This is a genomic window from Treponema berlinense, from assembly GCF_900167025.1.
Taxonomy (GTDB): domain Bacteria; phylum Spirochaetota; class Spirochaetia; order Treponematales; family Treponemataceae; genus Treponema_D; species Treponema_D berlinense.
On sequence record NZ_FUXC01000002.1, the window covers coordinates 230250 to 345592 of the forward strand.

The following is a 115343-nucleotide window of genomic DNA, read 5'->3' on the forward strand; positions in this document are numbered from 1 at the left end:
TCTTTCAAAAAACGGTCCTCTTGCTAAAAAATCTGCGGATTATGAGGAGCGTCCTGTTCAGCTTGAACTTGTAAAAAAAATCGTAAGTGCACTAAACGGCAACAAAATCGGCATTTTTGAAGCAGGAACTGGAGTTGGAAAATCTTTTTCTTATCTTATTCCCTCGATGCTCTGGGCTGTTGAAAATAAGGAAAGGGTAGTTGTTTCAACTGGAACTATAAATCTTCAGCAGCAGCTGGTTGAAAAAGATATTCCTGCGGCAGAAAAAATTGTCGGAAAAAAAATAAAGGCGGTTCTTGTAAAAGGCAGACAGAACTATTTGTGTTTGCGCCGGCTTGATGAGACTGGAAAAGAGCGTGATTTATTCAATGAAGAGCAGGAAATTTTTGATAAAATTTTTGAATGGTCAAAAAATACACCGACCGGAAGCCGAAGCGACCTTTCTTTTATGCCTTCGGAAAATATCTGGCAGAAAGTAAACTCTGAAGCTGACGCCTGCATGGGCATGAAATGTCCATTTCGCGAAAAATGTTTTGTAATGAAGGTCCGCAAAGAGGCTGCCGATGCGAATATTCTTGTTGTAAACCACCATATTTTATTTGCGGATATTGAATCCCGGCTTGAAGGAGCTGGGTTTGAAGATACTGCTGTTTTGCCGCCTTATAAGCGCATTGTTTTTGACGAGGCTCATGGAATCGAAGATGCCGCGACATCTTTTTTTAGCAATCAGATAAACCGTTTTAAAATTCAAAAACATCTTAATCTTTTGTACAGAACGAGGAGAGGTACTGCCGCCGGCTTTTTATTCACTCTTCTTTCTCTTTCTTTTTCTGAAGAAAATGCGGACTCACTGATTGAAGATGTAAATCAGATAAAAGTCGCCTTGAATGGGCTTGAGGATGCCGCTCTTGCGCTTTTGGAGCACGAATACACTCTGAGGCTTTTTAAAAATACCCAGACCCAGTTTGTGAACGTCCTTCATTCAATGTCGGTTTTGCAAAAGCATATTGCGGATTTTACAGGGAATGTCCGCAAACTTTTTGACTGCATTCCGGAAGAGGCAAAAGACAGTCCTGTTTTATACGAGACAAAAAGTGTTTTGAGAAGGCTTGAAGATTCCGCTGTTGTTCTTGGCAGTTTTTTGTCATGGAGCGAACATCCGGATTTTGTCTATTGGATTCAAAAATCAAAACTCAGTTCAGCAGTTTCAAAAAATATTGAAAATCCTTATTACGTTCAGTTTATTCAAACTCCGCTTGATATTTCGCAGACGATGAATAAAGGCGTTTTTGAGCCGATGGACAGCGTTATATGTACTTCTGCCACGTTGAGCATAGGAAAATCTTTTAATTACTGGAAAAAGCATGCAGGTGTTTTTTTTGCCGAAGAAGAGCGTATTTTGGAAGGGGAATTTCCATCACCTTTTCCTTATAAAACTAATGTGCTGTTTGCTGTTGCGAGAGATGCTCCTTTTCCGGAAAATGCCTTTGAATATCAGCGTTATATCGAAGATTCGATTGTCCGTTTGATTCGTGCGGCCGGCGGAAAGACTCTGGTTTTGTTTACTTCTTACGAGTCCTTAAAGCATGCCTGCGACATAGCCCGTAATGCGCTCAGGCTTTCGGGAATAAAAATTTTAAGGCAGGGAGATGACGACAGGTTCCGGCTTTTGAAAATTTTTAGAGAAGATAAAACAAGTGTTCTTTTTGCAACGGATTCGTTTTGGGAAGGGGTTGATGTTCCTGGCGACAGTTTATCTCAGGTGATTATTGCAAAATTGCCGTTCGGTGTTCCTAACAATCCTGTTTTTGCGGCAAAGTCAGAAATGATACAGCAGAGGGGCGGAAGCTCTTTTATGGAACTGTCTGTTCCAGATGCCGTTATAAAATTCAGGCAGGGGTTTGGCCGGTTGATGCGGAGAAATTCTGACAAAGGTGCAATCGTTGTTCTGGATAAAAGAATTGTAGAAAAACAGTATGGAAGAATCTTTACTTCGAGTGTTCCCGAGACAAAAAAAATGTATGACACTGTAGAAAATATAGCGCAGGCTGTTGCGGCACTTATCGATTAGTTTGTTCGGTTTGCAATGTGTTTTAGGACAAAAAAAATCCCGCACAGCCGTGTACTTTGGCCTGCGGGATTTATATGGTCGTTATAAGGAATTTATTTTCTAAAATCTTTAGGACGACGTTTTGTGAGTTTGCATTTTGAACACTCAGCTACGTTGCGGAGTCTTCCGTTTTCGTACAAAGTTTTCATTACGATTTCGCCACCACATTCAGGGCATTCAAATTTCTGTGTTGCAACTGTTGTACGAGAGTTCTTACTAGCACCAGCCATGACTATCCTCCAAAAAATATTCGAATATGTTCGAATACTATAATAAATTAGGAAGTCTGTGTCAAGATTCAAAAAAGCATATAGTGAAAAAAAACTTCAAGATAAAACTCTAATTTGATATAATGATACAAATTACCGAAAAATCCATATTGACTATAAATCGTTCGTTTGTTAATATTTATAAAGTTTTTATTTGGGGGTGCCTCCTTTGGCTGGAAAAAAATCATCTGCAGAAAAAAGATATGCACAGAGCGAAGTTCGTCGCTTGCACAACAAAGCAATTAAAAGTGAAGTTCGCACTTACGCAAGACAGTTTGTAGAAGCTGTTCAGGCTAAAGACGAAAAGCTTGCTAAGGAAAGACTTACAACTTTAGTATCTAAGCTTGACTCTGCACGCAGTAAGGGCGTTCTTACACGCAATGCTGTTTCTCGCAAAAAGTCACGCATGGCGAAACTTTTTAACGTTTCATTTGCTGAAGCTGCTGCAAAATAATTTGGCTTTCTCTATGCCTAAAAACCTGATGTCGTAAAGTTTACTCTTGCGTCATCAGGAATTTTTTTTCTGAAAGTGTTGTGAGGTAAATAAATGTCTGCTAAAAAAGTAACAAAATATGATTTAGTTGAATCTGTTTACCAAAAAACGCAATGCGAAAAAAAAATCGTCCAGGATGTTGTAGAACAGCTTTTGGATGAGTTAAAAAATGCCTTGAAAGAAGGCAATACAATTGAGCTTCGTGGTTTTGGAACTTTTGAACCCCGTTTGAGAAAAGGTCGTTCAAAAGCCCGTAATCCAAAAACAGGAGAGCAGCTTACTGTTGCGCCTCATTTTGTGGCTGCATTTAGGGCTGGACAGGAACTGAAAAAATCCCTTTGGGATCTTCCTGTTTCTGAAACTTCGGCTGTTGCTGAGTAAAAAGGAAGATGAGCCTTGGTTCAGGTAGTCGCTTCTGTTCTTTTATCAGCTTTCTTAAAATTCCTTTCACATCCTAATTTTATTTTTAAAAACGGGCTTTTTTTATTGGCCTGGTTTTATTATGTTCCTTTTTTATTTATAGTTCCAAAACTCAGCCTGAAAAAATCTGCCTTGGCGGGATTTGCCTATGGTTTTGTCAGTTATTTTCTTTTTTGTTTTTGGCTTATCCGTTACGATGTGTTTTCGGCTTTTGGTGTCTATGCCCTTTTTGGAGTTTATTGGGCTGTGATTTTTGCTCTTTTGCAAATTTTTTCAAAGACGCGGAAATATGCTTTTATATTTAATATTCTGATTCTTTTTTTTGCGGAATTTCTTTTTACAAAAGGGTATTTTGCCTTTGGATACGGAGTTTCTGCTTATACGCAGTGGAAAATTCCTGTTTTAACGAGGGCTGTCCGCTATACAAAAATTTGGGGACTGGATTTTTTAATTATTTTCTTTAACTGTATTGTTGTTGCGAATATTTCTTATGTTTTAAAATACAGGCGTTTTAATTTTGTGCAGACTGGCGGAACATTGTTTTTTGCAGTTCTTTTTATTCAGCATATTTTTATAGGTTTTTTTGCTGAGGAAACAGAGACTTCTTCAACTTTAAAGACGGTTTTAATTCAAAATAATGCAGATCCAAGAAAAGATGGAATTGAGCAGTATAAAAAGGAGATTGAAAGCTTGAAACGGCTTACCGACAAGGCTCTTATGCAGTATCCTGACACTCAGATTGTTGTCTGGCCGGAAACCAGCGTCGTTGTTGATGTTGTTTCTGCTTTTGATAAAAAATTGCGTTTTGGACGCGAAAACGAGCGTTCTGAGATAGCTGTCGACCTTTTTGATTACATCAATTCAAAAAAATGCGACTTTATTCTTGGAACGAGTTTTAAAAATTATAACAGCGCTCTTTTGTTTTCTCCGATAAAGCCAATTGTCAATTCAAGACAGACAGTGCTTCCGAACTGGCAGGTTTACAAAAAAAATCATCTTGTGCCTTTTTCTGAAGATTTTCCGTTAAAAGGATTTTTTCCGGAATATTACCAGCAGAGTGTAAGGAGCGGCCGTTACTGGCTTGAAGGTGAAAAAATGAAGCTGTTAAAATTTAAGGAAATTTTAATCGGAACTCCAATCTGCTTTGAAGATACTTTTTCTGAAATCGGCGAAAAAATGGCAAAAATGGGAGCTGATCTTTTTATCAGTCTTTCAAATGATTCCTGGAGTTATAGCAGAGCTTGCCAGATGCAGCATCTTGCGGCTGCAAGTTTTTGTTCAATGGAAAATGGAATTCCTATGATTCGTTCTGCAAACAGCGGTCAAACCTGCTATATAGACGGTTTTGGAAGAGTGAGGGAAATGATAAAGCCTTTTTCTGAAAATTTTCTGTATTGCGAAGTTGAAATAAATAAGGTAAAATAGCAGGTATGTCGCAGAATATTGAACTGAACAAAAGAACTAAAAAAGAAGAAAATCAGAAAAAAAATCTGACTGTTTTTGGTCAAGAAACAGAATTTGACGGAGAACTCGAGTTTACTGACAATCTTGTGATTACGGGAAAATTCAGCGGAAAAATAAATGCGACCGGAGATTTGGAAGTTGACAAAACCGCGCTTTGCGATGTGGAGTCAATAAAAGTAAATTCTCTTGTGATTTCTGGAAAAGTAAAAGGCAATATAGAAGCAAAAGAACGTGTCGAAATGTGTTCCGGAAGCAGTGTTTCTGGTGATGTTGTGACCGGAAGAATAAGAATTGCTGACGATGTGGATTTTGAAGGCAGTGTTACAATGTTGCAGAATCCGCCGGATGTTGACATTTTTTCTGTTGCTTCTGATGAATTTAAACAGGCTTTGCTTATTAAGTCAGATCTGCCTCATTAAACCAGCGGTTTTGAGCCTTTGATAAAAAACAAATCTTATTGACTTTTTTATTGCCAGAATAATATAATGAGTAATCAATTCTTTTAACGAAAAATCCTTGAAAAGTTTTTAGTTTTTTTAACCGTTTTTAATAATTTTACAGATGAATATTTTGAATTTAAAAGTCTGTAGATAATTTATAAAATTTTACAGTTTTTATTATTTTTTTTATGGAGAATTAAAATGGCATTGATTAAGCGCCGTTTTTTGGACAAATCCGAAGACTTGAAAAGTGAGAATGAGAATGTTCAAAACCAGTTGGAGTTGGACATTCAGCCAGAATCTTTTGAAAGCCCGGCACCAGTCCAGGAAGAATCTGTTGCAGAACCGGAAGTAAACGAATCTGAAGAAAATGATTCGTCAGAAGATGAACCTGAGAATTCTGCTTCCGAAGAATTTTCTGCTGCGACGGAAACAGAAGAAAATCCTTCAGAAACGGAAGAGCGCCGGACTCGCGTTGTAGTAAAACCGCGAAGAAGGGTTGTGGTTTCAAAAACAGACGGTGAACGGACCGAAAGAACAGAACGTACTTATAACAATCGCCAGCATAACAACGGCAATAATAGAAGAACTTCCTACAGAGAAAGAATTGCTGCAAGAAACGCTGCTAGAGATGAAGCGACAGCGGCAGCCCAGATAATCGAAAATCCTGAAGAATACGAATCAAAACCACGTCTTTTAATCAATGACCTTACAAAAATGAGCATGCCGGAATTGCGTTCTATGGCAATTCAATACGGCTGTGCTGAAGAAGATATTCCTTCAATGAAAAAGCAGGAAGTTATTTTTAATATTCTAAAAGCGCATACAGAACATGGCGGACTTATCTTTGCTTCTGGTGCTCTTGAAATTCTTCCTGACGGCTACGGATTTTTGCGTTCTCCGCAGAACAGTTACCTTCCTGGACCGGATGATATTTACATTAGCCCGAGCCAGATTCGTCTTTTTAACCTTAAAACCGGAGACACTGTTTACGGACAGACACGTTCTCCAAAAGAAGGTGAACGCTTTTTTGCGCTTTTGAGAATCGAAACCGTAAACTTCGATGAGCCTCGCGTAGCGCAAACCCGTGTTCCTTTCGAAAACCTGACTCCGCTTTATCCAAACGAAAAATTGCGTTTGGAAACTGTAAGCGATGAATATTCTGGTAGAATTGTCGATTTGTTTGCTCCGATTGGAAAGGGCCAGCGTCTTTTGATTGTTGCTCCTCCAAAAGCCGGAAAAACAATTCTTATGCAGAAAATTGCAAATGCGATAATCCAGAATAATCCGGAAGTTTATTTAATTGTGCTTCTTATTGATGAGCGTCCGGAAGAAGTTACAGACATGGAACGCGCAATCAGGGGAGAAGTTATTTCTTCAACATTTGATGAACAGGCTACACGCCACGTTCAGGTTGCAGAAATGGTTCTTGAAAAGGCCAAGCGTCTTGTAGAGCATAAACGCGATGTTGTAATCCTTTTGGACTCAATCACTCGTCTTGCACGTGCATACAATATTACAGTTCCAACTTCTGGCAAGGTTTTGTCCGGAGGTGTTGATTCTAATGCTTTGCATAAGCCTAAGCGGTTTTTTGGCGCTGCGCGCAATATAGAAGAGGGCGGTTCTTTGACGATTGTTTCTACGGCTCTAATTGAAACAGGAAGCCGCATGGATGAAGTTATCTTTGAAGAATTCAAGGGAACTGGAAACTCTGAAATTAACCTTGACCGCAAGCTTGCAGAAAGAAGACTGTTCCCTGCAATCAATATTAAAAAATCTGGAACCCGTAAGGAAGAGCTTTTGCTTACAGAAGATGAGCTTCAGAAAATTTGGGTTTTGCGTAAGGTTATTGCGCCAATGGAAGACATTGAAATTACCGAGCTTATTTTGCAGCAGATGAAAAAAAGCAAGGACAATAAAGCTTTTCTTGCTGCGATGAATACAGGTTCTGCGGCTATAAATTAGGCTGGCTTGGTATTGACTAAAGTTTTATAAAAAATGTAGAATTAAAAATACACTTGTGGTATTAACTTGCTTCCTAACAGTGATGGAATGATAGAAACGCTTTTTTATTTTGCGTAAGCTAGTGGTGACTGGGGTTGCTTTAATGCCGGGCAAGCAGTAAAGGAGATTAAAATGAGAGCTGGTATTCATCCTGAATACAAAATGACAAAAATTACATGTCAGTGTGGCAATGTAATCGAAACACGTTCAACAGTACAGAACATTCACGTTGAAATTTGTTCTGCCTGCCATCCGTTCTACACAGGAAAACAGAAACTTGTAGATACAGCAGGACGTATCGAAAGATTCAACAAACGCTTTGGCCTTACAAACAAAGAGTCAAAGTAAGAAAATTTGTCTGATTGAAAGAATCCACTTCGTTTTGAGGTGGATTTTTTTTGTTTAAATGGATTTTGCGTTAGGGGGTGTAGCGGCGGCGAAGCCGTTGAAATTGCAGTTTTGTTTTGCAAAACTGCAATTTTAATGAAGCTGGAGGCGGAACCGCGAAACACCCGACGGCGTAAGCCGGAACGCCCTGATTTTTTATTTAAGATAATGAGATTTTCCAGCAGCGGTGTGGTTTTTTGCCGTTGAAATCTTCTGGAATGGTTTGATTTGTTATGTCTTGAATCTGGAAATTGAGTTCAGGAAGTTTTTGGCGCAGTTCGTCTTCGCTGAATGAGAGGCGGCGGCTGTTTGTCGAAAAATAAAGAGTGCCTTTTGGTTTTAGGATTTTTAGACATTTTTCGCAGAGAGCGGACCAGTCGCGGTTTATGTCCAGCACGTTTTGTGTGGCCTTTGAATTTGAAAAAGTCGGCGGGTCGAGGATTATTGTGTCGTAGCGGTTTGATCCCTGTTCGTTTGGAACTTCCGCATTTTTTTGATTTAAAAAGCCTGTCACATCCTGTCGTGTATAAAAATATTTTGCATTGTCACTAAAGCCGTTTAATGCCATGTTCTCTTTTGCCCATAAAATGTATGTGTTGCTTAAATCGACGCTTTCGACGCGGATTGCCCTTCCTTCTGCCGCATAAACTGAAAAACTTCCGGTGTAGCAGAAAAGGTTTAGTACGGATTTGCCCTGGACTGTCTGGCGGATAAGGTTTCGTAAAGGACGGTGGTCTAAAAAAAGACCTGTGTCGAGGTATTCGCTCAGGTTGATTTTAAAAAGCTGGCCGCATTCTTGAGTCGTGCCTTCGATTTTGTTTTGAGTTTCCAATTTTTCGTACTGGCTGTCGCCTTTTTGCTTTTTTCGGAGTTTTTTTATGATATGGCTCTGCGGAATCTGTAAAACTTTTGCGGCTGATTCTGCCATTGACTCAAGCCATTTTTCTTCTTCGGATTCGTCTTTTTCGTACGGGCGCTCGTAAAGATAGAGATGGAGGTAGGTACGCATTTTTGTTTCGGAGATTGCGTTTTGGTCGTTTGACGAAATGTTTAGGTCGTTTTCGCGAAGAAAGAGAGCGCATTCTGTTTTGTCGGAAATTTCGTCCGGCAGAAATTCGTAGATGTCGGCTGCAAGCGGAACTTCCGGAATGTCCTTGTCGTAAAGTCGGTAGCAGCTTATTCTGTTTTTGCGCGCCCATTTTTTTAAAAGTTTGTATTTTTTTGAAAGACGGTTGGCAAAAAGTTCTGCCTGATATTGAATTTTTTTCTGTGAATTATCGTTATTTTGCATAAATAAAAAATATATCCTAAAAACTTGAAAAAATACATAGTATAATTGCGGTAAAGTTGAAACAAAGTGCAATAAACAGTATAATTTTCAGAGTTTTTCTTAAAACTGCGTTTTTAAGTTGTTAAATACGATGAATTAAAAATTGACGGCATCTTTAGAATTCTGGCTTTGATGTGATTCTTTTTGCGGATGCCGGTAAATTACTTTCTTCAAATTTTTTTTAGTGTTGGCATTATGAATTATTCAGAATTAAATTTAAACGAAAGCCTTTTTAAAGGAATTGACGAAGCCGGTTATGTAGAATGTACTCCGGTTCAAAAACAGGTGCTCGAAGTTTCTCTCGACGGAAGCGATCTTTATGTTCAGTCTCAGACTGGAACTGGAAAAACTGCTGCTTTTCTTGTGACAATTATGCAGCAGCTTTTGAGCGGCGGAAAAAGCGAAGGCAAAAAAGCGCTTGTAATGGTTCCTACGAGGGAACTTGCTGTTCAGGTTGAAGAAGAAGCCAAAAAACTCGGAAAATTTTCTGGTCTTGAAACTGCTTCTTTTTATGGTGGAGTTGGTTACGAAAATCAGATTGACGAGCTTAAAAAGGGTGTTGATATTATTGTTGGAACTCCAGGCCGTATAATTGATTTGCACGAATCAAAAAAAATGGACTTGAACAGCGTTGCTTATCTTGCGATTGACGAAGCCGACAGAATGTTTGACATGGGGTTTTATCCTGATTTGTGCAAAATTGTAAAATTTTTGCCTGGCTCTGATGTTCGTCAGACAATGCTTTTTTCCGCAACTTTGAATTCTTATGTAAAAAATCTTGCCTGGGAATATACGAAAGATGCGAAAGAAATCGTAATCGAGGCAAATAATATTACGGTTGATGAAATTGATCAGGAGCTTATTCACGTTGCGAGCGATGACAAAATTCCTCTTTTGCTTGGAATTTTGCAGAAAGAAAATCCTGAAAGCCTGATTATTTTCTGCAATACAAAAAAAATGTGCGAAATTCTTTCAAAACGCCTGAAACTGAACGGTGTTAAAAATGAATTTATAATCGGAGATTTGCCGCAGAGCCGCCGTCTTAAGATTATGGATAATTTTAAGGACGGAAAAATAAAATGTCTTATTGCGACCGATGTTGCGGCGCGCGGAATTGACGTGAACGACCTTGCGATGGTTGTAAACTTTGATTTGCCGAACGAAGCGGAAAATTATGTTCACAGAATTGGACGTACTGCTCGTGCCGGAAAAAGCGGAAAAGCCTACAGTTTCTGTTCTGAACAGGACGTTTATTCTTTAATGCCGATTGAGCGTTATATTGAAAAACAGATTCCTTCAAGACTTGCTGTTCAGGAGGAATTTGTTGAAGATAAGAGCCGCAATGTTTACATAAAGCTTGATTCTGAAAAAAAACGGGAAGAACGCGAGCAAAAACAAAAGTCATTCTCAAGACGTTCAGAAAGAAAGCAAAGTGGAAAATCGGCAGGAAGATACGAAAAGAAGGCGAATTCAAACTCTTCTGCAAAACGCCGCACAACCGACGAAGAGCTTGCAAAATTGAGCGGAATGACTGCTGACGAAAGAATGAAATATTACAAGGAAAAATATTCAAACCTTTCAAAAACAGGCAGTTCTGTTTCGGAAAATGGCGGAAATTCAAAAAAATCGTCGGCATCGAAAAATTCTGCAAAAAATGCCAGTTCTTCTAAAAACGGAAAATCTGTCAAAAACGCGAAAAACAATTTTTCAAAAACTGGCGGAAAAAAATCGCCTCAAAAGCAGAATTTTAACGGACAAAATAAAAAAACTGCTTTAAAAGCAAGTGCAAAAAATAATAAAAAAACTGGAATTTTTGATAGAATTAAGAAATTCTTTTCAAAATAACAAAATAAGTAAAAAAAATTAACAAAAACAACTTTTAAAAGGGAGACATAAATGATTACAGTTTCGGACGTAAGCCTTCATTTTAGCGAAAAACCGCTTTTTAAAGACGTAAATTTAAAATTTACGGCAGGAAACTGCTACGGAATTATCGGTGCAAACGGCGCAGGAAAATCAACTTTCTTGAAAGTTCTTTCCGGTGAACAGGACCGCGATTCCGGCGAAATTATCATAACTCCTGGAGAGCGCATGGCCGTTCTTAAACAGGACCACTTTGCATTTGACAGTTACAGTGTAAAAGAAACCGTAATGATGGGTTATCCAAAACTTTATGAAGTTTCTAAAGCACGCGATGAAATTTATGCAAAAGAAGATTTTACCGAAGAAGATGGAATAAAATCAGCAGAACTCGAGGCTCAGTTTGGAGAACTCGGCGGTTACGAATCAGAAAACCAGATTGAGCAGATGCTTTCTGGTCTTGGTCTTGAAGAAAAATATCATGACAAAATGATGAGCGAACTTGATGAATCTCAGAAAGTCCGTGTTCTCTTGGCACAGGCTCTTTTTGGAAATCCGGATATTCTTGTCCTCGACGAACCGACAAACGGTCTTGACCTTGAGTCAATTAGCTGGCTTGAAGACTTTTTGCTTGATTTTGAGAACGTTGTAATTGTTGTAAGCCACGACCGCCACTTTTTGAACACTGTTTGTACAGTTATTTGCGATATTGACTACGGAAAAATCACTCAGTTTGCCGGAAACTATGACTTCTGGTACCAGATGAGCCAGATTCTTCAGAAGCAGGCAAAGGATCAGAAGCGTAAAAACGAAGAAAAAGCAAAGGATTTGAAAGAATTTATCCAGAGATTCGCTTCAAATGCCGCAAAATCTCGTCAGGCAACCAGCCGCAAGAAAATTCTCGAAAAACTTGAACTTGATGACCTTCCTGTCACAAGCCGCAAATTTCCGTTTGTACAGTTCAAACCTGACCGCGAAATCGGAAACAATGTTCTTGAATGCCGCAAGCTCAATTCAAAGGACGAGGATGGAGTTCAGCTTTTGAACGACTTTAGCCTTATTGTAAACCGCACTGACAAAATTGCATTTGTCGGAGTTGAGCACAACACTATTTCTTCCCTGTTCGACATAATTTCTGGCGAAAAAAAGGCGGAAAGCGGAGAATATTTCTGGGGTCAGACGACAAGCTGTTCTTATTTGGCACGTGACAACAACCAGTTTTTCAATAACGACTACAATATTACCGAATGGTTAAAACAGTTCTCAAAAGAGCAGGATGATGCTTATGTCCGCGGATTCTTGGGAAGAATGCTTTTTTCTGGCGATGAATCGCTTAAAAAAGTGAAGATTCTTTCCGGAGGCGAAAAAGTACGATGTATGCTTTCAAAATTGATGCTTGCCGGTTCAAATATCCTTATTATGGACGATCCGACAAATCATCTTGACCTTGAGGCGATTGAAAGCTTAAACCGTGCGCTTGTTGATTTCCCTGGAGTAATTCTCTTTACAAGTCACGACCACGAATTTATTTCTACAATTGCAAACCGCATAGTCGAAATTACACCAAAAGGCGTAATTGACCGCATGATGCCGTTTGACGATTACATGGCAGATGACCAGATTCGTGCTATGCGCGAGGAATATTACAAAGATTCGGACAGAAAAATTAAATTCTAATTGTTAGAATTTGAATGCTTTTGCTGTGCAAAAAATTAAAAGTTTTGCGCAGCAAAAAAAGTAAAAAATTTTAAAAAAATTGCAATTTTGCTATTGACCAAAAATATCAATTTAGTTATAGTAATATACATCAATGCCGCAGTAGCTCAGTTGGTAGAGCGCCGGACTGAAAATCCGTATGTCGTTGGTTCGATTCCAACCTGTGGCAAAAGGCTTCTGACAGACTCAGGAGCCTTTTTTATTTTAAATTCTTAAAACAAAATTATTTGTAAGATATTATTTTTGCGTTACAATTCTATAAGTCGGACGATTGTCTCGTTCAGCTTTTGTTTTTGAAATTAAGTTATTTGTTTTTTTTACAGGAGGATATTTCAATGAAAAAAATAAAATTCTTGGGATCGGTTGCGCTTTTTGCTCTCCTTTCCACATCTGTTTTTGCCTGGAAACCTGAAGATATTACACCAGGTTGGGTTGAAAATTTTAATTCGCAGGCAGATGAAATTAGCAATGGTTTTGATGATTTCTCAAAACAGCTTGCCGCTGCGGTTCCTCAGGCTGCAACTCAGCAGAATGTCTGGTCTGACGCTTATATCGGCCAGTTGATTTCGCTTCCGCCTCATCTTGGTGGAGGAGTAAATATCGGTTTTACTCACATTGATACAAGCGGATTAAAGCAGGCTATCGAAGCTTTGCAGCTTGACGACATTGACATTAAGAGCAGCTATTATTTTCCGGTTTTTACGGCTGACCTCCGTATTGGCGGAATTTTGCTTCCTTTCGATTTTGACATTGCTGTTATGAAAACTGGAAAAATGAGCACTTCTCAGTTCGGTGCAGATCTTGATGTTGATTTGCTTACAGTCGGAATGGACGTGCGCTATGCTCTGTTTAAGGGCGGACTTATAATGCCAAAAATCAGTGTCGGTGCAGGTTATTTCTACAATCAGGGAACTTTTGGAGTTTCTTCGGATTATGCGAAGGCAAATGTTGATTACAAAGTTCACACAATGTATCTTCAGGCTCAGGTTTCTAAAAAATTCCTTTTTGTAACTCCATTTGTTGGTTTGAGAGGACTTGTTTCTAAGGCGGACAATACTTGGGACTGGGCTTACAGCGGAGCTTATGCAGATCAGATTGAAACTGTTGCGGGAACACTTGGAGCAAAGGTTAAAGACAACGGTTCTTATAAGACAGATTCGTTTGATTTTAACGCAATTCAGCCTCAGATTTTTGCAGGTGTAGGCGTTAATTTCTTTGTTCTCGACTTTACTCTCAGCATTACTGCCGACTTGCGTCATATTACAGATGACGGCTTGTGGTCAGGAGCTGCAAGTTTAAGACTTTCCCTGTAGTTTTATAAGTGAATTTAAAAATTGGGCCGGTTGATTTTTCAGCCGGCTTTTTTCTTGTCTAAAGAAAAAAACTGTGTCATAATAACACAATGAGCATAAAAATTGTTTTTGCTGGTGGCGGAACAGGCGGACACATTTATCCGGGACTTGCCGTTGCCGATGAATTAAAAAAAATTGCAGAAAAAAATAATCTTAAAATAAGAATTTACTGGTTCGGAAATTCTTCCGGAATGGACAGAACACTCGTCGAAAAAAGCGGAAGTGCCGACAGGTTTTGCGCAATTCCTTCTGGCAAACTACGGCGATATTTTTCAATAAAAAACTTTTTTGATGTTTTTAAAATTATCGCAGGAATTGCGGTTTCTTTTTTCAGGCTTTTATTTATTCGTCCGGCTGTTGTTTTTTCTAAAGGCGGATTTGTTTCTGTTCCTCCTTGTTTTGCCGCGCGAATTTTGCGGATTCCTGTTTTTACGCATGAGTGTGATTTTACACCAGGACTTGCAACAAAAATAAATTCGCGCTTTGCTTCAAAAATTCTGGTTTCTTATCCGGAAACTGTAAAATTTCTTCCAAAAAACAAACAGAGCATTGCCGTTGTGACCGGAAATCCTGTTCGCCCTGTGTTTTATGAAGCTGATGCACAAAAAGGACGGAAATTTCTTTTTGAAGGAAAGAATGCGGATTTAAAAAAGCCTGTTCTTCTTGTACTTGGTGGAAGTCTTGGCGCTCATCAGTTGAATGAACTTGTTGTAGAAAATTTGGCCTGGCTGACAGAGCATTTTAACGTAGTTCATCAATGTGGTTCAAAAGATGCAAATTTTGTGCCTGCTCAAACGGACAGTTATTTTCCTTATCCGTTTATTTATGAGCAGATGCCTGATGTTATTGCTTGTGCGGATGTTATTCTTTCGAGGGCAGGAGCAAATACAGTCTGGGAAAGCGCTGTTGAAAAAAAGCCTTCTGTTCTTATTCCGTTGTGTGGAAATGGAACCCGGGGCGATCAGGTTGACAATGCAAATTTCTTTAAGGAGCGCGGAGCCGCTTTTGTTTTGACAGGAAACGAAGCGGTTTTTGAGAATTTACGGAATTGTCTTGAAAAACTCTTGGACAAAAAGGAAAGAGATTTAATGTCTCAAAAAATGGCAGAACTCGCATCTGGAAAAAGAGCTTCCTTAAAAATTGCTGAATTGATTTTTAAAAGTATAGGAGGTACGATAAAAGTTACATCCGTGTAATTTTTATCATTACAGTTTGTTTAAGCGTTGCTTTTACAGACTTTGATTCTCGCCATCCATGGCTCGCCGCTAACGCGGACTTTTTAAAAGTCAATCCTAAGACTGAAGTTTTAATATTGACTTTTTATAGGAGAAAAATAATGCATTTTGGCTTTATTGATGTAGTTTTTTTTATAATAGTTTTATTTTTTGCAATAACTGCTTGTGCAAAGGGTTTTTTGAAGGAATTGTTCGGAAAACTTGCTCTTGTCGCTGGAATTCTCGTTGCAGTATTTTTTTGTGGCAGTTTAAGTCCTTTTCTTGAAAAAATAATAAAAATAAAGAGCGTTTGTCTTGTTATTTCATTTATACTTCTATTTATAGTTGTTTTTTTGTTCGTAAAAATTTTACAGACAATTATTGCAGGACTTTTTAAAGGTGAAATCTTAAAAAGTCTTGATAAAATTCTGGGATTTGCGATTGGAATGGCGGAAGGTCTTATAATTGTCAGCGCAATTGTAATCGTGTTAAAAGCTCAGCCGTGGTTTTCTACTGATTTTATTGACAGTACATTTTTTTGGACGTATTTTTCACCAATCCTTGCAAAACCAATTGTAACTTTGGGAGCGGTTTTTGTCTAATGTTTGAAAATCTTTTGTATCAGGACGCGGCATCTCTTTTGACGCTCGACATAAAAAACAAAACACTTCCGTCTTCAATTTTGCTTTCTGGACCTCAATCTTCCGGAAAACTGACCTGTGCGCTTGAACTTGCACGGGTTCTTTCCTGTACAGAACCTTTGCCAGAAAAAAAAGGAAACTGGCTTTGCAACTGTCCTTCCTGCCGCAAACAAAAGGAACTTGCCGGAACAAATGTCATTTTGGCGGGTCCCCGTGACTGTTCGCTGGAAATTCTTGCCGCTACAAGAACACTTTTGGACGCCGGAGCAAATAATTATTCGTATTTGCCTGCCGCCCGTTACCTTTACATTCGTTCTGTTCGAAAACTTGTTCTGCGTTTTAGTCCTGTATTGTGGGAAGGCGATGACAAACTTTCAAAACTTTCGCCGCTTGTAGAAGAAATAAATGAACAGCTTGAACGTCTTAATCCTGAATTTCCTGTTCCTGCAAATGAAGAACTGGATGAAATTACAAAAAAAATTCTTCAGTCTGCGCAAAAACTGGAGTCAACTTTTATGTACGATTCTCTTCCGATTGACCACATAAGAAAGGCTTCGTTTTGGACAAGAATGAAATCTAATGACGGAAAAAAAGTTCTTATCATTGAAAATGCGGACAAAATGAATGAAAGTTGCCGGAATGCGCTTTTAAAAATTCTTGAAGAACCGCCAGAAGATGCTGTATTTATTCTTACGACTGCAAGCCGTGGAGCCGTAATGCCGACTATTCTTTCGAGGGTTCGTACTTACAGTTTTGTCGAGCGTACTCAAAATCAGCAGCGCGAAGTGATAGAAAGAGTTTTTCATGACAATGCTGACAAGGGAAACGGTCAAATTCAAGAATATTTACAGACTTTTTTGCCTGTTTCTCCCAAAAATATAAAATCAACAGCGGAATTTTTTTATAACGGAATTAGGGAAAATAAACTTATTCAAATCAGCGAAATCGTAAAAAAATGCGAAGATTTTGAGCCGCGCACAATGTTCAAGATTTTTTTACAGGGAATTCTTGAGGCTCAGAAATCTCCTGTTGATAAAGATGAAAATTCCGGACGAAACGCAGAAGTCGAAATAAAAAATATTCAGGCTGTAAGGCAGTGTTTTAACAACGTTTCTGTTTATAATCAAAAACCAGTTGCAGCATTGGAAAAACTTTACAGGGATTTGGCAGGAATCAGAAAGGCGAATTTGTTTTAAAACTGTCTGGATAAAAATTACGGATTGTTTGCTCAAGCGTTGCTTTCACAAACAGTGATTCTCGCCGCTAACGCGGAGTTTTTATTAGGAGGATTTATGCAGGAATTTTCGAATCGCGTATATGAAAAACTTTCAAAATTGTCTCCAGGGCAGATTGAACTTTTTTTTAGCGAAATAAAAAATCAAAACGAAGTTTTTCAGTCAATTTTTCAATCTCTTTCTACCGGACTTGTAAGTGTAGAAAAAAACTGGAAAGTTACTCAGATAAATAAAGCTGCCGAACGTTATCTGCCTTTAAAATCTTCTCCAGAAGAAAACCGGAATCAAAAATTTTACGATTTTATTGATGATGAAGAAATTTATAAATTTTTAAAAGGCTGCGACGAAAATAACCGCACAAATTTAAGCGAAGAATACACGGTTTCGACTCCAGGCGGTTCTGTAAGATTTATCGAAATTTCTGTAATGCCGCTTGTTCAAAATAACGAAATTTCCGGCAATATAATAATGATTGAAGATGTGACTCAAAAGCGAAGCCAGGAAGTTTTGCTTCATCGAATGGAAACCATGGCCGGTCTTACAAACATTGCCGCAAGCGTTGCCCACGAAATAAAAAATCCGCTTGGAGCAATAAGCATTCATATTCAACTGTTGCAAAAGGCAATCAGAAAAAAGCGGGAAGGCGATGGAATGTTGCCAGATCCAAAGTTTACAGAAAATTATCTCGAAGTCGTAAACCAGGAAATTGACCGTCTGAACAAGATTGTCGTTGATTTTTTAATGGCAGTTCGTCCTGTTTCCGCAAATTTTTCGCTCGTAAAGGTAAATACTCTTTTAACAGATTTTATTGGTTTTATTGCACCGGAATTTAACGAAAAAAAAATCAAGGTTGAATCCAAACTTTGCAAAGAGGATCCAAAACTTTTAATTGACGAAAAGCTTTTTAGAGAAGTTTTGGTAAATATTGCTCAAAACGCGCTTGCTGCAATCGAAGAGCGTTTCCGCACAAGCATAAAGACAAATGCTTTTGAAGAAGTGTTTTTTGGAAAAATTCTCATAAAAACAGAGACAAAAGATGATAAATTTATTCTGAAAATTTCGGACAACGGAACAGGAATGAGCGAAGAAGTAAAATCCCGAATTTTTGAGCCTTATTATACGACAAAAGCAAACGGCACAGGTTTGGGAATGGCTATGTCCTATAAAATCATAAAAGAATTTTCTGGAGATATTAGCGTTGATTCAGTTTTGGGAGAAGGTTCAGAATTTACGATTACAATTCCAATTCCGCAGACGCAGAAAAAACTTTTGACCCACGATGAGGAAGTCAGATGAAATTTACACTTTTGGTAATTGATGATGAAAAAAATATTCGTGAAGGGCTTGCCGCCGACTTTGAAATGGACGGTTATGATGTAAAAATTGCTGCAAACGGCGACGAAGGGCTGGAATTTCTTTCAAAAGGCGATATTGACCTTGTAATTACAGATTTGAGAATGCCGGGAACAAGCGGAGAAGACGTCTTAAAAAAAGTAACACGCGAAATGCCGGGAATTCCTGTAATTGTTTTGACAGGCCACGGTTCAATTGACGCCGCCGTGTCTGCAATGCAAAACGGTGCCTACGATTTTTTGACAAAGCCTCTCAATCTTGAGCATCTGGAACTTGTTGTAAAGCGGGCGTTAAAGGGCAGGGAACTCAGCTTGCAGCATCAGGAACTTTTGTCCGAAGTTAAGTCAAAATCGTCAGACAATATGATTGGAAAAAGTCCTTCTCTTCAAAAAGTAAACAATCTTATAAACAAGGTTGCAGATTCAAAGATAAGCATATTGATAACAGGCGAAAGTGGCGTTGGAAAAGAAGTTGTAGCGGACGCGATTCAGCAAAAATCTTCAAGACGGGACAAGCCTTTTATAAAAGTGCACTGCGCGGCTTTAAGCGAGTCTTTGCTTGAAAGCGAACTTTTCGGTCATGAAAAAGGGGCTTTTACCGGCGCCGAAACTTTGCATAAAGGAAAATTTGAGCTTGCTGACGGCGGAACAATTTTTTTGGACGAAATCGGCGAAATAAATCCTGGAGTTCAGGTTAAACTTTTAAGAGTTTTGCAGGAAAAAAAGTTTGAGCGCGTTGGCGGAGAAAAAACGATTGAGGTCGATGTCCGCGTAATTTCTGCCACAAACAAAACTCTCGAAGACGAGGTAAAACAAAAGCATTTCCGCGAAGATCTTTATTTTCGTCTTAAAGGAATTGAAATTATGGTACCGCCATTGCGTGAGCGAAAAGACGATATTCCGCTTTTGCTAAACAATTTTCTTTTAAAATATAACAAGGAAAACAACAAGAATATAAAAGGCTTTTCTAATTCTGCAAAAAATATTCTTTTCAATTATGATTGGCCAGGAAACGTGCGTGAACTTCAGCATTGCGTGGAAAGTGCCGTCGTCATGGCGAGCGGAGATGAAATTCAGGCGGAAGACCTGACGATTAAACTTGAAGACAAAAAAAACAGTTCGGGAATTCTGGTGCCTTATGGAATTAGCCTTGAAGATGCCGAAAAAATGATTATCCTTGAAAATCTTGAATCTAACAACGGAAACAAAACAAAGACAGCGGATATTTTAAAAATCGGAAGAAAAACTCTTCATCGAAAACTGAACGAATACGGTCTTGTAACAAGTTCCGGGCCGGAAGAAGAATAATTTTTAGCAGATTAAAATCAAAATCTTGCTTTTAACGCCGTTTTTTTTCAGACCTTTAAGTTTTTTGCTTAAAACTTGGAAAACCACTCTTCGAGAATTTTCCAGTTTGAGAGAATTTGTTCTGTTTTTTCTTGTGTAATTTTTCTCATAGTTTCGTTGTCGGCGTTTTTGTCAGGATGAAATCGCATAAGTTTTTTTCTAAACTGCTTTTTTGCGTCTTCTAAAGACATTTCGTCTGTTATGCCGATTATTTTCGCTGCTTTTTGAATTTCTGTTCCTGCGTTTTTTAGTAAAATTTTATTTTTATGCGGACTTTTTTCATGGGGATTTTTTTTCTCTTCCTGAACAGGATCGATGATTTTTTCTTTTTCGTAAGATTTTTGTTGCGTATTTTGAGCGGAATAGGGGTTTTCGTAAAAAAAATTGCCGGAATCAAGCGCTTCGCTGAGCAGTTCTCCCAGTTTGTCATACATTGAATCCGGCATTTTGCGTATTTCCTTTTGTTTTATTTTTTAGATAATTGTTCCGGCAGGAATTACAGTGCCTTTTCTGATTACGATAATGCCGTCTGCAGCGTAGAAAAGTCCGTGGTCGCCATCTTCGTATTTTTTGCCGCTTATGTTAATCTGGCAGTTGTCGCCGATTGCCGCATTTTTGTCGATGATTGTGCTTGCAATTTTGCAGTTTTTGCCGATTCCGATATTTGGCTTTCCGATTTCTTCATTCTTCTTTTTTTTGTCTTCTGTTTCGTAGAAGTCTGAACCCATCATAATTACGTCATTTAATTTACTGCCATTTTCGATTACAGAACGAACTCCGATTACAGAGTGCTTGAGTTTTGCTTTTGTAATTACACAGCCTTCTGAAGTCAAAGAATTTTCAATTTCTGCACCGTTGATTTTTGATGGCGGAAGATTTCTCATATGAGTGTAAATTGGCTCTTCAACGTCATAAAGGTTGAAAGCTGGATTGTATTCTGTCAATTCGAGGGTCGCATTGTAGAAACTTCTGATTGTTCCAATATCTTCCCAATAACCGTCAAAAATATAAGAATTTACTTTTTTTGTTTTGATTGATTTTGGAATGATTTCTTTTCCGAAGTCTGTATAGCTGTTATCCAAGGCTTCTTCCATTGTCTTTGCGTTGAAAATGTAAATTCCCATCGAAGCAAGATATTCTTTTTCTGGAGGAAGGTCGCCGCGCGCATTCTGAGGAATTTTCCAGTCAGAAATGTCCAAATCTTTTGCAGGCTTTTCCTGGAATGCCGTAATCTTGTTTTTTGAGTCTATTTTCATAATTCCAAAGCCGGAAGCATCCTGACGGTTTACTGCTGTTGTAGCAATCGTAATGTCAGCTCCGCTTTGAATATGGCTGTCCATAAAATCTTTTAAATTCATTCTGTAAAGCTGGTCGCCTGAAAGAATTATGTAATGCGTAGGATTAGCCGACTTAAAGTGAATCATATTTTTGCGTACAGCATCTGCCGTTCCTTCAAACCAGCCAGAATTTTCCAGTGTCTGTTCAGCCGCGAGAATTTCTACAAATCCGCCGGAAAAATTGTCGAAATTGTAGGTCTTTGTAATGTGATGGTGCAAAGAAGCGCTGTTAAACTGAGTAAGCAGATAAATTTTTCTGTAACCTGAATTGATGCAGTTGGAAATTGGAATGTCAACGATTCTGTATTTTCCGCCAAAAGGTACTGCTGGTTTTGAACGCTCCTTTGTGAGAGGATAGAGTCGGGTTCCTTTTCCACCTCCCAGAATAATTGCAATTACCCTTGTTTTTTCTGATGTGTTTTTTGTGCTCATAAGTGACTCCCATATTTCGCTGCAACATTCATTGCATATTTTTTAATATATCTAATTATAAATCTAGTTTTTTTAGTTTTCAAACAAATTTGAACCAGGATTTTATTATTGCCTGTTTATTTATGGTCGTCGCTTTTTTTATCTTCAGTTTTTTCGTTTTTATCCGCCGAATCATCTTTTTTTTCAGAATCAAGATTCTCCGGATTGTCCAAAAGTTCCTTAAACTCGTTTTGTGGCATAGGTTTTGCATAGAAATAGCCTTGAACAATGTCGCAGCCCATCTTTTTTAACAGCGCAGACTGTTTTGCATCTTCAACACCTTCTGCAACTGTCGCCATATCCAAATTTTTTGCCATGTTTATGACAGAATTTATGATTATGTGCTCTTTTTCCGTATTTTGAGTGTTTAGGAACTCTTTGTCGAGTTTTATTACATTTGCCGGCAAGTCTTTTAAAAGACTGAGAGAAGAAAATCCAGAACCAAAATCATCGACAGAAATAGAAAATCCTGCGTTTTTAATTTCGTTCATAGCTTTTAAAAGACGATCTTTATTGTCCATCATCAGGCTTTCTGTAAGCTCGATTTCGATTTTTGAAGGCGCAATTTCGTATTTTGAAGCAATATCGTGGTAAATTTTTGCAACATCTGGATTATAAAGCTGGACTCTCGAAAGGTTGCAGCTGATTGTAAAAGGCTGTTTTTCTTTTTTATCTTTTTGAGATTTGTTCCAGCGGTCAAGAAACTGGCAGACGTTTTCAAACACGAGCAAATCGATTTTTTCAATAAAACCGTTTTTTTCAAACATCGGAACAAAATATGAAGGCGACAAAAGTCCTCTTTTTTTGTGATTCCAGCGGACAAGGGCTTCTGCGCCGATTATTTTTTCTGTATTGAAGAGGAATTTTGGCTGGTAGTAAACGACAAATTCGTTTTCCTTAAACGCCCTTTCCATGTCAAAAATTATATCTTTTTCAAGCTGGCTGTTAATTTCCATTTGGGAAGTAAAAACGCAGATTCTCTTTGGATTCAGGCTTGATTTTCCGAGCTTTCTTGCAGTCTGAGCCTTGTCCAAAATCATCAGCGGCTCTTCGTTTGGATCTTTTATCTCGTAAACACCGACTGAAAATTCAATTTTAAAATGCTGAGGCAAAAGTTTTTTGATTTTGTCGTTTACGGTTGTCATTGTTACGATTATGTCCTCGAGAACAGGAAGAACCGTCGACTTAATGAGGAAGGCAAAGTTGTCGTTGTAGTTTCTGCACAGAAGCGAGCCTTTTGGAGCGGTTTTGCTAAAAAGTGAACCAAGTTCCGACAAAAGCTTGTTTCCGTTGTCCTGACCGAAAACCTGAGTTATGTAACGGAAAGAATTGATGTCGAGCGAAACGAGGGAATACTGGACATTTTTTGCTTTTTTTATAGTTTTTTTTACCTCGGCAAGAAACTTCTTTGTAGTTAAAAGTCCTGTAAGGTCGTCCCTAAAAAGACTTTTTTTTAACCATCTGACAGCAAAAATAAGTGCTGCTGTCAAAATTAACAATATAGCTATAAAAATTGATATAAAAATTTTATTCACGATAAACCAACTGTTTTTAAGTCAAACTCAAGCCGTATAAATACAAAGATAATTATAACACTTTTTCTTTAATTATTCTAAAAAAATTTAACTTAATTTAAAAACAAATCAACAAATTTCTTAATTTTGGATAAAGTGGAGCTTTTTGAAAAAAATCGGTGCTAAAAAGCGCATTGACCGGTCAGAGCGAAAAATGCGGTCAAATTCAAAATCAAATTGCTAAACTCAAAAAAACTGGTTTCCGATAATAAAAGTGTAGCGTATTTTTTTGCGTTTTTTGGGAGCGAATATGATTAGAGGTTTGTACATTGGTTCGAGCGGAATGAATGCTCAGCAGAACAGGCTTGATGCTATTTCTAATAATCTGGCAAACGTCGATACTGCCGGTTATAAAAGCGATATTTCTGTAAGCAAGTCTTTTCCGGAACTTCTTTTAAGACGAACTCAGGCGGACGGCGTTTATAAAACTTCCGTAGGCTCGGCAGATGTTGCTCCGATTATTGGAAAACTCGGCCTTGGTGTTGAAACAAACGAAAATTTTACAAAATTTGAACAGGGCTCTTTCCGTTCTACAAATTCTGCTTCCGACATGGCTTTAAGCGGCGAAGGTTTTTTTGCTGTTCAAACTCCAGTTGGTGAACGCTACACAAGAAACGGTAATTTCTTGCTCGGAAAAGAAGGAATTCTTGAAACAAAAGACGGCTATCCTCTCATGGGCGAAAATGGCGCAATTCATGTTGAGGACGATAAATTTACCGTAAACGAAGACGGAATGATTTATTCAAAAGATGGAGAACTTATTGACCGCATAAAAGTTGTTCGTTTTGACAATGAGCGCTACCTTAAAAAAATGGGAAACAGTTTGTGGTCAAGCAATGATATTTCTGGAGAGGCTTATGTTGCTGAAGGACTTGAGCGCCCTAAAATGATGCAGGGATATATGGAAACAAGCAACGTAAATGTTGTAAACGAAATGGTAAAAATGATTGAAGTAAACCGCGCTTACGAAGCGAGCCAGAAAACAATTCAGAGCGAAGATTCGATGATGTCTACTCTTTGGACAAAAGTCGCTGCTTATCGTTAATTTTAGGAGGGGCAAAAAATGGTAAGAAGTTTGTGGACGGCCGCAACTGGAATGAACGGCCAGCAGTCTAATATCGATGCAATTTCAAACAACCTTTCAAATGTAAACACGACAGGTTTTAAACAGCAGCGTGTTGAATTTGAGGATCTTTTATATCAGAACGTAAAACTTGCAGGCACTCCTGCAACGGAAGACACTGTGACTCCTGTTGGAATACAGCAGGGTAGCGGTGTAAAAGTAGCCGCAACCCAGAGAATTTTCAGCCAGGGTTCTTTGCAGAACACTGGAGTTGATACGGATATTGCTGTTGTAGGCGACGGTTTTTTCCGTGTTCAGCAGTATGATGGAAGTTTTGCCTATACCCGCGACGGTTCTTTTAAGGTTGATATGAACGGTCAGCTTGTAAATTCAAACGGTTTGCGCGTTATGCCGGAAGTTGTTTTGCCAGATGGTTACGACATTCACTCTCTTACCGTTACAGATGACGGTCGTGTAAGCGTAAAAATTTTTGGTCAGAATGACCCTATAGACGTAGCTCAGCTTGAAATTTACCGTTTCCCAAACAATGCCGGCCTTGAAGCCGCTGGAGACAATCTTTACAAGGTGACAAACGCTTCCGGAGAGGCTGTTGCAGGTCGTCCGGGATATGACGGTTTTGGCGTTACAAAACATAAATTTGTTGAAATGTCGAATGTTTCTGTTGTAAACGAAATGGTTCAGATGATTGTTGCTCAGCGCGCTTACGAGTTTAACTCAAAGGCTATCCAGACGACGGATTCAATGCTCAGCACGGCAGTAAACCTTAAACGCTAGTTTTTTTTGAAGGTGAGTTAAAATGATGACGGTCGGTGGAATCAGTTCAATAACAAACGGACAGGGCGCTTTTCAAGGTTCAAAAATCAGTGCCGAAAAAGGAAAATTTGAAGAGCTTGTGCGTTCCGTTTACGGAGAATCCTCTTCAATCGGAAAATCAGTTTCTTCCAGCCAGGTTTTGCCGGAAGGAAGATTGAATGGCGATTACGGAACAGGTTTTGCCAGAACTTTTAATTCTGCCGCCGACAAAAATTCTCACCCTGTCGGAGCCGCCGCAAATCAGGCAAATCCAAACGTAAAAACTCAAACCATTGACCGTACTTCAAAACTCTACGAAAAATCTCTCGAACTTGAATCTTATTTTGTAAAAATGATGGTGAGCCAGATGCGCAAAACCGTCGTAAAAGCCAGCGGCGAAAGCGATTTTGCTTCAAAAATGTACGAAGACATGCTTTTTGACGAATATTCAACGGCAATGACAAAAAATGCCGGATTCGGACTTGCAGATCAGATGTACCTTCAGCTTGCCCAAAATCCGGTTAGCGTAGAAGCATAATTTTTACTTTGCGCCGTATAAACTGTAGTAAGAATCCATTTCTTTTTTAATTTCGTCGGTAATTATTTTTTTGTCGCCGTTGGTGTAAAGGTATTCGATTACATCGTTCATTGAAACGATTGCGCGTGCAGGAAAACCGTACTTTTCAGAAATCACTTCAAGGGCTGCCTTGTCCGAGTCAGGAGCTTTTTCCATGCGGTTGAGAGAAACAATTTCGCCGACAATTTTAATTCCGCCAGGGACTGTTTCCTGAGACTTGATTTTTGGATAAGTTTCTTCGATTGATTTTCCAGAAGTTGTAACATCTTCGATAATGACAACCCTGTCACCGTCATTTATTTTGTAACCCAAAAGGCTTCCTTTGTCAGCGCCATGGTCTTTTTCTTCCTTGCGGTCAGAACAATATTTGATTTCTTTTCCGTAGAGCTCCGAATAGGCGAGGGCTGTGACTACAGCGAGCGGAATTCCTTTGTAAGCCGGTCCAAAAAATACGTCAAAATCATCTCCAAAATTGTCATGAACGGCTTTTGCGTAAAATTCTCCGAGGCGTTTGAGTTGTCCGCCAGTAACATAGGCGCCGGCATTCATAAAAAACGGAGATTTGCGTCCAGATTTTAGGGTGAACGAACCGAATTTAAGCGCATTGCATTCAACCATAAAATCTATAAATTCTTTTTTGTAATCTTCCATAAAATACTCCTGTTGATTAGTTCATGTATTTTACCGCAGATTAAAGCAGATTGAAAAGACATTTTTTATTTGACGGGCACCACGGCAGATAAAATCTGCCGTCGCTACGTCCGGGGTTCCGCGAAAAACCGCTCCATTGCTTCGCAACGGCTTCGCCGCCCCTTCCATCGCTGGTGCAAAAATTACAGGCTTTCAGGACCAAAACCGTCTGGAAGAAAATCATTCAGTTTTTTTTCTGTAAAATTTCCTTTATCGTCCGAGCACAAAACTGTTAAATCCGGGGCAAATTCGTACATAAATTGGCGGCAAAGTCCGCATGGAGTGCAAATCTGGTCTGAAGAGCCTGCGATTGCGATTTTAGAAAAACTTTTTTTTCCTTCGCTTATTGCCTTTGACATTGCGGTTCTTTCTGCGCAAATTCCGCATGGATACGAGGCGTTTTCTATGTTGCAGCCTGTAAAAATACTTTCATCACCGCACAAAACTGCCGCGCCGACAGAGTATTTTGAATAAGGCGAATATGAGTTTTTTCTTGCATCGAGCGCAAGATTAACAAGTTCTTTGTCTGTCATGAATATTATTTTATAAGAAAAAGACAGATTTGCAATTAAATTTGAAAATCACTAAATTTTAATTTATTATAATGTAATAGATTTTTTTACAGGCGGTTTTTAGATATGAAAAATACAAAAAAGAATTTTTTTTATGGACTTGTGCTTCTGATTTTTGCCGGAACTGCTTTTTTTAATTCCTGTAAACTTGTAGACGGAGACGAGCTTCGTGCGGAAAACGAAAATTATCTTCAAAAACTTATCGACCAAAAAGAAGACGGAGACGAGCTTGATCTTTCACAAATTAAAGATGAATTTTCTTTAAAATCTATAGAAATCAACAAGGCGATAACTTTGAGCGGCGGCGAAACAAAATTCGACATGCAGAATATAGACATTGCCGTAAATGTGCCAGGCGTGACCTTAAAAAATCTTACAAATGTAAATAGCGTAATTTTCGGAGAAGAAATCAAAAAAGAAGAGCTTACCGTCGATAACTGCGACATTAAAAATTTAAATGCAGGCGATACAGCTGATACATCCGATGGCGAAAATATTGTATAAAAATGTAAAAGTTGCTATATTCTTTAGTGAGATTAAAAATATTAAGTAAGACTTAAAAAGTCGTGCTTTTTTAGGAGAATTATAATTATGGAAAAGACAATTGCCTTGATTCCTGGAGATGGAATCGGTCCTGATGTTGTTGCAGAGGCTGTAAAAGTTCTTGACGCTGTTGCAAAAAAATACGGTCACAAATGGAATTATAGAGATGTAATTGCCGGTGGCGCTGCCATTGATAAATTTGGAAAACCACTTCCTCAGGAGCAGCTTGACATCTGTCTTTCAAGCGATGCTACTTTGCTCGGTGCTGTCGGCGGTCCAAAATGGGACAACGTTGCTCCGGAAATTCGCCCTGAAAAAGCGCTTCTCGGACTTCGCGGCGGCATGAAAGTTTTTGCAAACCTTCGTCCTGCTGTAATGTGGCCTCAGCTCAAAGATGCCTGCCCTCTCAAAGACGAAATCGTTGGAAACGGACTTGATATTCTCGTTGTGCGCGAACTTACCGGTGGAATTTATTTTGGTGAGCGCGGAACTAGCGCAGACGGAAAAACTGCCTGGGATACAGAAAAATATTCATGGGAAGAAATCGAAAGAATCGTTCGTCTTGGCTTCCAGTTTGCTCAGAAAAGACAGAAACATTTGACTGTTGTTGACAAGGCAAATATATTGAATTCAAGCCGCCTTTGGAGAAAGGTTGCAGAAGAAGTTCACAAAGAATACAGCGACGTTACACTCGACTTCCTTTACATCGACAATGCTTCTATGCAGCTTGTCCGCAATCCTCGCCAGTTCGACGTAATCGCTACAAGCAATATGTTTGGCGACATTCTTACAGACGAAGCAAGCCAGATTACAGGTTCAATCGGTATGCTCGCTTCTGCTTCTCTTGGTGATGGAACAGGCCCTGGTCTTTATGAACCAATTCACGGAACTGCTCCTGATATTGCCGGGAAAGATTTGGCAAACCCTCTTGCAACAATTCTTTCTGCGGCAATGCTCTTGCGTTACAGCTTTAAACTTGAGACAGAGGCAAAGGCAATTGAAGATGCGGTTAATGCGGTTTTGAACGCAGGCTGGAGAACCGGAGACATTGCAGGTTCAAAACTTGCAGAAGTAAAGGCTCAGGGCAAACTCGTCGGAACAAAGAAAATGGGCGAACTTGTTGTAGAAGAACTTAATAAATAAAAAGTTTTTACAATATTTTCTATAAAAAACAAAAAACGGACTGTCTGAAAATTTCTGGCAGTCCGTTTTTTTTTATCCTGATTTTTTATAAACTTAGAGTTTACAACTCTGTTAAAAATGCTAGAATGTGCGTGAAAATTATGATATTCTGAAAATGCGTTTAGTTTTTTGACTTGAGTTTTTTATTGGGGATTTTTATTGAATAATATGGAACGAAACTCTTTTGATGCGTTGGTTTCCGGTTTAAGCGAAACTGAGCGTCTTACAATGCTGGAAAAAATGAAGTCGACTGGCGAAGAAACAGTTCCTCTTTCATTTGAAGACGGCTCTGATCTTGAAGCGAAAATTCCTTTTGCAGAGCAGATTAAAAACGAATCGATTTTTTTTAGATTTTTTTTGTGGCTAAAGTCTATTTTTGCAAACACTTCCATGCAGGTTCTTTACAACGAGCATAAAATTTTACAGATTGCACATTCTGTCGAAAAAAATTGTCCAAACCTGATCGATTCAAAACGCAATATTCTCCTGTCTTCTTTTTACGACAAACTTACCGAATTAAAACTGAGCGCAGATTTTTTTAAGCCTTATATTCTAATTGCAGAGTCCGACGAAAATTCATTTCTTGTATTTTTGGGCTCGCTTGTAATGAGCGAAGTTGAAGAGCAGATGAACGAAGAAGTCGACCCTTATTCTCTTCCAATGGAAAACGGCCCCCGGCCAGAACAGAGAGTGAATCTTCTTCATAAAATGGACGGAATTTTAAATGAAATTCCTGCTGACAGGCGAAATTATATGTATGAGGCGGTTCGTTCTTATGAATGGCTCAAACAGTTTTCTAAATTGCCATTTGACCGTTTTATTTCTCTTTTTTCTACAATTGTCGAAAAAAATTACTGTTGCGCCTTCAGTTCCCTCGAAAACGAAATTTCGTTGTTTGCAAAAGTTTTGTGCAATGGCGTAAAAATCCATGAAGAAGTTCTCGAATCGATTTATCTTTTTTCGCGTAAAGGAACGAGTGGCCGGACTCTTGATTCAATGGACGAAATCGCAGAAAAAGCCGCAGATTTTATGAAAACGGCAAAATCTCACATTTCAATGATGCGAATGTTTATTACGAGCGTTCCATTAAAGTCGATTGGAAGAGTTGTCTATTCTGATGCTGCATGGATTCCGGAAAATTTTACCGGTGGCGAAGACTGGTTTGTCCGCTATAAAAACAACTGGCGCAAACTTTTTGAAGAAAAATGGAAGGCTTGGGGCGTTGACTGCAAAAAAGAACAGTTAAAAATTGATTTGAACAGAAATTTTGGGCTTGAAACTTTTCCTCTGCTGACTGAGCGTCCATGGTCGCTTTTGTGGGGCGGAATGCCGTTCCGTTACGAACTTACGGCCGGTTTTTTGAACTGGTATATGAAAGAAAAATTTCCAGAATTTGAATTGCCTTTAAAAACTGTAATGCTTGAAGGCGATTTTATTCAAAAGGAAAACCGCTCCGAATTCAACGATTCTTTCAATAAATTCATTCAGATTTCGGTCGATTTGCAATCTCTTAACAGAATGCTTTCTGCTGGTGGCGAATATGGAATTATTTTTACAAAGCTTCATAGTGAGCGTTTGCGCACCTTGCAGGCTCATTCTAAAATTGAGTCGATAATCCGCGGCGTTGAGGGCGATGTCCGTTCTATGCTTTCGAGATTTGGAGACGCCTGTCGAACTATGGAAAACTGCTTTACAGGAATTTTCCTTGAAAAAAAAGACAGTCGTTACGATGCGCTTACAAACCTTGCGCGGCTTGGCGGAAAAAACAACGAGGAGTTTATCGAAAGTCTAAAAAAAGCAAGGCAGTCAATTTTAGACGGATATGCTATGATTCGTGAACTTGAGCAGGTTGACAGCCCGACTTTTTCTAGATAAGGCAGAAATATGGGCAAAGTGAATTATATTTGCGTTACAAAAAAAATCGAAGAAAAGTCGGAAGATTCAAAATTCATTGTCTTGCCGTTTTACAAAAACGGAGAACCCTTAAAAGACGGAAAAAAATGGGGAATGACGCTTCTTTCTGCCGGTTCAATGCGCTTTCGTTGGAACAAAAAAAATATTTTGCGGGAAAAGACTTTAAAATCTATTGCAGAAGAATTACATCCTCATGTTTGTTCCGGAGAATGTGCGGGCGATGAGCAAAGATGCAACTGCCAGCGTCAGATTGTGAGCATTGAGCTTATTCATTCTAAAACTGTTTTTGAAATAAATTCTCAGGGCGGCTCGTTTAATAAAAAAGGCGACGGATTGATTACGGACAACAAAATGCTTGTTCCTGTGGTTACTGTTGCCGACTGCGTGCCTCTTTTTTTGTATGATTCAAAAAATGGTGTTTTTGCGACCGTTCATTCTGGTTGGAAAGGAACAGGAATAATTGGAGAAGCGGTTAGGCTTGCCGTTGAAAAATACGGTTCAAAACCGGAGGATATTTGCGTTGCGATTGGACCTCATATCGGAAGTGAATGTTATAGTATTGACGAAAACCGAAAAAATTACTTTTTAGAAAATTTTGGTGAATGCGTGGCAAAGCTCAAGAATGAAAATTCGGATTCAATTCAAAAAACAGCAGACGGAAAACTTTTGAATTATTCATTGGATTTGACGAAAGCAAACCTTTTTGTCTTAAAAAAGGCTGGAATTATGGAAGAAAATATAACTGTTGCAACTGACTGCACCTGTTGTTCAAAATTTTCGGACGGAAAAAACGTATTTGGAAGTTTTAGGCGGCAGGCTGCTTTTTTGCCGGAAAGTGTTTCTTTGGACGAAAAAAGCAGGGCTATGACGGTTCAGGCGGCATTTGTTATTTAATATAATCTTACAAACAGAAGTGAATAGGATATGGAAACTCTAAAAAATCTGGAAATTGGAAAATCGGCGGTTATCAGCAAAGTTGGCGGAACAGGAGCGTTAAGACAGCATTTTCTTGACATGGGAATGATTCCCGGCGTAAAAGTCACGATGATGAAGCACGCTCCTATGGGCGACCCGCTGGAAATCCGGGTTTTTAACTACGAACTTACATTGCGAAAGGAAGAAGCCGCCCAAATCGAAATTGAGTATAAAGAAAAACCTTCAGATTCCGGCGCAGATTTTTCTTATTCAACAGCGGAAAAAGAAACTTCCACCGCCTCAAACGATTTGCTGACTTCCCATCCGGGACTCGGCGAAGACGGAAAATATCATGAAAAAGAGACCGAAACTCCGCTTCCGGCCGGCACGATTTTAACCTATGCGCTTGTCGGAAACCAGAACTGCGGAAAAACAACGCTTTTTAACCAGCTTACAGGCTCAAACCAGCACGTTGGAAATTTTCCGGGCGTTACAATAGACAGAAAAGACGGCGCAATAATTGGCCATCCGGAGACTCTTGTAACAGACCTTCCGGGAATTTATTCAATGTCGCCGTTTACAAGCGAAGAAATTGTTTCCAGAAATTTTGTCCTTAAGGAAAAACCAAAGGCGATTTTAAATATTCTTGACGCCTCTGCGATAGAGCGGAGCCTTTACCTTACCATGCAGCTTCTGGAACTTGATATTCCAATGGTAATTGCTTTAAATATGATGGATGAACTTACAGGAAACGGAGGCTCAATCAACATAAACGAAATGGAAAATTTGCTCGGCGTTCCGGTTGTTCCCATCTCTGCGCTAAAAAACGAAGGCGTAAACGAGCTTGTTCAGCACGCAATCCACATAGCGCACTTCCAGGAAAAGCCGGTTCCCCAGGATTTTTGCAGCAAGGACGAAGCCGGCGGCGCAATTCACAGGGCAATCCACGCTGTAATTCACCTTATCCAGGACCATGCCGAACGTGCGGAAATTCCAGTGCGCTTTGCCGCAAGCAAAATAATCGAAGGCGACAAGATTATCCTGAATATGCTCGACCTGGATTTTAACGAAATTGAAATGCTTGAGCACATTGTTGTTCAAATGGAAAAAGAATCCGGCCTTGACAGAAGCGCGGCAATCGCAAAAATGCGCTATTCGTTCATCAATAAAATCTGCGGAAAAACCGTAAAAAAACCGCACGAATCAAAAGAACACTTGCGCAGCGAAAAAATCGACAAAATTCTTACCGGAAAATGGACTGCAATTCCAGCCTTTATCCTGATTATGACAACTGTGTTCCTGCTTACATTCAACGTTTTAGGCGCTGCCCTGCAGGGGCTTTTGGAAAACGGCATAGACTTTGTTACAAATCTTGCGGCGACCGGATTAAAAAACGCAGGCGTAAACGAAGTTCTGCAAAGCCTTGTTATTGATGGAATTTTTAAAGGCGTCGGAAGCGTCTTAAGTTTCCTTCCAATAATTGTAGTAATGTTTTTCTTTCTTTCCATGCTGGAAGATTCAGGCTATATTGCGCGTGTTGCGTTCGTAATGGATAGACTTCTGCGAAAAATCGGACTTTCCGGACGCAGTATTGTTCCTCTTTTAATCGGTTTTGGCTGCACAGTTCCTGCCGTAATGTCCACAAGAACCCTTCCAAGCGAACGCGACCGGCGCATGACCATTTTGCTTACACCTTTTATGAGCTGCTCGGCGAAACTTCCGATTTACGCATTTTTTGTAAGCGCATTTTTCCCGAAGCACGGCGGTCTGATTATGGGCGGACTTTATTTTCTTGGCATTGTCTCAGGAATTCTTGTCGCCCTGCTGTTCAAAAAAACGCTTTTTAAGGGAGAGGCCGTTCCTTTTGTAATGGAACTTCCAAATTACCGCCTTCCTGGTAAAAAAAATGTAGCCCAGCTTTTGTGGGAAAAATCAAAAGACTTTCTGCAGCGCGCATTTACCGTAATTTTTATTGGAACAATCATAATATGGTTTTTGCAAAGCTTTAACCTGCGGTTTCAGCTTGTCGCTGACTCCCAGCAAAGCATCCTTGCTTCCATCGCAGGAATCCTTGAGCCAGTTTTCCGTCCAATCGGTTTAGGAAACTGGAAAATCATAACCTCGCTGATAAGCGGATTTATTGCAAAAGAAAGCGTAGTTTCTACAATGGAAATTCTTTTTGGAGACGTTTCCGCCGCAATAAATTCCCTTACCGCGGCAAGCCTTCTGGTATTCAGCCTTTTGTACACGCCGTGCATTGCGGCAATTTCGGCAGTCCGCCGCGAGCTTGGAACAGGCTGGGCGGCCGGCGTCGCTCTCTGGCAATGCGCGCTTGCGTGGATTCTGGCATTCGCCGTGCATTTTATAGGAAGTCTTGTTTAAGTTTAAAAAAAATGCAAAAAAAACAGCGGCCTGTAAAAAGACCGCTGGTAAAATTAGAAATGCTTATTTTAAAAGATATTCAACCGTGGTTACGACCCTTACGTTCTTTTTTTCTTCAAGTCCCGGAGCTGCGTCTTCGATTGTAAATAAGCCTTGTGTTGCTTTTTTGATTTTTCCAACCTTGCTGTTTGAGTCGCGGGCAAACTGTTCTGCCGCGGTTCTTGCATTTTCTGTGGCTTCTGCAATCATTTGCGGTTTTATTTGATTCAATTTTGTAAATTCGTAGTTTACTTTGCCGTCATATTCCTGGAGAACTGCAATTCCGCTCGAAACCAGGTTTAGTGAATCTGCATAAGCGGATTTTACGCTTTCAATTTTTGAAGAACGGATTAAGATTGTCTGTCTTGCAATAAAAGTGTAGCGCAATTTGCTTTGATCCATGTATGAATTGAGCGAATTGTCCGTAATTGCCGCCGGCTGTACGGTAAAGTCGTTTTCGTCAAGACCGTGGTCTTTGAGGTATTTTTTTACTGTCTGAGTTTTTGAAATAACAGACTGCTGTAAAGATGAAAGATTGTTGTCGCCTGTCGAGAATGTCATATTCCAAATTGCAAGGTCGGCATCAACTTCTTTTTCTGAAAGTCCGCGTACAGAAACGCTGCGTTCCGGCGTGATTATGTTTGTAAGTCCGAAAGCAATAATCAACGATGAAATGATGATTGAAATTCCGATTTTTAAACTGTTCATAAAGTTCCTCCCGTAAAAAAGTCTGTTGAAAATTTTGTCTGGCTTTTTATATTTTGCGCTACTGAATATTATAGCCCGTTTTTTTTGACTTTTCCATCAATTTTATTTTTCCATGACGGCTTTTGCCAGCTGGTCTGCGCAACTCGTTCCTTTGTCGCGGCAAAGGTTTCCTAAAAGTTTTGCCGAAATTTCTTCGGCTGTCATTCCTTCGCAGAGTTTTGAGATTGCCTTTAAGTTTCCGTCGCAACCGCCTTCAAATTTTATATTGTGAATTCTGTTTTGTTCATCGCGTTCAAATGTTATTGATTTTGAACAGGTTCCTTTTGTTTTATATGTTACTGTCTGCATTTTACGCCTCGTTTTTTGTTTAATTTTCTTCTTCGCCGATAAACGCTTTTATCTGGCCGACTGTTTTTTCGTCAGGAATTTGAGAAGCTGCTTCTATTATTTTAGCCCTCGTCATTATTGATTTTGCAGCCTTTTCGTCAATTCCGCGCGACTGAAAATAAAACAGTTCTTCGTTGCCAAGGTTACCAAGGTTTCCGCCGTGGGCACCTTCTACGTTTTCTTCTCCACACAAAATCATTGGAATTGAACGGTTTACAGCAGTCGGCGAGGTTAGAAGCGTTTCTTCGTATTCGTTGCCTTTTGAACCTTCGCAACCGCGCTTAAAATCGATTGTTCCGCGGTAAAGTTTTTTTGCATTGTCCAAAAGAGTGCCTTTTATGCTCATCTTTGACTCTGTGTTTTTTCCTGTGTGCGAAACGCAATAATTTATGTCGAAATTTTGTTCATTTTTTGCAGTGTAGGCTGTTTCGCTCGTAAAGTTTGAAGCGTAACCAGAAAGAGCGCAGGTTACGTTTGCAAAAACCTGTTTTGATCCGAGTTCAATTTGCGTTACTTTTATGCTTGCGTTGTCTTCTGCAAAAAACTGAGTGTCGTCAAGGTGAGTGTATTTTTGGCCTAAAAGCTGAACTTTTACAAGGTGAATTTTTGAATATGGTTTTGCCCAAAGTTTTGTCTGTATTGCGCAAAAGCCGCCGTCAAAAGGAAGAGAAGTGTAGTTCATTATTACGGTGATTTCGGAATTTTCTTCGGCAATTACGATTTGCCGTCCAGAATATGTTTGTCCATCTTTGAGCTCAAAATCCAAAATTACCGGTTCTGTGCATTTTTTTTGTGCTGTAAGCGCAAATTTTACGGAATTTAGTGAATTGATGATGTCTGTAGTGTCCGTGCTTGAACTTTGTGCCATAAAAGGAAGTTTTTCTTCGAGTTCGGCAATTTCTGCGCAGCCGCTTCCGTCGTCTTTGTAGAGAATTAAGCCTTCTGTTGCTCCGCGGATTTTTGCGCATGGAACGACAGAAGTGTCGATTTCTGTCTCGAGAATGCCGCGGTTCATTTTGAGCCAGTTCCAGGTAAGGTACGGTGTTTTATTTACATTATGATAAGAAAGTTTTTTTGTCATAATTACATTCCTTGTAAATTTAAGGCTGCATTCGGGGGCTTGGGGCACTCCCCAGGAGAGGGGGTAGCGGAAAACCGCAGGTTTGCAGCGAGGGGCAGGCGCCCCTTTGTATTTTTACATATTGCCTTTCATTTCCAGCCGAATCAGGTTGTTCATTTCGACTGCGTATTCAAGCGGCAGCTCTTTTGAAACAGGATTTGCAAAACCGGAAACAATCATTGTGCGCGCTTCTTCTTCGCTGATTCCGCGGCTCATAAGGTAGAAAATTGCGTCTCCAGAAATGCGTCCAATCTTTGCTTCGTGTCCGACTGCGCAATCGTCCGTGTGGATTTCCATTGCAGGAATTGTGTCGGAGCGGCTTTTGTTGTCGAGCATAAGTCCGTCGCAGCTTACACTTGCTTTTGAGCCTTTTGCTTCCGGTCCGATGTAGATTGCGCTTCTGTAAATCGAAGAACCTCCGGCTTTTGAAAGCGATTTTGAGGTTATGAGCGAAGTTGTGTCTGGCGCAAGGTGAACCATTTTTGCACCTGTGTCCAGTTCCTGTCCTTCGCCTGCAAAGGTTACGCCTGTGAATTCCGCATGGGAGCCTCTTCCGACAAGGTCGCTTTCTGGATAAAGGTAGGAAATGTGGCTTCCGAATGAACCGGAAACCCAATCAATTGAACCGCCTTCTTCAACCCGCGCACGTTTTGTGTTGAGGTTGTACATATTTTTTGACCAGTTTTCGACTGTCGAATAGCGCAAATGCGCATTTTTTTTGACGTACAGTTCAACACAGCCTGCGTGAAGGTTTGCAACGTTGTATTTTGGTGCGGAACAGCCTTCGATAAAGTGAACGTCCGCGCCTTCGTCTACGATTATGAGAGTGTGCTCAAACTGTCCGGCGCCTTTTGCATTAAGGCGGAAGTAACTTTGCAGAGGAATTTCGACTTTTACGCCTTTTGGAACATAGACAAAACTTCCTCCAGACCAAACGGCTCCGTGAAGAGCTGCAAATTTGTGGTCGGAAGGCTTTACAAGCTGCATAAAATGTTCTTTGACCATATTTGCGTAAGGTCCGGAAAGTGAACTTTCAAAGTCTGTGTAGATTACTCCTTGCTTTGCCACTTCGTCCTGAAGATTGTGGTAAACCAGTTCAGAGTCGTATTGTGCGCCAACTCCTGCGAGGGAAGTGCGTTCTGCTTCCGGGATTCCAAGTTTTTCAAAAGTTTGCTTTATGTCATCTGGAACATCTTCCCACTTTGTCTGCATCTGCGTGTTTGGACGAACATAGGTTACGATTTCTTCCATATTGAGTCCGGAAATATCTGGTCCCCATTCCGGAACTTTTAGTTCGTTGTAAGTTTCGAGCGCCTTTAAGCGGAATTCCCTCATCCATTCAGGGTCGTGCTTGTCTTCTGAAAGTTTTTCGACAATTTCTTTTGTCAGTCCCTGCTTGTTGCGGTAAAATCCTTTTTCTTCATATCTAAAATCGTATGGAGACTCGGAAATTTCTGGTATTTCGTTGTTTTTTTCTGCCATTTGTCTGTCCTTTAAGCGTTATGCCAGATTTCCTCTTTCAAACTGCTCAAAACCGTTGGCATTGATTTCTTCGACGAGTTCGGCTCCGCTGTCTTTTACGATTTTGCCTTTTACAAGAACATGCGTTCTGTCGATCTTCAGGCTTTCCAAAATTTTTGTCGAGTGAGTGATTATGAGAAGAGAGCCGTTTACCGACTTTTGATATTCTTCGATTCCTTTTGAAACTGTGCGGACTGCGTCAACGTCAAGTCCGGAATCTGTTTCGTCAAGGATTGCAAGTTTTGGCTTGAGCATTAAAAGCTGTAAAATTTCGCTCTTTTTACGTTCTCCGCCGGAAAAACCGACATTCAAATCGCGTTTTGCATAACTTTCGTCCATGTTGAGGAGGGCCATTTTTTCTTTCAGCTCTTTCTGGAACTGGAAAAGCCGCACTCTTTGTCCTGTTACTGCTTGAAGAGCGCTTCGTATAAAACTTTCAAGAGAGATCCCTGGAACTTCGAGAGGTGACTGAAAACTCAAAAAAAGACCTTTTGCGGCGCGTTTGTCTGCCGGAAGGCTTGTGATGTCTTCCCCATCGAAGAAAATTTTTCCGCCAGAAACAGTGTAGCGCGGATTTCCCATGATTGTGTAGCCGAGAGTTGATTTTCCGGCTCCGTTTGGTCCCATAAGAACATGAGTTTCGCCGGCATTTATATTTAAAGAAACGCCGGTTAAAACCTGTTTATTTTCTATATTTACTGATAAATCTTTAATCTGTAATAAATTGTCCATAATTTACGAATTATATAGAAAATATGCGTTTTAGAGAATACTATTGCGAACTTAAAAAAAAAGGTCATCAGGTAAATTGCCAGATGACCGGATAAGGTTTGAATATAGTTTTAATCCAGTTTGAATGAAGAAAACTGATTGTCCAGAACTGCAAGATCGGCTTTGTTGTTTTCTGTTGCCTTGTTTACTTCTTTTATAGATTTTGTAATTTCTTCTGTTCCAGAAACGATTTCTCCCATTGCATTTTTTATCTGAACTGTAACGTCGGCAAGAATTTTCATTTCGTCGATAATTTGTTTTCCGCCGATTTTAAGTTCTTCCGACTCTTTTTGAACAGAATCAGAAGAATACTTGATTTCGCCCATTGCTTCGAGAACCTGACTACTGCCTTCTGCCTGTTCTTCCATCGCGGACTTAATGACATCTTCCTGACGACTTACTGTTGTTGTCAGCTCAAATATGACTTCAAACTGCTTTTGAACTTCCTGTGTATTTTCTGCAACTTTGTGGATTACAGTGCTGAGTTCTTCCAACTGGCCGGAAATTACCTTTCCCTGAGTGTTTGACTGTTCTGCAAGTTTTCGGATTTCGTCTGCTACAACAGCAAAGCCTTTTCCTGCTTCTCCTGCGTGAGCTGCTTCGATTGCTGCGTTCATTGCCAAAAGGTTTGTCTGTTCTGCAATGCTCTGAATAATCGAGCTTGCTTCCAAAAGACCTGCCGAGCGCGAAATGATTGAATCTGCAAGGTCAACAGACTGATTGATTTTTTCGCGTCCATGTTCGGATTCGCTTCCGAGAGATTTTACAGAAACAGAGTTTTTTTCGAGAATCGACGTAACGCTTTTTATGTTTGCAACCATTTCTTCGATTGCGCTTGAGGCTGTCGAAATTCCGTTTTTCTGACTGGAAATGCTGTCGTTAAGGTGGTCGATCCGTTCAATCATGCGGTTGATTGTCGTAGATGATTCTTCAACTCCTGCGGCCTGATTTAAAGTCTGTGTCTGAATATTGTTTATGTTGCTTGAAATCTGGTTTATTGCAGAAGCTGTTTCTATCATTGTGTTTGAAAGCTGGTCTGCTGTGTTTGTTGAGGTTTTAACAGAAGTTCTGATTGCATTTAAAAGCGCTCTTGTAGAACTGTGGAATTCGTTCAAATAGTTGATTAAAAGGCCGAATTCGTCGCGGCTCAAAACCTGAAGCTGGTCTTTTGTGTAATCCTTTGCGGCGATTCCTTTTGAAAAGTCTGTCATCTGCTTAATGCGCTGAGAAGTTCCTTTCATTTGACGGAACGAGTCTGCAAGCGCAATAAAAAATCCCATAATTATAACCGGGAACATATAACGGAAAAGAACTACTTTTGGTGGAAGATCGTCGAAGTTTTCTACAAACATTGGCGCAATTGAAATACAGAGAATACCAAGAACTGCAAAACCGTTTACGAGCAAAGTTCTCAGCAGGAGGTTTAGGGAAAGGTTTTCTTCGGAAAAAATAACATTATGAAGTGCTTTTTCAAAATTTTGCATAAAGCAGATATAGAAAAAACAGGTAAAAAGTCCTACAGAAGCTATGCATATAAGAAAAACAGGTACTTTTGGAAGGTCAATTCCGTTTGCGTTGCAGAAATTCAAGATTAAAAAACCGAGGAAAGGTCCGTTAAGAACGGCAATTGCAATTGTAACAAGTTCAAGAATCTTTATTGTTTTGTTTACTTTTTTTGCAGATTCAGAAGAGCCGTCATATGCCTTAATCTTTTTTATAGAAATTTTGTAAAAAACCGTCAGGAGTGAAGCCATCAATAAGGCTATTAAAAGCGGTACTGGTTTTATAAAAGTTGAAAAAATTTCGGAAAACGAGATAATCTTAAAAAATTCGAGCGTAAGCAACGCATTGAGTATTGTAACGGCGAATAAAAGCGCGTAATAAACAGGAATTCTTTTTGGAATTTTCAGCTCAGAAATATTTTGGGTTTCAACCATTTTGTTCTCCAAGAAATTAAATTTTATTTGAATGTTGAATTTAAAATGCTTTTAAACTCTGTATTCAGGTATTATTACGATTATAACTTGTTTTTTGATTTTTATAAAAGAAAATCTTACGTCAATTTGTGTTTTTTGATAAGATAGCAATTTTTTTATTGTAAAATTGATTTTGCTTACGCAAAACTCGTTTATTTTGATGTGCGCAATATGCGCACGGCACTGCCTGCGGCAGTGATTTGGCATAACAAAGTTATGCTACGCACGGCAGGGATTGGAACTGCGCCGCAGGCGAACCGGCAAAGCCGGTTTGGAGCGAGAGCGGAACAGTGGAAAGCACGGTTTTTAGGCTTGTCCTAAAAAGCCGCCCGAAAAAAAACGAAAAAACGAATTTTTAATTTTTTTTAAATTTTAATGTGCTAGAATTGTTTTTATGAATTTAAAAAGAAAATCTGGAATATTGCTTCATCCTACGTCTTTGCCGGCTTCTGCTGGAATCGGCACTATTGGCTGTCCTGCTTTTGATTTTGTCGACTGGCTTTCGGCTTCTGGTACTAAATTGTGGCAGGTTTTGCCTTTGGGACCGACTGGTTACGGAGATTCGCCTTATCAGCCGTTTTCGGCTTTTGCGTTAAATCCGCTTTTGATTGATTTTGAGGATTTAGTTGAGCGTGGCTGGACTGAAAAAAACGAAATTGTTCCGCCGGATTACATAAAAACTGAGGGAAATGTTGATTTTGGGAGCGTTGTCTGGTGGAAAAACGGCGTCTTAAAGAAGATTGCGCTAAAACTTTTGGACGGCGGCTTAAAAGGTCTGAAGTCTGAATTTGAAAATTTCTGTAAAGAAAACGATTTTTGGCTTGATGATTTTGCTTGTTTTATGAGCATAAAATCGCATTACGACGAAGAAGGCATGTGGAATAAAGCCTGGCCAGAAGAATTGAGGCTTTACCAAAAAAATGCGGTTGATTTATGGGAGAAAAGCCACGAAGATGAAATTTTGACGACAAAATTGATTCAATTTTTTGCATTTACTCAATGGAATGCGCTTCATGAATATGCAAAGTCGAAAAATGTTGAAATTATCGGGGATATTCCGATTTTTGTAAGTGCTGACAGCGCTGATGTTTGGGCAAACCAAAAATATTTTCAGCTAAAGGAGAATGGAGAATCGAGGGTTGTCGCAGGGGTTCCGCCGGATTATTTTAGTCCGACAGGCCAGCTTTGGGGAAATCCTCTTTACGACTGGAAAAAAATTGCGGAAGACGGTTTTAAATGGTGGATTTTGCGCATAAAAAATATTTTAAAACTCGTTGATTATGTGCGGATTGACCATTTCCGCGGTTTTGATTCTTATTGGGCGGTAAAATCCGGTTCAAAAACTGCCGAAAAGGGCAAGTGGCTCAAAGGACCCGGAGTTGCTCTTTTTAAGGCGGTAAAAAATGAGCTCGGTGAATTGCCTTTAATCGCCGAAGATCTGGGCGAAATTACGGACAGCGTGCGCCGGTTGCGTGATAAGTGCGGACTTCCTGGAATGAAGATAATTCAGTTTGGCTTTGATTGTGCGGAAGAAAAAAAAGGTTCCCTTGTAAATGCTTTTTTGCCTCATAATTTTTTTAATGCAAATTGCGTTGCTTATACCGGAACACACGACAATGACACAACCCAGGGAATGCTGAATTCTCTTTGTGAAGAAAATTTGTGCCTTATTGCGTCGTATCTGGAAGGTCGGAAGGTTGGTTTTTCTGAGGCCTGTGCAATGCGTTCTGATGGAAATTTGTGTCGAAAACTTGTTAGTCTTTGTTTTTCAAGCACAGCTTCTTTTGCCCTTGTTCCAATGCAGGATTTGTACGGTTTTGGTTCTGATTGCAGAATGAATACGCCGGGAAGCGCCTGTGCAAACTGGTCATGGAGAATGAGAAGCGATATGCTTTACGGAGAACTTGCCAGCAAAAAGTGCGAATGGCTTAAAGAATTGAACTGTTTATACAACAGATAGAATGTAGATACAAGGAAAATTAAAAAAAATGAGGACAGCAAGTTCTGTCCTCATTTTTTTTATGGCTTTATTGAAAATTAAAAGTTTACTAGCCGAAGAATAGGTTTTCCAAAGAGAACTAGAATAAAGTCAATCAGCCATACGATATTCCAGCCGAAAAATATGCGCAGAATTGTCGCCACAATCTTTTTTTCGGAAAGTCTTGTAAAAATTCCCATTATCGGACCAAGAAAGAGGGCAAGAAGCACGCTTACAAGCCATGGAAGTCCGAAGTAATCCTTTGATTTTCGAGATTTTTTTGCCATATTTTATAATCCTCCAATTATTTGTATAATCATTATCAATGTAAAAAATCTTTCCGTCAAACTTTTTCTTGAAACGGATTAAAAAATGCAGGTGAACAACATGAAAGAAAAATTAAAAATTTTGTGGGAACTTTTTAGCGTAATGTTCAAGGTCGGTTTATGCACTTTTGGAGGCGGCATTGCAATGCTTCCGATTCTTGAACTTGAGCTTGTTGAAAAACGTGGATGGACTACTTCAGAAGAACTTCTTGACTGGTTTGCAATTGGACAGTCAACTCCAGGAATTATTGCCGTAAATGTCGCTACTTTTACAGGCTACAAAAAACTTGGCGTAATTGGCGGATGTGTTTCGACTTTTGGAATGGTTCTTCCTTCTCTCATAATAATTACGATTATCGCGCTTTTTATAAACAATTTTGCAGAACTCGTTTGGGTTCAAAAAGCGCTGCGTGGAATTAACGTTGCTGTTGCCGCGATTTTGACCAGCGCAGTTTACAAATTTTCAAAAAAATCTGTAAAAAATATTTTTGGTTTTATTCTTCTTGTGATTTCGTTCCTTTTGATTTTTGTTTTTAACGTCGGAACAATTTGGATTATTCTTGGAAGCTGTATTCTTGGAATTTTGATTGCAGGTTTTCGCGGTGATTTTAAGAAAGTTTCTGAAAATGAAAATTCAACTTCTGACGGAAACACTCAGGTAAAAAAATAAATTTAGAGAATTAGCTGGAGAAAAATATGACAGAATTTATTATGACACAGATTCAAAATCATACAGCGGCAGGACTTTTTTGTCTTGTTGCGGTGTTTTTTTATATAGGGCTTATAACAATCGGCGGAGGTCAGGTTGGAATTACAATTATTCAGCAGATTGCGGTTGAGAATTTAAAGCTTCTTTCGGCTGAAAAATTTTTCAATATGGTTGCAATTTCTGAATCTACTCCTGGTCCGATTGGAATAAATCTTGCGACTTATGTTGGCACTGAGCTTTACGGCATTTTTGGCGGAATTATTACGACATTTGGACAGGTTTTGCCTTCTTTAATCGTAATAATGCTTATTGCCCGCTATTTTGGAAAATTCTCCGAAAAAAAAGGCGTCCAGGCCGCTTTTTCCACATTGCGCCCTGCTGTTTCTGGCGTAATTGCTGTTGCGGCGGCAAAAATTCTTATTCTTGCCCTTATTACTGTTACTTCGGGTTTTGTAGCGTCGGATATTTCAACCTGGCAGAACGGAATTATAATCAGTGCGGTTAATGCGGCTTTTTATGTTCTTTGCCTTATCGTTTTATTTACGACAAAGCTTCACCCTGTTTTTATAGTTTTAGCAGGCGCGATTTTTGGAGTTGTTTTCTGCTAAAAACGGAAGTAAAATTAAAAAAGTTATAACCGCTGTTTTAAAGGGAGGAAAAATGAGCACACATATCAACGCTCCTGCTGGAGCAATTGCAGAAAATATTCTTTTGCCGGGAGATCCTCTTCGTGCCAAATTTATCGCAGAAAATTTTTTGGAAAATCCAAAACTGTATAACGAAGTGCGCGGAATGTACGGTTATACGGGAACTTACAAGGGAGTTCCTGTAAGCGTTCAGGGAACTGGAATGGGACAGCCTTCGATTTCGATTTATGCTACTGAACTTTTTAAGGATTATGGCGTTAAAAAAGCGATTCGTGTCGGAACCTGCGGAGCAATTTCTGAAGAGCTTGAACTGCGCGACACGATTCTTGTAAATTCTGCTTGTTCTGATTCCTGTCTTTTAAACCAGAGGTTTGGCGCACTTCATTTTGCCCCAACTGCCGATTTTAATATGGTAAAAACCGCCGATTCTGTTGCTCAAAAAATGGGAATCCGCTATACGGTTGGTTCTGTTGCTTCTTCCGATTTTTTTTATGACATCAATTCAAACTGGAAAAAGTGGAAAGAATACGGCGTAAAAGGAATCGAAATGGAAAGCGCGGAACTTTTTACTCTTGCCGCGCAATATAACCGCCGTGCAATGGCTATTATGACGGTTAGCGACCATATTCTCAAAGGCGGAGAAACTACTGCCGAAGAAAGACAGACGACCTTTACAAATATGATGAAAATTGCCCTTGAAACGATAATTTCGGTCTGAAAAAAAACTGGAAATAAAAAGTGCCATGGAGGTTTTGACGGAATTGTTCCTTAAAAGCCCTATGGCACTTTTTTTTATTTTGCTTTAATTCTTATTATTTTTGCCTTGCCTTCGAGGGTGACTTTTTCTCCCGGAGAAACTGCAAAAATCTGTTCTGCTTTCAGGCTTTCAAAAAGGACTTTCTGCCCGTCGGAAGCTGTTCCTGTTGCCTTTAGTTTTTCTGCGTTTACGACGAATAAAAGTTCATAGCCTTCGTTTTTGGAGGCAAGAAACGAATATCCGCCAGAAAAATCTTTTTGGACAAGTGAAAAATACGGACACTCAAAATTTTGTGCGAGAGGCGCGATTGGCGAAAAACTGAATGGTTTTCCGTCAGAAAAGCAGTCTTTTGTGTCTGCTTCGAGTTTTATTGATTTTACGCCTTTTTCGATATGAAGTTCGCGCGGACGTCCCCAGTCGTAGAGCCTGTATGTAATGTTACAACTCTGCTGGACTTCCATGAGGCGAATTCCTCCGCCTATTGCGTGTACAGTTCCTGCTGGAATAAAGATGAAGTCGCCTTTTTTTACTTCGACGCTGTTCATAAGTTCAGAAATCGTTCCGTTTTTTATTGCGTCGGAAATCTGTTCTTTTGTGCATCCGTCTTTTAAGCCGGCAATCAGTTTTGCACCTTTTTTGCAGTCAAGAATGTACCAGCATTCAGTTTTTCCGCGGGAGCCTTCGCCTTCAAGTTCAACGGCGGTTTTGTCGTCCGGGTGAACTTGAACCGAAAGCGTGTCGTCCGCCTGAATTATTTTTACAAGAAGAGGATAGTCTTTTACGAGTTCAATAAAATCTTTCTGGGGACCGTCTTTGTGGGTTGAAGCAATCCAGTCTTCGTATCCCCATACTTTTTCTGAGCGAATCGGTGTTAAAAGTTTCAATTATTTGTCCCAAAGTTTTTCAGGATAGTAGCCAGATGCAATTTTTTCTGCGATTGCGTCTTTTACAACCTGTTTGTCTTCTGCATAAGTCATGCCAAACCAGCTTTCTTCGGAAGTGAATACTTTTATCTTGCCTTTGTTGTCTTTGATAATCTGACTTGCGGCAACAGGAAGAAGCGCTTCTGCTTTTTGTGCCTCGAGGTTTGTTTTTTTGAATCCGTCCCAGTATTTTTCAAATTCGTCGAAAGCGGCAGGTGTAAAGCCGAAGAGGTTCATGCTGACAGTTTCGTTTCCGGTCAGTTTGTAGATTGTGCCGTTCAAATCTGATTCAATTTCGTTTCCGCTGAAATTTTCGCCAGTATAGTAAATTTTTGTGTTTTCGGTGATAGATTCAAGGTAGCCGTCTTTTGTCTGGCAGATTCCGCGGCTTACAGAACCGTTTCTGCTCATTGTTTTTCCGAGAATGTAGCCGACCATTGCGTGTTCTGTGCAGTTATTGTCGATAGAAGAAAGGTATTTTCCGAGTGTTTCAAATGCTGAGCGTCCGTAGTAGTCGTCTGCGTTGATTACTGCATAAGGAGTGTTGAGCGCTTTTTTTGCGCAGAGAACAGCGTGAAGAGTTCCCCATGGCTTTTTGCGGCCGGCTGTCTGAGAAAGTGCGTATTCGTCGGCAGTCAAAAGCGCTTCTGGCGACTGAAAAACATATTCTGCATCGATATTTTTTGCAATTCTGTCAAAAAGACGTTCGCGGAAATCTTTTTCAATGTCCTTTCTGATTATGTAAACGATTTTTTCAAAACCGCATTTTTTTGCGTCATAAGCAGCGTAGTCAAGAAGGCATTCACCGTTTTTTCCAACTGTATCAATCTGTTTGATTCCGCCGTAACGGCTTCCCATTCCTGCTGCAAGTACGAGTAAAGTAGGTTTCATAATAATCTCCAATAATAAATGTTGTTGTAGAACATCTTTTGTGCGTTCAAAATTTATTCTAGCACTAAAATTTCAGTTTTTCAACAAAACGGTTTTTTTGTGATTTTTTTGCAATGTGATTTTAGAAAAATTGAGATGAGCTGTTTTTTTTACGGATTTTTGAACAGAAGTTTTTCCATTGTAACAAGAGTTTTTATTTATTATAATTGAAACTTCTAAAAAGTTGTGAGGTTTGTATGCTTACTTTGAAATTTGGTGGTACTTCGATGGGATCTGCCCGCAGAATGCTTGATTCTGTGGAAATTATGCTTGGCAGGGCAAAAACTGACAGAATCAGCGTAATTGTTTCTGCCGTTGCCGGAGTTTCTAATGCTCTTCAGGCTGCTATTGACGGCTGTGTTTCTGGTTCGCTTCCTGCAAATTTCATAGACGGCATAAGAAAAACTCATGGAGAGATTTGTGCCCAGCTTCATGCTTCTGTGGAAGGTTTTGACGCTGCTTCTACAATGGCAAAAATCGAGCCTAACTTTATTGAGCTTGAAAAGCTTCTTTCTGGTGTCGCAACGTTTGGCGAATGTCCGGAATCGATTTACTGCCGCATAATGGGAATGGGTGAACTGTGCTGTGTTCCGATTATAAATGCAATTCTTATTGCAAAAAAACAGAATGTTCTTGTTTTGGACAGCCGGAAATTTATTTTTACAACCGGAAGCCAGATTGAAAGTGATCCTGATTATACAAGAACTTCGGAAGCCCTCGGACCATACCGCGACGGCGCTGAATGTTCTCAGGCGCAGATTCTTCTTTTTCCTGGATTTGTATGCGGTTGGTCTGCCCATGCCGACGACGAGCCGAAAATGGGTCTTTTGGGACGCAATGGTTCGGATTTTTCTGCCGCAATAATCGGTGCCTGCCTTGCTTCTAAAAAAGTTGAATTTTGGACTGATGTTGATGGAATCTACACCGCCGATCCTCGTGTCGTAAGCGATGCGATTCTTGTTGACGATATGACTTACGAAGAGGCGATGGAACTTTCGTTCTTTGGTTCAAAAGTTCTTCATCCAAAAACCCTCGCTCCTCTTGTTGCCCGCGGAATCGAAGCCTGGAGCTTGAATTCTCACAATCCAAAGGCACGCGGAACTAGAATTGGCCGCGGTCCTTTTGAATCTGAAAAAAAAGTTGGACCTGTCTGCGGAATTTCTTGTCTGAAAAAAACAGCCCTTGTTTCTGTAAGCGGTGGCGGAATGAAAGGAAAAACTGGCATTGCAAGCCGGATTTTTGCCGCAGTAAGCCGCGCAGGAATCAGCATGCTTTTGATTACCCAGTCTTCTTCAGAATATACAATTTCGTTTTGTGTACGCCAAAGCCAGAGCGTAGAAGTAAAAGATGTTCTTGAATCTGAATTTGCCTTTGAAATCCGTGACGGCCTTATAAATCCGATAAGCGTAATCGAAAACTGCGCAATTGTTTCGATTGTCGGCGACGGAATGAAGCAAAATCGTGGTGTTGCAGGAAAATTCTTTAACGCGCTTTCGAGCCGAAGCATAAATATTCTTGCGATTGCACAAGGTTCAAGCGAACGCTCAATTTCGACAGTAATTGCCGGTGAATACGGCGACATTGCCGTAAAAACAACACACAGATTCTTCTTTAATACAACTCAGCCGATTGAGGTTTTTGCTTTTGGCGCAGGAACAATTGGTGGAGCCTTGCTTGATCAGATTTATAAGCAGCAGAAGATTTTAAAAGAACAGAATATCGACATTAAAGTTTGCTGTATTGCGACAATGCGCGGAATGCTTCTTGACGGAAACGGACTTGATTTGTCTGACTGGAGAAACGCAGTTTCTGTTTCTGGAAAAAAGACGAATCTTGATGAGGTTTTAAAATTTGTAAAGGAAAACAAGCCTCTAAATCCTATTTTTGTTGACTGTACGGCAAGCTATGATCTTCCAGAACGCTATCTTGATGTTTTAAATGCCGGTATGAATGTTGCTACTCCTAACAAACGTGCAAATTCAATGTCTATGCAGTATTACCGTGAATTGCGTGAAACTGCGAACAAAAATCATGTGCGCTTTTTGTACGAAACAAACGTTGGCGCAGGACTTCCGATTATTGATACTTTGCAGAACTTGTTTAAATCTGGAGACAGCCTTGTAGGTTTTAACGGAATTATGTCAGGTTCTCTTTCGTATATTTTTGGAAAGCTCGACGAAGGCAAGAAATTTAGCGAAGCGGTAAAACAAGCAAAAGAAATGCGCTTTACAGAACCAGATCCTCGCGATGACCTCAAAGGAACTGATGTTGCACGCAAGGCTCTGATTATTGCGCGCGAAGCCGGAATGGAAATTGAACTTTCTGACATAAAAATGAATTCGATTTTTCCTGAAAATTTCAACATAGAAGGAACTGTAGACGAGTTTATGGCCCGTTTACCGGAAGTTGATTCTTATTTTGCTGAAAAAATGGCTTTGCTTAAAAAGCAGAATAAAGTTTTGCGAATGGGCGCATCGATTAAAAACGGAAAAGTTTCTGTCGGAATGCTGGAAGCGGGACCGGAAAATCCTCTGTTTGCGGTAAAAGGCGGTGAAAATGCCTTTGTATTTGAAACAGCAAGATACACACCGATTCCATTGACAATACGCGGTTACGGAGCCGGAGCAGACGTTACTGCGGCCGGAGTATTTGGCGACGTCTTAAGAACAGTAAGTTTTAATCCGGAAGTGTAGTTTTTGACAGAAAATCCGTGTGGCAGAAAATGTTGCACGGATTTTTTTATAAAGGCAGAGTTTTAGCACTTCTTAAATTCTTCGGCGACAGCGGACGGCCCATCCCACCAGAGTTTTGTTGAGTCGTCATAAAGCATTTTTGCGGCATTTGATTCCATAAAGTTGAGAAGAACTTCTTCAGCAGGTTTATTAGTTTCTTTTGAAATCTGTTCTATTGCCATTAGTGCGGTTAAAATGCGTTTCTGTCCGTTTTTTGCGGGGCGTTGCGGGGTGTCCCCGCTTGAAGGGGTAGCGGCCGGCGACAGCAGGCGCGCAGGGGAAGGCTTTCCCCTCCTTTAGTTTAATTCAACATATGTTTTTCCGAATCCGCCGTCTTCTGGTGAAGCGTAATGAAAACTTTTGACGGCCGGGTATTGCGAAAGATATGTTTGGACTGACTGCTGCAAAATGCCGTTTCCTTTGCCATGGATTATCGAGAAGTTTTTGAAATTGTGGATTTGGCAGAGATCGAGCTGGCGTGCAAGGGCTTTGATGGCTTCTTCTTCGCGCATTCCGAGGAGACGCAGCTCGAATACCGGTTTTGCCTGTCCTGAAACGTCTTGGGCAAGTTCTATGCTGACTGTCGTGCGAATCTTGGTCGGGGCTATGAGCTCGAGGTCTTTTTCTTTTAGATTCATCCGGATTGAGCCTAGTTGAACTGACCAGACACCTTTTTTTATGCTTGAAATCAAGGTTCCGCGTGTTTTTGTCGCCCTGTGCAGAACTTCGCTTCCAGCTTCGAAGGCTAGCGGCGAGGTTTGTACGGTCTGCGCCTTTGTTACGAAACTTGAGCTTGCCTGTGCGCTGAGTTTTTCCGCTTCTTCTGATGTGTATGTGTTTTTTGCCAGTGCGAGTGCCTGCGCGTTGCTGAGCTTTTTTTTGCTTGCCTTGTTTGTTTTTGAGCGGTTTGAACTGTTTGCGCTTAGGAGCATGCCGTTTTCCAGACGGACTGGTTCTGACTTTAATTTTTTTTCGAATTCTTCTTTTTGTTTTTCGAGACGGATTTTTTCTTCTTCGAGGGCTTTGTCAGATTCTTCGACTTTTCCTGTAAGTTCGTTTAAAAACTGTTTTACGCTGAGTGTTTTTTCGCGGGTGATTTCGCCTTCGCGGAGGATGCGCACGAGGTTTTCGAGTTTTTTGCGGGTTTGCGAAACAAAGATTCCTGATTCCTGCTGTTCCCGTTCTCTAAGCTCAAGTTCTTTTTCTTTTTGGCGAAGAAGTTTTTGTTCCAGTTTGAGTTCTTTTTCTTTTAGCCTGTTTTCGCGGTCTGCTGCTTCTTTTTCGGCTTTTGCAAGCTGGGCGTATTTTTCGGTAAGACCTTTTATGAGCGTGCTTACGTCTGCCTGTTCGCTTTGAATGTAGTGTTTTGCTTTTTCGACTGTTTTTGAGCTTAAGCCGGAGCGCTTTGCAATGTCCAAGGCGTGGCTTTCTCCCGGAACTCCCATCAGAAGTCTGTAGGTCGGGCTTAGCGTGTCCGTGTCAAAATCTACGCTTGCGTTTATGCAAAATTTGTTTGTGTAACCGTAGTTTTTTAAAATTCCGTGGTGGGTTGTGACAAGAACGAATGCTCTTTTTTCGATAAGGTGGTCAAGAACTGCCATTCCGATTGCTCCGCCTTCCTGTGGGTCTGTTCCGCTGCCAAGTTCATCCAGAAGAACAAGGCTGTCTTTATCTGCCTTTTTTACCGCTGCCGCAATGTTTTTCATATGTGCGGAAAAAGTTGAAAGGCTTTGGTCAATCGACTGTTCGTCGCCGATGTCTGCAAAAAGCGAGTTGAATACAGGAAGCCTTGTGCCGTCCTTTGCCGGAAGAGGAAATCCTGTCTGGTTTAAAAGCGCAAAAAGCGCAAATGTTTTGAGGCTGACTGTCTTTCCGCCGGTGTTTGGGCCTGTAATTATGAGAACATTTTTTTCGCTTAAAAATTTCATGTCGATTGGAACGGCTTTTTCGCCAAGAAGCGGATGCCTTGCTGCGACGAGGGCCGGCGGCAGAGAGCTTCCGTCTTTTTCTGTGCAGGAAAGAGCGTATGTACAGTCGTTTGCAATTCCCCAGCGGGCAGCTGCGCACGTCTGGTCGAGTTTGATTAAAATTTTGAGGGCGGAAGAAATGAATTCAACATAGGGCGCTATTTTTGCCGTGAGTTCTGTAAAGATTTTTCGTGTTTCGCTCTGAAGATGAAATTCTTCTTGAATAAGCTCGTTGTTTTTGCGTACGACTTCATCAGGTTCAATAAAAATTGTCTGGCCTGACGCGCTTACTTCGTGGACAATTCCCGAAATTCGTGCGCGTTGATTTGCTTTTACTGCAAGAACCTGTCTGTCTGCCCTGAAAGCCGGAACATTGCTCGAAAGCACGTTTGAAAGGCTTGAATCTGCCGTGTACTTTTTGAGCGCTCCTGCAATTTCTGAGTGAAGCTGGGCGATTTTTGCGCGGATTTCGCGTAGAACAGGAAGGTCTTTTAGTTGTCCGTCCTTGTCCAGGACCCGCGAAATTTCGTTTTTTACCGCCAAGAGCTCATTTTCCGGAAGAGTCTGTGAGAGTGAATGAAGTTTTTTTACGGAAAGTGTTTTTGAGGCGGTGTTTATTGTTTCTTCTGCGTTTAGAGCCGAAGTTGCGAACTGTAAAATTGCAAAAAGCTGTTCGCGGTCGAGAGTTGTTCCTTCAACCCGTAAAATCTTAAAAAAAGAATGAACCGGATTCCAGCTTTTTATAGAAAAAGAAGATTTTGAATTGAGAATTGTGTCCCATTCCCGGCTCAGATTTTTTAATTCTTCGATTTTTTCGGTTTCTGTAAATGGAAGTTTTGTTTTTAAAAGTTCCTGTGATTCTTCGCCTGCGCAAAATCCTGCAATTGTGTCGCGGATTCTAAAATAGGCAAGGTCTTCGAGTGTTTTTTTGTGCCACATTTTTAGTCTGTCCAGCTGCCTGTTTTGATTTCTTCTGAGATTTTTTTCCAGTTTTCGTAGCGTTCTCGGCTGATTTGTCCAGATTCAACTGCCTCAAGAATTTTACAGCCTTTTTCGTTTATATGAGTGCAGCTTAAGCCAAAGTTGCATTTTCCGACAAGGGGAGACATTTCCCTAAAGTAAAGGGCAAGGTCCTTTGATTCGATGTCGTGCAGCACAAAGCGTCTGACTCCTGGAGTGTCGATAATTGAAGCTACAGCGCCCTGGATGCCGCCGGTAAGCGATTCGTTTAGTTTTATGCGCAGCAAAGTGCCTTTTGTTGTTGTGTGGCTTCCTTTGCCGTATTTTTTAGAAAGACTTCCTGTCTTGAGGACGACAGTGCTGTCCAGAACGTTTACGAGAGAAGATTTTCCGACTCCAGACTGGCCTACAAGAGCGCAGAGTTTGTTTTGGATAAAGTGTGCAAACTCGACCATGCCTTCGCCAGTTTTTGCAGAAATTTTCATCACCTTGTATCCGAGTTTTTCCCAGATTGAAACATATTTTAAGAAAGATTCGTCCTGTGAACCTTCGAGGTCGCATTTATTGATGAGAATTACCGGTTCGATTCCCTGTCTTTCGGCCTGTGCAAGTTCGCGGTCAATAAAACGCGGGCGGAAATCTGGTTCTTCTGGAGTTGTAACGAGAATTACATAGTCAAGATTTGCTGCCAGAAGCTGCGGAGAGCGGCCTTTTACGTTCCAGCGGACAAATTCGTTTTTGCGCGGAACTAAAGCCGTGATTTGACCTTTTTTGTCTTCAAGACTGTCAACTTCAATTTGAACAATGTCGCCCGGAGCGAGCGGATTGTAATATTTTTTGTCAGATTTTAACCTTTTGCTTTTGAGGGCGCATGAACGGATTATAAAACTGCCGTCATCTTCGGAAAAAGATTCAACTTCAAAAACATTGTTCGAGCCGCTTAAAACGGTGCCTGTAAGTTGGTTCATATAAGTTGATTTTACGTAAGATTTTAAGCTTTTGCAAGATTATTCGGTGCCATCCTTGGCACCTTTCCGCCTGTCGGCGCGCTCACTTCGCGGTTCGACTCCTTTTGTTTTTTTAGACATAAAAAAAAGACATCCAAAAAAGATGTCTTTTAGCTTTGTTTTTTTTGTATAGCTCCAACGGGAGTCGAAGCCCTCCGGTCGCAAACGTCGTGTTTGCTCCCTCCGGGCCGTCTGCGTTCGCTTTCGGTGCCATCCTTGGCACCTTTTCGCCTGCCGGCGCGCTCACTTCGCGGTTCGACTCCTTTTTGTTTTTTAGACATAAAAAAAAGACATCCAAAAAAGATGTCTTTTAGCTTTGTTTTTTTTGTATAGCTCCAACGGGAGTCGAACCCGTCTCCCCGCCTTGAGAGGGCGATGAACTAAACCGATATTCGATGGAGCCGTTTTTTTTCAATAAAAAAAGCTGACCTGTAAAAAGTCAGCCCTTTTTGAGTTCCCCAAGGAGGATTCGAACCCCCACAGTCAGAACCAGAATCTGAAGTGCTACCATTACACAATCGGGGAATGTGATTTGTGATGTAAACTACTATATGAAAAAATAAATTTTATGTCAAGCACTGTAAATTAAAAAATTAATTTTTTTCAAAAAAATGTGTGCTTTGTATTTTTTTTTGTTTTATTGAAACGAAAATGTTTTTTTTCTAAAATAGGATTGTTGCCGTTTTTTTACACGAAGTTTTTTATAAGGGTAGATAAAAATTATGTTTAATACTGACGGAATTTCTGCTTTTATTTTTGATATGGATGGAGTGCTTCTGGACACTGAAAGTCTATGTAAAAAATGCTGGAGACTGGCGGCGGAAGAATGGAAACTTAAGAATGTTGATGAAGTCTATTATCAGTGTGTAGGGCAGGCGACTCAGGACACTCTTTTTACTCTTCAGAATTTTTTTGAAAAACAGAATAAAAATTTTAATGCCCGGGAATGGTATGATTGCGCCAGAAATTTTTTTCGCAAAACGGAAGAAAGCGAAGGAATTGAGCTTATGCCAGGTGCAAAAAACTGTCTTGAGCGGCTAAAAACTAAGGGTTTTGTTCTTGCGCTTGCAAGTTCGACCAGAAGACAGACAGTCGAAAGACAGCTTTCTCGTTCTGGACTGATTGATTATTTTAAGACTCTTACCTGTGGCGACAGCGTAGAACATTCAAAGCCGGATCCTGAAATTTATTTAAAAGCCTGTGATTCTGTCGGCATAAAGCCAAAAAACTGTGTTGCCGTCGAAGACAGCCCGAACGGTGTTCTTTCGGCATACAATGCCGGTCTAAAAGTTGTTTTGGTTCCAGATCAGATAAAACCGGACGAAAGAATAAAAAGTCTGTGTGCAAAAATTTTAAATTCTTTGGAAGAAATTTAAAACTATGTAAAAGAAATTGGAAAATCTTCTTATTGTTAGGATTTTTTGATTTTGATATAATCTTTTTCTGATTTTTTATGGTCTTTAAATTTGATTTTTGAAGGCTTATTTTTTAGCGAAGAAAATTTTTTTGAAATTTTACAGGGTACGAAAATGGCTTTAGATTTTGCAAAAATGCGCAACATTGGAATTATGGCTCATATTGACGCCGGAAAAACAACAACAACTGAGAGAATTCTTTTTTACACGGGAAAAATTCATAAAATCGGCGAAATAGACGACGGCGCCGCAACTATGGATTTTATGAAGCAGGAACAGGAGCGTGGAATTACGATTGCTTCTGCTGCAATTACAACCCAATGGAAAGGCTATACGATAAATATTATCGACACTCCGGGACACGTTGACTTTACTGCCGAAGTTGAGCGCTCACTGCGCGTTTTGGACGGTGCTGTTGCTGTAATCTGTGCTGTTGACGGAGTTCAGCCGCAGACCGAAACTGTATGGCGGCAAGCTGACCAGTTTAACGTTCCAAGACTTTGTTTTGTAAATAAAATGGACAGAATTGGAGCGGATTTTTTCTATTCTATAAACGATGTCCGCGAAAAATTTGGCGCAAATACTGTTGCCCTTCAAATTCCTATTGGGCAGGGTGAAAATTTTGAAGGTCTGATTGATTTAATCAAAATGAAGGAAATCCGCTGGAACGAAAGCGATGAAGGCGAGACTTTTATTGAATCTGAAATTTCTCCTGAAAGAAAGAATGAGGCTGAAAAGTGGCATGCAAAACTGATTGATGATGTTGCTTCGGCTGACGATGAGCTCGGAATGATTTATCTTGAAGGCGGAGAAATCTCTGACGATATGCTTAAAGCCGCTTTGAGAAGATGTACGATTGCAAGAACTGTTGTGCCTTGTGTGCTTGGTTCTGCGCGCCGCGACAAGGGAATTCAGCCTTTGATTGACGCTGTTATCGACTATTTGCCTTGTCCGACCGATGTTCCTCCAGCAAAAGGACTCCATATTAAAAAAGACCACGAGGAAGAAGTTGAAATTCCTTGCGACGAAAAGAAAATGCCGCTCGGCCTTGTTTTTAAAATCCAGCAGGACAAAGACATGGGCACGCTTTGCTTTGTCCGTGTTTATTCCGGAAAATTTACAGCAGGAAGCCAGTATCTTAACGTTGGAAAGAAAAAGCGCGAAAGGGTAAATAGAATCCTTCGCGTAAATGCAAATCGCATGGAGCAGATGGATAGCGTAAGCGCAGGTGATATTGCCGTTTTTGTCGGATTAAAGCTAGCTTCGACAGGCGACACTCTCGGTTCTGAGGGAATGCCTGTTCTCCTCGAAAGCCTTAAATTCCCTGAACCTGTAATTTCTATTGCAATTGAACCGGAAACTCTTTCGGATAAAGATAAGCTTGTTGATACTCTTGCCATTATGAGCCGCGAAGATCCGACGTTTACAAGTCACGAGGATGCGGAAACCGGGCAGCTTATCATAAGCGGAATGGGCGAACTGCATCTTGACGTTTTGGTTACAAGAATGAAGGACGATTTTGGCGTTAAGGCAAATGTCGGCGCTCCACGCGTAACATATCGCGAGTCTGTAAGTTCTGAAGTTGAACAGAGTTCTATTTGGGAAAAGAATCTTGCCGGAAAAGACAATTTTGCAGGCATAACCTTGAAAATTCAAAAAAACGGGCAGGGACAGGGAAACACTTATTCTTGCTCTGTTCATGGCGGAGAAATTCCGGACGAAATTTACGATGCTATTAAAACAGGAATCGAAAACTCTTTTGCCTCTGGAATTCAGTACGGCTATCCTTGTGCCGATGTCGGCGTGACTGTCACAAAAATCGACTACAACGAACTTACCGGAACTCCTTTTGCATTTACCGCATGTGCGGCCCAGGCTTTTGACGAGGCTGCAAGAAAGGCAGGACCGGTAATTCTTGAGCCTGTTATGAACGTTGATATTACAAGTCCTGTCGAGTTTGTAGGCGAAGCAATCAGTCAGATTACTCAGCGCGGCGGAATTATCAGCGGTCAGGATTCTAAATCTACCGGCGAAATTATCCACTGTACTGCCCCAATGGCAAAAATGTTCGGATTTTCTACAAACCTTCGTTCTGTAACCCAGGGACGCGCAAGTTTTAGCATGGAATTTTCTCATTTTCAGGTTAAGCAGGGCGGCTTAGATAACGCAGGATTCTAAAAATCAGGAATATATAAAAAATGCAAAAAGCCGTCAGAAACTTATTTTTTGACGGCTTTTTTTGTGCGGAACAAGAAAAAAATTGCAAAAAAAATAGAAAAAATTTAAAAAAAAGTGATTTTACTTATTGACTAAAAAATCTATTTTAGTTAATATAAATACATCACGCGGGGATGGTGGAATTGGTAGACACGCCAGCTTGAGGTGCTGGTGACGCAAGTCGTGGCTGTTCAAGTCAGCTTCTCCGCAACTTGCAAAAGGCTGTTCGGTTTTATCGGACAGCCTTTTTTTATGCCGGCTGATTATAAAAGTGGACGCGTCAGGGGCTGATAGCCGCGAAAGCGGTTCGGACACGCATCGCGTGGCTGAACGGAAAAATTGCGGAGCAATTTTATAACGCAAAGACCCGGCGGCTTTGCCGGACGCCCTTAAAATCTGGCGCTTGACGGAAAAAAGGTTGAATTTATTTCGTTTTTTTTTTAAGATATTTTTATAATCTAATCCCTTAAATGCCACGAGGAGGAAAACTAAATGGCAAAGGTTGAACTTAAAGGCGTTACAAAAGTTTATGACGGTGATGTTCTTGCCGTTGAAAAGTCAAATGTAACAATTGAAGACCGCGAATTCTGTGTATTCGTAGGTCCGTCTGGTTGTGGTAAATCTACAACTCTCCGTATGATTGCAGGTCTTGAAGATATTACTGCCGGTGAACTTTACATCGACGGTGAATTGATGAATGACATTCCACCAAAAGACCGCAATATTGCAATGGTATTCCAGAACTATGCTCTTTATCCGCATATGACTGTATACGACAACATGGCTTTCGGTCTTAAAATCCGCAAAACTGACAAGGCAGAAATAGACCGCCGTGTCCGCGAAGCTTCTAAAATTCTTGACCTTGACAACTATCTTACACGTAAACCAAAGGCTCTTTCCGGTGGTCAGCGTCAGCGTGTTGCTGTAGGCCGTGCCATTGTTCGTTCTCCAAAGGTATTCTTGTTCGACGAACCTCTTTCTAACCTTGACGCTAAACTCCGTGTTACAATGCGCGCTGAAATTTCTGATTTGCACAATCGCCTTCAGGCAACTATGATTTATGTAACTCATGACCAGATTGAAGCTATGACAATGGGTACAAAAATCGTTGTTATGTCAGAAAAACGCATTCAGCAGATTGGAGAACCTCTCTACCTCTACAATCACCCGATTAACAAATTTGTTGCTGGATTTATCGGAACTCCTCCAATGAACTTCTTTAAAGTAAAGATTGCTGAAGAGAACGGCAATGTAATTGCTGACGAAGGAAACTTCAAGCTTGTTCCGACTGCTGACCAGCAGAAGCACCTTAAGGCTTATGTTGGAAAAGAAGTATGGTTCGGTGTTCGTCCGGAAGACTTGGATTATCATGATTCACCGGCTGCAGAAAACAACATGGCAGTAAAAGTTACAAACAAAGAACCTCTCGGAGCAGAAACTCACGTATTTGTTCAGGTTCAGAATGTAAACATTGTTGCTAAATGTGAACCAGTTGTAAACCCACAGCTCGGAGATACTGTAAACTTTACTCCAAAAATGGACAAATGTAAGTTCTTCGACTTGGAGACTGAAGTAAATATCTGTGAACCAGAAATCGAAAAGAAATGGTAATCAGAACGCTGCTTATATAAACGGCTGATAAAAAATCCCGGTGTGCAAAACATTGTACGCCGGGATTTTTTTTTGCTTGTGGCTTAAATTTACCAGACAAATAAGTCCGCGCAGTTTCGTTCTCCGCCGGAAACATCGATTGCCTGTCCTGTGCAGAATTTGTTTGTTACTGTAAGAAAATAAATCCAGTCGGCGGCTTCTTGTGCGCTTGCCCAGCGTCTTAGCGGGGTTACGTCCATGATTTTTTGCCAAAGCTCATTGTTTTTTATGACATTTTCGTTTAATTCTGTCAGCACGCCTCCAAAGCACAGGGCGTTGCAGGTTGCGCGGTATGAATTTGCAAGGCGAATCGCACAGTTTTTCATATAGCCGATTATTCCTGCCTTAGAAGCTGCGTACGAAGGAAATTCGTTTCCTGTGAGAGCGGAAACAGAGGCGTTGAAGAGCACGGATTTTATTTTTGGCTGAAACGCATATTTTTGAGTTACAGCCATTGTGCCGATAAGGTTTACCTGAATGTCTTTTTCTCCACCTGTCAAAGCCGGAGTTTGAATTCCTGCGTTGTTTACAAGAATTTCAACATCTGAAATTTCTGGAAGAGAAGATAGGTCGGAAATATCTGCTGTAAAATGAGAGTAATTTTCCTTATTTTTCGCATCCTGGCTTTTTGAGATTGTGTCTGATTCAATATCCAGCCCGGTTACATTAAATCCTTCCGAAAGAAATTTTAACGCTGCGGCCCTGCCGATTCCCCGGCTTGTTCCGGTGATTAAGACTTTCATTTTTGATTATGCCTGTTTTTTCTGATATTCAAGATATTCGTTTCCGACATTTTCTTTTTCCCACTGGCGCACAACTTTCCAGCCAAGCCCGGAGAAAACAACTTCGCACAAAAGTTCAAAAAACGCTCCGATTGCAGAGCAGACGATTACCTGAGTCCAGCTCCAGCCAAAGAAAATTTTTGAAACGACTGTGGCAAAGATAAAATTGTCTGCAAACTGGGCGATTGCCGTTGAAACGTAGGATCGCAGTGCGAAACTGAAAAAATTGTTTTTTTTGAGCGAGGAACCGATTGCCGTGTTTAAGAGCGCATTTATAATTGAAGAGGTGATGAAGGCAAGGGCGGAACCCAAAACAACGTACCACGAACCGCCGAATGTAGCGTTTAACGCGCGGTTTACTTCTTGATTTTCTGTCGTGTAAAATTCGCCCCACATTCCAGGCGCTTTTGAGAGAAGGGCAAAAATAAGGCAGACAGAAAGATTTACTGCAAGTGCGAGAATCGAAACTTTGATGGAAGCCTTTGCTCCCCAGCGTTTGCAGATTATGTCCATGCACAAGAACATAAGCCAGCTAAAAGTAAAGCCGCAGTCAAGGGCAATGTACTTGAAATTTACGAGTTCTTTGTTTGCCATTAAGTTTGCGCAGACAACCGACAGAATAAACAGTGAAACTGTAAGGGAAGGAATGTTTCGCAGGAGAATTTTAAAATCTTTTATTTCCTGCATGAGCTTTGAAGAGAGTTTTTTCATAAGAACAATGGACGCAAAAACGTCCGCCTCCATAAGAATTTTGATTTATAAAGCGCAGGAGAATTATGAGGAATCATAAACTGCGCAAAAACGACTTTATATTTTTTGCTCTAAAAAAGCAAGATGTGTTCGCCTGAAAAAATATGGCTGAATTGATTTTTTTTATCCAAAGTAAATTTTATGTGTTATCATTTAAAATGCTTTTTATGGCGTTTGCCAAAGTGAATGGAGAGCTTAATGGATTTTTTTACGGCAGATGAATTAAGACAATATTTAGAAACCAGCAGGATTGGTCTGTGGAAGATTGAAATGGAAGAAGGCGAGGTTGTCCGTATGTACATGGACAGCGAAATGCTGAGGCTTTCGGGCTTGCCGGAAGGTCTTTCTCCAGAAGAAAACAATATTCAGTTTAAAAAACATATCCATCCGGACGATGCGTCTCTTATGAAAGAATACGATACCGAGCTTTTGCAAGGCGGTGCGGAAGTTATGTACAGGTATATTCATCCTGTTTTTGGGGAAATGCTCGTGCGCTGCATGGGAAGAAGAATTTCTTCTGACGGAAAAATTGTCACGATAATAGGACAGCATCAGGATTGTTCGGAAATTGTCCGGCTTGAACGCGGAATGCAACGTGAAAAACAGCTTTTAAGGCGAAACCGGGATTTGATGGCTCAGCAGCTTGTTACGGCCGATTATTACAAAAATCTTTTAGATATGGAAAACTGCGGTATACTTGCCTATACAATTCCCGGTCAAAAAATTCAGCATATGAATGCGGAAGCCCTTCGTATTTTTGATGTAAAGGATATTGCCGAGGCCCAGGTTCATCTTGGCGATATTTTGCACAACATAACTTATCCGGATTCATGCACGGTCGAAAAATTGACGGCTTTGAGAAAAAACAGCGGTGTTGTCGATTTTGAATGTACTATTGCTGCAAAAAACGGTCAGGTTACGAACGTTATTGCGCGGACAGAAGTTTTTATTACGCCGAAAGGTGAACGTTCTGTCGTTACGACCTTTGTCGATATTTCGGAAAACAAGGCTTTAAAAAGGGAAAAGAGCATTCTTGTGGCAATGAGCATCGACTACACTTGCATTTTTTACTGCGAGCTTGAAAACGATTTGATTTCGCCGATAAAACAGGACGATAACGCTATTGCAAAGCTCATAAGGCAGCAGATTCCAGAAGGCACTAATTCATATTCACTTATAATCCGCTATTTTTACGAGCATTACGTAATAAAAGAGTCTGCCCCTGATTTTATTCAAAAAATGAAGACGTCTTATCTAAAAAAATATTTTGCCAAAAACAGGCGCTTTGCATACAGGTTTCAGACTTTGCCGGATCCTGAGGGACATGAATTTTTTGAGGTGCAGATGGTTCGTCTTGAAAATACTGACGGTCTTTGCGTTGTAATGGGCTTCCGCTATATTGATGATATTGTTGCCGAACAGGAAGAGCAAAGAATTCAGCTTGAAAAAGCGAACAGGACAAAAACTACATTTTTGCTCAATATGTCTCATGATATCCGTACTCCTATGAACGCAATTTTGGGTTTTGCAAGGCTTATGCGCGACAAAAGTTCAGATCCGGAATTGATTCATTATCAGGAAATGATTGAAAAATCCGGGGAAATTCTTCTTTCGATTGTAAATAATGTTCTTGACATGGCACGAATCGAAAGTGGAAAAGTTGAACTTGACGAAAATTGCAGCGCGACAGGCGACATTATCTCTGCGGTCTATAAAGTTTTTGAAGCAGTTGCAAAAAAGAAAAATATCGAGATGATTCACAAAGTAAATGTAATTCATCCGTATATAATGTGCGATATAACGAAAATCCAGGAAATTTTTACAAATCTGATAAGCAATGCCGTCAAATATACTCCAAGCGGAGGAAAAATCAGCGTAACGACAGAAGAGCTTCCGTGCGAAAAAAAAGGATATGCGCTTTTTAGAACTGTGGTTGAGGACACTGGAATTGGAATGAGCAAAGATTATATTCCGATGATTTTTGATGCTTTTTCGCGCGAAAGAAACACTACGGCCGGAAAAATTCACGGAACCGGGCTTGGAATGACGATTGTAAAAAGCCTGGTCGACTTGATGAACGGTTCTATCGAAGTGGAAAGCGAAATCGGAAAAGGAACCAAGTTTACTGTAACGATTGCCCATAAAATTGTTGGAAAAAAAATCTACGAAAATCTGAAAATTCCGCCAGAAGAAGAAAATGTTGATTTTTCCGGGAAGAAAATTCTTTTGGCGGAGGATAATGCTCTTAATGCGGAAATTGCGGCATCAATTTTAAAAAAAATGGGATTTTCGGTTGAACTGGCAGAAGACGGAATTGTCTGTGTTGAAAAAATTGAAAACGAAAAAAAAGGCTACGATTTTATTTTGATGGACATTCAGATGCCGAATATGGACGGTTACAAGGCCACAAGACTGATCCGGCAGCTTTCCGACAGGAAAAAGGCGGAAATTCCGATTATTGCAATGACTGCGAATGCTTTTGATGAGGACAGAAAAAAAGCGTTTGAAGTTGGAATGAACGGCTACGTTTCAAAACCGATAGATGCAAAAAGCCTTAAAAAAACTTTGGCTTCGATTGTTCTAGGAACTCAAGCTTTTGATGAAAAACCGGTTTGAAATTATACAAAAAAACACAGAAAAATCCTGTCGATTGAAAAACCGTCCTGGATTTTGTAAAATTGCCTTAGGTGGGCTATATGCAAAAAAAATCCGTTGTAATTTATAAAAGTTTTTGTGCGCTTGTTGAAGGCGAAGAATCTTCAAAAATTTTAGTGAGCTGGTGCGTTTCGAGAGCTACATCGTCAGGAAAAAAAGCTGTTTACGCAAGTCAGAAGGTGCGTCCGCGCGATATAATTTTGTTGAGCGAGGCACCTGCTTCTTCACTGGAAAATTGTCTTGATTTTGCAGAAAACGCTTTAAAGCCGGAAAGTCAGGTTCAAAATCAGATTGCTGAAATTCACGAACTTTTGAGCAGCGAAGACGAAACTGCATCATCTTTTATGCCTTTTTCTGAACTTGTGGAATTGATTCGCGGAAAAATTGCTGCCGATGAAGTTTGGGGCGTTTATTGCGCCTTAAAAAGCGGATTTTATTTTGAGGAAAAAATAGATTCGTCCGACATTGAATGTCCAAAAATTCTTTTTATTCCCCGTTCTGGCGAAAAAATCGAGGAATTAAAAAACAAGGCATTTGAAAAAGAGCATGCTGAAGAAATGCGTTCTGCCTTTATAACCAGATTGCGCCAGGGAAAACTTGATTTGCCTGCTGACGGAAAATACATGCAGGAAGTGGAAGCCTTTGCGCTTTGCAAGACAGACAGCTGCAAGATTTTAAAAGACGCAGGAATGAAAGAAACAATCGAGCGTGCCCATGAAATTCTTTTAAAAACCGGAATTTGGGATATTACAAAAAACCCTTATCCTTTGCGATGGGGACTTAGCACAAAGAGCGCAAAATTGAGCCTTGGACGTCCGCCGGAAGAAGACAGGGTAAAAGTCGGGGGAATAAGTTATGCAATCGATTCTGAATGGTCTACAGACCCTGACGATGCGATTGGTTTTGACGGTGAATACCTTTGGGTTCATATTGCAGACCCTGCAAGCACTGTTTTGCCGGACAGTCCGATTGACATTTGCGCAAGGGGACGTGGAGCGACTTTGTATATTCCTGAAGGTGCGGCAAGAATGCTGAGCGAAGACTGCCTTGAAGATTATGCGTTGGGATTAAAAGAAATAAGCCGCGCCCTGAGCTTTAAAATTAAATTGAATGAAAATTGCGAAATTGAGGATTGTGAAATTTTACGTACGATTGTTGATGTAAAACGCCTGTCTTACAAAAAAGCCGATGAATTAAAAGACAGCGCAGAACTAAAACCTCTCTTTGAGATTGCCAGAAAAACAGCCGAACGGCGCAAAAAAAACGGTGCTGTTTTTATCGAGATGCCGGAAATTCACGTTGTTGTTGAGCCTGGAACAAAAAAGGTCAGCATGGAGGAGGTTGTGCATTACGAGAGCGGAGAAGTTGTGCGCGAATGCATGATTCTTGCAGGTGAAGGAGCGGCAAAATTTGCCTTTAAAAATAATATTCCTTTTCCGTTTATAAGCCAGGAAGCGCCGGATATTCCTGCTGTCCTTCCGGAAGGACTTGCCGGACAATACAGGCTCAGGCGTTGTATGCGCAAGCGGAATGTCGGCGTAACTCCGTCTTCTCACGCGGCGCTTGGTCTTGGAATGTACAGCCAGGTAACTTCTCCACTTCGCCGTTACGGAGATTTGATCGGACACGAGCAGTTGCGCGCATTCATAAAAAATGAGCCTTTAATTGATAAAGATACAATGCTTATGAGAATTGCCGCCGGAGATGCCGCGGCGAGGGCTGCAAGACAGGCAGAAAGAAACAGCAATACACACTGGACCTTAGTTTATCTTTTGCAGAATCCTGAGTGGAGCGGAAACGCGATTTGCCTTTCAAAAGAGCAGAAACAGTCAGTTTTTTTAATCGAAGAACTCGGAATGGAAACTGCGATTACCGGTGTAGACTGTGAATTGAACGACAGAATAGCTGTAAAAGCTGAAAAAATCGACCTGCCGGCTTTGAGCGTTGTTTTTGTTAAAGCCTGAAAAAATATTATTTTGTTGAATTTAAAAATACTGTAGTTGTGCATTAGTTTTTAATTCATTATAATTTTTAAATATGATAGTAATGAAATTTGGCGGTTCAAGTGTTGCTGACGCCGAAAGAATTAAACACGTTGCCTCTATTATTCAGGCTTATGAAAATGAACGTCCGCTTGTTATTTTGAGCGCGATGGGCGATACGACAGACCATTTGCTCGAAGCGGCCGATTTGGCTGTAAACGGAAAGGTTGACATTTCGAAGGTTGAAAAACTTCACCTCGATACTGCCAGAATTTTGGATGTTGATGTTCCTGCAATTGAAGAACTTTTGGGCGAATTAAAAACTTTGCTTACTGGAATCAGCATGTTGCACGAACTTTCTAAGCGCTCACGGGATTATCTTGTAAGTTTTGGCGAAAGAATGTCAGTGCGCTTGATGTCGGCATATCTTAACAAGCAAAATATTCCTGCAAAATTTTATGATGCTTGGGATGTGGGCTTTGTTTCTGATTCAAATTTTATGAATGCGGAGCTTTTGCCGGAGGTATGGAAAAACATTCCTGAAAAACTTGCTGCTTACAAAAACGGCGGACAGAAAGAAATTCCGATTGTTACAGGTTTTATCGCAAAAGACAAGAACGGCGTAATTACAACCCTCGGTCGTGGCGGTTCTGACCTTTCTGCAACTATGCTCGGTGCCGCTCTTGGAGTTGATGAAATTCAGACTTGGAAAGATGTTGATGGAATTTTGACGACAGATCCGCGGATTGTAAAAAATGCGCGCCCTGTTCCAGAAGTTACCTACGAGGAAGCACAGGAACTTGCAATGTTTGGTTCCCAGGTTTTGCATCCACGCTCAATGATTCCATGCCGCAAGACAGGAACTCCAGTCCGCGTAAAAAATTCATACAATATAAAGAGCGAAGGTTCTGTAATCCGTGAAAAACACAGTGGAAAAACTCCGCGCGTTCTTGCAATTACAAACGTTAAAAATGTTGATTTGATTGATATTCAGTCAAACAGCATGTTCGGCGCATGTGGATTTTTGGCCCATGTGTTCAACCAGTTTTTAAAATGGAATGTTGTTGTTGATGTGATTGCGACTTCTGAAGTTTCTGTTTCTCTTACAGTAAATGGAAATTCTAAACTTGACGGACTTGTTGAAGACTTGAAAAAAGCGGCCGATGTGACTGTAAAAAAGGAAAAGGCTATCGTAACGATTATTTGCGACGCCTCTTCATCAAGCTCGATTCTTGCGGACGCTTTTGCAGCGCTTAAAAAAGAAAACATCAACGTTCAGATGATTTCTCAGGGCGCAAGCAAGGTTAATATAAGTTTCCTTGTTGACAATTCCCAGGCAAATACAGTTGTTCAGATTTTGCACACGGCGTTGTTTGAATAGTCAAAAAGTTTAGTTTGTATAGCCCTGGATTGTTTCCGGGGCATTTTTTTTTGAGGTTTTTGCTTGTATGCTAGCGAAAAGCCGGTTTGAGAGGAGATGCGCTCCAAATAAAAAATATCGGTTATAAACTTGAAAATCTTTAGTTTGCTATATTGATTAAATCTATACAAAAGAATAAAATATTCTGCATTCTACACTAGTGTTATTATGCTCGTGAAGAAAAAAAATAGCAAATTTAGGACTTGGATAAGTCCTTTGGAGGATAAAGTGGTCAAAATCAGACTCAAGAAATTCGGTACAAAAAAGCGTCCAGCTTACCGTATCGTAGTGCAGGATTCACGCAAACCACGTGATGGCACAACAATCGAAGAGATTGGAACTTACGATCCAATCGCAGCAGGAGAACAGTTTTCTGTAAAAGAAGATCGTGCAAAGTACTGGATCAGTGTTGGCGCTCAGCCTTCAGACACTGTACGCAAACTTTTCAGCACAAAAGGCCTTAACAAATAACTGAACTGGAGTAACGGGGAATGGAAAAAGACCTGATTGAATACATTGCAAAATCATTGGTCGATGATCCCAGTGCAGTCTCGGTAACTGAAACCGAGGGTGAGCGTGGTCCTGTTTTGGAACTTCGTGTTGCCCAGGGTGATATTGGTAAGGTGATCGGTAAATACGGCCGTATTGCAAAAGCTTTGCGTACTGTTTTAAGTGCGTCTGCTTCAAAAGACGGAAGACGTTATAGTCTTGAAATCTTGGATTAGTCAATGGCAGAACAGACTGAACAGTTTATTGTAGGATTTATCCGCGGTTCTCATGGAATTTCGGGTAATATGAAAGTAGAAAGTACTTCCGGTGAATTTGATCATTTCTATTCAATGAAGGAGGTAACTTTAAGGAACGGTAAGACAGGAGACTCAAAACTTTGTAAGGTTGAGTCGGTTAGTGAAGGCGCCGGTACCTTGTATTTAAAACTCGTGGGAATAGACTCACCCGAGGATGTTCGTAAGCTCAGCGGATGGCAGATTGTAGTACCACGGAAATATGCCAAAAAACTCGGTAAAAACGAGTGGTATATTGAAGACCTTAAAAATTGTGCCCTTAACTTTTATCCTGAACAGGGCGATGACGGATTGGCAGTTTGGACTGCACCTGCTGCAGGTAAACCTGTGACAGTGGGAACAATCACAGACGTAATAGAAGGCGGTTCTGGAAATCTCCTTGAGATTTTACTGGCCGAGAACTGTGACTTGCTTGCTCAAAACGTCAAATATCTTGCAGACGGAAAAACAGTGAGAACGGTTTACGTTCCATTTAATCCTAGGTTTGTAAGAAATATTGACATTAAAAACAAGTGTATCCAGTTGATGCACCTCTGGATTCTGGAGTAATTCCATGAAATTTACTGTGCTGACCTTATTTCCTGAGATTCCGCGCGCATTTTTTGAAGCCTCAATCATGGCGAAGGCGGTTGAAAAGGGAATTATTGCTTACGATTTAGTGAATATCAGGGATTTTGCCTTTGATAAACACAAGACTTGTGATGACAAACCGTATGGAGGCGGAGCCGGTCAGTTGATGATGGCAGAACCTCTCGGGCGCGCATTGGACAGCGTTAAAGCTTACAAAAAGCATGTAATCTATGTTACACCTTCTGGTAAGCCGTTTACACAGTCAAAGGCGCAAGAACTTAGTCAGAAGGACGAAATCGTCCTTATATGCGGAAGATACGAAGGTATTGACCAGCGTATAATTGATGAGTACGTAGATGACGAAATTTCTATTGGAGATTACGTCATGTCCAGCGGAGAAGTAGCCGCAACCGTTGTAATCGATGCTGTTTATCGGTTGGTTGATGATGTTATTACTCACGAATCGCTGGAAGAGGAAAGTTATTCTGGCGGACTTTTGGAATATCCGCAGTATACTCACCCGAAAGTATACAGGGGAATGGAAGTGCCGGATGTTTTGACCGGTGGCAACCATGAATTGATCCGAAAGTGGCGGCTGAAAAAGCAACTTCAGAAAACGCTTGCAAACAGACCGGACTTAATCGTTCAGGCAAGGTTGAGAGGACAACTTACTTCAGAAGCTGAAAAAATGATTGAGGAACTGACCGACATGCACTTTCAAAAGCATGAAGGCAGAAAACGCCGTGGCAGAAAAGTTACGGATAAATCAGGAGTATAACAATGGATCTTATTAAGACTATTGAAGAACAGCAGAAAAAAGAAAATGCTTTGCTTTACAAAGTAGGTGATACTGTAGTTGTTCACTTTGAAATTATCGAAGGCAAAATAAAACGTATTCAGAAATATGAAGGCGTTGTAATTTGCATTAAGGGTGCTGGAGTTCGCAAGACATTTACAGTTCGCAAGACTTCTTACGGCGTAGGTGTTGAACGTGTATTCCCTGTATACAGCCCACGCGTAATCAAGGTAGAAATCTTGAAGACTGGTAAAGTTCGTCAGTCTAAAATTTACTACCTCCGCGACAAGGTTGGTAAGGACTCAAGAATTAAGGAACTTCTTGGACCAAAAGCAAACGCTCGTATTGCCGCATCACGTGCTGCAAACAAAGCTGCTGATATTGCAGAAGCATCAATCAATGCAGACGCAAAGGCTGCAGATGCAATGGCTGCTGAAGCTGCTGCAAAAGCAAAAAAGAAGTAAGTTAAAACTTTCTTAAGTTTTTTTAGCCCGGTTCATAAAAGTTCCGGGTTTTTTTATGTATTCATCGGTTCAGGTTGTAAACGTCAAAAATGATTTTTCTCAAAAAAATGCGTCTTCACCTTTGCATGACGGAAGTGTTGTTAAGGCCCGTGTAATTTCTAAAGAAAAATCTGGTTTTTATGCGGTGAGTTTTGCAGGACATAAATTTCGGGTTCAATCTCAAAAAACGCTTTTGCCCGGACAGGTTTTTAAAGCGCAGATTTTTGTAAAAGACGGAAAAGTTTTTCTAAAAGAAGTTTTGGAAAGCGCAAAAAACAGCGGACTTGAAACTTTTAACCTGAAAAATTTTGATTCTTCCAATCCCGGCTTAAAAAATATGCTCGTAAAGCTTGGATTTCCTGTAATTCCTGAAAGCTTGCGGCTGATTCAGTTTGCTCTGGAAATGGGAATAAAAATTGACCCTTCAAAACTAAAAACTTCCCTTTTGCGCGGACAAAAAAGCGAAAAAAAAGATATTCAAAAATCGCAGGTTGCACTTTTGCTCGAAGAAAAAGGTCTCTCACCGACAGATTTTGCAGTTGAAGCGGTTACAAGAAATTTTTACGATGAAGAAAATTCTGAAAAAAAAGATAGAGATAATGACGGAAATTCTTTTTTTGAAAAAAAGTCCGGCGACAAATCCAATGAAAAATCCAGCGAAAAATCTGACAAAGAGTCCGGTGAAGGAAAAATAAATTCGGACGATATAAAAGAATATTTTGAAAGCGTTTTTGAAAGTGCCCGGAAAAATAAATGCGGACCGCTTTCTTTGTTCAATTCACTAAAACCAAAAAACAGCGCCGAAAGCCATTGGATTGTTCTGCCGTTTGAATGGAACTTTGATGGTTATTTTGGAGTAATTAGAGTTTTGCTTTCCGCTGATAAAAAATGCATTAAGAAGTTGCTAATAAATTGTAAGAATTCACAGAAATCCTATTCATTTGTGTTATATTTAAGTGAAAACAAAGTAAAGGCAATAAAATTTGCGTTAAAAAATGCTTCTGACAGTGTTTTGCGCTTTATGAACCAAAAGTTAAAAACATTTTTTCCCTTGAGTTCTGTAGAATCGGCAGATTTTGAAGAACTTGAAGGTTTTGCAGCAGAAAATACGGAACTTGGTATTTTTGATGGAGAAGCGTGATGGAAAAAAAACAAAAAGCCGTCTGCCTGAAATATCCAGAAAATGCCGCTGCTCCGTTCATTGCAGCAAAAGGACAAGGTTTTGCAGCAGAAAAAATGCTTGAAATTGCCCGGCTAAACAAAATTCCTGTTGTAGAAAACGAAAACCTTGCAAATGTGCTTTCTGTGGAAAATATTGGACAGCTAATTCCGGAAAGCCTGTACGAAGCGGTTGCGAATATTTTTGCTTTTATTTCATCGACAGAAAGGAAGATGTAATTATGACAGCAATGAGTTCTGTTCTTGACAAAAAGTATTTGAAAATTCCCTGTTCTGAAATCCAGTTGGGAGCACGTTTTTCTGCGCCTGTTTTTTTTGAAGATGGAAAGAATATGTTTTTGGCAGAGGGAAAAACCGCAAAACAGTACCATATCAATGCCTTAAAACGCTGGAAAATTCCATATCTTTTGTCTTATGGCCACAAAATTGACAGCGAAAATTTAGCTCTGGACGAGAATTTCGATGACGTTTCAGAACTCGAAGAATTAGAGGAAATTTAGCGGTTTGACAAGACTCTCTGATTCTATTCTTTCGGAACAACCCTCAAAACGCAGCGTTGGAAATGACGGAGAAAACAGGGCCGCGTTGTTTTTGGAATCGAGAGGTTATACGATAATTGCCCGTAATTGGCGGACAAGATTCGGAGAAATTGATATAATAGCACAAAAATCAGACTTGCTCGTTTTTGCAGAAGTAAAAACCTTGCCGAGCGGCGGACTTGAAACGCTTGCGCATGAATTAAATCTGAGAAAGCAGAAAAGAATAATCGAAACTTCTAAATTCTTTCTTGCAAAACATCGACAATATAATAACAGCAAAATTCGTTTTGACGTTCTGGCAATTGATGTGCCGGAGCTGGAACCTGTTTATCATATCGAAGATGCTTTCTCGGAGCTTGTATGACTGCAATTTCAAAATCTGTAAATAACCAGTTTTCTGACCGTGTGTTGGAGTTGAGGCGGAAAATTCATGATTCAGAATACGTGGATTCTGCCGTGCAGCGCATTGCACAGGTTTTAAGCCGAAAATTGGTGGAAGACAGCGAGCCTGTATACGACGGGAGAAAACATGGTACGAGATAATCATCGCCGTGGTAAAAATCGCGGAAACTGGAATTCAAGAAATTCTTCTTCTAATGGAGAAAATTCTAATTCAAACAATTACCAGAACGGTTCAAATTCTTTTAGTAAAAATTCAAAACAAGAAAAAAATCGTCCTTCTTTTGCACAAAGGGCTGTAACGAGCGCGGAAATTCAAAAGCAGGCAGAAGCAATCAGGGCTTTTAAGACAGCTGTTGTAAAATGCGCAATCTGCGGAGAACAGATAAACGATATGGCGAGCGCAATAAATAACCGTGGAGACGGAAATCCTGTCCATTTTGACTGCGTGTTAAAGCAGCTTTCCGAACAGGAAAAACCGGGACCAAACGAAAAAGTAACTTACATTGGAAACGGAAAATTTGCGGTTCTCCATTTTGACAACGTTCACGACATGCGCCATTTTTCAATTGTAAAAGAAATTGAATGGGAAGCCCGGGACAGTGAACGCGGAGAATGGAGAGACACGATGGCCTCTCTTTACTCACAGGTTAAATAAAATTTTTATGTTTTTGTCCACAAGTTCGCTCAATTGCTGCGGACTTGTTTTTCTTGCATTTGCAACAAAATTATAGCAATGTTCGATTAAAACAGGAGTATTTGTCTGTCCTCTGAACGGAACAGGCGCCAAATAAGGAGCATCTGTTTCCATTAAAATGCGGTCGTCAGGAACGTAGCGGAGCAAGGCGAGCATTTCTTCCATTTTTGATTTTTTAGTGTAAGTTGTTCCGCCGCCAAAAGCCAGATACCAGCCTTCATCCAAAAATTTTCTTGCTTCTTCCAGTCCATAGCTGTAGCAGTGAATAATTCCGTTGTGAAAATCCATATTTTTGAGGCAGTCGATTGTGCCTTCAAAAGCGTCGCGGCTGTGCACAATCAGCGGAAGCTCCATTTTTTTTGCAAGCTCAATCTGCATCTGAAAAAGCTCCAGCTCTCCGTTGAATGTCTTTTGGTCAAAATTTTCTTCGCACCGGCCGTCAGCTCCCGAAGGGTTCCAGTGGTGGTCAAGACCGCATTCTCCGATTGCAATAATTTTTTTAGGACCGTTTTTGTTAAAGAGACTGATATTTTCCTCAAGCCGGGCAATGTCTTCGTCTCTGTTTTTAATTGCGCTGACATCAGGCCAGATTCCTGCCGAGAACTGAATAAATTTTTCTGTTCTTTTCTTGAGTTCGTCCGAAAGTCCGGAAATAGCGCCGTCGATAGCATTTTTTCGTGGAAAAAGGTCGTCCGCCCTGGTGCCAATATCCAGACCAAAAAAAGTGTCGCGCTCAGCCAAAGCCCTGAGAATTGCCTGACCGTCAAGTTTGCGTTCTTCTGTAAGATGATGAAAATGAAAATGAGTATCGCTGAACATAACTCGATTCTATCAAAATTCGCAGCGTTGTAAAATAGAGCGCAAATTTTTAATCCGGGGGCATTTTGCTTTGCAAAACCGGCATGTTCCGCACTTGCGCTTTCGCTCCAGCCGCTTCCTTCACTCCATTTTATTCCGTTCAGTCCAGTGGCCGCCTCCGGCGGTGCTCCATATGCCTTGCCCTGAAAAAATCTTAAAATCTAAAAACTGGCTTGAAAAATTATCTTGTATTTGCTACACTAATTAAGTTATTTTTCTCTACGAAAGATAATGCCGAGATGGTGGAATAGGTAGACACAAGGGACTTAAAATCCCTCGGCAAGTCAAACGGCCGTGCCGGTTCGATTCCGGTTCTCGGCAAAAAAGGCTTCTGCATTGCAGAAGCCTTTTTTGTTTTTTACAAGTCTAGCAGTTGTGCGTATGCTTTTAGAGCACCGTCTGTTTCTTTTGCAAGCACTTTTTTTGCAAGTTTTTTTCCGAGTTGTACGCCTTCCTGGTCAAAACTGTTGATATTCCATACAAATCCCTGGAACATTACTTTGTTTTCGTAGTGGGCAAGAAGCGCCCCGAGTGTTTTTGGGTTGAGCTCTGAGCCGTAAATGAGGCTTGAAGGTCTTCCGCCTGCAAATGCCTTGTTTGGGTCCGCGTCAGTTTTTCCGCAGGCAAATGCCATTATCTGTGCCGTAACGTTTGCATCGAGTTTTTGCTGGCTTGTTGAGCCTTCGATTGTCACGTCAACCTTTGTCTGGTTGTTTTTGAACGCAATAAACTGGAGAGGAACTATATTTGTTCCCTGATGCAAAAGCTGGTAGAACGAATGCTGTCCGTTTGTTCCAGGTTCTCCAAAAATTACAGGACCGGTTACATAGTCAATTTTTTGACCAAAACGATTTACTGACTTTCCGTTTGATTCCATATCGAGCTGCTGCAAGTGCGCAGGAAAACGGCTCAAGGCCTGGCTGTACGGAAGAACCGCTGTTGACGGATATTCCTGAACGTTGCGCTCGTAAATGCCGATCAAGGCGTCTAGCAAAGCAGGATTTTCCTGAATTTTTGGGTTTGTAGCAAGCCTGTCCTCTTCGGCGGCTCCTTCCAAAAAGTCTGCAAATACATTTGCTCCGAATGCAAGGGAAAGAACTGCTCCTCCGACAGCGGAAGTAGAAGAATAGCGTCCTCCGATGTAGTCGTCCATGTAAAAGGCTTCGAGATAGTCCGGATTGTGGGCTAAAGGCGAGGTTTCGCTGGTGACTGCAATCATGTGCCGGGCAGGATTTAAGCCTGCTTTTTTGAGCGCGTCTTTTACGAAGGCTTCGTTTGTAAGAGTCTCGAGGGTTGTTCCAGATTTTGAAACGAGGATAAATATTGAGCGCGAAATGTCTGTCGAATTTAAAACAGCCGAGGCGTCGTCAGGATCAACATTCGAAATGAACTTTGCTTCCATTTTGAAGGAATTATTTGCTTTTGCCCAGTTTTCGAGGGCGAGATACATTGCTCTTGGACCTAAATCGCTGCCGCCGATACCGATTTGAACGACAGTCGTAAAAGTTTCGCCTTTTTCGTTTGTAAGTTTTCCAGAATGAACTTTTTCTGCAAAATCTGCAATTTTTTTCTGTTCAGTTTTATAGAATTCGCGTTTGTCTGTTCCGTCGGCAACAACCTTGTCTCCGAGCTGTCCGCGGGTAAGGTGGTGCAGAACAAGACGTTTTTCTCCGGTGTTTACGACTTCGCCGTTGTAAAGAGCTTCGAATTTTTGAGTGAGCTGCGCTTCGTCTGAAAGTTCAGCGAGAACTTTTAGAACTTTTTCGTCAACCTGCTTTGCTGCGTAGTTGTAGACAAGACCTGCGCCCATTTTTACGGAAAAATCTTTAACGCGTTTTTGAGCTTCTGGCGAAGAAAGCTCCTGCGCAATGTTTACCGCGCCTTTTAAGGACTGAAGTTTTTTGAATGATTCGAGGGAAGAAAGGTTTTCCCAGTTTATGTTTTTTTCTGAAACCGACATAGTTTTTATTTTAGTTCTCCTTTTGATTTTTTGTCTTACAGACAGCAATGCCTATTTTTATAAAACAGACTGATTCTATTATAGCACAAAAACTATTGGCAAGGAAAATGTTTTTGCTTACGGAAAACTTACCCCGGATATTAGGGGCGGCTTTGCCGTTGCCGCAAGGCAATGAGCGCTTAGCGAACCCCGGTTAGCCGGCCGTGACGGAAGAATGCGGTACGGTTTTTATTCAAAAAAAATGTGATATAATCGGTTTATGAGCCAGACAGAAAGAATCCTTTTTATTGACCGAAAACTGCGTTCGTGCGGAAATTTTACGGTTAAGGAAGTTGCCGACTATTTTGAAGTGAGCGAGCGGCAGGTTAAGCGTGATATTGAATATATGCGCGACCGTTTTGAAGCTCCGATTGAATGGAATTTTAAAGAAAAAAAATACATTTATGCCAGCAGTTTTGAAAGACTAAAATTTGCAGACCAGCATTTGATTTTGGCGTATCTTTCGATGCAGTCAATGCTCAAAAATGCAAATTATTTTCCGGCTGTAAGCAGCGAGCTTTTGCAGAATTTGAAAAGCCAGATTCCAAAGGATTATCTGAAGGTTTGCGGGCGGATTTTGTACGAAATTCCAGCGGCGGAAAGTCTGGAGCCTGAAATTTTTACCGGAATTTGCGGCGCAATGCGGGATTTGCTCTGCCTTGAGCTTGTTTACACCAATACGAAGAATGAGCTTTCTGAGCGGATTTTTGAACCGTGCAACCTTATAAATTACGGCGGAAACTGGTATGTTGTCGGTTTTGACTATTTGAGAAATGAAATCCGCACTTTTAACGCTGCAAGAATAAAAAAACTTTCGTTGACAAAAAAGTCTTTTGAAAGACATGGAGACGATTTTGAGCAAAAACTGAAAAATTATATTGAAAACGGTTTTGGAATTTTTCTTGGCGAAAAAACAGAAAATGTAAAAATCAGGTTTTATGGAAAAGCGGTTCAGATTGTAAAGACTCAAAAATGGCATCCGAAGCAGGTTATGTCGGAAAATTTTGGCGGAGAAGGCGGAAAAGAAGATTTTTTGGAATTGAATTTTCCTGCCGCCGATATGACGGAAGTTTTGTCTAAAATCTTGAGCTTTGGAAAGAATGCGGTTCCGCTTGAACCTCAAAATCTGGTTGATTTGTGGAAAGCGGAAATCAGAAAAATGTGCGAAATTGCCGGGGTTTACCGGTAAAACCCCGGTTTGAGCGGTAAACTTTCCGGTTTGGACGGAAAAGTTTTGTTATGCCGGGCAGTTTTCGTGGCTTTGACTTGCAGTTTTTTGAATTTCCTGAGTTTTTGCCGGAGTGGAAATCATTTCGTGGAGGGTTCGCCATCCTAGTTCTGCGCATTTTACGCGGCTTGGCATGTGCGAAATGTCTTCGAGAGAAGCCGCTTCGTCGAGCTGTTCAATCTGCTCTTCGCTCGCCGTTCCGTGAATCATTCCTGTAAAAATATCGTAGAGTTTTTGTGCTTCTTCTGTGGTTTTTCCGATTACAAGGTCTAGCATCATGTCTACGCTTGCCTGGCTGATTGCGCAGCCCGAACCTGTGTATGAGCCGTCGGTGATTATTCCGTCTTTTGTTTTTAGATAGAGCACAATGTTGTCGCCGCAGCTTGGGTTTACACCGTGCAGTTCAAGGGTGGCTCCGTCCATCTGCGTTTTGTGGGCGGGATTTACGTTATGGTCGTTTAATATTTCTCTATAAAGTTCTTTTGTATTCATTTTTTACATTATAAAGAATTATGAATTATTGTACAAACGGCGAATCGACAGTTATTACGCAATTGATGTCGCTGTAACTGTCTTTTATAAGTTTTGAAACTTTTGATTTTAGCGCTTTGTCTGAAAGCGGACAGTCGAACGGTTTTACAACGTCAAAAATAAGGTTTGTATGCTTGGAGCCCGGAACGAGCCTTACATCGTGAAATTTAAGGTCGTCGTCGATTTTTGGCAGTTCGTTGAGCATGAAAACTTTTATCTGGTTCAGCCTTTCGTTTTTTACATCGATTGGATCCATGTGGATTACGGCGACGCATTTGAATTTTTTTGAAAGTGCGACTTCTGTCTCGTCGATAACTTCGTGGAGCTCAAAAATATCCCTGTCGCCAGGAACTTCTGCATGAAGGCTCAGAAGAAGGCGCCCAGGTCCGTAGTCGTGGACAATCAGATCGTGCATTCCGCAGATTGGCTTATGGCGCAAAACTTCGGCCTGAATCTGCATTACAAATTCTTTTGACGGTGCTTTTCCCAAAAGCGGGGCAATTGTTTCTTTTGCGCTTTCCCAGCCTGTGCGCAAAATAAAAGCTGCCACTAGAATTCCTGCAAGACCGTCGACAGGAAAACTTACAAATTTTCCGGCGATTGTCGCAATTATGACTGTAAAAGTTGAAATACAGTCGCTTAAGCTGTCTTTTGCCACTGCTTCGAGCGCAACCGAATTGATTTTTTTTGCGGTGATGTGGTTGTAAAAATACATGTAGCATTTTACGGCGATTGCAGCGAGCATTACCGCAATTGAAAAAATTCCAGAAGAAAGTTCTGGCGGATTAAATAGAGAGAGAACTGAAGATTTTAAGAGTTCAAATCCCATGAGCAAAATCAAAAAACTGATTATAAGGCCGGAAATGTATTCAAATCTTCCGTGTCCAAAAGGGTGAGACTGGTCAGGTTCCTTTGAGGAAAGTTTAAATCCAAAAAGTTGAATTATTGAACTTGCGGCGTCGGACAGGTTGTTGAAGGCGTCTGCCGTGATTGCAACGCTTTTAGAAACTAAGCCTGCGATAAATTTTGACGCAAAAAGAAGAATATTAAAAAAAATTCCTACGAATGCGCACAATGTTCCATAGGCAAGCCGGACTTTTGAGTCGCAGTAATTTTTGTGATTTTTTATGAAGAGTTTTGCAAGCAGTGTAATCATACTTAAAATTATACCGTTTTTGCTTTAGAGAGGGAAAGGTAATCTTTGTAAGCAAAAAACAACGTTTTTTAGATTTTTACAGTCAGTCTTTGTATCCTGACCATTCCCGTAGTTTTGCAACTTTTGACAGGAAAAAATCGATTTCTTCTTCTGTGTTGTAAAAGTACAAAGATGCCCTTGCGGTTGCCGGAACTCCAAGATAAGCTCCCAGCGGCTGCGCGCAATGGTGTCCTGCCCGGATTGCAATTTTTTCGTCAGAAAGAAGGGTCGCAATGTCGTGGGGATGAACTCCATCCACCGTAAAAGTTACAATTCCGCAGCGTTTGTTTCCGTCTTTGTTTCCAACGATAGAAACGTGAGGAATTTTCTTTAGGCCTTCAATAAGTTTTACCGCAAGAAGATTGTCGTGCTTTGAAATATTTTCAATTCCGGCAGACTGAATGTATTTTACTGCCGCTGCAAAACCTGCCGCATCGCCTGCGCTTACAGTTCCTGCTTCAAATTTGTGCGGAACTTCTGCCCAGGTCGCTTCTGTTTCCGTAACATATTCAATCATTTCTCCGCCACGCAAAAATGGAGGCATGCTTTCCAAAAGATTGATTTTTCCGTAAAGCGCGCCGATTCCCATTGGACCGCAGAGCTTGTGGGAACTCATCGCAAAAAAATCGGCATCGAGAGCCTGAACGTCAACTTTTATGTGAGGAGAAGACTGAGCTCCGTCAACAACGATTACAGCTCCGTTTTTGTGGGCAATTTCTGCGATTTTTTTAATTGGATTTGTAGTTCCCAAAACGTTAGAAACCTGTGCAATTGCGACAATTTTTGTTTTTGGAGTGATTTTTGCAAATTCGCTTTCTGGAATTTCGCCGCTTTCCTTGTCGACATACATGAATTTTAGAGTTGCGCCTTTTTTGGAACATACAAACTGCCATGGCAAAATATTCGAGTGGTGCTCCATAATCGAAACGACGATTTCATCTCCAGAGTGAACATTTTGCATTCCATAAGTGTAAGCAACCAAATTCAAGCTTTCAGACGAATTTCGTGTAAAAATAATTTCTCTTGCCTCTTTTGCGTTGATAAAATTTGCAACTGTTGAACGGGCATCTTCGTAAATTTTAGTAGCGCGTTCGCTCAAGTCGTAAATTCCCCGCAGAGGATTGGCATTGTTTTGAGCGTAAAAAGAGTTCATAGCCTCAAGAACGCAAAAAGGACGCTGCGCCGTTGCTGCCGTGTCTAAATAAATAAGCGAATCGTTCAAAGCCGAGCTTTTTTCATCTATTGATTTAAATAACGGAAAATCTTTTCTAAAGTCATTCATAATTAAAGCCAATTATAGTAATTTTTCCATTTTTTGAAAACACTGCGGGTTTTTGAATTTTTAGAAGCGCGTTTTTCTTGCCGCAAGTTGATATTCAGGCTTTGAAGCGCTTATTGCCGCCTTAAATTTTATCTGTAAAAAAAACATAAAAATCTCTCAAAGTACTGTACAAAATATTGTCAAAGTACTTGACAAATTCGGGGGGGGGATACGATAGATATCGTTGAAATTTTTTTTTCAGCGAAATTTATTTTTTTGGAGTGAATTTATGAAAAAATTTACTAAAATTTCAGCTGCATTGGCAGCTATGGTTCTTGTGCTTTCATTTGCAGGATGCAGTGACGGCGGAAGTTCTAATGGGGACGAAATTGTTGGAGGTTCTTCTTCAGGAAGCGGAAGTGGTTCGTCATCGTCAGGGGATTCTTCTGGCTCACAGTCAGGCTCGGAAAGCGGTTCTGGCTCATCGTCAGGCGGAAGTTCTTCATCTGAAAGTGGTTCGGGCAGTTCGTCAGGTTCAGGCTCTTCTAGTGGCTCGTCATCGGGCGGAAGTTCTTCATCTGGAAGTGGTTCGTCAGGTTCGGAAAGTGATGATGACTGGAAAACAATTCTTCCTTCTTCACAAGGCGAAAACCCGCTTTCTGGAAATTCTTATTCCTATGAAAAAAATAACGGTTCAAAGAAGATTTCAATCGTATTTACAGAAGACACAGCTGTGGAAACCGAAATAGAAGTAGAATCAGAAAGCGGAAAATCAGAATCATATGTTACTGAATATAAATACACTTACAATGCCGACAAAGGTCTTCTTTATTTAAAGGTTGTATCTTGGACTGTTGACGGCGAAAAAATTACTTCGTCAGATGAGTTCTTCGAGTTTGCCGCAAGAGAGTTTGACATGACGGTTGAAGAAGCAAGAGAATTGCTGGCAGATTATAATTTTTTTGAAGGCTATGAAACAAGAAACTGCTTTAAAAAAGACGAGAGCACAGTTGTTTTTGGCGACTATTTCGGTGGAAAAATTACTGATGGTGAATTCAACTGCTATATTTCTGGTGGTAGTATAGAGCTTGACGATGGAATTACTGTCGAAAACTACGCAACTGGCGAAGAATATGAATATTGGGACGGAGAGTTTGCTTCGGACAAGAAGACTTTTATTTTCTCTAATGAGGAGAATGTGCAAGTTTCGGGCTCTTGGTCAACTGTTGTAAATACATCAAAAACATTGAAAGAGTTGTATGAAGAAACTAAATCGTATAGCAACAGAAAGGCTGAAAGCAATGGATATATCCTTGTAAAATTTTCAAAACTTTCTAGCGAGATGCAGGCCTCACCGTTCAATATGGATACTAATTCGTCATATAAATTCATCTTTGATACAAATCCAAAGGATTTTACGAAGACAAATTTATCTGTAAAACAGTTTTAATCTATAGACTAAAAAAGCCAGCGGTGTTTTGAGTAATTTCAAAATTACCGCTGGCTTTTTTTTGTTGAGCGTGATAAAAAAAACTCCGTGCCAGTTTTAATGACACGGAGTTTTTTTATGTTTATTTTGTTTTTTCTGTCATGGGGCTGTCTTTTGTTGAAGAATTACCAGCTTTAAGGACAGCCTAGAATATTACATTTTAGCAAGATATGGCACTAGGACAAGGTTCATTGCTTCTTTTAAAACCTGTAAGGTTGCCTTTGCGAGCGTGAGACGCGCTTTTTTTGTGTTTTCATCTTCTGCCGAAAGAATCGGACAGTTCTGGTAGAATTTTGCAAAGAGCTTTGAAATATCGTAAAGATATGCTGCAACTACAGACGGATCCTTGTTTGCGGCTGCCTTTGCAATTACCTGAGGATATTCACCAAGGCGTTTTGAAAGATCCCATTCTTCCGCTGCTTTTAAGAATACCGCTGCGTCTTTTGCTTCGAGCGGAGAGATTCCGTCGTTTTCTGCTTTTCTTAAAATCGAAGCAATGCGCGCTCCCATGTACTGCAAATAAGGGCCTGTGTTTCCGTTAAAACTCAAGCTTTCTTCAGGATTAAAAATCATGTCTTTTACAGGACTTACCTGAATCAAATAATAGTGAAGGGCGGCCAGGGCAACTTTTTCTGCTACATCGTCCGCATCATCAACATCATCTTCCCGGCCGCGCTCTTTAATTGCCTTGAGGGCATCTGCGTGCAGAGAGTCGATAAGGTCGTCTGCATCTACAACTGTTCCTTCGCGGCTCTTCATTCTTCCGTTTGGCAAATTTACAAGACCGTAGCTCAAGTGGTAGAGCTTGTTTGCCCATTCAAAGCCAAGTTTTTTAAGAATATAGAATAAAACCTTGAAGTGGAAAATCTGTTCAGAAGCAACGACGTAAATCAGCTGGTTGAACGGCCAGTCGTTGTGTCTGCTGATTGCAGTTCCAATATCCTGGGTTATGTAAACAGAAGTTCCGTCTTTTCTTAAGAGAACTTTTTCGTGGTCTTCACCGTCTTTTCCTTTTCCGACTGCTTCTGTCACATCAACTCTTACAGAACCATCTTCCGCCTTAAAGAAAATGCCTTTTTCCAGACCTTTTGCAATTTCGTCCTTGCCCTTAAGGTATGTTTCGCTTTCAAAATAGAATTTATCAAAACTGACGCCTGTTCTTTTGTAAGTTTCGTTTACTCCGTTAAAAGTCCAGTCGTTCATTGTCTTCCAAAGCGCGCGAATTTCTGGATCGCCTGCTTCCCATTTTACCAGCATTTCTTCTGCCTGCTGCTGTGCCTGAGGATGGGCGGTTTCCGGCTTGTCTTTTTCGCCTTTTAAGTATTTTTCAAATTCAACATAGCACTGACCTACAAAGTGGTCGCCTTTCATTCCGAGAGTTTCTGGAGTGTCGCCGTTTTTTTCGTGGAAAAGCTTGTAGGCCAGCATGGACTTGCAGATGTGAATTCCGCGGTTATTTATAATATTTACCTTGTAAACTTCGGCACCTGCTTTTTTTAAGATTCTGCTTACAGATTCGCCGAGAGCATCGTTTCTCATGTGCCCCAGGTGCAGCGGTTTATTTGTGTTTGGAGAAGAGAACTCCACCATGATTTTTTCGCCTTCCAGCAGGGGCTTTCCGTTTTCTCCAAGAGAGCCGTAAGAATCTTTTTCATCTTCTATTTTTGAAAGGATTGAAGCGAGGGCCTTTTCTTTGTCGAGTTTTACATTTACGTAAGGACCGACATTTAAAACAGTTCCAAATGAAGACGCTTTTTCGCCGATTTTCTGAACAACTTCCTGTGCAATTGCTGGAGGTGCCATGCGCAGTGATTTTGCAAAGACAAACATTGGAGAACCCAAATCTCCCATTTTTGGATCCGGAGAATCCTGGACAACGACTGTTTCTTCGTTTACTGCCGGTGTTTCAGGCATTTTTTCTTTGATGATTTCATTTATTGCATCTGCAATTAAAGTTCTGAAAATTGATTTTGAGTCAGACATTAAAATTTGCTCCTGTGCGGTTTTTAGATGTTCCCTTATAAAATACTTTCTGTTATAATATCAAAATATGGTGCCGTTTACAATCTGCATTTAGAAATGAAGAATTTCTTTGCCGATAAAAATGGCTTTTGAGTTTAATAAGAATTTTGGAGTAAAAATAAATGGATGCAGTTGTAATTGAACAGTATATTGGCGATTTGATGTCTAAATCGACGGCGGAATTTCCTATTTGGAATATCGAAAAAGCCCGTTCCGGAAAAAAATCTGGCTGGGATTATATCGACGGCTGTATGATTATGGCTTTGCTTGAAATTTACAGCACAAGCGGCGACAAAAAATATCTTGATTTTTGCGATTATTATGAAGATTACAGAATCCGCGACGACGGAACAATTGACGGTTACGACAAAAACACCTGGAACTGCGATGAGCTCAACGGCGGAAAAAATCTCTTCGTTTTGTACCGCTACACAAATAAAGAAAAATACAAAAAGGCCTTGGATCTCCTTTACGAGCAGGTAAAAGGTCAGCCGCGCACTCCTGAAGGAAACTTCTGGCACAAGCAGATTTATCCAAATCAGGTTTGGCTTGACGGTCTTTACATGGCTCAGCCTTTTTACATGGAATACGAAAAACTTTTCAATAATTCAAAAAACATAGAAGATATTTACAACCAGTTTTTTAATGTTTACAAGATTATGCGCGATCCAAAGACAGGACTTTACTATCACTGTTATGACAGTTCAAAAAAAATGTTCTGGGCTGACAAAGAAACCGGCTTGAGCAAAAATTTCTGGCTTCGTTCACTCGGCTGGTTCAGCATGGCGCTTTTGGATACTCTTAACATTGCCCCTGACCGCGGAAGCGAAAACTGGAACAAATTAAAAGATATTTTTATTGATTTGTGCGAAAGCATGCTCAAATTTCAAGACGAAAGTGGAATGTGGTGGCAGGTTCCAAATTATCCAGGAAAAGGAAAAAATTATCTGGAAACTTCTGGTTCTGCAATTTTTGCATATTCACTTTTAAAAGGCTATCGCACAAAAATTCTTGAAGACAAAAAATTTCAGGACGCAGGAATTAAGGCTTTTGAAGGAATTTGCGACAAATATCTTAATACAGATTCAGGACGGTTAAGCCTTGGAGGAATCTGTCTTGTTGCAGGTTTAGGCCCGGAAAAAGATTTGCGCCGCGACGGAACATTTGATTATTACATGAGTGAACCGGTTGTTCAGGACGATGCAAAAGGCGTAGGACCATTCCTTCTTGCCTACAACGAATATAAACAGATAAAAAATAAAAATCGAGGTAAAATATGAAGTATCTTGTGATTTCGGATATTCACGGAAGTGCAGAAAGCCTGGAAAAAGCGCTTGATTGTTTTGGAAAACAGGCTGATTACCTTTTGCTTTGCGGAGATTATCTGAATCACGGACCTCGCAATCCTTTGCCGGAAGGCTGGAATCCAAAACAGGTTGCTTCGGTTTTGAACAAAAACAAGGAACGGATTATCTGCGTGCGCGGAAACTGTGATGCGGAAGTTGACGAAATGGTGCTCGAATTTCCGTGTCTTGCCGCCTATACGACGGTTTTTGATTCAAACAGAAGAATTTTTGTTCACCACGGACATCTTTACAATCGCGAAAAGCTAGAGAACTGGCTCCCAAAAGGAACTCTGATTGTAAGCGGACATACCCACGTTACTGTTTTGGAAGAAAGCAACGGCTTTTACTATTTTAATCCCGGTTCGATAAGTCTTCCAAAATGCGATGACGGAAAAACCTGCGGACTTATTGATGTAAGTTCCGATGGAAAAATAAAAGTTGGACTTTATACAATCAAAGGAAAGCTTTTAAGAAGCCTTGATTTTTAAAAGAATCTGATCGGCCGGCGTGTTTTATCAGCCGGCTTCCTTTTGAATTGTTTTTAAGCTTTCCGCATAGCATTCGCAAAAGTCATCTATCAGTTTTTGCAGTTTTTGAACTTCTCCTGTGTTTTTTTCGCGCAGGACGTCTTCCAGTTTTTGACCGGTTTGCGCAAGTTTTTCCATTGCGAGTTGTCTTGCCGCTCCTTTTACCCTGTGAACATAGGAAGCCGCTTGTGCATTTTTTTTGGAGAGAACAAGTTCATTCAGTTTTTCTGGCGAAAACTCAACGCTCAAAAAGGCCTGGACTAGAATTGACAGAAGTTCGCTGTCGTCTCCGACCATTTCTAAGGCGATTTTTTTATTAAAAATTTCGGACATATTTTTATTCCATTTTTTATAGATTTTTAATTCAATTTTTTTGTACGGATTTCCTTTAGAGTAGTCTGTTTATTTTATTTTTGCTATACTTTTTTATCATGAATAAAGATAAATTAAAAGTTTTGTCCCTTGCAGCTGTCTTTTCGTCTGCAATTTTTTCTGTTTTGTGTTTTTCGGTGTCTTTGGACGTTTCTTTGACGGCGCTTCCGCTTGCATTGATTTTTACAGGCGTTCTTTTTTGGGCTGGTTATAGCCAGCTTTTTGGAAAAAAGGATTTGCGTTTTATAAGCGTTTTCCGTACACTTTTGCAATATGAACCTTATGTCCTTTTAATTGCCTTTGTTTTGCGCCGGGCAGGAAATTATGGAACTTTTTATCTTATTGATTTAATTGAAGTTGTTTTCTGGTGTGTTACAAGTGTTTTGTCTTTGTGGATTCTTCATTATCTTAATCCAAAAAAAATTGCCAGAATTGACGAGAACTGGAAGAAATTTATAAACGAGAATTCGATTGGAACAAAAAAAGGAATCAAGAGAATTGTCTTTGAATGTTTAAGCTGGGTTGACGCTCTTGTTCAGGCAGTTTTTATGGTTTTGCTTTTGAACATTTTTATCGTCCAGCTTTATGAAATTCCTTCAGAGTCGATGGTTCCGGAATTTTTGATAAGGGATCGCGTTGTTGTTTTTAAAACCGCGAGCGGTCCAAAATTTCCCCTTTCGGAAGTTGGTCTTCCTTATGCAAAAAAATATAAGCGCGGCGACATTGTGGTTTTTAGAAATCCCCACTATTCAAACGACAGAAAAAGCGAGGTACGGACATTTTTGAGCCAGATTGTATACATGTGCACTTTGACAACGGTGAATCTGAACGTTGATGAAGGCGGCAATCCAAAGGCAGATCCTCTCGTAAAAAGAATTGCCGGTGTTCCTGGGGAACAGCTTATGATGCAGGACGGAATTCTTTATTCGCGGACAAAGGCAAGCGATGAATGGAAGGTTGTTGAACAGGATGCAAAATATGCAGAATGGAATTTAAATACCGTAAAAAATTCAATCAAGCGCGGGCTTACAAGGGAAAGTTATGTTGTAGGCCAGGAAGAATATGATTCTATGATTGAATGTGAAAAACAGCGCAACGCTTTTGACGTAAAACTCTTTGAAATAGAGGCAAAGTCGATTGCTAGGAGTTTTGAAAAAATCTTTGCCGCTTATTCTTCAAAAAAGCAGGATAACAATCTGGATGTCCTTTTTACGGACAAGTATCTTTTTGAAAATTCTCTTTTTGCTCAGCATTATTTTTATGCACAGGCGCTTCTTTCCAACAAAGACGGAGCAAAAGGTTTTGAGCGCTTTATGACTGCCTGGACGGAAAATGCAGATTTTAATTTTAACGGAGATCTTTATTCAGAAGCGAATTTTAAGCTTAACCTTATGATAAAAAAAGTTGCCGGAAAACTGTTCTTGAGAGATGCCGGGCTTATTGCAGCAGGTAAAAACATGGAGCAGGTTAAGTCTGATTCTCAAATTCAGGAACTCTTAAAAACGGCGACAATGCTAAACTCTTACGCATTTTTGATGGACAGACGCAATATGCCTGTTTTTCCGGCAAACGACAAAGACGGCAATCCTCAGTACATTCCGCAGAATTGCTATTTTATGATGGGCGACAACCGCTTTAATTCGCTTGATATGCGCCATTCTTATGACAACTGGCTTGCGCCTCTTACAAACTTAGACCCGGTTTCTGTAACTTATTACTCGGATATTTCTCCGCAGTATGTGAACCGCTCTAAAATTCTCGGAACTACAAGTTACAGGTTCTGGCCATTGAATAGACGCGGAGTTCCCGGTCATACAGGAAAATAAATCGGCTTAGGGGCAGTAAGGGCGCGCGGAGCGCGTAAAAAAAGTCCATAGATGGTGGAAAAACCGCCATCTATGGACTTTTTTTATGGAGTGCTTTGCACGTAACCCTGAATGACCCGGCCTGCCGTGAAAGCACGGCAGGAAAGCCCCGAATTTTTATAGAAGTTTTTTAGCGTCCGTGGCACTGTTTGTATTTTTTTCCGCTTCCACAAGGACAAGGATCATTTCTTCCGACTTTTGGAATTGTGCGGCGGACTGTAATGCTCTGTCCCTGACGGCCGTTTGCCATTACTTTGCTTGCTGCCTGTCTGCTCTGATGCGTATTTACACCGTCTGCCGCCTGACCCATGCTCTGAGCTTGCTGGTGCTGGGCGTTCATCTGAATGTTGCGCTGTGCCGGCTGTGGCGCAGGATTTATCTGGATGCGCACTTTGAATACCCGGCTTGCAATTGTAAGGCGGATGCTTTCGAGCATGTCTTCAAATGCGTTAAAACCGTCGATTTTGTATTCTGTGAGCGGATTTTTTGATGAGTAAGAGCGAAGGTGAACTGCTTCTCTTAAGCCGTCCAGAAATTCGAGCTGGTCGAGCCATTTTCTGTCGATTAACTGCAAATACTGGTAGCGGATGAACATATTGAACTGTTCGTGTCCAACTAGAGACTCTTTTTCTGTCAAATCGTTCTGGAGAAGCGCCATGACTTTTTCTTTTGAAACATCTTCCGCTGGAAGCTGAATTCCGAAATTTTCGCGGATTTGTGTCAAAAGGGCAGTAAGTCCGTTTTTGCGGTTGTGTGAATATTCTTCAAACCACTGGTCAAGATAGTCCTGGGCCGTGAGCATGATGCGTTCTGAGAGTTTTTCGTCCGAAAGAATTCCGTCGCGCTGTTCGTAGATATATTCACGCTGGTCGTTTAAAACATCGTCGTAGTCGATAAGGTTTTTACGGATTTCAAAGTTGCGCTCTTCTACTTTTTTCTGTGCGTTTTCGATTCCTTTTGTAAGCCATGGATGATAAATCGGTTCTCCTGGTTCCATTCCGATTTTTGTCATGATGTGCTTCATTCTCTCACCGCCAAACAGGCGCATTAAATCGTCATCCATTGAAATGAAGAATTTTGAGCGTCCAGGGTCTCCCTGACGTCCAGAGCGTCCGCGCAACTGGTTGTCGATACGGCGGGATTCGTGGCGTTCTGAGCCGATTACGTAAAGACCGCCGAGAGATTTGACTTCTTCGTAATCTTTTTGCCACTTTTCTTTTTCTGCGATAACTGCTTCTTTTAGCTGTTCTGGAGTTGCGTTTGTTCCAACCCGTTTTAGTGCGCGGGATTCGTAGCTGCCGCCGAGTTTAATATCAGTACCGCGTCCTGCCATGTTTGTTGCTACAGTAACAGCACCTTTTGCGCCGGCTTCTGCAATGATGAGGGCTTCGCGCGCGTGGTTCTTTGCATTCAAAACTTCGTGTCTGATACCTGCGCGGGTAAGTAGGGCGGACAGATGTTCTGATTTTTCAACCGAAACTGTGCCGACAAGAATAGGCTGGCCTTTTTCGTGGGCGGCCTTGATTTCTTTAACGATTGCATTCCACTTGTCTTCTTCGTTGAGATAAACTTCGTCCTGCTCGTCTATGCGGGCAACCGGAAGGTTTGTTGGAATTGCAACAACGTCGAGTTTGTAGATCTTTGAAAATTCAACAGCTTCTGTCTGAGCTGTACCTGTCATACCAGAGAGCTTGTCGTACATGCGGAAGAAATTCTGGAAGGTGACAGTTGCCATAGTGCGGTTGCGCTGGGCGATTTTTACGTGCTCTTTTGCCTCGATTGCCTGGTGCAGACCGTCAGAATATCGTCTTCCTTCGAGAATACGTCCTGTAAATTCGTCTACAATCTGAACCTGACCGTCTTTTACAACATAGTCAACGTCGTTCTGGTAGAGAAGGTGTGCGCGAAGCGCCTGTGTAAAGTAGTGTAAAAATTCAAAGTTCTGTTCGTCCTGGAGTTTTGTTCCTGACTGAATCAAATTGTGCTGATGAAGAATCTTTTCGATATGATCCATACCCTTGTCTGTAAAGGAAACTCTTTTTGATTTTTCATCAATTTTGTAGTCGCCTTCCATTGCGGCACGTTCTTCCGGAGTCATCTGAACTTCGTCCGGATAGTCGTCCGTCGCGGGGTCTTTTGCAACTTCGGTAAATTCGCCGACATATTTGTCAACTTCGTAATATTTGTAAGTGTCGTCTTCTCCGGCGCCAGAAATAATAAGAGGAGTTCTGGCTTCATCAATGAGAATGGAGTCGATTTCGTCTACGATACAATAGTTGAATCCGCGCTGAACTTTTTGTTTAAGCTCAATCTGCATATTGTCGCGCAGGTAGTCAAAACCGAATTCATTGTTTGTTCCGTAAGTGATGTCGCAGGCATAAGCTTCGCGGCGGGCTGCATTGTCCATATTAGAAAGAATTGCGCCGACAGTACAACCGAGATATGCAAAAACCGGGCGCATTGTGTTTGCGTCACGTTCTGCAAGGTAATCGTTTACAGTAACGACATGCACGCCTTTTCCAGAAAGCGCATTCAAATACGAAGGAGCAACTGCGACAAGAGTTTTACCTTCACCAGTCTTCATTTCTGTAATGCGGCCCATGTGCAGGTTGATAGAACCCATAACCTGAACGTCATAAGCGCGCTCGCCTCTTACACGGAAGGCAGCTTCGCGGCAAAGAGCAAAGGCTTCTGGAAGAATATCATCAAGCGACTCACCTTTTGCAAGGCGTTCCTTAAAAATCTGTGTCTGTTTTGGAAAGTCTTCTGCGGCCAGAGATTTTGCCCATTCTTCTTTTGCATTGACCTGTTCAACGATAGGTCTTAACTTTTTTACATCACGGTCATTCTGAGAACCGAAAATTGCAGTGAAAATTTTATCTAACATAATGTTTATAGTATAATAAAAATACTGCTTAAAGAATAGAAAAAAAACGCAAAAAATTGACCAATGCCGATTTTTTTTAACGAAATGGACGGCATTTTTCGTTCTAACGGCCTTGCGCAGTTCCGCTTTTGCTCCATTGGCTATGCCAACGCTGCGCGCTGCTCCAGTCCGGCGTAAGTTTTGACGTATCAGATACATTGACGGTCTTTGTTCAATTTTATATTCTTTTTTTACAATGCAAAGAAAAATTTCAAAAATATGTTTTTTTACCTTCCTGGCTTTAAGTTTTTTAAGCGCAGTTTCGTGCGCCCGCTCAAATTCTGTAGCTTCGATTAACGAAAAAGACCTTTTTACAATAAATTACGGCAGTTTTGAAGACGAATTAAATCTCTTTAACTTAAGTACATCCGGTTCAATAAACACTTTTATGACTATGCACGACGGTTTTTTTTATGTTGCAAACGGCGAGTCAAAAAAAATCCTCGAGCTTAATTCCTATGGCGAGCTTCTGACCCTTTATTACAACAGCGAATACACAAAAACTCCTTCTTTTGCAGACAAGACTTCTGTAAATTCAACTAAAAAAGCGATTGAATATCCTTTTAACACCCTTGGGCCTCTTGCAGTGGATTCCAACAAATGCCTTTACGCAGTTGACACTCTTCCTGCGGAGCGCCAGGAAAACGACATAGAAAACAGGCTTCTTTTAAACTACATTGTCCTGCGTTTTAACAGCAATGGAACTTTTATTGATTATCTTGGACAGCAGGGACCTGGCGGAACTCCGTTTCCGTTTATAAAAAATATCTATGCCACAAAAAACAATGAGCTTGTCGTTGTATGCGAATCAAACGAAGGACCTCTTGTCTACTGGTTCAATTCTTCCGGCTTTTTGCTTTATTCGGTTCCGTTTAACGAAAAACTTGTTCCAAAACTTAAGGACTTAAACGATTCTGAAAATATAAATTTTATTTCGATTGAAAATGTAATTCCAGACAGCGTTTCCCGAAAACTTTACGTTCAGGTAAATTATTTTCAAAACTATCTCGATCCGGCTACAAAAGTACAGTCTGGAGTCGATTTTGAAAAAACAATGCTTTATCCTCTCAACGTAGAAACCGGACTTTACGAGGAAGGTCTTGATATTCCTCCTCACGAAGAATCTGTTTCGGAAAATCTGAGCAAAGAAGTTTTTTCTATTCCTTTTGACTTTTTGGGCGTTACAGACGGCGGATGGTTTTTCTTTTCTGTTCCGACAGAAAAAGGCTATTTGATTCAGATGGTGCAGCCGAGCGGACAGAAAATTTTAAAACGCTCGCTTCCAGTTGAGCACGGCGAAATCCTGTATTATTCGCTTGGGCTGAGCGGAAATGGAATTATAAGCGCTCTTTACATAAAAAAAGAAAAGGCCGAAATCGTCTGGTGGCGCACAGATTCTCTTGTTTCTTCTTTTATGAACTAGAAAGAATTAAAAACACAGTTTTGGAAAAATTATGGATTTTAGCAAAAAAAAAGAAGTCAGGGGCGAAAGCGAAGAAGACAAAATGGTCTTTTACTATAATCGCGAAGAAAGGCTAAAAAATGCTCCTCAAGAAGTGCAGAACCTTTACGACGGAACATTTAAGGTTTTTAAGCCGGGACTTTTTAAGGCTCTTGTTTCGACAAAAACAAACAGGCTTGTCTTTATGGCGCTCATAATCTGCTTTTTGCTCGTAGTTTTTCTTGGATTTTTTAACAGGCAAAACGAAAATATTTTGGGCGGAGTTCCTCTTGAGCTTACAGCCTTTTCCTTTGAAGAAACTGTCTATGTGAGCGTAAAGTTTGAAGAGCCGCCAAAAAAATATAAAATTGAAAATCCGCTGAATTTTGATGTGAATATTGAATTTCTGGATGCGCAAAAAAATGTTGTTGAAAAGCGCGCGGAACTGAATATTTATAACGGGAATGAAAATTTTTTACGGACAACTTTCCATGATTATGATATATTTTATATAAATGCAGAAGTTTTTCTTGATGGAAAATCCGTTAATTTAAAATGTCCAGTTGAAAAACGCTAAAATTTTACGGAGAAATTTAAGATTTGGGGAGTTAAAAAATGTTACAGATTTATTTTCTTTCGATTTTATTGAATGTTGTTGCCGGTCTTATTCTTGTTTATGCAACCGACTTTACAGCAAAAAAAAGCGAAGCGGCAGAAGACGCCGAGGCGGAAAACCAGGATTCTGAAGTTGAGAAAATTTCTGATGATTCAACAGACAGCGAAGGCGATTCTGTTTTTGACAAAAAACTTCAGTTTGCAATCAATTCAAAAGATACTTTTTTTGACGATATGACTTTCCGTCTTGTAGTTGCAATTTTGTCAGGACTTACTGGAGTTTTAAAGCTTCTTTCGACCGTTCAGAACGATGTTCCTGTAATTGGAGATTTGATTCCTGCTGTTGCCGGACTTGCGGCATGTTTTGCGCTTTTAATCGAATTCTATATTCAAAAGTCAAAGGTTGAGTTAAAACTTCCTGCATTTTTGACGACTGTTTTTATAGGCGGAAGAAAATATCTTGGAATTTTCTGTATAATTGCCGGAGTTCTGCATTTTATCTTTCCACGTGTCCTTTTCCTGTAAAAAAACTGAACTTATTGGAGCGAAATTAAAAAAATGAATAAAAAATCGATTGCCTGCATTGCTTTTAACGAAAAAAAAGTTTTTATTGCACACAGAAATCCTGTCGGACAGATGGGCGGACGCTGGGAATTTCCGGGCGGAAAAGTTGAGGACGGAGAAACTGACGAACAGTCGATAATCCGCGAATTTGAGGAAGAGTTCGGCGTAAAGGTTAGTGTCGATAAAAAAATTGCAGAAGCGACGTTTAAGCATAACGGCGACGATTTTTCTTTGCATGCTTATCTTATACATCTTCCGCACGACGGAATGACGGAAAAATTTGCCTTGACAGAACACACCGAGTACCGCTGGGCTGAACTTGCAGAGATTCCGACGTTGAATTTTGTGGATTCAGACTTGCTTATTTATCCTCAAATTTGCAAATTTTTGGCAGACAGCCTTTAATCTTGAAGATTTGTCAGGTTTTATCGATGAAAAAAAATTTTCTTTTTTGTGCGTTTATTTTTGTTTCTGTAATTTTTATTTCCTGCTCAAAAAAAAATGAAAAAATCCAGTTTGACAGCCTTGAGCCTATGGCGATTGAACCGGGAATTGAATGGCTTTTGGTGACTTCTCCTTATACAGCCTGCCATAAAGAAGCCGGATATGAAAATCCTGTCGAAAGCTATTTGCGCCGCGGCGAAATCAGGGTTGTAGAGGGAAGTTCGACCGTAAAAATTGACGATAATTACGAAAAATGGTTTTTTGTAAAGGAAGGCTGGATTCCAGAAAACTGCGCAAGAATTTTTTCAAATAAGTTACGTGCGCAAACTGCTAAAAGCGAACTGCGCTAGGGGGATGCGTGCAAGCCTTATGCAGAAGCGCCCATAAAATTGTAAATAAAACTAAAATTTAGCGATACTTAAGAAATTTACTATTTATTAAAATCTATAAAAGTGGTATTACAGAACTATGGACAGCAAAAAAGTTCTGGAAAAACTGCTTGACTCTTTTAAAAGATACTACGACTTGAATACTGAAAATCCTGTCAGTCCTTTTGTCGCGACTGCGGAATTTCATTCTCACACGGAGCAGTACATGCTCTTGAAAATCGCGCATCTTTCGGACATTTATACTCACGAATACGTTTATTTTGCACTCGAAAACGAATTGTCAGCCGGGCGTTTGGCGGAACTTGCGGAACTTGCCTGGAACGACGGAATTTCAAAGGTTAAGCCGATTGAAGGACACAAAACTTCTGACGTTACTTTGATTGTTCTTGCCGAAAAAACTTGTGGCGAAGTTCTAAAATCCTGTAAAAAAATTAAAAAGCACAAATCTTATAATTTTACTTTTCGGGGATGGAGTGATTTGAGACTGGCTGTAATGGATCTTTCTTGCGGAAGTTTTGCGGTAAATAGGCTTGCAGGGCATTTGAAGAAGGTCTTTAAGCAAATTATTTAGAATCTTCTAAAAATTTTAGTTTTTAGAAGATTTTTGTTAAAAAAATTGTCTTGATTTTAAACTGCCAAGGTTTGACAGGCGATTTTTGAAAAAAATTTTTTTTCCAATGGGGGGAAAAGATTATGACAGCTTTATTGATTATTATTGCTGCTCTTGTTTTGCTTTTTGCCGGATATGTTTTTTATGGCGCTTATCTGGCAAAACAGTGGGGAATTGATCCTAAAAAATCAACTCCGGCGAATTTTATGCCTGACGGCGTTGACTATGTTGAGACAAAGCCTGCCGTTTTGATGGGACACCATTTTTCTTCGATTGCCGGTGCAGGTCCGATTAACGGTCCGATCATGGCCGCGGTTTTTGGTTGGGTTCCTGTATTTTTGTGGTGCGTTATTGGCGGTATTTTCTTTGGCGGTTTGCAGGATTACGGCTCGCTCTTTGCCTCAATCCGTAACGAAGGAAAGTCTATTGGCGAAATTATCAGAACGTCGATGGGTAAATTTGCGAAGAAACTGTTCATTATTTTTTCGCTTCTCGTTTTGATTCTTGTAATTGCTTCGTTTGTAAATGTCGTAGCAAGCACTTTCTTTACTCCGGCTCTTACTGCTCAGCAGATTGCTGACGGAGTAAAAGAAGCAGGTCTTTTTGTTCTTAATCCTACGGAAAACCAGACGACTGCAATGATTTCTGTCTGCTTTATTATTCTTGCTGTAATCTACGGACTTGTTACAAACCGCTTTGGCGTAAAAACTCTTCCTGCGACAATCGGCGGAATTATTGCAATTGTCGGAATTATAGTTCTTGGACTGAATGTTGGTCTTGGCGGCGGACGCGTAACTTGGATTGTAATTGTTGCCCTTTACATTGCCATGGCTTCTCTTATTCCTGTATGGATTATGTTGCAGCCTCGCGACTATCTTTCTTCGTTCCTGCTTTATGCAATGATTCTTCTTGCTATTGCTGGAATCGTAGTTTCTGCCTTTACTGGCGCGGCCCGTGGCATTCATTTTGAGCTTCCTGCTTTTACAGGCTGGACACAGTCGATTGGACACATGTTCCCGGCTCTTTTTATTACAGTTGCCTGTGGCGCTTGCTCTGGTTTCCATTCTCTTATTGCTTCTGGAACAACTTCAAAGCAGCTTGATGCAGAACAGAACGCAAAACCAATCGCTTACGGTTCTATGTTGATTGAATCTGCCCTTGGCGTAATTGCCCTGATTGCTCTTGGCATGGTTTCTGGAAAATTTATGCACGTAGAAAACGGAATATGGTCGTTTAAGGGTTCTCCTGCAACGGCTTTTGGAAACGGAATTGCAATTATGTTCGGAGATTCTTCGACACGGATTTATAGAATAATCAATGCGCTTTTGACTCTTTCTATTTCTGTATTTGCTCTTACAAGCCTTGATTCTGCAACCAGACTTTCGCGTTTTATGTTCTCTGAGCTTTTCTTGAACGAAGATGAAAAAACATGGAAAGATGCAAAATCTCCAGTCCGCAAAATTCTTGCAAATCCGTTTTTTGGAACAACGATGATGGTTGTAATCGGTTCAATCCTTGGCGGACTTAAGCTTTCTGCAATTTGGTCGCTGTTTGGTTCTGCAAACCAGCTTCTTGCAGGAATTGCGCTTCTTGCAGTTGCCGCCTGGCTTGGAAAAGTTGGAAAAAACAATAAGATGTTCTTTATTCCAATGGCATTTATGTTGTGTGCAACTTTGACACAGCTTATCTTTACTGTTGTTGGAAAACTTTCTGCAATGGTAAGACATGCGCCGAACGCAATGCACTGGGGCAACTGGTTCCAGCTTATATTTGCATTTGCAATGGCGGTTTTGGCAATCGTGCTTGTGGTTGAAGGTGTAAAAACTTTCGTAGCCCAGCACAAATCTAAAAAAGCCAATGCCTAGGCTGTAAACAAAAAAAATAAAATAAAAATCCCCGGTCCTCCTTAAAAATGAAGCGCGCTTCATAAAATAGGAAGCCGGGGATTTTTTTTACGGTAAGTTTGAAAAAAATGCGTTAATGAAAGGTTTGAACGGAAAACTTACCCTGGACATTAGTGGCGATGCAGGCCCGTTGCGGAACGGAGATGCGCGGAGTGCAGCAATGAAGCCGAAAGGCGGAACCACGGTTGGCCAGATATGACGGAAAATTGTGGTTCAAATTTAAAATCAAAGCTATTTTACGCAGTGAAAATACGCCATAGAGCCGTCAATGTGAAGTTCGACTTCTTTGTACATTTTCTGCAAAGTATTTTTCAGTTCTTCTTCAGTCTGAAACGGAGGAGTGAACCAGCCTTTCTTTGCGAGGATGTTTTTTACAAGCCAGTCCGTCCTTTTGGATTTTCCCCTGATATAGACGCAGGCGATGAAATCACCGCCGGATTTAAGTACGCGGCAGGTTTCGCTGAATGCTTTCTGTTTGTCTGGAAACGCATGGAAACCGTTCATGCTTAGAACGATGTCAAAAGATTCATCGTCCATTTGCAGGTTTCCCACATCGTCCTGAATGAAATTGATATGCGCCTGACCGTCAAGCCTTCTTTTTGCCTGCTCAAGCATATCCGTGCTGTAATCAAGGCAAGTGATGTGCGCATTTTTCAGGGACGACCATTTGCGCTGCGTGAACACGGCAGTTCCGACCGGAACATCAAGAAGTTTTCCTGAAAAATCATCAGGAATGTATGACAAGACTTTCCGCGCGATTTCATTGTCATCCGTTCCGCTCCAGAACAGCTTGATATACATCCTGCTGAAAAAATTCCCCTGCGTAAGGACACCGTCATATATATTTTTTGACGATTCGTAAGCGTCCTGTATTTTATCTGCCATGCGATTTGCTCCAAAAGTTGATTTGCTGAGCTGAGTATATCACATCAGGCAGGGTGGATGAACAAAGGCTTTTTTAACTTGTGAAGCAAAACGAAGTTTTACGGCGAATGCCCGGATAAAATACATAAGAAAACCGGCAATTGAGAAAATTCTTGTTTTATGCTAATCTTTGTCCATTATTTATCTTTTTGACAATTCGAGGAATCTTATGAAACTTTGGGAAAAAGGCGCTTTTCTTTCGGGCGGAAAATTAGTTGAGTCCGTGCCGGGCAAAAATCCGGCTGACTGTGCTAAAAACACTATTTCTTATTCTATCTTGCAGAGGCACAATACTTCGGGCGATGCTTCTAAACTGAAAATCAAATTTGACAAAATTACTTCGCACGATATTACTTATGTTGGAATTATTCAGACGGCGCGCGCTTCGGGGCTTGAAAAGTTTCCGATTCCTTATGTTTTGACTAACTGCCACAACTCACTCTGCGCGGTTGGCGGAACGATTAACGAGGACGACCACATGTTCGGGCTTACTTGCGCCCAGAAATACGGCGGAATCTATGTTCCTCCGCATCAGGCTGTAATCCACCAGTTTGCGCGTGAGATGCTTGCGAAGTGCGGCGACATGATTTTGGGTTCAGACAGCCACACCCGGTACGGCGCGCTTGGAACTATGGCGATTGGCGAGGGCGGCGGCGAGCTTGCAAAGCAGCTTCTGGGAAAGACTTACGATGTTAATATGCCGGGCGTTATCGCGGTTTATCTGACCGGTTCTCCTGTTCCGGGCGTCGGCCCTCAGGACGTTGCTCTTGCGATTATCAAGGCTGTTTTTGCGAACGGCTACGTTAAGAACAAGGTGATGGAATTTGTGGGTCCTGGAGTTGCGAATCTTTCCGCTGACTTTAGAATCGGCATTGACGTTATGACGACTGAGACAACCTGTCTTTCTTCAATCTGGTCAACTGATGAGAAAATCCGCGAGTTCTATTCAATTCACGGAAGGGAAGGCGACTACAAGGAATTGAATCCGGGAGAAGACGCTTATTACGACGGCGCGATTGAGCTTGACTTGGGCGAAATCCGACCGATGATTGCGCTTCCGTTCCATCCGTCTTGCGCATATACAATAGAAGAAGTTAACAAGAATCTTATGGACGTTCTTGAAGAGACTGAAAAGCGCGCTAAAGTTTCGTTCGGCGACAAGGTGAACTTTACGCTCAAAAACAAGGTGATTGACGGAAAACTTTACGTTGACCAGGGCGTTATCGCAGGCTGCGCCGGCGGCGGATTTGAGAACATCTGCGCGGCTGCCGACATCTTGAATGGAAAGGACACTGGAAACGGAAAATTCCTTTTGAACGTTTATCCTGCTTCAATGCCGGTCTACATGGAGCTTATGAAGAACGGAGCGTTCGCCTCGCTTGTTGACGCGGGCGCAATCGTTAAGACTGCTTTCTGCGGACCTTGCTTCGGCGCGGGCGACACTCCTGCCAACGGTGCTCTTTCAATCCGCCATTCTACAAGAAACTTCCCGAACCGCGAAGGCTCGAAAATCCAGAACGGTCAGCTTGCCTCTGTTGCGCTTATGGACGCACGCTCAATCGCTGCGACTGCCGCAAACAAGGGCTTTTTGACTGCCGCCACAGACTTGGCTGACGGCGAGTTCAGCAAGAAAAAATATTTCTTTGACAAGACAATCTACGAAAAGCGCGTTTACGACTCAAAGGGCGTTGCGCATCCGGAAGTTCAGATTCAGTTCGGACCGAACATCAAGGACTGGCCGGAGATGCAGCCGCTTTCTGACGACATTCTGCTCAAGGTTGTATCTGAAATCCACGACCCGGTTACAACTACGGACGAGCTTATTCCTTCGGGCGAGACTTCAAGTTTCCGCTCAAATCCTCTTGGACTTGCGGAGTTCACTTTGAGCCGCAAAGATCCTGCCTACGTTGGAAGGGCAAAGGCTGTCCGCGACAGGTCGGAAGAGGTCAAGGCGGAAGTGAGCCGCGCGGAAAAAATCCTTGAGGAAAAGTATCCTGAGTTCAAGGGAAGAATTGAAAAGGCCGGTCTTGGCTCTACAATCTACGCTGTTAAGCCGGGCGACGGTTCTGCGCGCGAGCAGGCGGCAAGCTGCCAGAGGGTTTTGGGAGCGAGCGCGAACATTGCAAGCGACTACGCCACAAAACGCTACCGCTCGAACCTGATTAACTGGGGAATGATTCCGTTCCTTTACAAGCAGGGAGATGCGGCCGCTACAGAGAATCTTCCGTTTGCGAACGGCGACTACATTTTTGTTCCGGGCGCAAAAAAGATGATTGCGGAAAAACTTCCGAGCGTAAAAGCCTACGCAGTCCGCGCCGACGGCACAACCGCCGAGTTCGACCTTGCAACCGGCGACATGACCGACGACGAGCGAAAGATTATTCAGGCAGGATGCTTGATTAACTTTTACAGGGGATAAATTTTAATAAAAAACGGTTCTTCTTTTTACAGAAGAGCCATTTTTTATAGATTCAGGAGAATTTTTATGCGGAAATATTGGAATGTAATAGTTGTTTTTTTGGGATTTTTTATTCTTGCAGTTTCTTCATCTTGTGCCACGACCACAATGGGCGATGATTCAAGTCCGTTTGGAAGAGTATTTTCCAGCGACTCAAATTAAAGACAAATTTATCTTTTTGATTCATCTTCAAATAAATCTGTAACTATATCGAACAAAGATACTGATTCCGGCTTTACGACTTGGGAGTGTGAAGGTTCTATCTATGGCGGAAAAACTTTGATAGAGTTCGGATATTTTAGTTTAGACGGAACAACTTATGGCTTTGTGCTTTATGATGGCGGAGATGAAGGTGAACTAACGCATTACAGCAGACAAGGTTTAGACCGTAGATGGGACTGGGGAGCAAATGGGCAGTATTCATTTGTGATAACTCCAGATGGCAATGGAAGATATTACGATTTTACGAATGTTCCTGCCGGTGAATCTACAAAGCCTTCTGGTATTTACAAAGCGTACAAGAGATAGATTTTATATGGCAAAAAAAATCAGATACAGTCAGCCGCTTGCAGAACTTTGGGACAGCTATAATAAATCGAACAAAAGTAATAATTTGTCTCCAAAAGAATTTATTCATAAATGGATTGATCCGCAGATAATGAATCCATTCATGCCTGACGGAACATTGACACAAACAAACATTCTTATCGCTGATTTGTTCTATGCTGATTCTATAAAGAAATTTCTCCATCTGTATTTTGTTGACAAGTCATTGCGGGATTTCTTGGCTGGTCTGCCTATAAGAGATTTTGACGGTCTTAAAAAGTTTATTGTTGAGAATGGAACTCAGGAAGAGGATGGAATGATAAGCACTTTCGGTCAGGTAAAAGGGCTTGGAACAAAGACCGCTCATCTTGATTTTGGAATTCATATTCCATTTGAAAACAGAATGAAAGGATATGCTTTCAGTTTTCTATACAAACCTGAAAATGATAAGCTTGTTTTTGTGTGGATTGTAGGTCAGAACGCAGGCTTTCTTCCGTTTGAACAATATAAGGTTTTAGAAAAAGAAAAAACAGAAGATTTTAAAAAATTGCTTGAATATTTTAATCTTGCTGTCAACACAATAGTTTATATGAATATATTTCCTGAGTGCGTTGTTGACGGTGTTCCGAATCAAGTAAAAGATGAATATTCAAAAAAGATAACGATAGCAGAAAAAATTTTGGAAAATATTGAAAACCATGATTCCAAAAAGGTTATGACTCCTCATTTTAGACGAGGTTATTTTAAAAGACTGACTTCAGATTTTTACACACGCAAAAAAGGTCAATGCGTTTTTGTACGAGAAACAATGGTGAATGGCAAGGCGAAAACTGTCTACACAGCTGACAATCTTGAAAAGCTAAGTGAAGAATAAATTTTATAAAATACAATGATGAAACTTTCCCACCTTCACATGAATATAATGCGAAGTTATCCAAAACATGTTACAATAGTCCAAGGAGGCGCAAAATGTCTTATGATGTTGTAATTGAGCAGGTGAAGGCTCTTCCAGAACAATTGCTTACATCAGTTTCTGCCTTTATAAAGCTGTTGGAAGCTGAGCAGCCTGAAATGCACGTAACAAAAACATCTTCGGGAACAAAGAAAAATTTCTTTGGTTTGGCAGGAAAAATCCATCTGAATCGTGATTTCGTAACAGAACTCAGAGAGGCGAGCGTTTTATGATTCTTGCCGATACAAATGTTATCATTGATTTTTGGGACAACCCGAATGATGAATATGCGAGAATCTTTGAGGATAATGAAATTGCCACTTGCGGAGTTATAAAAACCGAACTGTTGAGAGGAAGCAATTCTGAAAAACAGTTTTCCCAAATTGAAGAAGCTCTCAATGATTTTACATACTTTTCATTTTCAGAAAAAGACTGGATTTCGCTTTCAAAACTGTTTATTACGCTAAAGAAAAATGGTCTGGCAGTTCCTTTTCAAGATGCAATGATTGCCTATCTTGCGATAAAACACGATTGCGAAGTTTGGACGAAAGACAAGCATTTCAAGCTCATGCAAGTTGTTTTGCCTTCATTAAGATTATTCAGGCAGGATGCTTGATTAACTTTTACAGGGGATAAGAGGTAAGGAAAAGTCGTGTTGTTTAAGGCTTAATTTGACAATCTATAACTGAAAAGCTCTGTTTTGCTGATGTGAAACAGGGCTTTTTTTGTATGGTTGCAACGGAATAACGACTTTCCATTTTGATACAAAACAATTCCTATGTCATCTTATGGGAATTTTAACTTATGCTAGAAGAACAGAGAATAAAAATAAGAAAATTCACTTTTATTATCTTTTTTTCAAAAATAATTTTTATAACTTGACAAAATAGAATATACATTGTATATACTGAATATATGGAGGCGCATTATGCAGACTGTAGTTCAGAAATGGGGGAATAGCCTCGGTTTAAGAATTCCTTCTCTTTGGGCAAAAGACAACAATGTAAGAAGCGGCAGTAAAATTGAAGTGATTGTTGAAAAAGGAAAAATAACCATTTTTCCTCAGAAAAAATCACTTGACGACATGCTTGCTATGGTAACGCCAGAGAACATTCATTCAGAAGTTTCAACAGGCAATGCTGTAGGAAAAGAAGAATGGTAAAATCAAAATATGTTCCTGAAAAAGGTGACTTGGTCTGGCTGGATTTTGATCCGCAGACTGGACATGAACAGAAAGGTCGCCGTCCCGCAGTTTGCGTTTCCCAGAAAAAATACAATCAGAAAATAGGACTTGCCTTGTTCTGTCCTGTTACAAGCCATATAAAGGGTTATCCTTTTGAAATTGTGCTGGAAAACCATTCAATAAATGGCTGTATTTTAAGCGACCAGGTAAAAAATCTTGACTGGACTCAAAGAAACTGTGATTTTATAGAAAAAGCAGCTGAGGAAGAAATAAATTCCGTTGTTGACAACATAAAGCTAATGATTGAATAAATCCTCATTATTAAAACTGCTGAACTAAATATGAAAAAAAATGGATTTATTGACTTAAAAAAATGCAATGACTCTAGCGCTATTTTGCCTATGTAAAATACTGTTTTTTTTGGGAATACAATCCAAAAACTTATTGATTTTGCCAATTTTTAGGGCAGGACTTGCGAATTGGTTCTTGAAAAAATAAATCTCACCATTTCTCACATTCTCTGACGATTTTTTCTACGTTGCTGATATGCGGATTTTTACACACGCAAAAAAGAACAGTGTGTTTTTGTACAAGAAACAATGGTGAGCGGCAAGGCAAAAACTGTCTATACGGCGGATAATCTGGAAAAACTAAGTGAAGAGTGAATGTTATAAAACACCGAAATAGAACTTTCTTGCCTTAACATAATTATAATGAGCAATTGTTAAAAACATGTTACAATGCTCCAAGAAGGTGCAAAATGTCTTATGATGTTGTAATTGAACAGGTGAAGGCTCTTCCTGAACAGTTGCTTACATCGGTTTCGGCTTTTATAGTCGTCTTTTTATGGAGCAACTATTGAAACAAAGACAGCATTTTTTTTATTGTCAGCGATGACTATATTGATTATCTGCTTAAAATTGAAAATCATGTAATGAAAAACAAGCCGGAAGTAAAGAACATACCGTAGAAAATATGTCGGAATCCTTACAGAAATAAATGGGTTCAAATATTTCGTTCCGATGTCCTCTCCTAAAAATAAAGATTATGAAAATGGAAAAATCAGAAAAAACAGTCTTACGACAATATATATAAAAAGCAAGTGCAAGTTATATGGAACGCTCCGCAAAGAAATGTAGTTGCGATGATAATTTATTTCCGCTTGGAAAAATTATAGTTGACTTTAAGAAAGTTGAGAAGGCTTGAATTAACTACAAAAAGTGATTTTTTTTATGCAAAATCTTAGTTTTTAAACTTAAAAAAAATATACCCACTCCGCCAGGCAAAAATAGTTACTATATTTTTAAATAAAGTAACTATTTTTGGAAATTTAGTTACTTTATTCGGGTAACTTAGTTACTTTATCTTCTTAATGATATATGAATACTATTGGAAATTGCCCGAGCAGACGGTTGTCTCCCAAATCTTATTGATTATGGGAGGCTTTTTTTTATTTTCGGTGCGTAAAACATGCTTCCAGACCTTGTGATTTCTGACCTTAATTTTTCTGGCGACGATGCAGGCTTTGATTTTATTGCAAAGCTTCACTCGCTTTACCCAGAGTTAAAAATCATAGTGTATTCAATGTTTTTTTCGGCAGGAATGGTTCAGACGGCAATTCAAAACGGAGCGGCAGGCTATATTTCAAAAAACGCGCCGTCGGACGAGCTTATAGAATGCATGGAAAACGCTTTCAGTGGAAAAACTTTTGTTCAAAAAGAACTGCGGGAAAATCTTGTAAAATTCAATTCATTTACAGACGCGCTTACGCAAAGAGAAAAACAGGTGATGGCTTTAATTCTGCAAAACTTTTCCAATATGCAGATTGCGGAAAAACTGCAAATAAGACAGCGCGCCGTAGAAAATTACATTTCAAGCATTTATGAAAAAACCGGCATCAACGACAAAAAGGAATTTATCAGTCAGTTTGGAAAATAATTTAAAAAATGCGGCATGACTCTGTGGATTTTTGAATATTTTGTTCCGCTGCAGGCACTGTTATTGCTACTCTCATTTACCTAAAAAATAAGTAGAGTAAAAAATAGCCGCCAAGTTTGAACTACAGAGACGGATGTTCGACCTAAGTGGAGATACCACAAAGTCCGGGCATTTCCTTTCATTTTATATAACACATTGATGTTATGCCGTCAAATTCCAGCCAAAATCCCAACATTGAAACTATGCTTCTTTAAATCTATAATCAGAGCATGAATACTTTTTATGGAATTCTGATTCCGTTTCTTGGAACTACATTGGGTTCAGCCTGCGTTTACTTTCTTGGAAAAAATTTAAATAAAAATGTCCAGAAATTTCTTTTGGGGTTTGCGGCTGGAGTAATGGTTGCGGCTTCTGTGTGGTCGCTTATAATTCCTTCAATAGACAGTTCATCCTCGATGGGAAAGCTTGCGTTTATTCCGGCGGCGATTGGAACTGCGGCTGGAATTGCCTTTCTTTTCCTGCTCGACGTTTTGATTCCGCATCTTCATGTTGACTCGGAAAAACCAGAAGGTTTAAAAGCAAAGCTCAAGCAAAGCACCATGATGTTTCTTGCAGTTACGCTCCACAATATTCCGGAAGGAATGGCGGTCGGTGTTGTCTTTGCGGCATTTTCCGCGCAGAGCCTGGGATTTGCGGCGGCGGCAGCTCTTTCATTGGGAATTGCAATTCAGAATTTTCCAGAGGGCGCGATAATTTCAATGTCGCTTGCAGGAAACGGCGAGTCAAAAAACAAGTCTTTTGCGTTCGGAGTTCTTTCTGGAATTGTAGAGCCGGTTGCGGCCGTGATTACAATTCTTCTAAAAAATTTAATAGTGCCTGTTCTGCCTTACCTTTTGTCATTCGCGGCCGGCGCAATGCTTTACGTTGTTGTGGAAGAACTGATTCCCGAAGCTTCTGAAAAACCGCATTCAAACTTAGGCACAATCGGATTTTCGCTTGGCTTTATTCTGATGATGATTCTAGATGTGGCTCTAGGCTGAAAGTTTCTTGCCCTTTGGAAGGTAGTCTGAGCTTTTCAAGTTGCATAAATATCTGCGTTTGGAATGTGAGGAAATTGTTTTAAGACGCCCTTAAAATTTTCCAAAATCTGAACTTCATCGAGAAAAATATAATACTGCCTTGAATCTATTATCTGGTTCTTGTCGGTGATGTCGAAGGTTTGGTAAATTATTAAGTAAAATATGATAAAAAATTATCGAAAGCATAATTTTTTATGTACGAAAGCCTGTAAGATGATGGGCGGTAATCGGCAAAATGTTTTTATACGTGCAGAATAATGTTCTGCGATGCTCGGTAAAATATTGTGCGACGGTCGGAAAAAATCTTTTTGTACATAGAAGAAAATGTTCTGCGGCGCTGAGAAGAATGTTTTTGTACGTGCCGGATTTTTTGGATGTACGCTTAGAATAATGTTTTTGTGCGATGGAGATTTTGTGAATGTGCGGTGGGGCTGTATAAGACAATGCGATTTATAATGTGCGATGCCTGATGCGGTTGTTATGTTCGGGGCAACCGAATTAAAAACAATGCTGGGCTTTTAGTAAGTATTTTTCGCTTTTTAAGCAGATTAGCATTTTTTTGCTACTTGTTTTTTACAATTCCTGAGAAAATTGCATTTTTTTAAGAGATCCATGAGATCTTTCTTATTATATATTCATATTTTGCGTGCTGTTGACCCTGTGGATTCTGCAATAATCCTTGTTAAAAACTGTCTCTAGCACCCGGTGCAGATTATTTTCCACGTTCTAGTGGCTTCCCCATAGCCTTCGCCACCGGTTTCACATCGGTCAGAAGAGAGGTCATAAAATGCCGTATTTCCTTCGGGCTCTTCAGCGTTCATATGGATTTTTTTCAATACTCTAAAATACACACATCATTCCGTTCGGTACAATAATCAATTTGTTAAGTTTTTTTTAGGTTATTTATAATGCGGTTTCTCTGGAGGTCTCGGCACAAATGATGGCAACTGTCCGGGCTGTGTGTTATATTTGTTCATGTCTGTAATTTATTGCGTGCTAAATTGTTATGCTGTAATACAATCTTATCACGTATTAAAGATTTTAAAAAGTAGCTGATTTATCTTGGACAGTAGTGAAAATAAGTATGAGTAGTTACAAATTTAAGGAATTAAATAATAACAAAAATTGCAATATCAAATTGCACTATTTTTCCAAGCTTTTACACCGTATTTCCTAGAAACTGTCGCTGTTATTCGCACTAAAACTCCCGAGGCATACATACCCGTTTCCTTGCCTCCAGTCGTGTTTATTCCATATTTCACTTACCGAACTTTTTAATCAGTTCTTCGTGGTTCTTGCAGCCTGTTTTCTGGTAAATTTTGGAAAGGTAATTTTCCAGCGAGCGTTCGACAATATTCAGTTCTTTTGTAATCTGGCTGCGGCTTTTTCGTTCTATCAGTTTTTTGAAAACTGTCTGCTCCTGGCGTGTCAGGCCGTCAAAAACACTTTTATATGTAAAAAGCGGGGCTACAAGAGTCTGCTGTACGTAAGTGTCGCTGGCAAGAATTGCTTCAATGGCCGCAAAAAGTTCGCTCTCAGGGGCGGATTTTAGAACAAAACCGTCGGCATCGCCTTCAAGCGCAAGAGATACAATTCCCGGTTTTGCGAACATTGAATAGACAATGACTTTTACAGAAGGAAGATTGGCCTTTACCTCGCGCAGAATATCAAGTCCGCTCTCGTCGCCAAGGAATAAATCAAGAATAAGAATGTCCGGAAGCCTGGATTCCTTTGCAAGTTCATAAAGTTTTTCAGTGCATTCATTTTTTGAAAAAGCATAGCCACAGCAGGAATATCTGCCGCGCTCGGAAATCAATTCGCGGATTCCCCTGTTTGTGAGTGTATGGTCTTCAACTACAAAAAAACTGACTTCATGTCCCATATTCTAATTTATCCTTTTAAAAATACTGATTTGTGTTCCCTCGCCGGGGGCAGAAGAAACTGAAAATTCGGCTCCAATCAGCTGGCATCTTTTTTTTATTCCGATAAGTCCAAAATGTTTTGCACCGCCGATTCTTTTGTAACTTGAAAAGCCCTCGTATTGTTCTGCGTCATAATCAAAACCGCAGCCGTCATCACTTATAAAAATGTAAAGACCTTTTTCTTCATTCTCGCTGGAATTTCTGATAAGAATTACCGCTTTGTCGGCATTTGCATGTTTTATTACATTTGTAAGACTTTCCTGCACAATACGGTAAAGGTTCAATATATCATTTTCATTCAAAAAGGAAGTGTCTGTGTCATCAGGCATTGAGATTCTGAATTTTACATCGCAGGTCTGTGCTATAGAAGCGCAGAGGTTTACAAGATTTGCCCTTAAATCCTTTTTTTTAATATCTGCCGGCGAAAGATTGTAGCTTATAAGGCGCACGTCTGACAAAGATTTTCCCAAAAGCTGAACCGCTTCCGGTATATTTTCCGCACAATTCTTTTTTTCAAGAAGGGTCCTGCAATATCGTAAATCCTGGGCAATTGTATCATGAAGTTCCCGGGCAATTCTGGCACGCTCTTCTTCCTGCCCTTTAATCGTGAACAAAAGATATTCATTGGAATCTTTCAGACTTTTCTTTGATTTTAAAAATCTGATTAAAAGCAGCACGCTTACAAATAAAACCGCAAAAAACAGAATATCAAAAACAATAAAATAAGTTATGTAGTTGCGAATGATGTCTTCCAGCTCTTCGATAGTCTGAGTTAGGTTCATATTGTTTTTCTCTCTATATGATGTTCGCAAAGACGATATACTCCGTATCCGGCAAAGGTTGCAATCAGGCGGTCGGCAAATGAAATTGGAATCTGCGCCAGAATGCAGGAGGCAAGCAGACTAAAGCGATGTTGAACAAAAGACTTTGTAAAAGATTTTATCGGATTCATCATGTCTGGCACGTCATAATAAATATAATGGAAATAATCTATAATTCCGCTTGAAATAATGGCGCACAAAGAAGAGAGCAGGGCTATCAAAACCAGGTACAGGGCTGTAATCGCCGGAGAAATCTTAAAGTCATCCTTTCTGCGGGCAAAGAGCCAGGTGGAAAAAACAATCAAAATTCCGCAGACAGTATAAGCGGAGATAAAAGGATCAAAGACTCCTTTGTTGCAAATCCATAGAAAAGAATTAATAAGATTGTAGCCGGTTGAAACGCAAAGAGCCGGAAGAAGTCCGCAGTAAAATACAACGGCAACAGTAAAAATCGTATCGAAAAAAAGCGGAATCTTCAGCCCATGATAAAAAATTGCCGTAACAATAAAATTCAGGATTTCCGCAATAATACAAATCACAACAGTTCTAAGAGTCTTTGGCATATTGTAGAGTAATCAGACATTTCGTCAGAAAAGTATAAAAAGAGCTCCTCAAGTGACCGGTTATCATTGGATTCCCGGCTTTCCAGTGACAGCATCATATATCGGGTGAAAACAACTGCGGTATGCGCAGTCATTGCATCATAGGACAGAGAATTACATCAAGTTAAGGTATGCAAAAGCTACCTTAACTTGAGCAGAGAATGTAATAAATAAGCAGATTGTGAACACATGCGTTCACAATCTGCTTTTTTCTACTTATGGGCTCGTGAGCCCGTGAAAATATGAAGCGAAGCGGAATATTTTCACGGCTCACGAGCCCATAATCAAAATAGGAAATTTTGAAACCATAAAGCATTCTTATGTTCTTAATAACAAAAGCGTTAAGTCACCGCTGAGATATGACATTCCATACCAAAGCAAATTTTTAACTTTTGAAACTGACGGGGATTCAAAGCTTTATTTTCACTTTTATCTGGATCAAAAAGAAGATTTTGCAGGTGAAGAAAAAACAAAATATCCTCTAACTATGATGGAATCCCGTCCTGGACTGCCACTTTCAAGCCCAAGCAGTGTGGAATATAAATTCCGCCTCAAAACACTCTTAATATACAATTGATGAATTTCAACCCGATTTTTCCAAAACAGTCCATTCCAACAGCTTCTGTAGAAATTTCCCAGGGCAAGGTATATGCAATTTCAAGGGAATACAATTTTAGCGTTCCTGTAGAAGAATACAGATCTTCAGATAACGGTCCCCGCAAAAAAGATTTGCTTGGAATTTATAAATGAAGGCGAAGAAGGCTATCTGAAAATCAGCCACAAAGACAGAATCATTACCGTCACATACAACGACAAATCCGTCGAAATTCCGCTGGTAGCACCATTAAAAGACGAAACCACCTGGATGTACAATTTTGGCCTGGCTCCAAAAAAAGCCGGCGAAGAATTTCTTGAAATGATTGTCAGTGATTTGAAGCTGGAGTATTAGACAGGAATTGAAAATAGTCAAATCATTTTACATCTGATAAAATTAGATTATGATTTCGAAAAAACTGTATGAACTTGCATTTGAATTTAAAAAGATAAAACTGTGGTCAAAATTATATGATTCTCAGGTTTTTGCCATTGAACTGAGCGGTGGAGAGATTGCATATTGTTCTGTTATGGGGCACAACAAGGAGCATTTTGCACTTGCTGTTTACATTGGTGATAAAGGCTGGAATTCTTTCTTAAAATGTGCATCAGACCATGATGGGTTTACTGAATCACAGTACCAGGAACTTTTGTATTCGCAGGAATGTTTGCAGGTTTCCTTTGAAAATAAAGAAATGCTTTCGCCAGAAGAAATTGAAGGCGTTAAAAAATATACTGAAGAAAACGGAATATCTCTTCGCGGGAAAAATTCATGGCCTCAGTTTATGAAATATCAGAAAGGATTTGTTCCGTGGCCTATTTCAGAAAAAAATGACAAGAAAATTCTCGAAGAAGTTTTTGAAAGAATCTTATATATAGAAGATGAATGTGGTTTTAAAAATCTTTATCTCGAAGATTTTTATGAGAATTTTACAATTCAGAAATTTTCGGGAGTGAAACAGCCGCTGAAAATGGAGAAACTTCAGATTGCGGATTCGATTGTAGATGAATTTTCTGCAGAGTTTTCGATTTCAAATGAGCTTCTTGATAAAATTAGTGATTCAAAGAAAAAGAGAAGCCTGGATTGCGAAATTGTGATGGTTCCGAATCCTGTTCAAGAGAACAAAAAAGATGTACCCCGCTGTCCATACATGATGCTCGCTCATACAAGTCAGGATAAATTGCTGATGAATCCCATGATTTTGAATCTTGAAGAACAGTCTTCGGAAATGCTTACAGCTTTTGCAAATTCAATGCTGGAAAATGGCGAAATTCCTTCAGAAATTAGTGTTCGTGATATCAGAACATACAAATTTCTTGAACGGTTTTGTGAAGAAACAGAAATCAAACTTGTAAGAAAAGATGATATTCCAGTTCTGGATGAAATTTACATTGATTTGTGTGAGCATTTTGGAGTTGGTTCACGGGGAAATGATTCAGCACAGGAGTTAATGATGGCACAGATGGTTCAAATGCTTTCTGAAATGCCGCTTAACGAGCTGAAAGCCTTGCCAAAGGATATGATAAAATTTGCAAAATCACTGATTGGAACAGGAATTCTGCCATCTGAGGTGGAAATAAAACTCTCAAATATTTGAGAGATGGGGTTGGAATAAATTTTATGGAATATCTATCCGAATTTAAGCAAAATCAAAAATCAGATTACAAACTTTTCAAGGAGAAACTTCCGCTATGGCAGGAAAATTACATGGCAAAGGTTTGCGAAAAAATCCAAAAACTGACCATAAACGATGAAAAATCTGCTGCTGATAAATTCTGGGCAATTGAAAAAACAATTTTTAAAGAAAAGAAAAATCCAGGTGTATTAATGGAAATTCCATCAATAAGCAATCTCCTATATGCGATTTTGGATTTACTGAACCATAAAGTTATCAAAATGGAAGATTTGGTTGATTTTTCGGAAGAATTTAAGGAAAAGGTCGAAAAGATTCAGAATTTGTAGAAGAGGGAAAGGAACTTAACGGTTCTTTCAAAACAATGGAAGATTTAAGGGCTGCTCTTGATGCTTGATGTTTTTTATTCCAATCAGTTCAAAAAGGACTACAAGGTAATTCAGAATTTAGGATAACAATTTTTTGCATTATCCCAGCAGCCACTTTCGTAAATTCATTCTGATGATTCCATTAGTGTTTGATTCCGGTAAATCGTCCAGAGTCAAAATGTATTTTGGGTAGTTGTCGTTTAAAAGTTCCAGTGGACGGTATTCTCTTTCCATTGTTTCTTCCGATGACAAAAGATAGCTGACCTGAAAATATTCTCTGACTCCGTTTTTTTCTGCTACAAAATCTATTTCATATTCGCCGATTTTTCCGATGCAGACTTTATATTCACGGCGCAAAAGTTCGATGAAAACAATATTTTCAAGAAGTCCGTTAATGGCATTGTCTGAAAAGCCCAGCAGCTGAAAACGAAAGCCTGTGTCTGCAATGTAATATTTTTCCATTGTTTCCAGGAGTTTTTTTCCTTTTAAATCAAAGCGGGGAACCTTGTACAAAAACAATGCAGACTGTAAGTAATTAATATCGTTGTAAACTGTTTCCACTGCAAGAGAGCGGCCGTTTGATTTCATAAAATCGCTGATTTTCTTTGCGGAAAAAATGTTACCGATGTTGTCTGTAATGTAAAGAATTATTTTTTCCAGAACAGCTGTGTCACGAATTTTGTTTCTAGAAATTACATCTTTCAGCAGAACTGTTGAATAAATTCCGTCAATATAGGCTTTTAATGAAAGTTCACTTCCTGAAAGTTCTTTTAATCCTGGAAAACCACCAAATTTCATAAAGCGAAGAAAACTTTCATTTGAATCATCAACTGCATAGAAATCTAAAAATTCTTTGTAGGAAAGCGGAAAAACAGAAATATTTACATATCGTCCTGAAAGATAAGTTGCAAGTTCAGAAGAAAGAAGATTTGCGTTGCTTCCAGTCAAATAAATGTCGCAGTCAATTTTTTCTGAAGAATAAAGGCTGTTCACGATTTTTTCCCAGTCTTCAACTTCCTGAATTTCATCAAAAAGAAGATAAAGTCGTTTTCCACCAACTTTCTGATTCTGTTCTTTTACAAAATCATAAAGATTTTTTGAAGCAAGATATTGTGCATTTTCAAAATCTTCAAAATCAATGTAAAGTATTTGATTTTCAGAAATTCCAGTTTTGATGAAATTTTCCCGTAAAAGCCGCAGCATAAAGGATTTTCCAGAACGGCGGATTCCAGAAAGGATTTTTATGACATTTTTATCTTTATAGAGTTTTATTATTTCTTCTGACTGTTTCCTGAAAAGCAATTTTTCTATCATATTTTAGAGTATAAGTGAATTTTTTTAGATTTACAAGAAAAATTTAGAGTATAAGTGAAAGTTTTTTGATTGCGTTTTCTTTATTAATTTTAATCAAGAAAAAAATGGGACTGTCCAATAAGCTTAAAACATAGTGGTCATTGCGTTCTAAATGACAATCATACTATATATAGTGGTTTCCACATAGGGAGCGTTTAACAAACTAACGAGGTGAGTTTGTAGAGAGTCTCCTGGAGAGCTGTGCTCGTAAGGCTCAACCACCGTCCTGCATACTTATTAGATGTAAGTAAGTGACTTTTTAAAGAAAAGAAAAATCATAACCACCCGTCAAACGGGTGGTTTGCTCTTAGCCTATAAGGCTAAGGGTCTCAAGCCGAGACTTAAGTCCCATGCTTTCACTTACGTTCAAGCCTATTGCAGCTTGTCACCCGCTGGTACTACTTACTACCTTTAAAAGGGGCTTCGTATTCTTTTTCAGTAAGTTTATCCATCGCTATATCGTGGGCTTCCTGTTCCCGGATATATTTCGCAATTGTAGCTTCATTCAAGCCTACTGTACTTACGTAATATCCTTCTGCCCAGAAATGGCGGTTTCCAAACTTATATTTCAAGTTCGCATGTTTATCAAATATCATCAGGCTACTCTTGCCTTTTAAATATCCCATAAATTGCGACACACTGTACTTTGGTGGTATACTTACGAGCATATGTATATGGTCGGGCATCAAGTGTCCTTCTATGATTTCTACACCTTTGTAACCGCACAACTGTCTTAGTATCTGTCCAATACTTTTTGGCGTAAATACTATGTGATACTTACACAGCCATTTTGTATGACTCAGCGAGTCTCTTATATTTGCCATTTTGCTTTCCTCCTTGGCGTAACGCAATAGACTTGAACAAACCTATTGTACACCTTTGAGGAAAGCTTTTTTTTGCTATAAGCATTTGACTCTCGGGATTGTCTTGGGGCGCCTGTTCAGTTCTATAAAAGAGAGGATGTAAAAAAGAATCCAGTTACTGAAATGAGAGTTCAACAAAACATTCTTAATCTTCCTGTCGGTTCATGGACTGATGATTCCAGCTTGAGTTTGTGTCTTCTGGACAGCTTGGCCATTACAAAAAAACTTGATCTTGAAGATGTGATGAACCGTTTTGTAATGTGGCTTTTTGAAAACTATTACACTCCAAATTGCCGTGCCTATGACATTGGGACTACCTGCTGGAAGGCTATTGCAAATTACAAAAAAAACGGCGACTGGGAAAATTGCGGGCTTACTGATGAAAGAAACAACGGCAACGGAAGCCTGATGCGAATCAGTCCCATTTTCTTTTATCTGCTCAAAACCTACGGTCCAGACGTAATGAAAAATCCTGAAAGTTACAAGGTGATTCATCAGACTTCGGCTTTGACCCATGCTCATCCTCGTTCACTTTTGGGCTGTGACATTTATCTGGCTGTAATGTTTGAAATCTGGAACGGAACTGAAAAAGACAAGATTTTGCCCGAAGCTTTGAAGAAAGTACATTCTTATGCTGAAACTGATAAGAAAATTGAGGACGAGTTTTATCATTATGACAGGCTTTTTATGCCAGATTTTGCGAAACTCCCGGAAGAAGAAATTTCAAGTTCAGGATATGTTGTGCACACTCTGGAGGCGGCTTTATGGGCCTTTCTTGGAACGGACAGTTACCGCGATTGTCTTTTGAAGGCTGTAAATTTGGGCGATGATGCTGACACTGTAGGAGCGGTTGCTGGCGGGCTGGCAGGACTTTATTACAGCGGTGAAGAAGAAAAAGGAATTCCAGAAGAATGGCTTACAAAAATCCAGTGCAGGGATTTTATTGACGGGATAATTGAAAAAGCGGAAAGAGTTTGGTTGGGGAATTAGGTTTGGATTGCGGGATAAGTTGCGGAATAAATTGCGGGATAAGTTGCGGAATAAATTGCGGAATAAAATTTTATGTGTTAGAATTAATTTATGACAGCAGAACAAATCAAGAAAATAATTGCGAATGGTGAAAATTCCTGCGTGGAATTTAAGCGCTGCGGAAATGGAATGGAAAGTGATTTTTATGAAACTGTCTGTTCCTTTTCAAATCGCTTTGGTGGATATATTTTTTGTGGGGTTCTTGATGATGGAACCATAAATGGAGTTTCTGAAAAAGCCGCTCCAGAGATGATAAAAAATTTCATCAGCGTAATTTCAAATCCAAATCTATTTTCACCAACAATTTTTCTCGAACCTGAAATTGTAAAAGTTGATGGAAAAACTATAGTTGTCATTCATGTTTTAAACAGTTCGGAAGTTCACACCTACAAGAAAATAATTTATGACAGGAATTTTGATTCTGATGTAAGAATTACTGCTACAAACAAAATTGCAGAAATGTATATCAGAAAGCAAAATGTTTTTACAGAACAGAAAGTTTATAAATATGTAACTGAAAATGAGCTTCGTGCAGATTTGATTGATTTGTGCAGACAAAGAGCTGTCAACAAGAGAAATGATCACCCTTGGAAAAATCTCTCGAATATCGAATTACTGAAAAGCGCCCAGCTTTATACAACGGATTGGAATACTGGTGAAACAGGAATAAATCTTGCAGGAATTTTACTTCTTGGAAAGGATGAAGTTATTAATTCAGTTTGTCCATCGTATAAGACAGATGCAATTTTGAGGAAAATAAATGTTGACCGCTATGATGACAGGGAAATCATAAAAACAAATCTTATTGAAAGTTATGATTTGTTGATTCAGTTTTCAAGAAAACATTTGTGGGATAAATTTTTTATGGAAGGAACTCAGACAGTCAGCTTGCGGGATAAGATTGTTCGAGAGATGATTTCAAATACTTTAATGCACAGGGAATTTACAAGTTCTTTTTCTTCAAAATTTGTAATTGAAGAAAATAAAATGTTTATTGAAAATCCCTGCAAGGCTCTAAAATGTGAAGAATTGACTCCTGAAAATTTTTCGCCAAATTCTAAAAATCCAATAATTGCATCTTTTTTTACAAACATTGGAAATGCAGACGAACTTGGGTCTGGAACGAGAAATCTTTTTAAGTACACCAGACTTTATTCAGGTCAAAATCCAAAAATGATTGAAGATGACATTTTTAAAATCATTGTTCCCTTGGATAACAATTTTTCAGCAGATTTTGGTTCTTATGAAAAAAAATCAGAACCAGATGAAACTGCCAATGTAAAACTTTCGGAAACTCAGAAGAAAATTATTGAAGAATTGAAAAAAAATAATGAACTTTCTGCCGTAGAACTTTCAAGCAAAATTGATGTTGCAACTCGAACTGTAGAATTTAATATAAAGCAATTGAAAGAGATGGGAATGCTTGTCAGAAAAGGCGCAAATAAAAATGGAGTTTGGGAGGTGAAGTAGGTGAGGAGTGAAAGTTGTTAAGAAGGTTTTTCGATTGAATGAAAGAATTTATGGTATAATTTAGATTTTAATCGAGAGGAGAAATAAATATGGCAAATTGTACAAATTGTGGGGCTGAATTGAACGAAAATCAGAAATTCTGTTCTGAGTGCGGAACACCAGTGAATCAAATCTGTAAAAATTGTGGAATTGAACTAAAAGCAGGAACTAAATTTTGTCCTGAATGTGGAACAGCTCAGTCTGAAAATCATGTAAATAAAACTAACGATAATTTGTCAACTTTAGAAAAAATCAATTTTGAAAAGGCTTCAAAAGAATTTTTAACCTCAACAAATTATGAACGACTTTTGGGACTTATAAAACCTGTTTACGAAAAACATCAACACAATGAAGAAGTTCTTTCCCTTTATCTTAGAATATTATTGGATGCAGATTTTGAAGAAGCAAAAAAATTTCTTGAGAGAATCACTGATGAATATTTGGATGTTTATTTCTGCAAAATCAAGGCCTGCATGTTGGATAATGAATTTACTGAAGCA

107 protein-coding genes, 5 tRNA genes and 3 pseudogenes (2 of these 115 cut by a window edge) are annotated in these 115343 nt (G+C 40.1%); 78 read left to right on the forward strand and 37 right to left on the reverse strand.

Going from position 1 to position 115343, the window contains the following annotated elements; translation table 11 throughout:
* On the forward strand, positions 1-2071 hold the 3' portion of the coding sequence (locus tag B5D47_RS02895; protein WP_078930319.1) for a helicase C-terminal domain-containing protein. 383 nt of this gene lie to the left of the window's left edge; 2071 of the gene's 2454 nt are visible here — the last part of the coding sequence; the start codon falls outside the window, past its left edge; its stop codon occupies positions 2069-2071.
* A gap of 92 nt (positions 2072-2163) precedes the next feature.
* Here the strand turns inward: B5D47_RS02895 and B5D47_RS11260 are convergent, their stop codons facing one another.
* Entirely contained in the window at positions 2164-2340 is a 177-nt protein-coding gene (locus B5D47_RS11260; RefSeq protein ID WP_143592590.1) for a hypothetical protein, read from the reverse strand.
* A gap of 208 nt (positions 2341-2548) precedes the next feature.
* Here B5D47_RS11260 and rpsT point away from each other — a divergent pair, with 208 nt between their 5' ends.
* The 6 genes from rpsT to rpmE all read left to right on the forward strand — a co-directional run bounded on the left by rpsT (position 2549) and on the right by rpmE (position 7548).
* Positions 2549-2833, forward strand: coding sequence for a 30S ribosomal protein S20 (rpsT, locus tag B5D47_RS02900; protein WP_078930320.1), 285 nt, complete (start codon positions 2549-2551; stop codon positions 2831-2833).
* 93 nt (positions 2834-2926) lie between these two features.
* Positions 2927-3253 (forward strand): HU family DNA-binding protein, encoded by a 327-nt coding sequence (locus tag B5D47_RS02905; RefSeq protein WP_078930321.1) that lies wholly within the window; start codon positions 2927-2929, stop codon positions 3251-3253.
* A 15-nt stretch (positions 3254-3268) separates the two neighbouring features.
* Positions 3269-4717, forward strand: coding sequence for an apolipoprotein N-acyltransferase (lnt, locus tag B5D47_RS02910; protein ID WP_078930322.1), 1449 nt, complete (start codon positions 3269-3271; stop codon positions 4715-4717).
* A 5-nt stretch (positions 4718-4722) separates the two neighbouring features.
* Positions 4723-5175, forward strand: a complete 453-nt coding sequence (locus tag B5D47_RS02915; protein ID WP_078930323.1) for a bactofilin family protein — start codon at positions 4723-4725, stop codon at positions 5173-5175.
* A 222-nt stretch (positions 5176-5397) separates the two neighbouring features.
* Positions 5398-7161 carry a transcription termination factor Rho gene (gene rho, locus B5D47_RS02920; protein ID WP_078930324.1) on the forward strand — a complete coding sequence of 588 codons (1764 nt, stop codon included), beginning with the start codon at positions 5398-5400 and terminating at the stop codon, positions 7159-7161.
* A 171-nt stretch (positions 7162-7332) separates the two neighbouring features.
* A complete protein-coding gene (rpmE, locus tag B5D47_RS02925; RefSeq protein ID WP_078930325.1) occupies positions 7333-7548 on the forward strand; it encodes a 50S ribosomal protein L31 in 216 nt (71 codons plus the stop codon).
* Between the two features lie 199 nt (positions 7549-7747).
* Here the strand turns inward: rpmE and B5D47_RS02930 are convergent, their stop codons facing one another.
* On the reverse strand, positions 7748-8878 hold the full coding sequence (locus tag B5D47_RS02930) for a class I SAM-dependent methyltransferase (RefSeq protein WP_078930326.1): 1131 nt from the start codon (positions 8876-8878) through the stop codon (positions 7748-7750).
* A gap of 234 nt (positions 8879-9112) precedes the next feature.
* Here B5D47_RS02930 and B5D47_RS02935 point away from each other — a divergent pair, with 234 nt between their 5' ends.
* From B5D47_RS02935 to B5D47_RS02975, 9 genes are all read left to right on the forward strand, one after another.
* Positions 9113-10762: a DEAD/DEAH box helicase gene (locus B5D47_RS02935; protein ID WP_078930451.1), complete on the forward strand. Its 1650-nt coding sequence runs from the start codon at positions 9113-9115 to the stop codon at positions 10760-10762.
* A 51-nt stretch (positions 10763-10813) separates the two neighbouring features.
* On the forward strand, positions 10814-12454 hold the full coding sequence (locus tag B5D47_RS02940; protein ID WP_078930327.1) for an ABC-F family ATP-binding cassette domain-containing protein: 1641 nt from the start codon (positions 10814-10816) through the stop codon (positions 12452-12454).
* A gap of 135 nt (positions 12455-12589) precedes the next feature.
* A tRNA-Phe gene (locus B5D47_RS02945) sits at positions 12590-12662 on the forward strand.
* 166 nt (positions 12663-12828) lie between these two features.
* Positions 12829-13806: a hypothetical protein gene (locus B5D47_RS02950; protein ID WP_078930328.1), complete on the forward strand. Its 978-nt coding sequence runs from the start codon at positions 12829-12831 to the stop codon at positions 13804-13806.
* 89 nt (positions 13807-13895) lie between these two features.
* On the forward strand, positions 13896-15041 hold the full coding sequence (murG, locus tag B5D47_RS02955; protein ID WP_078930329.1) for an undecaprenyldiphospho-muramoylpentapeptide beta-N-acetylglucosaminyltransferase: 1146 nt from the start codon (positions 13896-13898) through the stop codon (positions 15039-15041).
* Between the two features lie 140 nt (positions 15042-15181).
* Entirely contained in the window at positions 15182-15661 is a 480-nt protein-coding gene (locus B5D47_RS02960; protein WP_078930330.1) for a CvpA family protein, read from the forward strand.
* Positions 15661-16896 carry a DNA polymerase III gene (locus B5D47_RS02965; RefSeq protein WP_078930331.1) on the forward strand — a complete coding sequence of 412 codons (1236 nt, stop codon included), beginning with the start codon at positions 15661-15663 and terminating at the stop codon, positions 16894-16896. Before B5D47_RS02960 ends, B5D47_RS02965 begins: the two co-directional genes overlap by 1 nt.
* A 96-nt stretch (positions 16897-16992) precedes the next feature.
* Positions 16993-18231, forward strand: a complete 1239-nt coding sequence (locus B5D47_RS02970) for a two-component system sensor histidine kinase NtrB (RefSeq protein WP_078930332.1) — start codon at positions 16993-16995, stop codon at positions 18229-18231.
* Positions 18228-19595, forward strand: coding sequence for a sigma-54-dependent transcriptional regulator (locus B5D47_RS02975; protein ID WP_078930333.1), 1368 nt, complete (start codon positions 18228-18230; stop codon positions 19593-19595). Before B5D47_RS02970 ends, B5D47_RS02975 begins: the two co-directional genes overlap by 4 nt.
* A 68-nt stretch (positions 19596-19663) precedes the next feature.
* Here B5D47_RS02975 and B5D47_RS02980 read toward each other — a convergent pair whose 3' ends face one another.
* The 3 genes from B5D47_RS02980 to B5D47_RS02990 form a co-directional block, all read right to left on the reverse strand.
* On the reverse strand, positions 19664-20080 hold the full coding sequence (locus B5D47_RS02980) for a DnaJ domain-containing protein (protein ID WP_078930334.1): 417 nt from the start codon (positions 20078-20080) through the stop codon (positions 19664-19666).
* Positions 20081-20107: 27 nt separating this feature from the next.
* The gene (locus B5D47_RS02985; protein WP_078930335.1) at positions 20108-21403 is read right to left on the reverse strand and encodes a glucose-1-phosphate adenylyltransferase; all 1296 of its coding nucleotides are present in this window, start codon (positions 21401-21403) and stop codon (positions 20108-20110) included.
* 116 nt (positions 21404-21519) lie between these two features.
* A complete protein-coding gene (locus B5D47_RS02990) occupies positions 21520-22932 on the reverse strand; it encodes a putative bifunctional diguanylate cyclase/phosphodiesterase (RefSeq protein WP_143592591.1) in 1413 nt (470 codons plus the stop codon).
* 334 nt (positions 22933-23266) lie between these two features.
* On the opposite strand from B5D47_RS02990, the gene flgF reads away from it, so the two are divergent.
* From flgF to B5D47_RS03005, 3 genes are read left to right on the forward strand one after another with little or no spacing between them, the layout of a single operon-like run.
* On the forward strand, positions 23267-24061 hold the full coding sequence (gene flgF / locus B5D47_RS02995; RefSeq protein WP_078930337.1) for a flagellar basal-body rod protein FlgF: 795 nt from the start codon (positions 23267-23269) through the stop codon (positions 24059-24061).
* Between the two features lie 18 nt (positions 24062-24079).
* Positions 24080-24874 (forward strand): flagellar basal-body rod protein FlgG, encoded by a 795-nt coding sequence (gene flgG, locus B5D47_RS03000; RefSeq protein ID WP_078930338.1) that lies wholly within the window; start codon positions 24080-24082, stop codon positions 24872-24874.
* Positions 24875-24896: 22 nt separating this feature from the next.
* Positions 24897-25430 carry a rod-binding protein gene (locus tag B5D47_RS03005; RefSeq protein ID WP_078930339.1) on the forward strand — a complete coding sequence of 178 codons (534 nt, stop codon included), beginning with the start codon at positions 24897-24899 and terminating at the stop codon, positions 25428-25430.
* A 3-nt stretch (positions 25431-25433) separates the two neighbouring features.
* Here B5D47_RS03005 and pyrE read toward each other — a convergent pair whose 3' ends face one another.
* Positions 25434-26120: an orotate phosphoribosyltransferase gene (pyrE, locus tag B5D47_RS03010; RefSeq protein WP_078930340.1), complete on the reverse strand. Its 687-nt coding sequence runs from the start codon at positions 26118-26120 to the stop codon at positions 25434-25436.
* 182 nt (positions 26121-26302) lie between these two features.
* Positions 26303-26692: a cytidine deaminase gene (gene cdd / locus B5D47_RS03015; protein ID WP_078930341.1), complete on the reverse strand. Its 390-nt coding sequence runs from the start codon at positions 26690-26692 to the stop codon at positions 26303-26305.
* Positions 26693-26797: 105 nt separating this feature from the next.
* On the opposite strand from cdd, the gene B5D47_RS03020 reads away from it, so the two are divergent.
* The 5 genes from B5D47_RS03020 (at position 26798) to feoB (ending at position 33667) form a co-directional block, all read left to right on the forward strand.
* Complete coding sequence (locus B5D47_RS03020) at positions 26798-27235, forward strand: hypothetical protein (protein WP_078930342.1); 438 nt, start codon at positions 26798-26800, stop codon at positions 27233-27235.
* Positions 27236-27322: 87 nt separating this feature from the next.
* Positions 27323-28417 carry a 3-isopropylmalate dehydrogenase gene (gene leuB, locus B5D47_RS03025; RefSeq protein WP_078930343.1) on the forward strand — a complete coding sequence of 365 codons (1095 nt, stop codon included), beginning with the start codon at positions 27323-27325 and terminating at the stop codon, positions 28415-28417.
* Between the two features lie 207 nt (positions 28418-28624).
* Positions 28625-30331: a DUF5312 family protein gene (locus tag B5D47_RS03030; RefSeq protein WP_078930344.1), complete on the forward strand. Its 1707-nt coding sequence runs from the start codon at positions 28625-28627 to the stop codon at positions 30329-30331.
* A 9-nt stretch (positions 30332-30340) separates the two neighbouring features.
* On the forward strand, positions 30341-31264 hold the full coding sequence (locus B5D47_RS03035; protein WP_078930345.1) for a purine nucleoside phosphorylase YfiH/LACC1 family protein: 924 nt from the start codon (positions 30341-30343) through the stop codon (positions 31262-31264).
* A 30-nt stretch (positions 31265-31294) separates the two neighbouring features.
* Entirely contained in the window at positions 31295-33667 is a 2373-nt protein-coding gene (feoB, locus tag B5D47_RS03040; protein WP_078930346.1) for a ferrous iron transport protein B, read from the forward strand.
* A gap of 63 nt (positions 33668-33730) precedes the next feature.
* Here feoB and B5D47_RS03045 read toward each other — a convergent pair whose 3' ends face one another.
* From B5D47_RS03045 to B5D47_RS03070, 6 genes are all read right to left on the reverse strand, one after another.
* Positions 33731-34414 carry an SIMPL domain-containing protein gene (locus tag B5D47_RS03045; RefSeq protein WP_078930347.1) on the reverse strand — a complete coding sequence of 228 codons (684 nt, stop codon included), beginning with the start codon at positions 34412-34414 and terminating at the stop codon, positions 33731-33733.
* Between the two features lie 102 nt (positions 34415-34516).
* A complete protein-coding gene (locus B5D47_RS03050) occupies positions 34517-34762 on the reverse strand; it encodes a TIGR03905 family TSCPD domain-containing protein (RefSeq protein WP_078930348.1) in 246 nt (81 codons plus the stop codon).
* A 19-nt stretch (positions 34763-34781) separates the two neighbouring features.
* On the reverse strand, positions 34782-35882 hold the full coding sequence (locus tag B5D47_RS03055) for a SufB/SufD family protein (RefSeq protein WP_078930349.1): 1101 nt from the start codon (positions 35880-35882) through the stop codon (positions 34782-34784).
* Positions 35883-35996: 114 nt separating this feature from the next.
* Positions 35997-37403 carry a Fe-S cluster assembly protein SufB gene (gene sufB, locus B5D47_RS03060; RefSeq protein WP_078930350.1) on the reverse strand — a complete coding sequence of 469 codons (1407 nt, stop codon included), beginning with the start codon at positions 37401-37403 and terminating at the stop codon, positions 35997-35999.
* Between the two features lie 18 nt (positions 37404-37421).
* Positions 37422-38174: a Fe-S cluster assembly ATPase SufC gene (sufC, locus tag B5D47_RS03065; RefSeq protein WP_143592592.1), complete on the reverse strand. Its 753-nt coding sequence runs from the start codon at positions 38172-38174 to the stop codon at positions 37422-37424.
* Between the two features lie 110 nt (positions 38175-38284).
* Complete coding sequence (locus tag B5D47_RS03070) at positions 38285-40150, reverse strand: methyl-accepting chemotaxis protein (protein WP_078930352.1); 1866 nt, start codon at positions 40148-40150, stop codon at positions 38285-38287.
* Positions 40151-40583: 433 nt separating this feature from the next.
* On the opposite strand from B5D47_RS03070, the gene malQ reads away from it, so the two are divergent.
* Positions 40584-42149: a 4-alpha-glucanotransferase gene (gene malQ, locus B5D47_RS03080; RefSeq protein ID WP_078930354.1), complete on the forward strand. Its 1566-nt coding sequence runs from the start codon at positions 40584-40586 to the stop codon at positions 42147-42149.
* A 77-nt stretch (positions 42150-42226) separates the two neighbouring features.
* Here the strand turns inward: malQ and B5D47_RS03085 are convergent, their stop codons facing one another.
* The gene (locus B5D47_RS03085; protein WP_078930355.1) at positions 42227-42454 is read right to left on the reverse strand and encodes a hypothetical protein; all 228 of its coding nucleotides are present in this window, start codon (positions 42452-42454) and stop codon (positions 42227-42229) included.
* Positions 42455-42554: 100 nt separating this feature from the next.
* Here B5D47_RS03085 and B5D47_RS03090 point away from each other — a divergent pair, with 100 nt between their 5' ends.
* Genes B5D47_RS03090 through deoD form a run of 3 tightly spaced genes read left to right on the forward strand, consistent with a single transcriptional unit; the run spans position 42555 to position 44567 of the window.
* Complete coding sequence (locus tag B5D47_RS03090; RefSeq protein ID WP_078930356.1) at positions 42555-43163, forward strand: chromate transporter; 609 nt, start codon at positions 42555-42557, stop codon at positions 43161-43163.
* Between the two features lie 26 nt (positions 43164-43189).
* Positions 43190-43810 carry a chromate transporter gene (locus B5D47_RS03095; protein ID WP_078930357.1) on the forward strand — a complete coding sequence of 207 codons (621 nt, stop codon included), beginning with the start codon at positions 43190-43192 and terminating at the stop codon, positions 43808-43810.
* A gap of 52 nt (positions 43811-43862) precedes the next feature.
* Complete coding sequence (gene deoD / locus B5D47_RS03100; RefSeq protein WP_078930452.1) at positions 43863-44567, forward strand: purine-nucleoside phosphorylase; 705 nt, start codon at positions 43863-43865, stop codon at positions 44565-44567.
* A gap of 74 nt (positions 44568-44641) precedes the next feature.
* Here the strand turns inward: deoD and B5D47_RS03105 are convergent, their stop codons facing one another.
* Together B5D47_RS03105 and B5D47_RS03110 are read right to left on the reverse strand one after the other, a co-directional pair.
* The gene (locus B5D47_RS03105) at positions 44642-45490 is read right to left on the reverse strand and encodes a type I phosphomannose isomerase catalytic subunit (RefSeq protein WP_078930358.1); all 849 of its coding nucleotides are present in this window, start codon (positions 45488-45490) and stop codon (positions 44642-44644) included.
* Positions 45491-46420 carry a nucleotidyltransferase family protein gene (locus B5D47_RS03110; RefSeq protein ID WP_078930359.1) on the reverse strand — a complete coding sequence of 310 codons (930 nt, stop codon included), beginning with the start codon at positions 46418-46420 and terminating at the stop codon, positions 45491-45493.
* A 236-nt stretch (positions 46421-46656) separates the two neighbouring features.
* Between B5D47_RS03110 and thrA the strand changes: the two genes are divergently transcribed.
* Positions 46657-49152 carry a bifunctional aspartate kinase/homoserine dehydrogenase I gene (gene thrA / locus B5D47_RS03115; RefSeq protein WP_078930360.1) on the forward strand — a complete coding sequence of 832 codons (2496 nt, stop codon included), beginning with the start codon at positions 46657-46659 and terminating at the stop codon, positions 49150-49152.
* 62 nt (positions 49153-49214) lie between these two features.
* On the opposite strand, the gene B5D47_RS11400 is transcribed toward thrA, so the two are convergent.
* From B5D47_RS11400 to B5D47_RS03135, 5 genes are all read right to left on the reverse strand, one after another.
* On the reverse strand, positions 49215-49373 hold the full coding sequence (locus B5D47_RS11400; protein ID WP_159443475.1) for a hypothetical protein: 159 nt from the start codon (positions 49371-49373) through the stop codon (positions 49215-49217).
* A 114-nt stretch (positions 49374-49487) separates the two neighbouring features.
* On the reverse strand, positions 49488-52097 hold the full coding sequence (locus B5D47_RS03120; RefSeq protein ID WP_078930361.1) for an endonuclease MutS2: 2610 nt from the start codon (positions 52095-52097) through the stop codon (positions 49488-49490).
* Positions 52098-52099: 2 nt separating this feature from the next.
* A complete protein-coding gene (gene rsgA / locus B5D47_RS03125; RefSeq protein ID WP_078930362.1) occupies positions 52100-53086 on the reverse strand; it encodes a ribosome small subunit-dependent GTPase A in 987 nt (328 codons plus the stop codon).
* 369 nt (positions 53087-53455) lie between these two features.
* Positions 53456-53528 (reverse strand) — tRNA-Glu (locus B5D47_RS03130).
* A gap of 51 nt (positions 53529-53579) precedes the next feature.
* Positions 53580-53650: transfer RNA gene (locus B5D47_RS03135), tRNA-Gln, on the reverse strand.
* A gap of 197 nt (positions 53651-53847) precedes the next feature.
* On the opposite strand from B5D47_RS03135, the gene B5D47_RS03140 reads away from it, so the two are divergent.
* The 4 genes from B5D47_RS03140 (at position 53848) to B5D47_RS03155 (ending at position 58368) form a co-directional block, all read left to right on the forward strand.
* A complete protein-coding gene (locus B5D47_RS03140; RefSeq protein ID WP_078930363.1) occupies positions 53848-54501 on the forward strand; it encodes an HAD family hydrolase in 654 nt (217 codons plus the stop codon).
* A gap of 153 nt (positions 54502-54654) precedes the next feature.
* Positions 54655-56718, forward strand: coding sequence for an elongation factor G (fusA, locus tag B5D47_RS03145; RefSeq protein WP_078930453.1), 2064 nt, complete (start codon positions 54655-54657; stop codon positions 56716-56718).
* Positions 56719-56885: 167 nt separating this feature from the next.
* Positions 56886-56967, forward strand: a tRNA-Leu gene (locus B5D47_RS03150).
* Positions 56968-57249: 282 nt separating this feature from the next.
* On the forward strand, positions 57250-58368 hold the full coding sequence (locus B5D47_RS03155; RefSeq protein WP_078930364.1) for an ABC transporter ATP-binding protein: 1119 nt from the start codon (positions 57250-57252) through the stop codon (positions 58366-58368).
* Positions 58369-58457: 89 nt separating this feature from the next.
* On the opposite strand, the gene B5D47_RS03160 is transcribed toward B5D47_RS03155, so the two are convergent.
* Positions 58458-59150: an SDR family NAD(P)-dependent oxidoreductase gene (locus tag B5D47_RS03160; RefSeq protein ID WP_078930365.1), complete on the reverse strand. Its 693-nt coding sequence runs from the start codon at positions 59148-59150 to the stop codon at positions 58458-58460.
* A gap of 6 nt (positions 59151-59156) precedes the next feature.
* Positions 59157-59900 (reverse strand): VUT family protein, encoded by a 744-nt coding sequence (locus B5D47_RS03165; RefSeq protein ID WP_078930454.1) that lies wholly within the window; start codon positions 59898-59900, stop codon positions 59157-59159.
* A gap of 237 nt (positions 59901-60137) precedes the next feature.
* Between B5D47_RS03165 and B5D47_RS03170 the strand changes: the two genes are divergently transcribed.
* From B5D47_RS03170 to B5D47_RS03235, 14 genes and pseudogenes are all read left to right on the forward strand, one after another.
* Positions 60138-62555: a PAS domain-containing hybrid sensor histidine kinase/response regulator gene (locus tag B5D47_RS03170; protein ID WP_159443476.1), complete on the forward strand. Its 2418-nt coding sequence runs from the start codon at positions 60138-60140 to the stop codon at positions 62553-62555.
* A gap of 80 nt (positions 62556-62635) precedes the next feature.
* Positions 62636-64558, forward strand: coding sequence for a ribonuclease catalytic domain-containing protein (locus B5D47_RS03175; RefSeq protein ID WP_078930367.1), 1923 nt, complete (start codon positions 62636-62638; stop codon positions 64556-64558).
* Between the two features lie 73 nt (positions 64559-64631).
* Complete coding sequence (locus tag B5D47_RS03180) at positions 64632-65957, forward strand: aspartate kinase (protein WP_078930368.1); 1326 nt, start codon at positions 64632-64634, stop codon at positions 65955-65957.
* Between the two features lie 267 nt (positions 65958-66224).
* Positions 66225-66467: a 30S ribosomal protein S16 gene (gene rpsP / locus B5D47_RS03185; RefSeq protein ID WP_234969880.1), complete on the forward strand. Its 243-nt coding sequence runs from the start codon at positions 66225-66227 to the stop codon at positions 66465-66467.
* 20 nt (positions 66468-66487) lie between these two features.
* A complete protein-coding gene (locus tag B5D47_RS03190; RefSeq protein ID WP_078930370.1) occupies positions 66488-66721 on the forward strand; it encodes a KH domain-containing protein in 234 nt (77 codons plus the stop codon).
* A 3-nt stretch (positions 66722-66724) separates the two neighbouring features.
* Positions 66725-67348 carry a ribosome maturation factor RimM gene (locus B5D47_RS03195; RefSeq protein ID WP_078930371.1) on the forward strand — a complete coding sequence of 208 codons (624 nt, stop codon included), beginning with the start codon at positions 66725-66727 and terminating at the stop codon, positions 67346-67348.
* Between the two features lie 4 nt (positions 67349-67352).
* Entirely contained in the window at positions 67353-68147 is a 795-nt protein-coding gene (trmD, locus tag B5D47_RS03200) for a tRNA (guanosine(37)-N1)-methyltransferase TrmD (RefSeq protein WP_078930372.1), read from the forward strand.
* A 2-nt stretch (positions 68148-68149) separates the two neighbouring features.
* Positions 68150-68497: pseudogene (rplS, locus tag B5D47_RS03205) on the forward strand (50S ribosomal protein L19); the annotation flags it as partial.
* A 187-nt stretch (positions 68498-68684) separates the two neighbouring features.
* A complete protein-coding gene (locus tag B5D47_RS03210) occupies positions 68685-69809 on the forward strand; it encodes a hypothetical protein (RefSeq protein WP_078930374.1) in 1125 nt (374 codons plus the stop codon).
* Positions 69809-70066 carry an EscU/YscU/HrcU family type III secretion system export apparatus switch protein gene (locus B5D47_RS03215; RefSeq protein ID WP_078930375.1) on the forward strand — a complete coding sequence of 86 codons (258 nt, stop codon included), beginning with the start codon at positions 69809-69811 and terminating at the stop codon, positions 70064-70066. The genes B5D47_RS03210 and B5D47_RS03215 overlap by 1 nt, the downstream gene beginning before the upstream one ends.
* A gap of 2 nt (positions 70067-70068) precedes the next feature.
* The gene (locus tag B5D47_RS03220; RefSeq protein WP_234969881.1) at positions 70069-70347 is read left to right on the forward strand and encodes a phosphohydrolase; all 279 of its coding nucleotides are present in this window, start codon (positions 70069-70071) and stop codon (positions 70345-70347) included.
* Positions 70348-70351: 4 nt separating this feature from the next.
* A complete protein-coding gene (locus B5D47_RS03225; RefSeq protein WP_234969882.1) occupies positions 70352-70750 on the forward strand; it encodes a YraN family protein in 399 nt (132 codons plus the stop codon).
* A complete protein-coding gene (locus tag B5D47_RS03230) occupies positions 70747-70929 on the forward strand; it encodes a hypothetical protein (RefSeq protein WP_078930376.1) in 183 nt (60 codons plus the stop codon). The genes B5D47_RS03225 and B5D47_RS03230 overlap by 4 nt, the downstream gene beginning before the upstream one ends.
* Positions 70916-71443 (forward strand): hypothetical protein, encoded by a 528-nt coding sequence (locus tag B5D47_RS03235; RefSeq protein ID WP_078930377.1) that lies wholly within the window; start codon positions 70916-70918, stop codon positions 71441-71443. The genes B5D47_RS03230 and B5D47_RS03235 overlap by 14 nt, the downstream gene beginning before the upstream one ends.
* Here the strand turns inward: B5D47_RS03235 and B5D47_RS03240 are convergent.
* A complete protein-coding gene (locus B5D47_RS03240) occupies positions 71429-72301 on the reverse strand; it encodes a TatD family hydrolase (protein WP_078930378.1) in 873 nt (290 codons plus the stop codon). The two genes, B5D47_RS03235 and B5D47_RS03240, sit on opposite strands and share 15 nt — an antisense overlap.
* 272 nt (positions 72302-72573) lie before the next feature.
* Between B5D47_RS03240 and B5D47_RS03245 the strand changes: the two genes are divergently transcribed.
* Positions 72574-72661 (forward strand) — tRNA-Leu (locus tag B5D47_RS03245).
* Positions 72662-72698: 37 nt separating this feature from the next.
* Here the strand turns inward: B5D47_RS03245 and B5D47_RS03250 are convergent.
* Positions 72699-74300, reverse strand: coding sequence for a glucose-6-phosphate isomerase (locus B5D47_RS03250; RefSeq protein WP_078930379.1), 1602 nt, complete (start codon positions 74298-74300; stop codon positions 72699-72701).
* Positions 74301-74559: 259 nt separating this feature from the next.
* Between B5D47_RS03250 and B5D47_RS03255 the strand changes: the two genes are divergently transcribed.
* Positions 74560-75528, forward strand: coding sequence for a helix-turn-helix transcriptional regulator (locus B5D47_RS03255; RefSeq protein ID WP_078930380.1), 969 nt, complete (start codon positions 74560-74562; stop codon positions 75526-75528).
* A 48-nt stretch (positions 75529-75576) separates the two neighbouring features.
* Here B5D47_RS03255 and sufU read toward each other — a convergent pair whose 3' ends face one another.
* The 3 genes from sufU to B5D47_RS03270 all read right to left on the reverse strand — a co-directional run bounded on the left by sufU (position 75577) and on the right by B5D47_RS03270 (position 78575).
* Positions 75577-76059: a Fe-S cluster assembly sulfur transfer protein SufU gene (sufU, locus tag B5D47_RS03260; RefSeq protein ID WP_078930381.1), complete on the reverse strand. Its 483-nt coding sequence runs from the start codon at positions 76057-76059 to the stop codon at positions 75577-75579.
* A 25-nt stretch (positions 76060-76084) separates the two neighbouring features.
* Positions 76085-77254, reverse strand: coding sequence for a cation diffusion facilitator family transporter (locus B5D47_RS03265; protein ID WP_078930382.1), 1170 nt, complete (start codon positions 77252-77254; stop codon positions 76085-76087).
* 82 nt (positions 77255-77336) lie between these two features.
* Positions 77337-78575 carry an aminotransferase class V-fold PLP-dependent enzyme gene (locus B5D47_RS03270; RefSeq protein ID WP_078930383.1) on the reverse strand — a complete coding sequence of 413 codons (1239 nt, stop codon included), beginning with the start codon at positions 78573-78575 and terminating at the stop codon, positions 77337-77339.
* Positions 78576-78843: 268 nt separating this feature from the next.
* Here B5D47_RS03270 and B5D47_RS11500 point away from each other — a divergent pair, with 268 nt between their 5' ends.
* The gene (locus B5D47_RS11500; protein ID WP_200806537.1) at positions 78844-80004 is read left to right on the forward strand and encodes a hypothetical protein; all 1161 of its coding nucleotides are present in this window, start codon (positions 78844-78846) and stop codon (positions 80002-80004) included.
* 192 nt (positions 80005-80196) lie between these two features.
* On the opposite strand, the gene argS is transcribed toward B5D47_RS11500, so the two are convergent.
* Positions 80197-82026 carry an arginine--tRNA ligase gene (gene argS / locus B5D47_RS03280; protein WP_078930384.1) on the reverse strand — a complete coding sequence of 610 codons (1830 nt, stop codon included), beginning with the start codon at positions 82024-82026 and terminating at the stop codon, positions 80197-80199.
* Between the two features lie 161 nt (positions 82027-82187).
* On the opposite strand from argS, the gene B5D47_RS03285 reads away from it, so the two are divergent.
* Together B5D47_RS03285 and yfcE are read left to right on the forward strand one after the other, a co-directional pair.
* Complete coding sequence (locus tag B5D47_RS03285) at positions 82188-83345, forward strand: glycoside hydrolase family 88/105 protein (protein WP_078930385.1); 1158 nt, start codon at positions 82188-82190, stop codon at positions 83343-83345.
* Positions 83342-83899, forward strand: coding sequence for a phosphodiesterase (gene yfcE / locus B5D47_RS03290; RefSeq protein WP_078930386.1), 558 nt, complete (start codon positions 83342-83344; stop codon positions 83897-83899). The genes B5D47_RS03285 and yfcE overlap by 4 nt, the downstream gene beginning before the upstream one ends.
* Before the next feature lie 27 nt (positions 83900-83926).
* Here yfcE and B5D47_RS03295 read toward each other — a convergent pair whose 3' ends face one another.
* Complete coding sequence (locus tag B5D47_RS03295; protein WP_078930387.1) at positions 83927-84271, reverse strand: Hpt domain-containing protein; 345 nt, start codon at positions 84269-84271, stop codon at positions 83927-83929.
* A 98-nt stretch (positions 84272-84369) separates the two neighbouring features.
* On the opposite strand from B5D47_RS03295, the gene lepB reads away from it, so the two are divergent.
* Complete coding sequence (gene lepB, locus B5D47_RS03300; RefSeq protein WP_078930388.1) at positions 84370-86136, forward strand: signal peptidase I; 1767 nt, start codon at positions 84370-84372, stop codon at positions 86134-86136.
* 169 nt (positions 86137-86305) lie between these two features.
* Here lepB and secA read toward each other — a convergent pair whose 3' ends face one another.
* Positions 86306-89062, reverse strand: coding sequence for a preprotein translocase subunit SecA (gene secA, locus B5D47_RS03305; protein WP_078930389.1), 2757 nt, complete (start codon positions 89060-89062; stop codon positions 86306-86308).
* A 235-nt stretch (positions 89063-89297) separates the two neighbouring features.
* Here secA and B5D47_RS03310 point away from each other — a divergent pair, with 235 nt between their 5' ends.
* The 7 genes from B5D47_RS03310 (at position 89298) to B5D47_RS03340 (ending at position 95029) form a co-directional block, all read left to right on the forward strand.
* Positions 89298-90524 (forward strand): LIC_12708 family protein, encoded by a 1227-nt coding sequence (locus B5D47_RS03310; protein WP_078930390.1) that lies wholly within the window; start codon positions 89298-89300, stop codon positions 90522-90524.
* Between the two features lie 31 nt (positions 90525-90555).
* On the forward strand, positions 90556-91119 hold the full coding sequence (locus tag B5D47_RS03315; RefSeq protein WP_078930391.1) for a hypothetical protein: 564 nt from the start codon (positions 90556-90558) through the stop codon (positions 91117-91119).
* A gap of 38 nt (positions 91120-91157) precedes the next feature.
* Positions 91158-91682: a hypothetical protein gene (locus B5D47_RS03320; protein ID WP_078930392.1), complete on the forward strand. Its 525-nt coding sequence runs from the start codon at positions 91158-91160 to the stop codon at positions 91680-91682.
* 33 nt (positions 91683-91715) lie between these two features.
* The gene (locus tag B5D47_RS03325) at positions 91716-92126 is read left to right on the forward strand and encodes a (deoxy)nucleoside triphosphate pyrophosphohydrolase (protein WP_078930393.1); all 411 of its coding nucleotides are present in this window, start codon (positions 91716-91718) and stop codon (positions 92124-92126) included.
* Positions 92127-92152: 26 nt separating this feature from the next.
* The gene (locus tag B5D47_RS03330) at positions 92153-92515 is read left to right on the forward strand and encodes a hypothetical protein (RefSeq protein WP_078930394.1); all 363 of its coding nucleotides are present in this window, start codon (positions 92153-92155) and stop codon (positions 92513-92515) included.
* 118 nt (positions 92516-92633) lie between these two features.
* Positions 92634-93125, forward strand: a complete 492-nt coding sequence (locus B5D47_RS03335) for a DUF8052 family protein (RefSeq protein ID WP_078930395.1) — start codon at positions 92634-92636, stop codon at positions 93123-93125.
* A 122-nt stretch (positions 93126-93247) separates the two neighbouring features.
* Positions 93248-95029: a carbon starvation CstA family protein gene (locus B5D47_RS03340; protein ID WP_078930396.1), complete on the forward strand. Its 1782-nt coding sequence runs from the start codon at positions 93248-93250 to the stop codon at positions 95027-95029.
* A gap of 270 nt (positions 95030-95299) precedes the next feature.
* Here the strand turns inward: B5D47_RS03340 and B5D47_RS03345 are convergent, their stop codons facing one another.
* Entirely contained in the window at positions 95300-95953 is a 654-nt protein-coding gene (locus B5D47_RS03345; protein ID WP_078930397.1) for a class I SAM-dependent methyltransferase, read from the reverse strand.
* Between the two features lie 208 nt (positions 95954-96161).
* On the opposite strand from B5D47_RS03345, the gene B5D47_RS03350 reads away from it, so the two are divergent.
* The 11 genes and pseudogenes from B5D47_RS03350 (at position 96162) to B5D47_RS03395 (ending at position 104109) form a co-directional block, all read left to right on the forward strand.
* Positions 96162-98411 carry a hydratase gene (locus B5D47_RS03350; protein ID WP_078930398.1) on the forward strand — a complete coding sequence of 750 codons (2250 nt, stop codon included), beginning with the start codon at positions 96162-96164 and terminating at the stop codon, positions 98409-98411.
* A gap of 66 nt (positions 98412-98477) precedes the next feature.
* Complete coding sequence (locus B5D47_RS11760) at positions 98478-98612, forward strand: hypothetical protein (protein WP_268811063.1); 135 nt, start codon at positions 98478-98480, stop codon at positions 98610-98612.
* 117 nt (positions 98613-98729) lie between these two features.
* Positions 98730-98978: a hypothetical protein gene (locus B5D47_RS03355; RefSeq protein WP_078930399.1), complete on the forward strand. Its 249-nt coding sequence runs from the start codon at positions 98730-98732 to the stop codon at positions 98976-98978.
* A gap of 7 nt (positions 98979-98985) precedes the next feature.
* Positions 98986-99870 carry a hypothetical protein gene (locus tag B5D47_RS03360; protein WP_078930400.1) on the forward strand — a complete coding sequence of 295 codons (885 nt, stop codon included), beginning with the start codon at positions 98986-98988 and terminating at the stop codon, positions 99868-99870.
* Between the two features lie 95 nt (positions 99871-99965).
* Positions 99966-100181, forward strand: a complete 216-nt coding sequence (locus tag B5D47_RS03365; RefSeq protein WP_078930401.1) for a hypothetical protein — start codon at positions 99966-99968, stop codon at positions 100179-100181.
* Positions 100178-100564, forward strand: a complete 387-nt coding sequence (locus tag B5D47_RS03370; protein ID WP_078930402.1) for a PIN domain-containing protein — start codon at positions 100178-100180, stop codon at positions 100562-100564. The genes B5D47_RS03365 and B5D47_RS03370 overlap by 4 nt, the downstream gene beginning before the upstream one ends.
* 312 nt (positions 100565-100876) lie before the next feature.
* On the forward strand, positions 100877-101110 hold the full coding sequence (locus B5D47_RS03375) for an AbrB/MazE/SpoVT family DNA-binding domain-containing protein (RefSeq protein WP_078930403.1): 234 nt from the start codon (positions 100877-100879) through the stop codon (positions 101108-101110).
* Positions 101104-101442, forward strand: a complete 339-nt coding sequence (mazF, locus tag B5D47_RS03380) for an endoribonuclease MazF (RefSeq protein ID WP_078930404.1) — start codon at positions 101104-101106, stop codon at positions 101440-101442. Before B5D47_RS03375 ends, mazF begins: the two co-directional genes overlap by 7 nt.
* A 666-nt stretch (positions 101443-102108) precedes the next feature.
* Positions 102109-102270: pseudogene (locus B5D47_RS11905) on the forward strand (type III toxin-antitoxin system ToxN/AbiQ family toxin); the annotation flags it as partial.
* A gap of 331 nt (positions 102271-102601) precedes the next feature.
* The gene (locus B5D47_RS03390; RefSeq protein ID WP_078930406.1) at positions 102602-103069 is read left to right on the forward strand and encodes a LuxR C-terminal-related transcriptional regulator; all 468 of its coding nucleotides are present in this window, start codon (positions 102602-102604) and stop codon (positions 103067-103069) included.
* 269 nt (positions 103070-103338) lie between these two features.
* On the forward strand, positions 103339-104109 hold the full coding sequence (locus B5D47_RS03395) for a ZIP family metal transporter (RefSeq protein WP_078930407.1): 771 nt from the start codon (positions 103339-103341) through the stop codon (positions 104107-104109).
* A 1297-nt stretch (positions 104110-105406) separates the two neighbouring features.
* Here B5D47_RS03395 and B5D47_RS03400 read toward each other — a convergent pair.
* The 3 genes from B5D47_RS03400 to B5D47_RS03410 are packed head-to-tail and all read right to left on the reverse strand — an operon-like array spanning position 105407 to position 107454.
* A complete protein-coding gene (locus B5D47_RS03400) occupies positions 105407-106030 on the reverse strand; it encodes a response regulator transcription factor (protein WP_078930408.1) in 624 nt (207 codons plus the stop codon).
* Positions 106031-106033: 3 nt separating this feature from the next.
* Positions 106034-106852: a sensor histidine kinase gene (locus B5D47_RS03405; protein WP_078930409.1), complete on the reverse strand. Its 819-nt coding sequence runs from the start codon at positions 106850-106852 to the stop codon at positions 106034-106036.
* Entirely contained in the window at positions 106849-107454 is a 606-nt protein-coding gene (locus tag B5D47_RS03410; RefSeq protein WP_078930410.1) for a hypothetical protein, read from the reverse strand. Before B5D47_RS03410 ends, B5D47_RS03405 begins: the two co-directional genes overlap by 4 nt.
* A 612-nt stretch (positions 107455-108066) precedes the next feature.
* Here B5D47_RS03410 and B5D47_RS11410 point away from each other — a divergent pair.
* From B5D47_RS11410 to B5D47_RS03430, 4 genes are read left to right on the forward strand one after another with little or no spacing between them, the layout of a single operon-like run.
* Positions 108067-108243, forward strand: coding sequence for a hypothetical protein (locus B5D47_RS11410; RefSeq protein ID WP_234969883.1), 177 nt, complete (start codon positions 108067-108069; stop codon positions 108241-108243).
* Complete coding sequence (locus B5D47_RS03420) at positions 108227-108442, forward strand: hypothetical protein (protein ID WP_078930411.1); 216 nt, start codon at positions 108227-108229, stop codon at positions 108440-108442. Before B5D47_RS11410 ends, B5D47_RS03420 begins: the two co-directional genes overlap by 17 nt.
* A gap of 49 nt (positions 108443-108491) precedes the next feature.
* Positions 108492-109685 carry a DUF7309 domain-containing protein gene (locus B5D47_RS03425; protein ID WP_078930412.1) on the forward strand — a complete coding sequence of 398 codons (1194 nt, stop codon included), beginning with the start codon at positions 108492-108494 and terminating at the stop codon, positions 109683-109685.
* 23 nt (positions 109686-109708) lie between these two features.
* Positions 109709-110050 carry a hypothetical protein gene (locus tag B5D47_RS03430; RefSeq protein ID WP_078930413.1) on the forward strand — a complete coding sequence of 114 codons (342 nt, stop codon included), beginning with the start codon at positions 109709-109711 and terminating at the stop codon, positions 110048-110050.
* 138 nt (positions 110051-110188) lie between these two features.
* On the opposite strand, the gene B5D47_RS03435 is transcribed toward B5D47_RS03430, so the two are convergent.
* Positions 110189-111403 carry an ATP-binding protein gene (locus B5D47_RS03435; RefSeq protein ID WP_078930414.1) on the reverse strand — a complete coding sequence of 405 codons (1215 nt, stop codon included), beginning with the start codon at positions 111401-111403 and terminating at the stop codon, positions 110189-110191.
* Positions 111404-111840: 437 nt separating this feature from the next.
* On the reverse strand, positions 111841-112266 hold the full coding sequence (gene tnpA / locus B5D47_RS03440; protein WP_078930415.1) for an IS200/IS605 family transposase: 426 nt from the start codon (positions 112264-112266) through the stop codon (positions 111841-111843).
* Between the two features lie 108 nt (positions 112267-112374).
* On the opposite strand from tnpA, the pseudogene B5D47_RS03445 reads away from it, so the two are divergent.
* The 3 genes and pseudogenes from B5D47_RS03445 to B5D47_RS03455 form a co-directional block, all read left to right on the forward strand.
* A pseudogene (locus tag B5D47_RS03445) lies at positions 112375-113295 on the forward strand (ADP-ribosylglycohydrolase family protein); the annotation flags it as partial.
* 90 nt (positions 113296-113385) lie between these two features.
* The gene (locus tag B5D47_RS03450; protein ID WP_078930417.1) at positions 113386-114804 is read left to right on the forward strand and encodes an RNA-binding domain-containing protein; all 1419 of its coding nucleotides are present in this window, start codon (positions 113386-113388) and stop codon (positions 114802-114804) included.
* A gap of 89 nt (positions 114805-114893) precedes the next feature.
* Positions 114894-115343, forward strand: the 5' portion of a protein-coding gene (locus tag B5D47_RS03455) for a zinc-ribbon domain-containing protein (protein WP_078930418.1). Its footprint extends 846 nt past the window's final position; only the first 450 of its 1296 coding nucleotides appear in the window; it begins with the start codon at positions 114894-114896; the stop codon falls past the right edge of the window.

Coding starts and splice junctions, on each gene's coding strand:
- sufC (WP_143592592.1), bottom strand. CDS start 38,174: ATGGACAATTTATTACAGATTAAAGATTTATCAGTAAATATAGAAAAT.
- sufB (WP_078930350.1), bottom strand. CDS start 37,403: ATGGCAGAAAAAAACAACGAAATACCAGAAATTTCCGAGTCTCCATAC.
- sufU (WP_078930381.1), bottom strand. CDS start 76,059: ATGAATACAAAAGAACTTTATAGAGAAATATTAAACGACCATAACGTA.
- leuB (WP_078930343.1), top strand. CDS start 27,323: ATGGAAAAGACAATTGCCTTGATTCCTGGAGATGGAATCGGTCCTGAT.
- flgG (WP_078930338.1), top strand. CDS start 24,080: ATGGTAAGAAGTTTGTGGACGGCCGCAACTGGAATGAACGGCCAGCAG.
- B5D47_RS03210 (WP_078930374.1), top strand. CDS start 68,685: ATGTATTCATCGGTTCAGGTTGTAAACGTCAAAAATGATTTTTCTCAA.
- B5D47_RS03215 (WP_078930375.1), top strand. CDS start 69,809: ATGGAAAAAAAACAAAAAGCCGTCTGCCTGAAATATCCAGAAAATGCC.
- deoD (WP_078930452.1), top strand. CDS start 43,863: ATGAGCACACATATCAACGCTCCTGCTGGAGCAATTGCAGAAAATATT.
- flgF (WP_078930337.1), top strand. CDS start 23,267: ATGATTAGAGGTTTGTACATTGGTTCGAGCGGAATGAATGCTCAGCAG.
- B5D47_RS03330 (WP_078930394.1), top strand. CDS start 92,153: ATGAAAAAAAATTTTCTTTTTTGTGCGTTTATTTTTGTTTCTGTAATT.
- B5D47_RS02970 (WP_078930332.1), top strand. CDS start 16,993: ATGCAGGAATTTTCGAATCGCGTATATGAAAAACTTTCAAAATTGTCT.
- B5D47_RS03230 (WP_078930376.1), top strand. CDS start 70,747: ATGACTGCAATTTCAAAATCTGTAAATAACCAGTTTTCTGACCGTGTG.
- B5D47_RS02930 (WP_078930326.1), bottom strand. CDS start 8,878: ATGCAAAATAACGATAATTCACAGAAAAAAATTCAATATCAGGCAGAA.
- B5D47_RS03235 (WP_078930377.1), top strand. CDS start 70,916: ATGGTACGAGATAATCATCGCCGTGGTAAAAATCGCGGAAACTGGAAT.
- B5D47_RS03155 (WP_078930364.1), top strand. CDS start 57,250: ATGGCAAAGGTTGAACTTAAAGGCGTTACAAAAGTTTATGACGGTGAT.
- B5D47_RS02905 (WP_078930321.1), top strand. CDS start 2,927: ATGTCTGCTAAAAAAGTAACAAAATATGATTTAGTTGAATCTGTTTAC.
- B5D47_RS03360 (WP_078930400.1), top strand. CDS start 98,986: ATGGCAAAAAAAATCAGATACAGTCAGCCGCTTGCAGAACTTTGGGAC.
- B5D47_RS02960 (WP_078930330.1), top strand. CDS start 15,182: ATGCATTTTGGCTTTATTGATGTAGTTTTTTTTATAATAGTTTTATTT.
- B5D47_RS03240 (WP_078930378.1), bottom strand. CDS start 72,301: ATGTTCAGCGATACTCATTTTCATTTTCATCATCTTACAGAAGAACGC.
- B5D47_RS03220 (WP_234969881.1), top strand. CDS start 70,069: ATGACAGCAATGAGTTCTGTTCTTGACAAAAAGTATTTGAAAATTCCC.
- B5D47_RS03085 (WP_078930355.1), bottom strand. CDS start 42,454: ATGGCAAAAAAATCTCGAAAATCAAAGGATTACTTCGGACTTCCATGG.
- feoB (WP_078930346.1), top strand. CDS start 31,295: ATGGAAACTCTAAAAAATCTGGAAATTGGAAAATCGGCGGTTATCAGC.
- B5D47_RS03450 (WP_078930417.1), top strand. CDS start 113,386: ATGACAGCAGAACAAATCAAGAAAATAATTGCGAATGGTGAAAATTCC.
- B5D47_RS03190 (WP_078930370.1), top strand. CDS start 66,488: ATGGAAAAAGACCTGATTGAATACATTGCAAAATCATTGGTCGATGAT.
- fusA (WP_078930453.1), top strand. CDS start 54,655: ATGGCTTTAGATTTTGCAAAAATGCGCAACATTGGAATTATGGCTCAT.
- B5D47_RS03425 (WP_078930412.1), top strand. CDS start 108,492: ATGATTTCGAAAAAACTGTATGAACTTGCATTTGAATTTAAAAAGATA.
- B5D47_RS11500 (WP_200806537.1), top strand. CDS start 78,844: ATGAAAAAATTTACTAAAATTTCAGCTGCATTGGCAGCTATGGTTCTT.
- B5D47_RS03020 (WP_078930342.1), top strand. CDS start 26,798: ATGAAAAATACAAAAAAGAATTTTTTTTATGGACTTGTGCTTCTGATT.
- B5D47_RS02950 (WP_078930328.1), top strand. CDS start 12,829: ATGAAAAAAATAAAATTCTTGGGATCGGTTGCGCTTTTTGCTCTCCTT.
- B5D47_RS03395 (WP_078930407.1), top strand. CDS start 103,339: ATGAATACTTTTTATGGAATTCTGATTCCGTTTCTTGGAACTACATTG.
- B5D47_RS03195 (WP_078930371.1), top strand. CDS start 66,725: ATGGCAGAACAGACTGAACAGTTTATTGTAGGATTTATCCGCGGTTCT.
- B5D47_RS03315 (WP_078930391.1), top strand. CDS start 90,556: ATGGATTTTAGCAAAAAAAAAGAAGTCAGGGGCGAAAGCGAAGAAGAC.
- B5D47_RS02935 (WP_078930451.1), top strand. CDS start 9,113: ATGAATTATTCAGAATTAAATTTAAACGAAAGCCTTTTTAAAGGAATT.
- B5D47_RS03005 (WP_078930339.1), top strand. CDS start 24,897: ATGATGACGGTCGGTGGAATCAGTTCAATAACAAACGGACAGGGCGCT.
- B5D47_RS02975 (WP_078930333.1), top strand. CDS start 18,228: ATGAAATTTACACTTTTGGTAATTGATGATGAAAAAAATATTCGTGAA.
- rho (WP_078930324.1), top strand. CDS start 5,398: ATGGCATTGATTAAGCGCCGTTTTTTGGACAAATCCGAAGACTTGAAA.
- B5D47_RS03400 (WP_078930408.1), bottom strand. CDS start 106,030: ATGGGACATGAAGTCAGTTTTTTTGTAGTTGAAGACCATACACTCACA.
- B5D47_RS03160 (WP_078930365.1), bottom strand. CDS start 59,150: ATGAAAGTCTTAATCACCGGAACAAGCCGGGGAATCGGCAGGGCCGCA.
- B5D47_RS03175 (WP_078930367.1), top strand. CDS start 62,636: ATGCAAAAAAAATCCGTTGTAATTTATAAAAGTTTTTGTGCGCTTGTT.
- B5D47_RS03140 (WP_078930363.1), top strand. CDS start 53,848: ATGTTTAATACTGACGGAATTTCTGCTTTTATTTTTGATATGGATGGA.
- B5D47_RS03165 (WP_078930454.1), bottom strand. CDS start 59,900: ATGAAAAAACTCTCTTCAAAGCTCATGCAGGAAATAAAAGATTTTAAA.
- B5D47_RS11760 (WP_268811063.1), top strand. CDS start 98,478: ATGCGGAAATATTGGAATGTAATAGTTGTTTTTTTGGGATTTTTTATT.
- B5D47_RS03265 (WP_078930382.1), bottom strand. CDS start 77,254: ATGATTACACTGCTTGCAAAACTCTTCATAAAAAATCACAAAAATTAC.
- B5D47_RS03335 (WP_078930395.1), top strand. CDS start 92,634: ATGGACAGCAAAAAAGTTCTGGAAAAACTGCTTGACTCTTTTAAAAGA.
- B5D47_RS03180 (WP_078930368.1), top strand. CDS start 64,632: ATGATAGTAATGAAATTTGGCGGTTCAAGTGTTGCTGACGCCGAAAGA.
- B5D47_RS03055 (WP_078930349.1), bottom strand. CDS start 35,882: ATGACAAAAAAACTTTCTTATCATAATGTAAATAAAACACCGTACCTT.
- B5D47_RS03325 (WP_078930393.1), top strand. CDS start 91,716: ATGAATAAAAAATCGATTGCCTGCATTGCTTTTAACGAAAAAAAAGTT.
- B5D47_RS03250 (WP_078930379.1), bottom strand. CDS start 74,300: ATGTCGGTTTCAGAAAAAAACATAAACTGGGAAAACCTTTCTTCCCTC.
- pyrE (WP_078930340.1), bottom strand. CDS start 26,120: ATGGAAGATTACAAAAAAGAATTTATAGATTTTATGGTTGAATGCAAT.
- B5D47_RS03435 (WP_078930414.1), bottom strand. CDS start 111,403: ATGATAGAAAAATTGCTTTTCAGGAAACAGTCAGAAGAAATAATAAAA.
- secA (WP_078930389.1), bottom strand. CDS start 89,062: ATGTTAGATAAAATTTTCACTGCAATTTTCGGTTCTCAGAATGACCGT.
- B5D47_RS03030 (WP_078930344.1), top strand. CDS start 28,625: ATGGAACGAAACTCTTTTGATGCGTTGGTTTCCGGTTTAAGCGAAACT.
- B5D47_RS03285 (WP_078930385.1), top strand. CDS start 82,188: ATGGATGCAGTTGTAATTGAACAGTATATTGGCGATTTGATGTCTAAA.
- B5D47_RS03295 (WP_078930387.1), bottom strand. CDS start 84,271: ATGTCCGAAATTTTTAATAAAAAAATCGCCTTAGAAATGGTCGGAGAC.
- B5D47_RS03120 (WP_078930361.1), bottom strand. CDS start 52,097: ATGTGGCACAAAAAAACACTCGAAGACCTTGCCTATTTTAGAATCCGC.
- B5D47_RS03370 (WP_078930402.1), top strand. CDS start 100,178: ATGATTCTTGCCGATACAAATGTTATCATTGATTTTTGGGACAACCCG.
- B5D47_RS03095 (WP_078930357.1), top strand. CDS start 43,190: ATGACAGAATTTATTATGACACAGATTCAAAATCATACAGCGGCAGGA.
- B5D47_RS02980 (WP_078930334.1), bottom strand. CDS start 20,080: ATGCCGGATTCAATGTATGACAAACTGGGAGAACTGCTCAGCGAAGCG.
- B5D47_RS03410 (WP_078930410.1), bottom strand. CDS start 107,454: ATGCCAAAGACTCTTAGAACTGTTGTGATTTGTATTATTGCGGAAATC.
- thrA (WP_078930360.1), top strand. CDS start 46,657: ATGCTTACTTTGAAATTTGGTGGTACTTCGATGGGATCTGCCCGCAGA.
- B5D47_RS03035 (WP_078930345.1), top strand. CDS start 30,341: ATGGGCAAAGTGAATTATATTTGCGTTACAAAAAAAATCGAAGAAAAG.
- B5D47_RS11400 (WP_159443475.1), bottom strand. CDS start 49,373: ATGGCAATAGAACAGATTTCAAAAGAAACTAATAAACCTGCTGAAGAA.
- B5D47_RS03255 (WP_078930380.1), top strand. CDS start 74,560: ATGAGCCAGACAGAAAGAATCCTTTTTATTGACCGAAAACTGCGTTCG.
- B5D47_RS03405 (WP_078930409.1), bottom strand. CDS start 106,852: ATGAACCTAACTCAGACTATCGAAGAGCTGGAAGACATCATTCGCAAC.
- B5D47_RS03270 (WP_078930383.1), bottom strand. CDS start 78,575: ATGAATGACTTTAGAAAAGATTTTCCGTTATTTAAATCAATAGATGAA.
- trmD (WP_078930372.1), top strand. CDS start 67,353: ATGAAATTTACTGTGCTGACCTTATTTCCTGAGATTCCGCGCGCATTT.
- B5D47_RS11260 (WP_143592590.1), bottom strand. CDS start 2,340: ATGGCTGGTGCTAGTAAGAACTCTCGTACAACAGTTGCAACACAGAAA.
- B5D47_RS03045 (WP_078930347.1), bottom strand. CDS start 34,414: ATGAACAGTTTAAAAATCGGAATTTCAATCATCATTTCATCGTTGATT.
- tnpA (WP_078930415.1), bottom strand. CDS start 112,266: ATGGCAAATATAAGAGACTCGCTGAGTCATACAAAATGGCTGTGTAAG.
- B5D47_RS03320 (WP_078930392.1), top strand. CDS start 91,158: ATGTTACAGATTTATTTTCTTTCGATTTTATTGAATGTTGTTGCCGGT.
- B5D47_RS03375 (WP_078930403.1), top strand. CDS start 100,877: ATGCAGACTGTAGTTCAGAAATGGGGGAATAGCCTCGGTTTAAGAATT.
- B5D47_RS03430 (WP_078930413.1), top strand. CDS start 109,709: ATGGAATATCTATCCGAATTTAAGCAAAATCAAAAATCAGATTACAAA.
- lepB (WP_078930388.1), top strand. CDS start 84,370: ATGAATAAAGATAAATTAAAAGTTTTGTCCCTTGCAGCTGTCTTTTCG.
- B5D47_RS03310 (WP_078930390.1), top strand. CDS start 89,298: ATGCAAAGAAAAATTTCAAAAATATGTTTTTTTACCTTCCTGGCTTTA.
- B5D47_RS03350 (WP_078930398.1), top strand. CDS start 96,162: ATGAAACTTTGGGAAAAAGGCGCTTTTCTTTCGGGCGGAAAATTAGTT.
- B5D47_RS02985 (WP_078930335.1), bottom strand. CDS start 21,403: ATGAGCACAAAAAACACATCAGAAAAAACAAGGGTAATTGCAATTATT.
- murG (WP_078930329.1), top strand. CDS start 13,896: ATGAGCATAAAAATTGTTTTTGCTGGTGGCGGAACAGGCGGACACATT.
- cdd (WP_078930341.1), bottom strand. CDS start 26,692: ATGACAGACAAAGAACTTGTTAATCTTGCGCTCGATGCAAGAAAAAAC.
- B5D47_RS03090 (WP_078930356.1), top strand. CDS start 42,555: ATGAAAGAAAAATTAAAAATTTTGTGGGAACTTTTTAGCGTAATGTTC.
- B5D47_RS03070 (WP_078930352.1), bottom strand. CDS start 40,150: ATGGTTGAAACCCAAAATATTTCTGAGCTGAAAATTCCAAAAAGAATT.
- B5D47_RS02915 (WP_078930323.1), top strand. CDS start 4,723: ATGTCGCAGAATATTGAACTGAACAAAAGAACTAAAAAAGAAGAAAAT.
- malQ (WP_078930354.1), top strand. CDS start 40,584: ATGAATTTAAAAAGAAAATCTGGAATATTGCTTCATCCTACGTCTTTG.
- B5D47_RS03365 (WP_078930401.1), top strand. CDS start 99,966: ATGTCTTATGATGTTGTAATTGAGCAGGTGAAGGCTCTTCCAGAACAA.
- B5D47_RS03390 (WP_078930406.1), top strand. CDS start 102,602: ATGCTTCCAGACCTTGTGATTTCTGACCTTAATTTTTCTGGCGACGAT.
- mazF (WP_078930404.1), top strand. CDS start 101,104: ATGGTAAAATCAAAATATGTTCCTGAAAAAGGTGACTTGGTCTGGCTG.
- rpmE (WP_078930325.1), top strand. CDS start 7,333: ATGAGAGCTGGTATTCATCCTGAATACAAAATGACAAAAATTACATGT.
- argS (WP_078930384.1), bottom strand. CDS start 82,026: ATGTCTGACTCAAAATCAATTTTCAGAACTTTAATTGCAGATGCAATA.
- B5D47_RS03110 (WP_078930359.1), bottom strand. CDS start 46,420: ATGAAACCTACTTTACTCGTACTTGCAGCAGGAATGGGAAGCCGTTAC.
- B5D47_RS03345 (WP_078930397.1), bottom strand. CDS start 95,953: ATGGCAGATAAAATACAGGACGCTTACGAATCGTCAAAAAATATATAT.
- B5D47_RS03170 (WP_159443476.1), top strand. CDS start 60,138: ATGGATTTTTTTACGGCAGATGAATTAAGACAATATTTAGAAACCAGC.
- B5D47_RS03050 (WP_078930348.1), bottom strand. CDS start 34,762: ATGCAGACAGTAACATATAAAACAAAAGGAACCTGTTCAAAATCAATA.
- B5D47_RS02965 (WP_078930331.1), top strand. CDS start 15,661: ATGTTTGAAAATCTTTTGTATCAGGACGCGGCATCTCTTTTGACGCTC.
- B5D47_RS02940 (WP_078930327.1), top strand. CDS start 10,814: ATGATTACAGTTTCGGACGTAAGCCTTCATTTTAGCGAAAAACCGCTT.
- B5D47_RS03340 (WP_078930396.1), top strand. CDS start 93,248: ATGACAGCTTTATTGATTATTATTGCTGCTCTTGTTTTGCTTTTTGCC.
- rsgA (WP_078930362.1), bottom strand. CDS start 53,086: ATGAACCAACTTACAGGCACCGTTTTAAGCGGCTCGAACAATGTTTTT.
- yfcE (WP_078930386.1), top strand. CDS start 83,342: ATGAAGTATCTTGTGATTTCGGATATTCACGGAAGTGCAGAAAGCCTG.